Source organism: Streptomyces sp. CA-179760, assembly GCF_050937045.1.
Taxonomy (GTDB): Bacteria; Actinomycetota; Actinomycetes; order Streptomycetales; family Streptomycetaceae; genus Streptomyces.
This window is the reverse complement of the sequence record NZ_JBNJLZ010000001.1, coordinates 1-114997: the sequence shown is the minus strand read 5'-3', so window position 1 is coordinate 114997 and position 114997 is coordinate 1. Positions and strand designations below refer to the sequence as shown.

Here is a 114997-nt window from a genome sequence, read left to right as displayed (position 1 = left end):
CGACGCCACCCGGACCACCTCGGACCTCGCCGGGCAGCTGGACGCCGCCGACGGCCACGACCTGGAACGGCTCATCGACCGGCTCGTCCACCACACGACGCCCACCGGGCAGCACACCGACGACATCGCGGTGCTCCTGCTGCGCGCGTACCGCCCGGACCGCCACCGGGCCTGAGGCCGCTGCCCCGACGTTCCCGGTCAGACCTGCCGGGGGTCCGGGCGGACGTGCCGGGCGACGTCGCGCAGCTTGATGTTGTGGTGCTGCGAGATACGCCGCAGCACGCCGAAGGCCTCGTCCTCGCTCAGCCGGTGGCGTTCCATGAGGATCCCCATGGCCTCTCCCACGGCGTGCCGGGTCTCCAGGGCGTGCTCCAACTGGTCGACGGTACGCGCGGTGTCCAGTGCCACGGCCGCATGGGAGGCGAGCAGCCAGCCCGCGGCCTCGATGTCCTTGCCGAAGGCCCCCGGGCGACGCGAGTAGAGGTTCAGCGCGCCGAAGTCCTCCTGCTCGGTGTAGAGCAGCACACCGGTCATGCTGCCGATCCCCAGATCACGGGCCGCCCGGGAGAACCGCGGCCAGGACGGCTGCGGCGTGGTCATGTCGGCGATACGGAACAGCCGCTCGCCGTCCACCCGGCGGGCGGCGTCGAAGCACGGCCCCTCGCCCAGCTCGCCCTGCAGCCGGTCGGACTCCTCGACCATGTCGCCGCACACGGCCAGCGTCACGGCCCGGCCCTTGGACACCGTCAGGATCCCCGCCGCGTCACAGCCCTCGACGAGCTTCACCGCCGAAGCGGCGATCTCGTCCAGCGTCGCCTGCACCGAATCCTGGGCCACCAGATCCCGGGCGAGCTGCGCCATCTGCTCGGCGTACCGCTGCCATTCCACCGCCACCACCGCCTCGCTCCCCGGTCCCGCCCACCGTACTCCGGGCCCGGCCGCCCGGCCGTGCCCCTGCGGGCGGGAAGCCGCGAGGGAACGCCCCACGATGTCACCGGGGAGGTGCTCGCTCGCGTTCCCACCCGCAGGTGACGCGCAGACACCTGGGCGCTCTCTCACCGGTCCTGCCGCCCCACCGGCGGCACCGCAAGAGACCGGTACCTCCGGCCCGGGGCCTTGCCCATCCGGCCCCCGAGCCCGGCCGGACCGGTGACCGGGGCGGGCGTCGCGGTCCCCCGGTCGCGGGCGGCGGCTCGGGGCGGTGCCCCGGTAGTGGGACTCGGCCCTCGGACTCGGCCTTGGCCGCAGGCCCCGCCGGTCCCGGTTCGTTCCGCACACGTGGCCTTGCCGAGCAGCCCGGCCCGTCAGCGGTACGCCGTCAGCAGCAGCGCCACGTCGTCCGGCCGCTCGCGGGCGCGCCGGGCCGTTCTCACCAGGCGGTCGGCGAGAAGCTCCACCGAGTCCGCCGGGGTGTCGGCCAGGGCGCGGCGGACCTCCTCGATCCCCGTCTCGATGTCGCTGCCGGGCTGCTCCACGAGCCCGTCGGTGTACAGCGCGAGGATGCTGCCGGGGGCAAGGGTGAGCGCGGTGACGGGATAGACCGAGTCGGACTGCACACCCAGCATGACCCCGCCCACCAGGTCCAGCGTCTCCGCGTGCCCGTCGGGGTGACGCAGCAGCGGCGGGGGATGGCCGGCCCGCACGGCGAGGGCACGCCCGGTACGCGGGTCGAGCTCGATATAGCAGCAGGTGGCGAAGGCGTCCGACTCCAGTTCGGCCAGCAGCCGGTTGGTATGGGTGATGACCTCCTGCGGCGGCCGCTCGCTCGCGGCGAAGGCGTGCACGGCGCTGCGCAGCTGGCCCATCACCGCGGCCGCGCCGACACTGTGGCCCTCGACGTCCCCGATCACCAGGGCCACACCACGCCCCGTCGTGATCACGTCGTACCAGTCGCCGCCGATGGCCATGCCCTGGGTGCCGGGCAGATACCGGCCGGCGGTGCGCAGCCCCTCGACGGCCGGCAGCCGGTGCGGCAGCAGCCCCTCCTGGAGGCCGCGGGCGACGGCGGACTCCGCATCGTAGAGCCGTGCCCGCTCCATGGCCTGGGCGGCGAGCCCGCTCAGCGCGGTGAGGGCGGATCGCTCGTCGGCGGTGAACCGGTGCGGGGCGTCCCAGCCGAGGATGCAGGAGCCGACGGAATGGCCGGAGGCGATCAGCGGCAGGAACGACCAGGCGTTCATCCGGTCCAGGGCGATGCCCGGATAGGCGACGGAGAGGTCCTCGGGCGACTCGAAGAAGAGCGGGAGCCGCGTGGTCAGCGCATGGACGCCGGGCAGGTGCGTGTCGAGGGCGACGCCCTCGAACTGGGTGAGGAAGCCCTCCGGGTACCCCGACTCCCACTGCAGGTACATCCGGCCCTCCCGGACGGTGTACAGGGCGAGTTCCCGCGCGCCGAACGCGGGCAGCAACTGCTCGGACACGGCCCGGCACACGTCCTGCACGGTGACTGCCTCGGTCAGCACGCTCGCCATCTGCACCACGTGGTAGAGCGCCCCGGCCCGCGCCGCCGCCACCGGCCCGGGCGGCGGCGCGACGGCCCCAACACCCGGCAGGGGACCAGTGGACGCCCCGGCCTCGCGCGCCGTCTCGCCGCCGGTGGGCGGGCCGGTCGGATGGACCCGGCCGGTCAGCCCGTGCACGTCCGGAAACAGCACGAAGCTCAGCCAGTTCCCGGCAGGATGCCGCACGAGGAAGGACACCTGCTCCTGCGACAGCATCGCCGCCCGGTAGCGGTCCTCGTACGCGGGATCCCGGAGCCAGGTGATCACCTCCCACGGACAGCGCCCGAGGAGCTCTTCCCGGCCGGCGCCGAGCAGTTCCTCGCAGCGGCGGTTGGCGTACGTGAGACGGCCGTCCTGGTCCAGGGAGAACAGCCCGTCGGGCAGCCGCTCCGCCGCCTCGGCCGCGGTCAGCCCCCGGCCGCGTCGACGAGGGCGCCCACCAGGAGCCGGACGGAGCCGCAGCGCACGAGATGGCCCCACAGTTCGACGGGCCGGTAGCCGATCTCCCCGCTGCCGGCGGATTCGTCCCGGACCCGGAAGTGACGGGACCTGACCCGGCCGTGCGCCAGCGCGTCCTGCCGGCTCGCCCGTAGTTCGTGCAGGTCGTCCGGGCTGACGCGGGCCTCGACGGCCGCCATGGTGCCGCCGAAGTCCGTGCCGGCGATGCCGAGGAGCGCGAGGGCCTCGTCGTCCGGCGTGCACCGGCCGCTGTCCAGGTCCCAGTCGAGAAGCCCGACCCGCACGGGGTGGACGGCGGCCGTGGGCAGCCGCACGCCGACGGGTTCGTCGTCGTACTCCACCCGGAACGCTCGGGAGTCCGAGCCGGACAGGCCGGCGGCGAGACGGCCGAGGCGCTCCTCCATGTCCCGCCCGGCGGGGCGCAGCGCGAGATCCACCGCCTCCGCGTCCATCGGTGACCGGGCGGCCGAGCGCAGCACGACCAGCACGCCCACGGCTTCCCCGCCGGTCCGGACGGGCCGGTAGGCGGAGCCGAAGGAGTACGGCAGCCCGGCGGTGAAGTGCGGGAACCGCACCATGGTGACGCGCTCGTCCGGCAGCCACAGGGGCTCGTCACGCCGGTAGGCCTCGGCCATGGGCAGCGCCCCGCCCATCGGCACCCGCCACCACGCCCTGAGCAGTGACCGGGGCACCCCGGTCACCAGAGCCAGCACCAGCGAGCGCCGGTCGCGGGAGCGCAGGTACACAAGGCCGCCGTAGCCCCCGAGGTCCCGTACGGCCGCGATCAGTGGAGCGGTGAGCGCATCCTCGATCCGGCCGCCACCCCCGCCCCGGCCCGGACCGCCGGGTGACCGCGGCCCGTCCGGTACGGCGGCTGCCTCATCCATCTCGCGTCCTCCCGGTACGGACGCACCGGACACCAATCGCTCCCCATCAGGATGTGCCATGGTCGGCACTCCGGCGCGGCAAGTGCAACCTTTCGGTCGTCACGGCCGTCTCACCCGATATCAGCAACACATAAGCCTCGGGGGCAGAAATGGTACGAATCTCAACAGTATGCGCGACTCTCGCGCTCGTGGGCGCCACCGTGGGCGTGGCGGCGGTCCCGGCCGGCGCGGCTCCGGCCGCCGCCCCGCAGGCGACCCGGGCCGCGGCGTGCCCGACCGGCTGGGGGAGTCTCGCCAAGACCGACAGCAGCGCCGTGATCGCGCCGGTGAAGGACATCAGAACCGGCCGTCACACCTGCTTCGACCGGATGGTCGTCGACCTGCCCGGCGCGGGGGGCGACGTCGGGTACTCCGTGCGCTATGTCGACCGGCTGTACCAGGACGGGTCGGGCCGCCACATTCCCGTGGCCGGCGGGGCCGTCCTCGAGGTGCGGGTGGCCGCTCCCGCCTACGACCCGGAGACCGGCGCCGCCACCTATCCCGGCCGGGTGGCGCGCCCGCTGCCGGGCGTGGACCTCACCGGCTACCGCACGTTCCGGGACACCCGCTTCGCCGGCAGCTTCGAGGGGAGACCCAGATCGGACTCGGCCTGCGCGCCCGGCTGCCCTTCCGGGTGCTGCAGCTGGACGGCCGCCTCATCGTGGACGTCGCCCACAGCTGGACCGCCACGAGGTGACGGCACCACGCGCCCGGTTCTCCGGAGCCGGGCGCGGACGTTCTCACCGGCCACGCACCCGCCCCAGCTCCGCCAGGGTCCGTGCCGCGGCGCCCGCCAGACGGGGCCGGTTGCGTACGAAGCGGCGGGCGGCCCGGGCGGGCTCCCGGCCCAGCCAGTGGACGGCGCCGCCCGGCACGGGCCGTACCACCGCCCCTTCGTACACCCGCACGTCACGCGTCTTGAGTGACTCCTTGTAGCGGGCGGGGCCGCTCCCCAGATCGACCGTCCCGACACCGTCGGCCGCCGCGGCCTCCAGCATCCTCAGCTGCAGCACAAGACCGGGGGAGTACTTGGCGTAGGCGCGGTCGTAGGCCGGGAACCACCAGGACAGCACCGTGCGCGAGCGCAGACCGAAGTGCGCGGCCACGGGCCGGTCCGCGGCGTAGAGCACGGACAGCACGCCACGGCACTCCGGTTCCTCACTCTCCCCGAGCAGCGTCACCAGCCGGGTGATCCACTCCTGCGCGAACCGGTCGCGCCGGCCGGTCCGCCGGTACTGCGCCGACTTCCAGTCCATCAGCGCCCGCAGGGCGTCCGGATCCCGGGCGTCGTACACGAACCGCACCTCGCCGGCCTGCCGGGCCAGCTTGCGCTCCTTGGCCAGGGTCTGTCTGAGGAAGCTCGGCGACTTCGCCCGCAGCCGCTCCGAGTACCGCTCGAAGCCCTCGCCGATGTCGACGACAGGGGAGGCGAGTTCCTCGGCCGCGTGCGGCACGAACAGCCCCTGGCCGGCTTCGAGGTTGTCGAACTCCCAGGACGCCAGCCCGCAGGAGCGCAGTAATCCGCGGGCGTCCAGCCGGATCCCGGGCCGCAGCACGGCCCCCTGGCTGTCGGAGACCCCGAGCCCGATGGCCCGGCCCTGCCCCAAGGGTCCCTTCTCGTAGGGGAAGAACCCGACCGGGGAGTCGTCGTCGAGCAGCACCGCGACTCTGGCTCCCGGCCTGACCTGACCGACCGCGGTGGTGAACGCCGGGTCGAGAAAGGGATTCGCGGGGGCCGCGGACTCCGTCCGGATCTCCCGCCACATCTTCTGGTCGTTCGGGCCCAGTTCGTCCGGCCGCAGAACGAGAACGCGCTTTCCAGGCAACTCTGCCTCCTGTGTCATCGGCGTGGGGACACACGAAGGCCTGTACATCGCCGCGAATCGGCACCAGGCAGTACTCAGGCCGTACGGCGCAGGCCCTTGTCGGTACTGCCGTCACTCAGCAGCGGAACGTCTGCAGCTCCACGGCGTTCGGGGCGGATCCGGTCGTCCCCGCGCACCGGCTCGTCCCCGCCGCCCGGATGTCCGTACCGCCCCGGTCCACCACGGGAGCCCCGGTCGCCACCGCGCTCGCCCCGGCCGCACTCGCGGCCCTCGGTGTCCGTGCCGCCAGGTGCCGGAGCGCCGGCTCCTCCTCGCACGGGCAGCGCTCCCCGGCTCCTTCGGTCTCAGGCGTCGAAGCCGCACCGGTCGCCCGCGCGTCCACGTCCGCCGTGACCCAGGCCCCCGGCGTGCGCTCGCCCTGCGTGAGCCCCGGGGCGGCGAGCTGCAGCAACAGCAGGCAGGCCATCAGGCCCGCCACCGCCGCCCATCGTCGCCGCACCATCAGACCCCCCGACACGGCCGCTGCGCCTACCAGTAGGCCGAGCACGTCTCGCCCGCGTCAAGCCCTTGTGGGCCGATTCGCCCCGGTCGGCCAGTTGCTGTCGAAATCCAACGGAAAGCGCTGCCGCCCTCCTTGCCGGACGGGTCAGCGGCTGCCGCCGGGCAGGCTCAGCACCTCGTCCGCCTTCGGCGCCCGGAGGCCGAGGGGTTCGCCGAAGGCGCTGAACGAGGTGGTGGTGTGCTGCGCGCCGTTCTTGTAGACCGTCTTGAGCAGGTAGGGCTCGCCTTCCTCGGCCACGTAGAAGGTGTACGTCCCTTCCTTGTCCGCCTTGTCGGTCACGATCAGCTCGACGGCCTTCGTGCCTCCGACCCGGGTGGAGCCGCCCTTCTGCGCCGTGCCGAACGAGTCGAAGGGCCGCTCGCACGAGGTGAGGCCGTTGCCCGAAGCGGCCGGGTCCACCGGCGTCTTCACCCACAGCTTCTGCTCGCCCGTGGCACCCGGGACCTTCTTCCACTTCTGCAGGTAGGCCCGGTTCGGCCGGACGTAGTCGGTGCGGCCCAGACGGATCTGCTCCAGGGCCCCGCCTCCGGGCATCTCGGTCTTCGACCTGCACCGGCTGTCCAGGTCGGTCTCGAGATGGCTGGTGACGGTACCGCTCGTCGTGCGGTTGGTGATGTCGACGGTGACGGAGTCCAGCTTTCGCATCGTCGCGTTGGCCTCGTCGAGGAGGTCGCCTGCGGACTTGTCGTCGCCGGTGCCGCCGGAGCCGCACCCGGCCAGGGCGGCGCCCGCCAGCAGGCAAGCGAGCGCGGTCGTCGTCACGGTAGCCATGGCCCGCACGGAGCCCCCCATTTGTTCGTGTCGGCCGATGATCAGCACGGGAGCCTACCTGTCCGCCGGTGCGCCCTGCGGACAGGCCGGGTTCATGCTCCGGTATCGGTCTCGCGGACCAATTCGATCGCCCGGCCAAGGGTGTCGAGCCGGTCGTCCAGGGTCTCCCCGGCCGGGTAGAGACGGACCGTGTCCACACCGGCGTCCCGCCAGACCCGCAGCCGCCGTCGCACCATCTCCTCGGTGCCGATGAGCGTGGTGGCCAGCACCATCTCGTCGGTGACGAGCCCCGTCGCGCCGTCCCGGTCGCCCGCCTGCCAGCGCTCCCGTACCTCCGCCGCGACCTCGGCCCAGCCCTGACGCCCGTAGGCCCGGTTGTAGAAGTTGGTCGACGCGGAACCCATGCCGCCCAGGCTGAAGGCGAGTTCCTTCTTCCGGCCCGCGACCATGGGGCCGAGCGCCTCCTCGTCCCGGGCGAACGCGACCTCGGCTCCCTGGCAGACGTCGAACCCGGCGCGTGCACGGCCGGCGGCGGCCAGCCCCTCGTCCAGCGGAGCGAAGTAGGCATCCGCCGCGCCCTCCGGTACGAAGCTGGTGCCGAGCCAGCCGTCCGCCACCTGGCCGGTCAGCCGCAGCATCGCGGGCGACAGCGCGGCCAGGTAGACGGGGACGGGGTGCTCGGCCCGCATCGACAGGCGCATCGGCACCGCGTCCCCGCCGGGCAGCGGAATCCTGAACTCGGAGCCCGAATGGGAGATCTTGCCGCCCGCGACGACCTGCCGCACGATCTCCACCGTCTCGCGCGTGCGGGCCACAGGGCGGGCGAACGGCACCCCGTGCAGGCCCTCGATCACCTGTGGTCCGGACGGGCCAAGCCCCAGCAGGAAACGCCCGCCGGACAGATTGGACAGGGTGATCGCCGCCTGGGCGAGGGCCACCGGCGTGCGCGTCCCGACCTGCATGACCGCGGAGCCCAGCAGCATCCGTTCCGTACGGGCCGCGTAGAAGCCCAGGGTGGACGGGGCGTCCGACCCCCACGCCTCGGCCACCCAGCAGACGTCGAGCCCCAGTTTCTCCGCCTCGACGACGAAGTGGGCCTGCCGGGACCAGGAGCCGAGAGCCGCCGCCTCGACGGTCGTCGCCGTGCGCATCACGCCTCCGCCCGCTGCCTGATGTGCTCGAGCGTGGCCGTCATGCCCCGCTCGAACTCCCGCAACCTCACGAACACGATCTTCTGCTCCTTCTCCGGCATGGCGTCGATCGCGAAGGAGAGGCCGGAGCGCCCCGGGCCCATCCGCATCCACTGCGACAGTTCGGTCCCGCCGTCCCGGGGTTCGAGCCCGAACCGCCAGACGGCGCCGGGCTCGGCCGGATCCCCGACCGCCCAGGCGAACACCCGCTCCGGGGCGCAGGCGACGACCGTGGAGGTCGTCTCCCACTCACCGAACGACTCGTGCCTGCTTCGGCCGGTGAACCGCGCCCCGACGGCCGGCCCGGTGGCTCCGTCGGCCCACCCCGCCCACTGCAACTCCTCGCTCAGGTCCGGCATCCGCGTCACATCCGACACCAGCGTCCACACTTTCCCCGGCGGAGCGGCGATCCAGGTCGTCACCTCGACCGTCGGTCCGTCCGCGTACCGCGCGCCCGTCCACTCCATCGCGTGCCGCCTCCTCGTCGACAGGGACTGTGACAGCAGAGTTGCGTAATAAGACTCACCAGGTCAAGAGGGTGCGTGTGTCCATTTCCCCAACAGGCGGTGAAGGTGGGCGCCGATGTGCCCCAGTGCGCGCAACCGTGCGCGCGGGGCCGCGTACGCTACCGATGGCTCCGCCCCGGGGGATCTGCACGTCTGACGGGCCCGCGGGTGGGGAGTCATCAGGGACGGCAGTGGCCGAGCCGATCCGTCGGCGGGCACCATGACGCACGGCCGGGCGCGGTCGCGAGGGTGCGCCCGAGCCGGCCTTCGAGCGGAGGAACGAGATGGGATCGGCGATGGGCGAGCGGGATCACCGCCGGCAGAGATGGGCGGCCAGGGGAGCCCTGGCCGCGGTCGCGCTGGCGGCGTTGCTGCCCCTCGTCTCCGGCGGTCTGAAGGGACTGCTGCTGCTTCTGGCCGGCCTGGCCGGCCTCGCCCTGACCGCTGCGGCACTCTGGTGGGTCCTGTCCCGTCGCGGACCGGCACGCATGGCAGCGGCCGTGCTGGCCCTCGTCGCCCCCGTCGGCGTCATCATCCTCTTCGCGGCCGCGAATCTGATCTGGGTGGTCTTCACCTCGCTGCTGCTGTGGTGCGTCGCGGTCTGGAGCGGCCGCTACGCCCTGCGCAGCACGGGTTTGCGGCCGGTACGGGTCAAGGAGTACCGGACACCGCCGCCGCAGCGCCCCTTCCTCCTGCTCAACCCGCGCTCCGGCGGTGGCAAGGTCGAGAAGTTCTCCCTGAAGGAGAAGGCCGAGGAGCTGGGTGCCCGGGTCGTCCTGCTCGACCCGGACCACCACCAGGACGTCACCGCCCTGGCCAAGGCCGCCGTGGCCGACGGAGCCGACCTCCTGGGTGTCGCGGGCGGCGACGGCACGCAGGCGATGGTCGCCGCCGTCGCGGCGGAGCACGGCCTGCCGTTCCTCGTCATCTCGGCCGGCACGCGCAACCACTTCGCCATGGACCTGGGCCTGGACCGGGACGACCCGTCCACCTGCCTCGACGCCCTCACGGACGGGGTCGAACTCCGCGTCGACCTCGGCTTCGCCGACGACCGCCCCTTCGTCAACAACGCGTCGTTCGGCGTCTACGGGGCCGTCGTCCAGAGCCCCGGCTATCGCGACGACAAGGTGGGTGCCGCGCTGGAGCGGCTGCCCGAGCTGCTCACCCGGCAGAGCGGCCCGCGTCTGACGGCCAGCGCCGACGGCACCACCATCGCCGACCCGCAGGCCGTCCTGGTGAGCAACAACGCCTACCGCATGGACGACCCGTTCGGCTTCGGCCGGCGCGAGCGGCTCAACTCCGGGAAGCTGGGCGTGCTCGCCGTGCGCGTGGACAGCGCCGTGGAAGCGGCCGAACTCCTGCTGTCCCCACGGCCGGAGGGCCTTACCGTGCTCACCGCCCAGAACGTCGTCGTCCACTCCGACGCACCGCATCTCGAAGTCGGCCTCGACGGCGAGGCGCTCACCCTGCCGTCCCCTGTCAACTGCCGCATCACACGCCGGGCCCTGCGCGTCCGGGTGCCCCGCAACCGCCCCGGAGTCCCCGAGGCGCCGCCACGCCTGGACTGGCGCCGGCTCCGCAAACTGGCGGCCGCGGTCGGCCGTACCGCCGCACCCGCACGCTCCCGGCGCACCTGAGCGCGATACCCGGCCTCATGTGAATGGTCCCCCTGCCGCTCTGGCAGGGGGACCATTCACATGCGATCAAGCGGGTTACGCGCCCTTCGGCCCCGCCTGCTGTACGACCTCGAAGGACCAGAGGGTCGAGTCGCTCGCGGCGGGCTTGGGCCGCTCGCCGCCCTCGCCGCCGCCCTGGTGGGCCGCCTTCATCGGCCCCTCCATCCAGGCCTGGAACGACGCCTCGTCACGCCACCGCGTGTAGACGAGGTAGGTGTCGGTGCCCTCCACCGGGCGGAGGAGCTCGAACCACTCGAACCCGTCGGAGCTCTCCACGGTGTGCGCGCGGGAGGCGAACCGCTTCTCCAGCGTCTCCCGCTGCTCGGCGGGCACGGTCAGCACATTGATCTTGACTACGCTCATGGCCCCATCTTGCCGGATGGCACCTCCGAGCCGACCGGTGCCTGCACCCTCGAGAGGTTTTGAACGCGTTCAAATATGGGCTAGGGTCGATCCCGCACGTCGAGAGGGAGACCTTCATGAAGATCGTGATACCCGGCGGGACCGGACAGGTCGGCACGGTCCTGAAGCGCGCGCTGAGTGCCGCAGGACATGACGTCGTGGTGCTGAGCAGGCGCCCCGCGGGCCAGGGCGAAGTGCACTGGGACGGTGTGACCTCGGGGCCGTGGGCGGAGGAGATCGACGGCAGCGACGTCGTCGTCAACCTGGCCGGGCGGAGCGTGAGCTGCCGCTACACCCCGGCCAACCTCCGCGACATGATGGACTCGCGGGTCGACTCCGCCCGAATCGTGGGCGAGGCCATCGCCAAGGCCGCCCGCCCGCCCCGGGTCTGGCTCCAGATGAGCACCGCGACGATCTACGCCCACCGCTTCGACGCGCCCAACGACGAGGCCGGCGGCGTGATCGGCGGGGCCGAATCCGGCACCCCCGGCTACTGGGCCTACAGCGTCGACATCGCCAAGGCCTGGGAGCGGGAGCAGGAGATGGCCGACACGCCGGACACCCGCAAGGTGGCCCTGCGCGCCGCCATGGTGATGAGCCCGGACCGCGGCGGTGTCTTCGACGTCCTGCTGCGGCTGGCCCGGCTCGGCCTCGGCGGCCCGGTCGCCGGCGGTGCGCAGTACGTGTCCTGGATCCACGACCGGGACTTCGTCCGGGCGGTGGAGTTCCTCGTCGCCCGGGACGACATCGAGGGCCCGGTCAACCTCGCATCTCCCGCGCCCCTGCCTCAGCGGGACCTGATGCGCTCCCTGCGCAGCGCCTGGGGGATGCCCGTGGGTCTGCCCGCGACACGCTGGATGGCCGAGGCCGGCGCCTTCGTGCTGCGTTCGGACACCGAACTGCTGCTGAAGAGCCGGCGCGTCGTCCCCGGCCGTCTGCTGGAAGCGGGCTTCGGTTTCGGCCACCCCGCCTGGCCGGAGGCCGCGGACGACCTCGTACGGCGGGTCCGCGGCCGTGACCTTGGATGAGCCGGTGTCAGCTCTGCCCCTGGCCCTGCTCCAGGGCCTTGCCGGTCATGTCGGTGACCTGCCCGGCAGGCGGCTCGTCCGCCTCCACCTCGGTACCGAAGCCGGTGAAGTCCATGACCGTGCGCACCGTGACCTTCTGCGGCGCGGACGAGGCGTCGGTGGAGGACCGCTCCGCCGGCGTCGGCGCCTTGAGGGTCATGTCGATCTGCTGACGGCGCATCCGGCCGTCGTCGTCCAGCCATACGTCCATCGGCAGGGTCGAACCGACCTGCTCGCGCAGTGTGTCGCCGTTGGGCAGCTCGGCGACGTCGACGGAGACGCGGTAGTGCGTGGTCTTCACCCCGCCGATCGTGGCCGTGCCCTTCTTGGTCACGTCCTTGTCCGTGATGGCTTTGGCGTACGCCGCCGACTGCGCCGGATCGCTCATGGAGTTGTCGCCGGCGCCCTGCTTCTCGGCGACCTTCCCCAGGTCGATCTTGATCCAGGGCTTGCCGGCCGGCGCTTGCCCCTTCGGCATCTTCTGGTACAGCACCTGATCGATCACGCGCTGCTCGATCCGCTGCCCCCGAACGGTGAGCGTCATGACGCTGTCGCCGTCGTCCAGGTCCACGACGCCCTGCCCGTCGGCCGACTCCGAGGCGCCCTGGGCCGAGGTCCGCACCCGCAGCCTCACCTTGGCCGTGTCCTCCTCGGCCGTCCTGTCGTAGGCCGAGCGCACCGCCTGGGTGCCCTGCTCCTGTGAGCCGCGCCCGGCGGAGGAACCCCCTGCTCCGTCGCCGGTGTCCCCGTCGCCGCCGCAGCCGGTCAGCACCGTTCCCGCCAAGACACCGGCGACGCCTAAGGCACAGACCCTCCTGCCGTTCTCTGTCCTGCTCATCGAACCAGCTCCTCTCATGTGTGGTGCGACCCAAGTGCCCGAACCGGACATGAACACACCTGTCGGAACAAGGAGTTGGCCACCGGGAGGTTCGTGACGCGGCCGGTGCGGGTGCCGGGTCCGGTCAGCGGCGGCCGCGGAGCTTGCCCAGCAGGCGCTGGGCCTGGGCCCGCTTGCGGGGGTCGGCCGCGGCCCGCCGCGCCTGCTCGACGGCCCGCCGCCCCTGCGGACTCCGGGCGAACTGCTTGATGCGATCCAGGATGTTGGCCATGAGGCACCTTCCCTCGTGTCTGACGTGCTTGTTGTCTGTAGCCCGCCTACCCCTGAGACGAGGGGCTCAGCCCTCACCCGGCCCGATGGCGGGCGACCGAACGTGTTTGCCGACGGAGTCAGAGGCAAGTCGGTGGACATGACTGAACAGAACAAGCGCACGAATCACAAGCCGACCACCATTCGGACGACGGAGTCCAAGGCGCGCAACGCGACGGACAAGGCGACCGCGCCGACGACCCAGGCCGCGAAGCGTGCGGCGGCCAAGGCCGATGACGCGGGGTCAGCGGTCAAGGCCGGCGCCGAGCGCTCCGCCGAAGCGACGACGGCGGCCATGCAGACCGCGGCCAAGGGCGTCGAAGCCGGCCGCCAGGCGGTCGTCACGGCCTCGGGGCACGTCGCGGCCACGGCCAAGACGGCCTGGACGGTCATCGCCCACCGCAAGCTCGTCGCCGCGGGCGTCGGAGCCGGCCTGACCGCCCTGAGCGCCGCGTCGTACGCGGTGGGACGCCGCGCGGAACGCGGCACGCACGGCCCCGTCACCCGGTTCACCGGCGGACGGATCTGATCACGCGAGGGCGTTCGACGTGACGGCCACGAGGAGGACGGGCGGCGCCGCGCGCATCACCGGATACCCCGGTGGTCCGCAGCGCCGCCTCCTTGCGGTCCCCGGCGTGTATCAGCGCCCGACGGCACCGCCTACGCGTGCTCCACAGCAACTCCCGCCGTCCGAAACGTCTCCTTCTCGTGGCTTGGCACACATCCGGCCCTCGTAGTGGTGTCCCCCTCGCGCGGCACCGCCGCGACGAGGAAGGATGAGACCCGCAAGCGAAGGTTCAACCCATGCGGAGGAGCGGGCCCATGCAGCACGAGCGAGCGGGCAATCCGGCCGGTTTCGAGGATCTCGTCGATGTGGCCCGGCTGGTGACCGCGTACTACGCGCTCCACCCCGACCTGGACGACCCGGGGCAGCGCGTCACGTTCGGGACCTCCGGACACCGCGGATCGTCCCTGGCGAGCGCGTTCAACGACGACCACATCGCCGCGACCAGCCAGGCCATCTGCGAGTATCGCGCCGAGCAGGGCATCGACGGCCCGCTCTTCCTGGGCGCGGACACCCACGCCCTTTCGGAGCCCGCGCGCGTCACCGCCCTGGAGGTGTTCGCCGCCAACGAGGTGACGGTGCTGATCGACGACGCGGACGGCTACACACCGACCCCGGCCGTCTCGCACGCCATCCTCGCCCACAACCGCGGCCGCACCACGGGGCTGGCGGACGGCGTCGTGGTCACGCCCTCCCACAACCCGCCCGCCGACGGAGGGTTCAAGTACAACCCGCCCAGCGGCGGCCCCGCCGCCTCCGACGCCACCTCCTGGATCCAGGACCGGGCCAACGAGATCATCCGGGGCGGCCTGAAGGACGTACGGCGCGTCCCCTACGCCCGGGCCCTCGCCGCCCCCACCACCGGCCGCCACGACTTCCTGGGCACCTATGTCACCGACCTGCCCGGCGTGCTCGACCTGGACGCGATCCGCGCGGCCGGGGTGCGGATCGGGGCGGACCCGCTGGGCGGGGCGTCCGTCGCCTACTGGGGCCGCATCGCCGAACAGCACGGGATCGACCTCACCGTGGTCAACCCGCACACCGACCCCACCTGGCGGTTCATGACGCTGGACTGGGACGGCAAGATCCGCATGGACTGCTCGTCGCCGTACGCGATGGCCTCGCTCATCGAGCAGCGCGACCGCTTCCAGATCTCCACCGGCAACGATGCCGACGCCGACCGGCACGGCATCGTCACCCCGGACGCGGGCCTGATGAACCCCAACCACTACCTGGCCGTCGCCATCTCCTACCTGTACGCCCACCGCGACCGCTGGCCGGCCGCCACCGGCATCGGCAAGACCCTGGTGTCCTCCGCCATGATCGACCGCGTTGCCGCCGACCTGGGCCGCGAGCTGGTCGAGGTGCCGGTCGGGTTCAAGTGGTTCGTGGACGGGCTGGCCGGCGGCACCATCGGCTTCGGCGGCGAGGAGTCGGCTGGGGCGTCCTTCCTGCGCCGGGACGGCTCCGTGTGGACCACCGACAAGGACGGCATCATCCTGGCGCTGCTCGCCTCCGAGATCACGGCGGTCACCGGCAGGACCCCGTCGGAGCACTACGCCACGCTGGCGGCCCGCTTCGGCGAGCCCGCCTACGCCCGGATCGACGCGCCGGCGTCCCGCGAGGAGAAGGCACTCCTCGCCAAGCTCTCCCCGGCCCAGGTCAGCGCGGACACCCTGGCCGGAGACGCGGTCACCGCCGTCCTCACCGAGGCCCCGGGCAACGGCGCCCCCATCGGCGGCATCAAGGTGACCACGGACAACGCCTGGTTCGCGGCCCGCCCCTCGGGCACCGAGGACGTCTACAAGATCTACGCCGAGTCCTTCCTCGGCCCCGACCACCTCGGCCGGGTCCAGGAGGAGGCGAAGAGCGTGGTGCTGACGGCACTGTCGGGCTGAGCACCGGCACCGTACGGCCCGGGCCGCGATGATGTGTCCCGGGCCGTACGGGCTGCCGGCTCGTCCTGGTGGACCGCGATACAGGACACTGGGGGCAGATCCGATCCGGGAAGGACCGTCACGTGATCATCTTTGGCACCAAGGGGTACCTGTACCAGCTGGCGATACTGACGCTGGTGTGCGGGCAGTGCGGCAATCCCGCCGCGCACACGCTCAGGAAGCGCGTCACCAAGTTCACTTTGTTCTTCGTGCCGCTGTTCCCGATCTCGACGAAGTATCTGACGCAGTGCACCTTCTGCGGCGCGGAACAGAAGGTGACCAAGGAGCAGGCGGAGCAGCTGCAGACCCAGAGCGCGGGCGACCAGGGCGGTCAGCCGTACGGGCAGCCGGAGCAGCAGCACCGTTTCTAGGCACCGAGAGCATGGATCTGTGTGCCAACCCCAAGATCTCGGGTACCCGCCCCGCCACGGGCCCGGACCTGTGAAGCGGGCCGATGGGCCTCCTGCAGTCGACCAGCGAAAACGGAGGCATGGAGATGAGCACCGTCAAGGAAACCGTGGAAGTCGACGTTCCCGTCCACACCGCCTACAACCAGTGGACGCAGTTCGAGGAGTTCCCGAACTTCATGGAGGGCGTCGAGGAGGTCAGGCAGCTGGACGACCGCCACAACCACTGGACCACCAAGATCAGTGGAGTGCGGCGCGAGTTCGACACCGAGATCGTCGACCAGCTGGCCGACGAGCGCGTCACGTGGCGCACGACCAGCGGCGACATCAATCAGAGGGGGTCCGTCCGCTTCGAGCGCGTCGACGACACCCACACCAGGGTCGAGCTGGTGATGGACATCGAGCCCAGCGGAGCCGCGGAGAAGGCAGCGGACATGACGGGCACGATCGACCGCCGGGTCAAGGGTGACATGAAGCGCTTCAAGCAGTTCATCGAGGAGCGCGGAGCCGAGTCCGGCGCCTGGCGCGGACGCGTCCAGCCCGGCGGTACCGGCCCCGCCCTCTGACCTTCACGCCCCGCCGCGGACCCGGCCTCCACCCTGGAGGCCGGGTCCTTCTCCGTCCGGACACGCGCAGCGGAGCGGAGAGGAGGTGATGATTCGGCCATCGTTATGACATGCACCTGTCCATATCGGTCTTCTGGTGGCACGCTGCCCTCTGACTGTCCGCAGTGACACCCCTGCCTGACCGGGCGGACGGTTCCCCGTCGCCCGGCCCCCGCAGCAGAAGGAGACCGCGTGATAGGCAGACCCCGCAGCCTTCGCCCCTCCGGCGGCGCCACCCGCGTTCGCCACACCCTCCTCGGCACACTCGCAGGCGTCGCCGCACTCCTGGCGACCGGCGTCAGCGCCGCACCCCCGGCGAGCGCCGCGCCCGAAGCAGGAGTCATGGCGCCCTCGGCGCAATCCAGCGCCCTCGACTTCTGGACCCCGCAGCGGATGCGCGCGGCCACCCCGCTCGACATCCTGTCCGTCGACCGCTCCGACGTACGGGCATCCGCACCGCGCAAGGGCAAGGCGACCGTCGTGGCACCCAGCGCACCCGTCTCCGACGTCGGCCCCACGGCCATCCCGCACGGCGGCGGCCCCTGGACCGGCGGGGGAGCGGTTGCCAAGACCGCGGGGCGGGTGTTCTTCACCTACCAGGGGCGAACCGCTTCCTGCTCCGGCAACGCCGTCACCAGCGCCAACAAGAGCACCGTCGTCACCGCCGGGCACTGCGTGAAGATGCAGGGGGCCTGGCACACCGACTGGGTGTTCGTGCCCGGCTATCACGACGGGCAGCGCCCGTACGGCACCTGGGCCGCGTCCAGGACCCTGTCCACGCCGCAGTGGACGGCCAGTGAGGACATCAACCACGACATCGGCGCCGCCGTCGTCGCCCCGCTGGACGGGAAGCGGCTGACCGATGTGGTCGGCGGCCAGGGGCTTGCCTTCAACACCGGCTACAGCAAGCCCATGTACTCCTTCGGCTTCCCGGCCGCCGCTCCGTACGACGGCGAGAAGTTCGTCTACTGCAGCGGAACCACCTTCCGGGACTTCCTGCTCTCCAGCGACCACGGTCTGACCTGCAACATGACCGGAGGCTCCAGCGGCGGCCCGTGGTTCACCCAGTTCGACGAGGCCACCGGGACCGGACTGCAGTCCTCGGTGAACAGTTTCAAGTACAACTTCCTGCCCAACGCCATGTACGGCCCGTACTTCGGCGCCGACGCGCAGAACCTGTACCAGAGCGCACAGTCGTCCTGATCCTTCGCACCAGCAGGGGAGCCGGGGCCTCAGCCGCCGAACCGCGGGGGAGGACCCGGCTCCCTGTGTCGGTATCAGGAACCCGCCCCGTCGAACCTCTCGTTGGAACCGCCGATGAGCAGCCCCGCCAGCAGGGCACGCCGGCTGGCCCGCGCATGCTCACGCATCACGTGCTCGGCGCTGTCGCCGTCCTTCTCCAGGATCAGCTCCAGTACGACGTGGTGCTCGCGGTCCGACTGCAGGGCACGGCCCGGCTGCCCCAGCGACGTGTGCACCAGCCGGGAGTACGCCAGCTGGTTCATCAGCATCCGGTAGTGGGCCTCCAGTCTGCTGTTGTCGGCACCGGCGATGAGCAGGTCGTGGAACTCCTGGACCAACTCCGCGTACCGCTCCCGGTCGTCCCGCTCCACGGCCTCATCGGCCTCGCGCAGGTTCCGCTCGAGCAGGTATCTCCGTGACGCGGCCGCGCCGGGCGAGGAGCCCGGCGTCGACGAGTACAGCTTCTGGATCGACGCCAGCCTGCCGCACGAGGAGAAGCGCAAGTCGTTGGAGCTGTTCGTCAAGGAAGTGATGCCGGCCTTCCGGTGAGCCGGCGCTGTCGCCTCCCCCCCGGGCCGGACCCGTGTGACGCGCATGGAGTTCCGCCAGAGTGGCGGCCGGCGGTGGGACGGGGTCGTCAGCTCCAGCCGAACCGACGGTCCACCACCACGGTGAACTCTTCCAGGGTCAGCACCGCGTCACCGTTCTGGTCGGCGGTGTCGAACAGCGCGGAGGAAGCGTCGGCGTCCTGCACTCCCCAGAACGGCAGGACGCCGGAGGCCGCCAGGGACGGTCCGTTCGTCAGCAGAGCGACGATCACCTCTTCCCGGGTGAGAACCCCGTCATGGTCGAGGTCGAGCTCCTCGAACAGTCTGCGGGCCTTGTCACTCATCCTCGTCCCCCTCACATGTCGGGCAGGCCGGCGAATCCATCCCGCTCGCCGGGGAGGACGCTTCGCGGGGCGACCGGGTTGCCTCAAGGGGTCTATGACGAGGCCGTCAGTCCTCGGTCTCGGACAACCGGGTGGCCGCCACCGGACGCAGCGAGGTGCTGGGCACCGGGCCCACGAGCCTCGACCACCGCGGTACCGGCCACTCTCCACGCCTCACCCGCACCGGCGATTCTCGGACGCCTGCCACCGTCCACCGCGCGTCGTCCGCCTCGCCGGGCCACACTGGGACCCATGCGGCTGGTGATCATGACGGCGGGATCGCGCGGCGACGTCGCGCCGTACACCGGGCTGGGCGCGCGGCTGGCGCGCAGCGGGCACGAGGTCACGCTCGTCACCCACGCCCTGTTCGAGCCGCTGACCGCCGGCTCCGGGGTGCGGTTCCATCCGACCTCGGTCGACCCGCACGCCGAGTTGCACTCCGAGCGCGGCCGCGGCCTGCACGCCAGCACGACAGGGCTCGGCAAACTGCTGCGCATCGTCTCGATGGCCCGGTCGGCGGCCGAGGAGATGACCGACGACCTCGTCGGGGCGGCACGCGGCGCCGACGTCGTGCTGGCCGCCGGAGCCGTGGCACCGCTGGGCCGCGCCATCGCCGAGGGACTGAGCTTGCCCAGCCTCGGACTGTTCCTCCAACCCCAGCACCCGACAGGGGAGTTCGGGGCACCCATGCTCGGCGGACGCTCCCTCGGCACTGTGGGCAACCACCTGGGCGGACTGGCCGTCACCACCGCCGTCGACCAGGTCTTCACCCGGGCCGTGCGCCGACTGCGCACCCGGCACGGCATGACCCTGACCGGCCCCGCCGCGATCCGCCGGGCCCATGAGCGGGCGCGGCGGCCGGTGCTGCACGGCTTCAGCGAAGTGGTGGTGTCCCGGCCGCGGGACTGGCGGCCCGGGCTGGAGATCGCCGGGTACTGGTGGCCGTACGACACCCGGTCCTTGCCCGTGGAACTGGAGGAGTTCCTCGCCGCCGGGCCCGCCCCCGTCTTCATCGGACTGGGCAGCGCCACCGTGCCGGACCCTGAGCGTCTCAGCGGCGAGATCGTGCGCGCCCTGCGCGAGGCCGGACTGCGGGGGATCATCCAGCAGGGGTGGGCGGGCCTCGCCGCCCGCACCGACGACGTGATCACCGTCGGCGATGTGCCGCACGCGCTGCTGTTTCCCCGGATGGCCGCCGTCGTCCACCACGCCGGAGCCGGCACCACCGCGGCCGTCCTTCGCGCGGGTGTCCCGACCGTGCCGGTGCCGGTGCAGTTCGACGCCGGTTTCTGGGCAGCCCGTCTCGTCGCTCTGGGCACCGCCCCCTGCGCAGTCCCCTTGCGCCGCCTCACCGCGAACACGCTCGCTCCCGCCCTGCGCCGGGCCGTGAGCGACCCGGCCCATCGGGACCGGGCCCGGGACGTGGCGCGCCGCCTGGCCGAGGAGGACGGCGTGGCACCGGTCCTGGCGGCACTCGACCGACTCGCGACCTGAGCCGCGACGGGGCGCCGCACCTCACGACAGCGGCACGGTCGAGCCCCTGATCACCACCCGGCAGGGCAGGGTCTCGGTCCCGGAGCGGCGCGTGCCGCCGGAGATCGCCGTGAACAGGGCGTGCGCGGCGGCCCGTCCGACCTGTTCGAGGTTCATGTCGACACTGGTCAGCGGCGGCCGGGACGCGGACGTCAGGACCCGCCAGTTGTCGAAACCCATGACCGCCACGCCCTCCGGCACCCGCCGGCCGCGCTCTCGCAGGACGTCGATGACGCCCCGGGCGATCTGGTCGCTGCCGCACAGCACGGCGTCCACCTCCGGGTGCTGGTCGAGCAGCATCGCGGTGGCCGCCCGCCCCCAGCCCTCCGACCAGGCCCCGAACCGCGGCTCGCCCACCGGGGCCAGGCCGGCGCCGGCGAGCGCGGCCCGCGCGCCCTCGGCCCGCTCCCGTGCGGCGGCGTACCCGGGGTCGCCGGTGATGTGTGCGATCCGGGTACGGCCGCAGGTCAGCAGATGCTCGACGGCGATCCGGCCCGCGCCGACGTTGTCCGGGACGATGGACAGATCCTCCGGATTCTCCGACGGCGCGTACGCGTAGACCACGGGGACCGGCAACTCCCGTCCCAGGGACGGACGCGGGTCGGTCCGGCTGCCGACCACGATGAGCCCGTCGACCCGGCGGCCCAGCAGCGCGCGGACATGGTGCTGCTCACGGATCGCGTCCCCCCGGGCATCGCACAGGAACACCGCGACCTCGCCCGCTCCGAAGGCGTCCTCGGCGCCCATCAGTATCGGGATGCTGAACCGGCCCTCCAGGTCGCTGGTCAGCAGCCCCACGGTGCCCGTCCGTCCGGCCAGCAGCCCTCGGGCCACCTGGTTGGGGCGGAACGCGAGGCGCTCGGCCGCCTCGATCACGCGCGTTCTGGTCTCCGCCCGCACCTGGCTGCGGCCGTTGAGGGCCTTGGACGCCGTGGCGATCGACACGCCCGCCAGCCGGGCGACATCGCTGAGGGTGGCGGGCTGCGAACGCGAGGGGCCGGTGGCCTGTGCCATTGACATTCTCCTGTCTCGCGTCGCCTGCCGACGCCGTCGAGGGCACCCCGAACAGTACGCGGAAACTTTCGGTCCCGCCCTGGTACGGGTTTTCGAGTTCAGCCCAGAAACCGCTTCACGTAAGGGGATTGACGGGTCGTGGGATGCGTCCTTAGCGTCTCAGAAAGCCTTTTCGGCCCGTTTCCGCCACTCAGTTCAGTGCCACCACATCATTGTCCCGACCGGTGGGCCCGCGCACGGCCCGCCGCGACACAAGGGGAATCGACCATGGGGAGCACGGGGAGCACGGCCGGACCGCGTGGACACATACGCCGCCTCGTCACAGGTGCCATCGCCCTGCTCGCCACCGCGAGCCTGGTCACCGCGTGCGGCTCGGACGACGACGGCTCCGGCGGGGGAGGGGACAAGGCGGCGGCCGCCGGCGGTGTCGACGACGGTACCAAGCTGACGATGTGGACGCGGGCCGCGACCCGGCCGCAGAGCGAGGCCCTGGTCGAGGCGTACAACGCGAGCCACAAGAACAAGATCGAACTGACCGTCGTCCCCACCGACGACTACCAGGCCAAGGTCGGCGCGGCGGCCGGATCGCGCGACCTGCCCGACCTGTTCGCCTCCGACGTCGTGTTCGTGCCCAACTACACCTCCAGCGGTCTCTTCGCCGATCTCACCGAGCGCGTCGACGCCCTGCCCTTCGCCGAGCACCTGGCCCAGTCGCACATCAAGGCCGGCACCTACGAGGACAAGAAGTACGTCGTCCCGCACACCCTCGACCTGTCGGTGCTCTTCTACAACAAGGAGCTCTACCGGAAGGCGAAGCTCGACCCTGAGAAGCCGCCCACCACCCTGCGCGAGTGGGACCGGCAGGCCCGGGCCGTGGACGCACTCGGCGGTGGTGTCGACGGCACCTTCTTCGGCGGCAACTGCGGCGGCTGCGGCGTCTTCACCTGGTGGCCGTCCGTCTGGGCGGCCGGCGAGGACGTCCTGAACGAGGAAGGCACCGAGGCGAACCTCGCCTCCCCCGCCTCGACGAAGGTCTACGACACCTACCGCGGCTGGGTGCGGGACGACATCGTGGCGCCCGGCGCCCGCGAGGAGACGGGCACGACCTGGACCGGCATCTTCCCCAAGGGCAAGGTCGGCGTGATGCCGATGCCGTCGACCACGCTCGGACTGATGCCCAAGGACCTCGACCTCGGCGTCGCGCCCATCCCCGGCCCCGACGGCGGCAAGTCCACCTTCGTCGGCGGAGACGCCATAGGCATCTCGGCCACCAGCGAGTCCGCCGACCAGGCCTGGAACTTCCTCGCCTGGTCCCTCGGCGACAAGGCGCAGGTCGACGTGGTCGCCGCGCACAAGGACGTGGTGGCCCGCACCGACCTGGCGTCCAACAAGTACTCCAAGGCCGACCCGCGCCTGGTCACCATCAACGAACTGGTCGCCGAGGGCCGCACCCCGTACGCGATGAAGTTCGGCCAGACCTTCAACGACCCCAACGGGCCCTGGCTGGAGCTGATGCGCCACGCCGTCTTCGGCGACGGGAAGACCGTCGAGAAGGACAACGACGCCGTCACCGCCTCACTGGCCGACTGAACCGCCCCTCCCGACGACTCACGGCCAAGACGTTCCACGGCCAAGACGCCCTACGGCCAGACGTCCTACGGCGAAGGAGAGCCATGCCGGTGAAAGCGGCCGACCCGGCGACGGCCGAGCACATGCCCCCGCCGCGGCAGCGGGCCGGTACACCCCCGCCCCGCTGGCGCTCCCGCAAGGTCAAGGGCCTGGCCTACGTGGCCCCCACCGCGGTGTTCGTCACGGTCTTCTTCCTGCTGCCCCTGCTGCTCGTCGGGCAGATGTCGCTCAGCGACTGGCCGCTGCTCGCGGGAGACCGCGGCGCCAACGCGCCCGAGAACTACACCGACATCACCGACAGCACCCTGTTCTGGCCCGCGATCCGCTTCACCCTCCTCTACACCGTGATCGTCACGGTCGTCCTGCTCGCCCTGGCGCTGCTCCTGGCCCTCCTGGTGCAGGAGTCCCGCCCGGGCGCGGGCTTCTTCCGCACGGTCTACTTCCTGCCCGGCGCCCTCGGGCTGGCCTCCGCGTCCCTGCTGTTCTGGGGCCTGTACAGCCCCACCACGGGCCCGCTCAGCCGCATCCTCGAAGCCCTCGGACTCGTCGACGACCCGGTGTCCTTCCTCGGCTCACCGGCCTCGGCCCTGTGGTCGACGGTGTTCCTGATCGTCTGGAAGTTCGCCGGCTTCTACATGCTGATCCTGCTCGTGGGCCTGCAGCGCATCCCGCACGAGGTGTACGAAGCGGCACGGATGGACGGCGCGAGCCGCGCCCAGACCTTCCGCTCCATCACCCTGCCGCTGCTGCGGCCCTCCTTGGCCCTGTGCCTCCTGCTGTGCGTGACCGGCTCCCTGCTCGCCTTCGACCAGTTCTTCATCCTCACCAAGGGCGGACCGGACAACAGCACGGTCACCGTCGTCCAGCTGATCTACCGGGAGGCGTTCCAGCGGCTGAACCTCGGTACCGCGGCGGCCCTTTCGATCCTCGTACTGGCCGCGCTGCTCCTGCTGAACGCCCTGCAGTTCCGGGGCCTGCGCCGCGCCGACGAGTCATGACTCCCGCCGCCTCATGAGAAGGGACACCACGGTGCTCACCCGCGCCCTGGGCCGGACGCCCCACTACGTCGTCGCCGGCTCCCTGGCCGTCATCTTCCTCTTCCCCCTGCTGTGGAACGCCTGGGCGTCGGTGAGCGGCCAGCCCGGCACCGCCCAGCAGTCCGGCTACGGCCTCGGCAACTACCGCACGCTGCTCGACTACGACGCGGGCCTGTGGCGGTACCTGCTCAACAGCACGGTCGTCTCGGCGCTGACCGTGGCGCTGACCCTGGGGGTGTCCCTGCTGGGCGGCTACGCCTTCGCCCGCTTCGACTTCCCCGGCAAGAACCTGCTGTTCCTGCTGACCCTGGCCATCCTCATGGTCCCCTACGCCACCCTCCTCATCCCGCTCTACGTCCTGCTGGGCCGTCTCCAGCTGCAGAACTCGCTGATCGGACTGAGCCTGGTCCTGGCCATGTTCCAGCTGCCGTTCGCCACCTTCATGATGCGGATCTCCTTCGAGGCGGTGCCCCGCGAGCTGGAGGAGTCAGCCCTCGTCGACGGCTGCGGCACGGCGGGCGCGCTGCGCCGCGTGCTGCTGCCGGCGGTGCGGCCGGGACTGATCACCGTGGGACTGTTCGCGTTCCTCGCCGCCTGGAACGACTTCATCGCACCCCTGATCCTCATCTCCGACAGCGAGAAGGCACCCCTGCCCCTGGCCGTCGCCAACCTGCGGCAGCAGAGCATGGGCGCCGTCGACTACGGCGCCACCGAGGCGGGCGTGGTGGTCCTCGCCGTGCCCTGCCTGCTGCTCTTCCTGCTCCTGCAACGGCACTACATCAGGGGCTTCATGTCCGGCGCCCTCAAGGGCTGAGCCACCCCAGAGCCGCTTCGACGGACAAGACGGACCACCGGAAGGACGTGGACGAAGGCATGGACTGGTGAGGGAGAACACGGCACGCCCGCTCGTGCTGCCGGTGGCGCCGACCCGGGGGCGGCTGCGCCCGCTCGGCCTGGACGAGGTCCGGATCACCGGCGGCTTCTGGGCCCGGCGCCGCCACACCAACGCGACCGCGACGCTCGGCCACTGCCGCGACTGGATGGAACGCGAGGGCTGGACCGGCAACTTCCGGGCCGCCGCCGAGGGGCGGATCCACCGGGACCGGCGGGGCCGGGAGTTCGCCGACTCCGAGATCTACAAGCTTCTTGAGGCCATGGCTTGGGAGGGAGCTTCGTACGACGGGGACGTCGCGGCGCTCACCGACGTCATCGTCCCCGCCCAGCACCCGGACGGCTATCTGAACACCGCCTTCGGCCGGCCCGGGCAGCAGCCCCGCTACAGCGACCTCGAATGGGGCCACGAACTCTACTGTCACGGGCATCTCGTCCAGGCGGGTGTGGCCCAGGCTCGCGCCCGGGGCGAGGGCGAGCTGACGAAGATCGCCCGCCGGGCCGCCGATCACCTCTGCGCCGCCTTCGGACCGGGCGGCAACCAGGGCGTCTGCGGGCACCCGGAGATCGAGACGGCCTTGGTGGAACTCGCCAGACTGACGGGGGAGCAGCGCTACCTCGACCAGGCCGCCCTGTTCCTCGACCGGCGCGGCCACGGCCGCCTGGCCGACATCGAGTTCGGCCCCGCCTACTTCCAGGACGACCTGCCCGTACGCCGGGCCACGGCCCTGCGCGGACACGCCGTGCGCGCCCTGTACCTCGGGGCCGGCGCGGTCGACGTGGCCGTGGAGACGGGGGACGACGCGCTGCTCGCCGCCGTGGTACGGCAGTGGGAGACGACGGTCGCCCGGCGGACCTATCTGACCGGCGGGATGGGCTCGCACCACCGCGACGAGTCCTTCGGCGACGACTTCGTGCTGCCACCGGACCGCGCCTACTCGGAGACCTGCGCCGGTGTCGCCTCCGTGATGCTCGCCTGGCGGCTGCTGCTCGCCACCGGCGAGCCGCGCTTCGCGGACCTGGCCGAGCGGACCCTGTTCAACGTGATCGCGGCCTCCCCGTCCGAGGACGGCCGGTCCTTCTTCTACGCCAACACGCTGCACCGCCGTCACCGGGGCACTCCGCCCCCGGCGGACCGCGTCAGCCCGCGCGCCGACTCGGGGCTGCGCGCTCCCTGGTTCGCGGTGTCGTGCTGCCCGACCAACGTGGCGCGCACGCTCGCCCAGCTGCCGGCGTACCTGGCCACGGCGGACGACGACGGCCTGCAACTCCATCAGTACGCCGACGCGGAACTCGCCACCTCCCTGGCCGACGGGCAGGGCCTGGCGCTGCGGGTCCGTACCGACTACCCGTCCGGCGGGACCGTGTCCGTGCGGATCAGCCGCTCCCCGGCCCGCCCCTGGACCCTGTCCCTGCGTGTCCCCGCGTGGACGGCGGGGGAGACGGCCCGGATGGTCGACCCGGACGGGAATCGCCGTACGGTCGCCCCGGGCACCGCGCAGGTCACCAGGGTCTTCCGGCCCGGCGACGAGATACGCCTCGAACTGCCCGTCACCCCGCGCTGGATCCGGTCCGACCCCCGCATCGACGCGACACGCGCCACGGTGGCCGTCCAGCGCGGGCCCCTCGTGTACTGCGCCGAATCCACCGACCTGCCGGACGGACACGACGTCGACGCGCTCCGCGTGGACCCGTCCGCCGCACCGGAGGACGGGCCGGGCGACACGGTCCTCGCGCCCGGTGAGCTCGCCGAACCGCACGACACCGCCTGGCCGTACCGGCCGGTCGACGAGGCCACCGCACCCTCGACCGGCCCCGAGGCCATCACCCTGGTCCCCTACCACTCCTGGGCGAACCGCGGGCCCTCGACCATGCGCGTGTGGCTGCCGACGACCCCGCCCTCGACGACGCCCACCGGAAGGCAGCCGTGACCGCACAGCGAAGACGACACCGCCGCGGCATCCTGGCCGGGGCGCTGGCCCTGGGCCTGCTGACTCCGCTCGCCGCCACCGGCCCGGCAGCGGCGGACAACACGGCGATCGGCTACCCGGTCTACTCCGGATCCGACCACCCCGTCCCCGCCCTCCCGGCCGGCTTCACCGTCCACCGCACCCTGCGCGCCCAGTACGAGGCCGACCGCAGGGCCGGGGACGGCACCGACTTCTGGATGGACCGCATGCTGGCCCGCAAGGGCGAGGACCCGGCGGGAGACTGGCTGTTCACCCGGGGACGAGCCGTATTCATGAAGGAACACGAACCGTCCCGGCTGGGCTTCGCAGGCAAGGTCGCCTACTGGGAGAGCATCGACAACCGGTCCGCGTACACCATCACCCTGAACGTCGACGGCGAGAACCTCACCCTGCGGGAGAACACCGGCGCCCGCACACAGACCCCCAGTTACTGGCGCAGCGAGTTCACCCACGAGGCCACCGGCCTGAAGGTGACGCAGACCAAGTTCATCACCGAGGCGAACGCCGCCGTCACGAACCTGGCCCTCACCAACACCGGCCCCGAGCGCCGTGAGGTCCGGCTGAGCGCCACATCCCCGTACACGACGACCGCCGAGGGCCGTGAGCTGACCGGCACGGTGCCCGCGAAGAACAACCTCACGACCGTCTTCCCCCGCCTCAGCGGAGACGGCTTCACCGCCGGGGACGAGTCGCTGACCCGCACGCTGACCCTGCCGGCAGGCCACACCCTCGGCACCAAGGTCCAACTCGGCTTCGTCACCGAGGAGATCACCGACTCGCGCACCGAGTACGACTCCGTGCGCACCGCTTCCCCGGCCACCGCCTTCCGCCGGCACGTCCAGACGTACAACCGCTGGTGGGCCGAGAACCTGCCCTACCTCGACGTCCCCGACGACAACATCGAGAAGACGCTCTACTACCGCTGGTGGCTGCTGCGCTACAACTACCTCGACGCCGACATCCCGGGCAGCGACTACCAGTTCCCCACCTCCATGGAGGGCGTCCTCGGCTACAACAACGCCATCGCCCTCACCGTCGGCATGTTCGTCGACGACCTCAAGTACCTGCGCGACCCGAGCTACTCGTACGGCCCGTGGGTGTCGGCCGGAGAGGTCTCGAAGAACGGCAAGTTCACCGACAACCCGGGCGACCCGGAGAACTGGTCCAACAGCTACACCCAGTACATCTCCGAGGCGGCCTGGCGCTCCTACCAGGTGCACGGCGGCCCCGACGGCATCGTGCGCAACCTCGCCCGGTACGCGGAGAAGGACGTCCGCGGCCAGCTCGAGAACTACGACGAGGACGGCAACGGGCTGATCGAGTACGACTGGGGCGCGATGACCGGCAACGACGCCGACGCGGTCTCCTTCGACTGGAAGCCCGGAAACCTGGACCGCGCCGAATCCGCCTACGTCCACAGCAACGCGACGGCGGCTGCCCGCGCCTACGACCTGCTCGGCGAGAAGGCGAAGGCCGACGAGATGCGCGGGACGGCGAACCGGGTCAAGAAGGCGGTCCTCGACCACCTCTGGGACCCGAAGGACAAACTGCTCAAGCACCGGCACGTCGCCAGCGACACCCTGGTGCCGTGGAAGGAGATCAACAACTACTACCCGTACAGCGTGGGCCTGATGCCCACGCCGGAAGAGGACCCGCAGTACCTGGAGGCGCTGCGGCTGTGGGCGGACGCGAAGCAGTACCCCGTCTTCCCGTTCTTCACGGCCAACCAGGCCGACAAGGCGGAAGCGGCGGAACAGGGCCACCCCGGGAGCAACAACTTCTCCGTCATCAACTCCACCGTCACCTTCCGCTTCCTCTCCTCGGTGCTGCGAAAGTACCCCAGCAAGTACATCGACAGCACCTGGTACAAGAAGCTGCTCTCCTGGAACGCCTGGGCCCACTACGTCGACGGGGACAACCGGTACCCCGACCAGAACGAATTCTGGTCCGACGGCAGTGCCGACCCGCAGAGGATCGGCTACCGCTCCTGGATCCACCACACCGTCCTCGGCACCACCAACTGGACCGTCATCGAGGACGCGATGGGGTTCAGGCCGCGCGACGACCGGAAGATCGAGCTGTGGCCGATCGACATCGACTGGCCGCACTTCGCGGTCACCGACATCAACTACCGGGGCACGGACGCGGCCGTCCTGTGGGACGAACCGGGCGACGGGAAGCGCCCGTACGGCAAGAAGGTCCCCGAGGGGTACTCCCTCTACCTCGACGGCAAGCTCGCCTTCACCGCGGACCGCCTCACCCACCTCGTCTACGACCCCGAGACCCGTAAGGTCACCTTCCCCGACGGCGGCGGGGCCAAGGCGAGGACCACCGGCCTGCGCACGGACATCGCCAAGGCGCAGGACGTCACCTACGGCCCGAAGGAGCGCGTCACCGACCTGTTCGCCAAGGCCGGCCGGGACCTCACGGGCACGGCCGGGAACAACCTCGCCGCCGGCGCCACCGCCCGTGCCTCCCACGAGGCCGAGGGCCGGGGCGTCGCCGGTGCCGTCGACGGCTTCACCGTCAACGAGCCCCACTGGGGCGCCCGAGGTTCCGGCAACACCGAGGACTGGTACGAGATCGACTTCGGCCGCACCCGCACGGTCGACGACGTCCGGCTGCACTTCTCCAGCGACAAGAAGCCCGGCGGGTACGCCGAACCGGCCCTCTACACCGTGCAGTACCAGGACCGGGCCGGCCAGTGGAAGGACGTGTCCCGGCCCGCCAAGTCACCGGCCTACCCGCGCGCCAACCTCAACCGGGTGCGTTTCCAGGAGGTGACCACGGCCAAGCTGCGCGTGCTCATGCGCCACCGCGACGGCCACACCAGCGGCCTGAAGGAGATCCAGGCCTTCGACACCGACGCCCGCCCGCCGGCGGCCCGCAACCGGCCTCCCTACGTCGAGGCCTGGCGGGACCCCACATACACCCGGCCGGGCCAGGTCAGGCTCACCGGCGTCACCGAGGACGACGGACTGCCGAAGAGGGAACTCTCCGCCTCCTGGAAGACGGCCGACGGCCCCGACGGCGGCACCGTCATCTTCGACGACCCCCGAGCCCCCACCACCGTCGCCCGGTTCACCAAGGCGGGCACCTACACGCTCGAACTCACGGCCACCGACGGCACGTTGACGTCGTCGAAGCGGGTCGTGGTGAAGGTGGAGGAGCTCGGCGACGGCCGGGTGAACCTGGCACCCTCCGCGACCCCCACGGCGTCCTACACCTCCGGCTGGGAGTCAGCGGCAGCGATCAACGACGGCCGCGAACCGGCCTCGTCGTCCGACGCCCCGCGCTGGGGCAGCTGGCCCCAGAAAGACACCCAGTGGATCCAGTACACCTGGGAGGACCCGGTCCGTGTGGACGGGTCCGACCTGTACTTCTTCCGCGACGCGCAGCCAGGCGCGGCCGACGGTGTGGGAGTGCCGGCCTCGTGGGTCATCGAGTACCGCGACGGCGAAACCTGGCGTGAGGTCCCCGCGCCCAGCGGCTACGGCACCGCCGAGAACCGCTACAACCGGACCACGTTCACGCCGGTCACCACCACCGCGTTGCGGGCGAAGCTCACCGGCCACCCGAATCTGGCCCTCGGCGTACAGGAGTGGAAGGTCTACGCCGAGGCTCCGGAGTCGGTACGCGAGATCCACATCCCCACTCTCCGCGGCACGATCCCCGACCTGCCCGGGCAGGTGACGCTCGTCTACCCCGACGGATCCACGGCCCGCTCCCCCGTGGCCTGGCCGGCCCTGACCGAGGACCAGGTCGCCGAGGGCGGCACCAGTGTCACGGTCACCGGCCTCGCCGACCGCACCGCCCAGCCGGTCACCGCCACCGTGTGGGTACGGCACACCGACGCGGTCGAGATCACCAGCATCGCGGAGGAACGCGTCACCACCCGCCCCGGCAGAGCCCCCGCGCTCCCCGCCACGGTGGTCGCCACGTACAACGACGGCTCCAGGGACAGCCGGACACGAGTGACCTGGGACCCGGTCGATCCGGACCAGTACGCCGGGCCCGGAACCTTCGAGGTCAGGGGAACCGTGCCGGACACCTCCCACCGCGCCACGGCCACGATCACCGTGCCACCCCCGCACGACCCGAGCGGACCTTCTCCCGCTCGCCGATGACCGACGACCGACGACGATCGGAGTGCGCCATGTCCCAGCCACCCACCCGGCGCCGCGTGCTGAGCCTGACCGCCGGCGCCGCGGCCACAGCGACCCCGCTCATCGCCTCCGGCCCGACGGCCCAGGCCGCAACCGCCGGCTTCACCGCCGAGGCCGCCGAGGTAGCGAAGACCGCGAAGACCGCCGCGCGAGCGCTGCCCGCCCAGCCGACCTGGGCGGTGCGGCCCTTCGGCCTGGATCAGGTCACGCTCGGCGGGGGCGTCTTCCGGGCCAAGCGCGACCTGATGCTCGACTACGCCCGCGCCTACCCGGCCGACCGCGTCCTGGCCGTCTTCCGCGCGAACGCCGGACTGGACACGCGCGGCGCACGACCGCCCGGCGGCTGGGAAACCGCCGACGGCAACCTGCGCGGCCACTACGGAGGCCACTTCCTCAGCCTCATCGCGCAGGCCTACGCCGACACCCGCGAGGCCGCCCTCAAGTCCAAGCTCGACCACCTGGTCACGGCCCTCGGCGAATGCCAGCAGGCCCTCGCCGAACGCGGCGACCCCAAGCCCAGCCACCCCGGTTACCTGGCGGCCTACCCGGAGACCCAGTTCATCCTCCTGGAGAGTTACACGACGTACCCCACCATCTGGGCGCCGTACTACACCTGTCACAAGATCATGCGCGGCCTCCTGGACGCGCACACCCTGGCCGGCAATCAGCAGGCGCTGACGATCGCCGCCAAGATGGGCGACTGGGTGCACAGCCGCCTGGGCCGGCTGCCGAAGGCGCAGCTGGAACGCATGTGGTCGATCTACATCGCCGGCGAGTACGGCGGCATGAACGAGGTCATGACCGACCTCTACGCCCTCACCGGCCGACCGGAACACCTCGCCGCCGCCCGCTGCTTCGACAACACCACGCTGCTCGACGCCTGCGTGGAGAACCGAGACGTCCTGGAAGGCAAGCATGCCAACCAGCACATCCCGCAGTTCACCGGCTACCTCCGCCTGTTCGACCACACAGGCGAAGAGACCTACGCCGCCGCGGCCCGCAACTTCTGGGGCATGGTCGAGGGCTCCCGCACCTACGCCCTGGGCGGCACCGGCCAGGGCGAGATGTTCCGCGCCCGGGGCGCCATCGCGGCGACCCTCGACGACAAGAACGCCGAGACCTGCGCCACGTACAACATGCTCAAGCTGAGCCGGCAGCTCTTCTTCCACGAGCCGGACCCCGCGTACATGGACTACTACGAGCGGGGTCTGACCAACCACATCCTCGCCTCCCGCCGGGACGCGCCCGGCACCGACAGTCCCGAGGTCACCTACTTCGTCGGCATGGGCCCGGGCGTCCGACGCGGATACGGCAACACCGGCACCTGCTGCGGCGGCACCGGCATGGAGAACCACACCAAGTACCAGGACTCCGTGTACTTCCGCTCCGCCGACGGCAACACCCTGTACGTCAACCTGTACCTGGCCTCCACCCTGCGCTGGCCGGAGCGCGGCCTCGTCATCGAGCAGACGAGCGACTACCCGGCCGAGGGCGTCCGCACCCTGATCTTCCGCGAGGGCGGCGGCCGACTCGCCGTCAGACTCCGCATCCCGTCCTGGGCCACGACAGGCGTCACGGTCACGGTCAACGGAACCCCGCAAGGGGGCCGCGCCGCACCCGGCACCTACCTCACTCTGAACAGAAACTGGCGCCCGGGCGACCGCGTCCGTATCTCGACGCCCTACCGCCTGCGCATCGAACGAGCCCTGGACGACCGGACCGTCCAAGCGCTCTTCTACGGCCCGCTCCTCCTGACAGCCCAGAGCCCGGAACAGCAATTCCGCACCTTCTCCTTCTACCAGGACTTCACGCTCCGCGGCGATCTGGCCGACGCGATCAAACCCGCCTCCCGTCCCCTGCACTTCACCACGCACAACCTCACCCTCGCCCCCTTCCACCTGGGCAACGACGCCCCCTACCACGCCTACTTCAAGCGCTCCGAACCCGTCATCGTGTTCGGCACGGCCGACTCGGGTGTCCCCAACCACGCCCGCCCCGACGGCGAGAGCTTCCTCGACGCCCTCTGGCAACAGGCCCCCTTTCCGGCCTCCGCCCAGTTCGTGCGTGCCGTACGCACCCTCGCGGACCGCTGGCTGTCCGAAAACCTGTTCACCCGCACTGAACGCGACCGCGTCATCACGGCCGCGAACAACGCGGACCTGAGACGCTGAACGCTCCGAAATCGCCAAATCCGGACCGGAAGTCGTCTGGACCACTGACGAACCTTGAACGCGCCTGTCCGGATCTGCTTGGGTGACGACTCAATGGCCGCCATCCGGTGGCGTATCGGGGGGAATGGTTTCTGTGCTGGGCCGGCAGCGGGGCATGAACACGCCGTACGACGGGCGACCGCACCGGCCCCTTCCGCCCGCCTGGATCCCGCACCGCCACTGACGGGCGGGCCAGGCGATCCCGGTCTCACACCATTCACACCCTTGATGCAGACCTGAGGAAGGTGCATGAGGTACTTCCGTCTGCTCGTTCTGGGCAACGGCATCTCGGCGTACGGCAGTTACCTGAACATGGTGGCGCTGAACGTCTTCGTCTACGACGCCACCGGCAGCGCGCTGGCCGCCGGCCTCTTCATGGCCGTACGTCTGGCGACCAGTGTCGTGTCGGGCTGGGTCAGCGGCCGGCTCGTCTCGGCCTGCAACCGCAAGCGCCTGATGGTCGGCGCCGACCTGTGCCAGGCCGTGGCCCTGCTGTCACTGCTGCTCACCCCCGACGGGATACGCCCCGGGCTGCTGTACGTCCTGGCCGTGGTCACGGGCGGCTGCTCGACGCTCTCCCAGGTGGCCCTGCGCAGCAGCATCCCCGAGATCGTCGGCGCGGAGCACCGCGTCCGGGCCAACGGGCTCCTCGTGACCGGACGTTCGCTCGCCATGATCGCCGGCTTCGCCTCATCGGGCGTGGTGGTGGCGCAGCTCGGCTACTCCGCGGCGTTCGCCCTGGACGCCGCGACCTTCCTGGTCTCCGCGACTGTGCTCTTCCTGCTGCCCGTCCGCACCAGGTCGGCGCCCGACGCCACGGACGCCGGCTCCTCGAAGGACTCCGGGGCCGCGCGCTGGACGGCCCGGATGCTGCTGGGAACCGCGCCGGTCCTCATGGCGATGGTCGCCATCCGAGCGGTCGACGGACTGGGCTCCTCGTCCCACAACGTCGCCCTGCCCATCTACTCCAGCGGCCTGGACCCCGACCATCCGGCCACGTTCATCAGCCAGTTCTGGGCCACCTGGGCCATCGGCAACATCGTCGCCCAGCAGGTCATCGGCCGGGTCACCAAGAAGTCCGGACGGACACCGGGGGAGCGGGCCTTCGCGCTCGGCGCCTGTGTGATGTCGGCCGGGTTCATCGTGGTCTTCAGCGGACTGCCGACCGTGCCCGCCGTCATCGCCGCGCTCGTCGCCGGAGCCGCCGACGGATTCACCGAGATCGTCTACGTGTCGAGGCTGCAGACCGCCCCCGACGAGCAGCGCGGCCGTCTCTTCGGGCTCACCGCCTCGGTGGAGAACTTCGGGTTCGGACTCGGCATGCTGGTCAGCGGCGCGCTCCTGGAGACCTTCTCGCCGCTGCAGGTGGTGGGTGCCTTCCACGGCCTCGCGATCGTCCTGTGCCTGATCCTGCTCGGCTGGCTGCTGCGCCGGGGCAGGAGAGCACCCGACCCGCCCGCGGAGGAACCGGCCGGCCGTGACCAGCCGACGGTGACGGAGGGACGCGGCTGATGAGCACCAGCGAGCCCGACCCGCGGATGGCCGTCATCGGCATGGCCTTCCGGCTGCCCGGCGCCGACACGCCCGAGGACTTCTGGCGGATCATCCGCGACGGCACCGACTGCGTCACCCGCTTCACCGACGAGGAACTCGCCGCCGCCGGTGTGCCTGCCGAGGAGTACGAGGCGGAGGACTTCGTCGGCGCCTCCGGGCTCCTCGACGACATCGCCGGCTTCGACGCCCAGCACTTCGCGATGAGCCCCCGCGAGGCCCAGCTCACCGACCCGCAGCACCGCATGTTCCTGGAATGCGCCCAGCACGCCCTGGAGAACGCCGGCTACCCGGGCGAACGGGACGGCACCCGCGTAGGCGTCTGGGCCAGCACCGGCTACCACCTCTACACGATGCGGAACTACCTGCTCAACAACGTCCTGCCCAGCGGGCCGGTACCCGACTGGACCTCGGGCATGCAGATCACGGTCGGCAACTACGCCGACTTCACCGCCACCCGGGTCGCCTACCGGCTGGACCTGACCGGACCCGCCGTCAACGTCCAGACGGGCTGCAGCAGTTCGCTGGTCGGCGTGCAGTCGGCCGCGCAGTCGCTGCTCATGGGGGACTGCGACATCGCCCTCGTCGGTGCCACCGCCGTCCACGTGCCGCAGGTCCTGGGCTACCGCTACGTCAAGGGCTCCATCCTGTCCCCGTCCGGCCGTCTGCGGGCCTTCGACGCCGGCGCCGACGGCACCGTGGGAGGCACGGGCGTCCTGGCCGTGGTCCTGAAGCGGCTGGCGCGCGCGGTAGCGGACGGCGACACCATCCACGGGGTCGTCCGCGGCTGGGGCATCAGCAACGACGGCGCCGACAAGAAGGCGTTCACCGCCCCGAGCGCACAGGGCCAGCGTGCGGCCGTCCGCCAGGCCCTGCGACGCGCCGGCGTAGGCGCCGACACCATCGGCTACCTGGAGACCCACGGCACCGGCACGCTCAAGGGCGACCCGATCGAGTTCGACGGCGCGGCCGCCGCCTACCGCGAGGACACCGACCGCGAAGGCTACTGCGCCCTGGGCTCGACCAAGGCCAACATCGGCCACCTCGACGCCGCCTCCGGACTGGCCGGCCTCGTCAAGACCCTGCTGGTCCTGCGCCATGGAGTCATCCCGCCGATGGCGAACTTCAGCGAACCCAACCCCCTCATCGACTTCGACCACAGCCCCTTCTACGTCCCCCGGGCCGCCCGGCCCTGGCCGGAGAGCGACGTACCCCGCCGCGCGGGCCTCACCTCACTGGGTGTGGGCGGCACCAACGTCCATCTGGTCCTGGAACAGGCTCCCGAGCCTGCGCCCAGGACCGGCGGCACCGCGCCGCCGGACGTGCTGCTGGTCTCGGGGAGCAGCCGCGAGGCCCTCGCGGACAACGCCCGTGCCTTCCGCGACCGGTTACGTCAGCTGCCCGCACCGCGCCTGACGGACCTCGTCACCACCGCAGCCCTCGGCCGCGCCCACGGCCGTCACCGCCTCGCGGTCCGAGGCTCCACCCCGGCAGCCCTGGCCGAGGCCCTCGACGCCTGGCTGAGCGGAACCGCCCCGGCGGCGGTCACCACGGGAGCTCCATCCGGGCAGGGCACCCCGCGCGTGGCGTTCCAGTTCACCGGGCAGGGCAGCCAATACCCCGGAATGGCCGACGCCCTCTACGCGCGTTACCCCGCGGTACGCGACGTGCTCGACACCTGCGAGCAGCACCACCGCGACCTCACCGGCGACTCCCTGCTCGACGCACTGCGCACGGCGGACCGGGCGGACGGACCGGGGGAGGGGCCGCTCGGGGGCACGGACACCGCGCAGCCCGCGCTGTTCGCCTTGCAGTGCGCCCTCGTCCGGCTGTGGCGAGACGCCGGCGTCGAACCGCACGCCGTGACCGGCCACAGCGTGGGGGAGTATGCCGCGCTGTACGCGGCCGGGGCCCTGTCCCTGGAGGACGGTCTGCGCCTCACCACCGAGCGGGGCCGGCTGATGCAGCGGCGCTGCGCACCGGGCGCCATGGTCGCGGCCCCGCTCGACCGGGCGGCCGCCCGCGCCCTGGCCGCCGAGGTTCCCGGACTCGAGGCGGCCGTGAGCAACGGAGACCGGACCCAGGTGCTCGCCGGACCCGTCGCCGCCGTCGAGCGGGCGTGCGCGCTGCTGGACGAGCGCGGCACACCGGGGCAGCGGCTGCCGGTGACCCGCGCCTTCCACACCGCCCTGATGGAACCGATGCTGGCCGAGTTCGAAAAGGTCCTCGACGACGTGGACTTCCGCCCGGTGCGCATCCCCTTCGTCAGCGCCCTGGACGGCGCGACCCACCCGCCCGGCTGGATCCCCGGCACGGACCACCTCATACGGCACACCCGCGAACCCGTCCGCTACGACGAGGCGTTGCGCGGGATCGGCACCGAGTCGCCCGGCGTACTGCTCGAGATAGGCCCGCACACCACCCTCAGCGGTCTGGCCCGCCGGGCGCTGCCCGACGTGCCGGCGCTGCCGTCCCTGCGGCGCGGCACCGGACTCGGCGCCCTCTGGGGTGCGGCGGCGGCACTGCACTGCGCCGGAGCGGACGTCGGCTGGGACACGCTCCTGGCGGGCAGCGGCGGCAGACGCATCCCACTGCCCGGATACCGATTCCAGCACAAGAACCACTGGATGGGGCACCGGTCGACGCCCCCGAGTACGAGAACAGCAGCGAGAGAGGGAACCGAAGTGGTGCAGCAAGAGGCAGCGGTCGCACGGGTACTCCAGAGCATCGTCGAGGCAACCGCCCGGCACCTCGGAGCGGATCCGTCGGCGATCGTCGGCGACGCGAACTTCTTCGACCTCGGCGCCGACTCGCTGCAGATGATCAGTGTGCTGCGGGAACTGGAGCAGGCCCATCACGTCAAGGTGACGATGAGACAGCTGCTGGAGGAGACTGGCACGCCGAGCCGGCTGGCGGAGTTCATCGTCGCCCGCATGCCGGGCGCGACGGGCGCGGGGCCGGCCGATTCCCCGGTGCTCAGGTCTGAGCCGGAGCAGCCCGTCGCTCCGGCACCGGCTCCCGAGCCCGTCGCTCCGGCACCGGCTCCCGATCCTGTCGCTCCGGCACCGGCTGCGGAGCCCGCCGCCCTCACCGGCACGGCATCCGCTCCCGAGTACGCGACCCGCGAGGAGCTGGAGGACCTCGCCCACAAGATCCAGCAGATGTCCCGGATACAGCTGCAGATGATGTCCCAGCTCTCCCAGCTGCTCGCCCTCCAGACCACTTCGGTGACGGACCGGCTCAACGGCAAGGTGGCCAAGTGACCGGGCTGAACGGCATCTCCGCGGCACTGGACCAGGACCTGGCCGCGATGACCGAACTGTCGCGGCGCATCGCCGAGCAGATGGGCGATACCCCCGCTCCAGAGGCCCCGCAGCCGCCACGGATCCACGGACCCCGCGTGACGGTCGCGAAATCCTCCGGCATGCTCCAGGACGTCTCGCCGCACACCCAGCAGGAGCACCTGACCGACCTGGTACGCCGCTACACCGCCAAGACGCCGACCTCCAAGCGGATCGCCCAGCGCTACCGCCGTGTCCTGGCCGACAGCCGCGCCGTCGTCGGCTTCCGCAGCGGCACGAAGGAGATGCTGTACCCCATCGCCGGCCGCCGGGCGAGCGGGGCACGGCTCGAGGACGTCGACGGCAACGAGTACGTCGACATCACCATGGGCTTCGGTGTCCTGCTCTTCGGCCACGAGCCCGGCTTCGTCACCGAGGCCGTGCGCGAGCACCTGTCCCGGGGCATCCAGCTCGGCCCCCGCACCATCGAGACCGGCGAGGCGGCGGAACTCCTCGCCGACCTCACCGGACTGGAGCGGGTGGCCTTCGCCAACTCCGGCACGGAGGCGAACTCGGCGGCCATCCGCCTCGCCCGCGCCGCCACCGGCCGCGACAAGATCGTCTCGTTCCTGGGCGCCTACCACGGCCACGCCGACAACGTCCTGGGCCGGTCCTCGCACAGCGGCACCGACCAGATCACCGTGCCCGTCTCCCGGGGCATCCCGCAGGCCGCCGTCTCCGATCTGCTGGTCCTCGACTACGGCAGCGAGGCCGCCCTGGAGACAATCGCCCGGAACGCCGGCGACGTCGCCGCGGTCGTCGTGGAGCCGGTACAGAGCAGGCACCCCCAGCTCCAGCCGGTCGAGTTCGTGCGCAGGCTGCGGGAGCTGACCCGCCGCCACGGCATCGTGCTGCTCTTCGACGAGATGCTGACCGGCTTCCGCCCCGCCCCGCGCGGCGCGCAGGAGCTGTACGGCGTGACCCCGGACCTCGCCACCTACGGCAAACTCCTCGGCGGCGGCTTCCCCATCGGCGCCATCGCGGGCCGCGCCGACATCATGGACGGCGTCGACGGCGGCTACTGGTCCTACGGCGACGACAGCTACCCGCCCGCCGACACCACCTTCTTCGGCGGTACGTACATCCAGCACCCGGTGTCGATGGTCGCCGCCCGCGCCGTCCTGACCCACCTCAAGGAGCACAGCCCGCACCTCCAGGAGCGCCTCAACGCGCGAACCGCCGAACTGGCCGCGACGCTGAACGACTTCTTCGAGGCCGAGGAGTACCCGCTGCGGATGAGCCACTTCGGCTCCCAGTTCCGTTTCGAGCACCGCGCCGACATGGAACTGCTCTACCACCACCTGATGCTGCGCGGCGTCCACGTCTGGGAGTGGCGCAACTTCTTCCTGTCCACCGCCCACTCGGACGGCGACATCGAGTTCATCGCAGACGCCGTACGGGACTCGCTGCGCGAACTGCGGTCGGCGGGCTTCTTCCCGGGAACGCGGCCCGTGGCGCCGAAGGCGGCCCCGCCGAAACCGGAACCGGCCACTCCCGCACCGACAGCTGCCCAAGCCGCCCCCGTGGCCTCCATGGCCTGGAACGCCGCGGCGGTCACCGCGCCTCGCACGGCACCCGCGAAGGAAGCCGTCCCGCGCACGCCCGACTTCAGTGTCTACTTCTTCGGCGACTATCCCCAGGAGATCTCGGCACCCCGCCAGGGGCAGTACGAACTCCTCATGGACGTCGCCCGGTTCGCCGACCGGAACGGATTTCACTCGCTCTGGATGCCCGAGCGGCACTTCCACTCCTTCGGCGGACTCTTCCCCAACCCGGCGGTGCTCGCCGCCGCGCTGTCCCGCGAGACCGAACGCATCCGGCTCAACGCGGGCTCCGTCGTCCTGCCCCTCCACGACCCCATCCGGGTCGCCGAGGAATGGTCGATGGTCGACAACCTCTCCGGCGGCCGGGTCGGCATCGGTGTCGCCAGTGGCTGGAGCGCCAACGACTTCGTCTTCTTCCCCGACCGTTTCGGCCGGCACAAGGAGCTGATGTACGAACAGCTGGAAGAGGTACGGACGTTCTGGCGCGGGAACGCCCTGCGCCGGGCCGGCGGGGACGGCGAGGCCGAGGTACGGCTCTTCCCCCGTCCGGTGCAGGACACCCCGCCGATGTACACCGCGGTGGTAGGCAACCCCGCCTCGTACGAACTCGCCGCCCGCCACGACCTGGGCATCGTCACCAACCTGATGACCCAGACCGTCGAACAGCTCCGGGACAACATCGCCCTCTACCGCCGCACCCGGGCCGCACACGGCCTGGACCCGGACGCCGGGCGCGTCGCCGTCCTGCTGCACACCTACCTCGCGGAGGACCACGACACCGCGCGGACCGAGGCGTACGAACCGCTGTCCCGCTACATGCGCGCGTCCCTGTCCGTGTTCAGCGGCGTCACCAACAGCCTCGGGCACAGCATCGACCTGGCCGAGCTGAGCGAGGACGACCTGGACGCCGTGTTCCGCCGCGCCTACGGCCGTTACTGCGACCAGCGCGCCCTGATCGGCACCGCGGACAGTGTGCGGCCGGTGGTGGACGCGGTGACCGCGGCCGGCGCCGACGAGATCGTCGCCCTCGTCGACTTCGGTGTCACGGAGGACGCACTGCGCGGGGCGCTGCCGCACCTGGACGTCCTGCGCCGCCGCTACCGGGAACCGGCTCCTTCCGTCTCCCGCGGCGCGCCGTTGTCGCCCGGCCAGGAACGGATCTGGTTCCTGGAGCGGCTCCTTCCCGGCCGTACCGCCTACAACGAGGTCAAGGCCATCCGCCTCGACGGCTCACTCGACGTACCCGCTCTGCACGCGGCACTGCGCGGACTCGTCACCCGTCATGAGGGGCTGCGTACCGTTTTCCGCGAGACCGGAGGGGAGCCCCAGCAAATCGTGCGGGCGTCCGCCGAGCCCGACTTCGCAGTCGTGGACGGCGCGCTCCAGGACGTCCTCGCGGCCGAGAGCGCACGCCGCTTCGACCTGGCGGACGGCCCGCTGTTCGTCACCCGGCTGGTCAGGCTCGCCGAGGCGGAGCACGTCCTCGTGCTGTCCCTGCACCACATCGTGGTCGACGCGGCCTCCGCCACCGTTCTCGCCCGTGACCTGTCCGCCCTCTACCGGGCCGAACGCGCGTCCACGCTCCCTGACCTCCCGGCCCTGACCTGGAGCTACGCCGACCACGCCCGGGAACTGGCGGCGTCCGCGAGCAGCCCCGAGGCCGAGGAGGACCTGGCCTACTGGCGCCGCGCCCTCGGTGGCGAGCTGCCCGTCCTCGCCCTGCCCACCGATCGGCCGCGCCCCGCGACGATGACCTCCAACGGCCGGGCCGTCTTCCACACCCTCGACCCGGAACTCTCCCGTCGCCTGCGCGAGCTGAGCCGCACCCGCCGCAGCACCCTGTTCATGACCCTGCTCGCCGGCTACGCGACGATGCTGCACCGGATCACCGGACAGACGGACATCGTGGTCGGCACCCCGATCTCGGACCGCCCCGAGCGGGCCGAGCACCTGCTCGGCTTCTTCGTGAACACCCTCGCGCTGCGCCTCGACCTGTCCGGAGACCCCGCGTTCTCCACGCTGCTGGAACGCGTGCGCACGGTCGCCCTCGACGCGTACGACCACGCGCGGGTGCCCTTCGAGACGGTGGTGCGCGAACTCGCCCCGACCAGGGCGGTCGACCGGACACCGGTGTTCCAGGCCTTCGCCGAGTTCCAGCGCGCCGAACCGTTCCGCTTCGAGCTGCCCGGCATCGAGGCCACCCCCTGGACGCCGGCCCGGACAAGTCCCTCACCGACCTCACCGTCTACTTCACCGACCAGCCGCACGGCATCCGCTGCCATCTGGAGTACAACACCGACCTGTTCGACCAGCACACCGTCGACCGGTTCTTCGCCACGTTCCAGGACCTGCTCACGGCCGCGGTCGACACCCCGGAGGCAGCCCTGTCCCAGCTCGCGGCCACTGCCGTCGAGCCGGCGGCCGAGGGCGACCCCGTTCCGCGGTCCTGGCAGGAGGGCCCTGCCCGCCCCTCGGCAGCCACCACCGTCCACGCCCTCTTCGCCCGGCGGACAGCCGCGCAGCCGAACAGTACGGCGGTGATCAGCGGCGACTCCCGGCTGACCTACCGCGAACTGGACGACCGCGCGGAGCAGTTGGCCTCCGCCCTGCGGGCGCGGCACACCACGGGCGTCGACGAGGCGGGGACGGTGGCCCTTTGGCTGCCGCGCTCCGCCGACCTGGTCGTCGCCATGCTCGCCGTGCTGAAGACGGGCCGCGCCTACGTCCCGCTCGACCCCTCCCTCGGCCGGGCACGCGCCGAGCAGGTCATCGCCGAGTGCGGGGCCCGGACGCTGGTGTCGACCCGCGAAGAGGCGGCGGCCCTGAAGCTGCCCGGGCACCTGACCGTCGTACCGCCCGACGCGACCGCACCGCCCCGGCAGGACGTCGCCTCCACCCCCGGCGACCGCTCCCCGTGCTGCGTCCTCTACACCTCGGGCAGCACCGGCACACCCAAGGGCGTCGTGGTGGCACACCGCGGTGTCGTCGACCTCTGCGAGTGGCAGCACCGCCGCTTCGCCTTCACCCCGGCCGACCGCAGTGCCGTCGTGTGCAGCCAGAGCTTCGACGCCTCGCTCCTGGAGATCTGGCCGGCGCTGACCGCGGGAGCGTCGGTCGTCATCGCCGACGAGGAACTGCGCAGGGATCCACGGTCCCTGGCCCGGTGGTACGCCGAGCAGGGCATCACCTTCTCGATCCTGCCCACCGCCCTCGGCGAACAAGTGCTCCGCCTGCCCCCGGCCGACCAGCCGCCCCTGCGTCACCTGCTGCTCGGCGGCGATGTGCTGCGCACCCGGCCGCTGCCCGAGGCGCCGTACGAGACGGTGAACGTGTACGGGCCCACCGAGGTCACCGTGCTGTGCACCACGCACACCGTGCCCGCGCAGGGCGAGGACCCCGCCGCCGCGATCCCGCTCGGGCGCCCGGTCGACAACGTGACGCTGAGCGTGCTCGACGCGTCCGGCACCCCGGTGCCCGTCGGCACGGTGGGGGAGTTGTACGTCGGCGGCACCGGCGTGGCCCTCGGCTATCTGCACCGGGCCGAACTCACCAAGGAGCGCTTCCTGCCGGACCCGCACGGCAGCCCTGACGCCCGCCGGTACCGCACCGGCGACCTCGTCCGCTGGAGCGGTGACGGGACGCTGGAGTTCTGCGGCCGGGCCGACGACCAGGTGAAGGTGCGGGGCTTCCGGGTCGAGCCGGAAGAGGTCTCGCGCGTGCTCAACGCCCTGGACGGAGTGCGCGAGGCGGCCGTGCTGGCCCGCCGCAACGACCGCGGCGAGGCGTACCTCGCCGCCTACGCCGTCCCCGCCGGTCCGGTCGGCACGGCGGCCGGCGACCGGCAGGCCTTCGCCGACCTCGTGGCCGGGGAACTGGCATCCCGGCTGCCGGAGTACCTGGTACCGCGTGCCTGGTGCGTCTTGCCGGCCCTTCCCCTGACAGGCAACGGCAAGCTGGACCGAGGCGCGCTGCCGGCGCCCGACCTCGTCACCACCGCCCCGGGCCCCAGGCCGGGCACCACCGTCGGCGATGCCCCGGAGGCCGGTCACCGCACGGATGTCGAACGGCGTGTACGACAGCTGTGGGCGGACGAGTTCGGCATCGATGCGGACGGCATCGCCGCCGACGTCTCGTTCTTCGACCTGGGCGGCCACTCCATCACCGCGATGCGGCTGGTCAACCAGGTCCGGGAGGAGTTCGGCACCGACTACCCGATGCTGAGTTTCTATCAGGAGCCGACACCGCGGGCCATGACGGCCCAACTGGCCCTGGAAGTCGATGAGCTGTCGACAGCCCCGGCATGTGGGTCCGGCGAGGGCGGCCCCGGCTCGGTGGAACGCCGCGCACCCGCCACCGCTCAGCAGTCCCGCTTCGCCAAGGTGCACGCCGAACACCTCCTGCCCCAGGTCTTCAACGTCGCGCTGCGGATCACCCTCTCCGGAGACCTGGACGCGGCGGCCCTGCGCACAGCGCTGACCGGCCTCGTCGAGCGGCACGAGGGACTGAGGACCCGTCTGGTGTCCAGCGGGGACGGCTGGGAGCAGCAGGTGCTCTCGCCCGGCGCGGTGGAGCTGCCGACCGAGGACCTCACCGGCATGCCCACAGGGGAGCGGCAGACGGCCCTGGACCGGGCAAGCACGGAGGTCACCGAGACACCGATCGACCCCGCCCATGACGCGCCGATGGCCGTGCGTCTCCTGCGCACTGGCGAGAGCACCTGGGTCCTGCTCCTCGTGCTGCACCACTCCGCCTGCGACGGCTGGTCCGTCAGCCTGCTGCTCAAGGAACTGGCCGCGCTCTACGGCGCCGCCGTACGGGGCGAACCCCACACCCTGCCTCCCGTGGAGTGCCAGCCCGCGGAGTACGCCCACTGGCAGCAGGGCCAGGCGGACAAGGCCGCCGACGAGCGCAAGCTGCGGTTCTGGCTGCGCGAACTCGACGGAGTGCCGTTCAGCGTCGACCTGCCCCTGGACCGGCCCCGGCCCGAGAAGGCGAGCGGCCGGGGCGGCGCCGTGACGTTCACCGTGCCGGCCGACGTGCGGACCGCTGTCGAACGTCTGGCGCGGCAGCGGGGCACGACGCCCTTCGTGGTCACGGCGGCGGCCCTGGGACGGCTGCTCGCGCGCGAATCCGGGCAGAGTGACGTAGTGTTCAACATCTCCTACGCCAACCGTGAACGCCGCGTGTTCGAATCCCTGCTGGCCTGCACGATCACCGGCTTCGCGCTGCCCGTGCGAGACGGAGCCGCCGGTTCCTTCGCAGGCCTGACGGACCGCGTCGCCCGCACGGCGGTGGAGTGCATGGACCGGGCCATGCCGGTGCGCCTGATCGCCCCGGCGCTGCGGGAACGCACGGGCGTGGCCGTGCCGGACCGGCTGGACGTCGGCTTCGCGTACCAGAGCTCCCTGGACGCCGAGATCGAACTGCCCGGGCTGACCACGGCCATCGAGGACCTCGCGCCCGCCGCGTCGCGCACGGAACTCACCTTCGGCCTCGTCCCGGCAGGGGACCGGCTCCAGGGCTTCGTCGAGTACTCGGCCGACCTCTGGGACCGCAGCACGATCGAGGGCTGGACCCGTGACTACGTCGCCCTCCTGCGCGACGAGACCGGCAGCGCGCTCGGGGAGTGACCCCGGTGGGTGTCGCCGTCCCCCGAGGCGGCGACACCGACCGGCCCGGCCACCACGCGCACCAGACCGTGCGTCCCGACTCATTGACAGGTCCGTACCAACACGGGACGCTCTGAGAGCGCTCTCAGATTCTTCCCGCATCGACCCCTGTCGAACGGAGAAAGAGCATGTTACGGACCCTCAGACGCCGGGTCGCGGCCATCGGACTGTCCCTCGCGACGGTCCTCAGCGGCTCACTGCTCGCAACCGGGGCCGCCGCGCCGGCCCGGGCCGCCGTCCCGGCGACGATCCCCCTCAAGATCACCAACAACTCGGCCCGTGGCGAGCAGCTGTACATCTACAACCTCGGCACCGAGCTGTCGACCGGACGGCAGGGCTGGGCCGACGCGGGCGGCACCTTCCACCCGTGGCCGGCGGGCGGAAACCCGCCGACCCCCGCCCCGGACGCATCCATCCCGGGCCCGGCCGCGGGCCGGTCGACGACGATCCGCATGCCGAAGTTCTCCGGCCGCGTGTACTTCTCCTACGGCCAGAAACTGGTGTTCAAGCTGACCACCGGAGGCCTGGTCCAGCCCGCCGTGCAGAACCCGGCCGACCCCAACCGGAACATCCTCTTCAACTGGTCGGAATACACCCTCAACGACGCGGGCCTGTGGATCAACAGCACACAGGTCGACATGTTCTCCGCGCCCTACGCGGTGGGAGTGCAGCGAGCCGACGGAAGCACCGCGAGCACCGGCCGGCTCAAGGCCGGCGGTTACCACGGCTTCTTCAACGCCCTCAGGGGGCAGCCCGGAGGCTGGGCCAACCTGATCCAGACCCGGTCCGACGGCACCGTACTGCGCGCCCTGTCGCCGCTGTACGGACTGGAGACCGGCGCACTGCCGGCCGGCGTCATGGACGACTACATCAACCGCGTCTGGCAGAAGTACTCCACCTCGACCCTGACGGTCACGCCGTTCGCCGACCAGCCCGGCACCAAGTATTTCGGCCGGGTCTCCGGCGGCGTCATGAACTTCACCAACGGCGCCGGCGCCACCGTCACCCGCTTCGAAAAGCCGGACGCCTCCTCGGTCTTCGGCTGCCACAGGAGACTGGACGCGCCGAACGACCTGATCCGCGGTCCGATCTCACGCACCCTGTGCGCCGGCTTCAACCGCTCCACGCTGCTGGTCAACCCCAACCAGCCGGACTCCGGCGCCGACGCCTTCTACAAGGACGACGTCACCAACCATTACGCCCGCGAGATCCACGCGCAAACGGTCGACGGCAAGGCCTACGCATTCGCCTTCGACGACGTGGGTCACCACGAGTCACTCGTCCACGACGGCAGCCCACGCCAGGCCTATCTCACTCTCGACCCGTTCAACTGACGGAAAAGTTGACGGTTCAGCAATTCTGAAAATCAAATACAACTTTACTGTTCCTTGGTGTAGATGAACTGCGGTTTACGTGAGCCTCATTGACACCACGCGGTGACTGCAGGCCCTCCCACAACAGGAGGGTCTGGTCACTGTCCCCCATGCGATGGTGAGAGGCACCAACGAAATGACGATGAATCGCACCCTGCGGTACGGCGGCCGCACGCTGGCGTTGACGGCGACGGCCCTCGGGGTGATCGCGACGGCGGCCGTGCCCGCCACGGCCGAGGAACAGCCCACCGCGGAGCAGATCATGGCCGACTGCGCTTCCGGCGAGGGCAAGTGCTCCTTCAACTCCCCGGAGCTCGGCGAGGCGTACCTGGGTGAGCCGCGCCAGGTGTCCGAACTGCTCTTCAACTGCACCGACTCGCCGGCCTCCCAGTCGATGTCCTGGGCCGACACCGTCGGTTCCTCCCACTCGTTGGGAGGCTCGGTCACCGTCGGCGGAGGCATCGAAGGCATCATCACGGCCAGTGTCACCGCGACGTACAACTACACATGGCAGAGCTCGCACACGGAGACGAGTTCCTTCACCGTGAACGTGAAGCCGGGGGAAGTGGGCTGGATCTCCCGCGCCCAGGTCATGCGGCGGATATCCGGCACATGGCAGACCCACTACGACGACCCCAAGTGGGGCCACTACTACTGGTTCGTCCCCGACGTGGTCACCGGCCCCGCCCCGAACGGCACGGACGGCAAACACAGCGCGGTCGTCGTCAAGTCCCGCAAGATGACGGCCGACGAGAAGAAGCTGTGCTCCACCGGCAATACCCAGGACAAGGTCTTCACCAGGTCATGAGTGTGTCGGCGTCGCTCGGGGCCCCTGGCTCGGTCGGCCCGCCGTACGGTGCACCGGTCCCGTGAAGTACCGGGGAAATCCCTGTGGAAGCGCTGTCGGTGGAGCCGTCTATGCTGCTCCGGACGATCACGCGGGGCCAGGGGAGGGCGCGGCATGTTCGGCAAGCTGTTCGGGAGGGGTGCGGAGAGACCGGCGGCTGATCCGCACGCCCTTCCCGTTCCGCGCAGGCAGAAGAACGGCATGTACACGCCGTGGCGTCACCTGCACACCTCGGGGCGCGGCATGTCCGTCGACGACAGCGTTCAGGACGCCCGGCTCGCGGCGGGTCTGCGCCGTGATCCGCTGAACCTGGACATCCATCTGGAGTGGGTCTCGCACCTTCAGCCGCGTTGGGGCGGAGAGGCGGGCCAAGCCCTGGAGTTCGCCCGGAACGCCTTCGCCGCCGCGCCCGACGGACACCGGCTCGGCGTCGTCGTTGCCATGGCGCATATCGAGGACTGGGTGGAGTCCGACGACCGAGACTGCCTCCAGCAGCCGCGGATCCGCACCGAGTTGAGAGAGGCCGTGGAGCGCAGCATCCTGCACCACGCGTACGAGCGCCGTCCGGGCTGGCAGGGCGACTACAACATGTTCGCCATGGCCCTCTCGCTGGCGGGCAGCAGCACGGCCTCCAACGTCTTCCGCGAGCTGGACGGTGTGATCACCGAGTGGCCGTGGACCTTCATGGCGGACCCGGAGAAAGCGTACGCGCGCTTCCGCAAGGCCTTCTGAGCCACCGGCCACACCGTCCCACGCGTCTTCGGCCGGTCCCGCGGACCACCGCCCACTCCTGCCGTTCCCTTCACCCCGGACTGACCCATGCCCCTGCGCGACAACACCGCCGACCACGCCGCCACCGACCGCACCTTCCAGGTCGACCTCCGCGCGGCGGCCTTCGTCTCCGCGTCGTCGGCGTCCTCCGCGCTCTGCTGCTGCGGGTCAGCACGCACGCCATCTCCGGCGCCCTGCCCACCGCGATCTCCGAGATCGACGCACTCCTCGACCGGCTGAAGACGCAGGGCCCCGCCTGGCACCTGCCCCGCACGCTCGGACTGCGCGGCCGGCTCCAGCTCGGCCTCCAGGACGCCCAGGCCGCGCACGCGGACCTGACCGAGGGCCTGCGACGGGCCGCGGACTGGCCGGCCGACACGGTCGACACCACCCGCCTCCACGGCGATCTGGCCGAGGTGTGCATGCACCTGGGCCGCCCGGAGGAGGCACTGCGTCACCTGACACGCTCCGCCGAGCTGGACCTCCGCCGCGGCAGCCGCACGGACGCGTTCTGCGCCTACAACAACGCGGCCCAGCTCAGCCTCGACCTGGGCCGCGTCGAAGACTGCATCGCCCTCCTCGACTCCCTCCTGGCCGAACCCGGCGCCGCCGGAGAGCTGGACGACCGGCTCTTCGCCCAGCTGCGCCTCACCCGCGCCCGCGCGCTCCACGCGGGGGAGGACCTCAAGGCCGCCACCGCGGAGTTCGTCGCCCTCGCGGCCGAGTCGGCCGGCTGGGACGACGACCCGGGGAGCCACGCCATGATCGCCGCCGAGACCGCCGTACTCCTCGGTGAGTCCGGCGAGTTCAGCCGGGCCCGCGAGGCCGCCGACCAGGCACGCGCCGCCCATGCCCGGGCCCCGCGCTACGAGCAGCTCAGCAACTGCCTGCGTGAACTCGCCCGCCTCCAGGCCCAGCAGCAGGGCCCCGACGGCCTCGCCGACGCCCTCGCCCTGCTCGCCGACGCGGGCCGGATCGCCGACGAGGCCCGCGCCGCCGGGTACGAGCCACGCGGCCGCTCCCTGGACACCGCCCTGGCCTACGAGTACGGACGGGTCAACGCCTACGTCGGCGAGTACGAGGCCGCACTGGCCGCCCTGGACAAGGCCCTCGCCCTGCTCGGCGAGCCGGGACCGGAGGACGACAGTGCCGGGGAATGGGCCGAGTGCGTCCGCCTCGCGGGCGCCGTGGAAGGCATCTACCTGGAACGCCCCGCTCCCGCCTCACCGCCCTGGGCCACACCGAGGAGACCGAGCCGCTGACATCCTTGACGGCCCGACTGCGCGACGAGGAGTGACCCGGTGGGGGTGACGCCCCGCCCACGGCGGGGCGCACGCGGGCATGCCGCCGGCCGACGGCGGGCAGTCTGAAACATGTCTACGGAAGGTGGCGTTGTGCCCGGAGTCCAGGTCTGCTCGCTCAAGGTCGACACCCCTCAGCTCATCGCGCCGGGAACCACGTACAAGATCGTGCGGTTCCCCTTCGGCGCGGCGGAGCCGACGGACGCGTTCGAGATGCACCAGGCCGTCCAGCCGGACGGCTACGTGGTGAGCAACTGGGCGACAGACGACCGCAGCGGTCTGATCTGGCCGTCCAAAGCCGGCTGGGGCCATCTGCACGCGATGATCCAGTGGGAATCCGCCAGCGGCTCGGGCGGCTACACCGAACTGCGCGACCAGTACGTCCGCGACCCGCTGGGCCTGACGCCCAACCCCGACGACACCACGGCGACCGAGCACCGCACGCCGACCCCCGGAGGCCAGTACTACGTCAAGAACCACGGCATCTTCGTCGCCCCGGGCACCCCGGTCGCACTCCGCGTCACACACAACGACGCCGCCTCCCGCCTCCTGACCCTCGCCGAGTTCAAGCTCGTCATCCACGACGCCGCCTAGCGCTCCGGGCGCACCGTTCCACCGGATGCCGGACCGCCTCGTGTGAGCGGACGGGCAACGTGGGAGCGATGCTCCATGCGCATCGTGCTCACCGGGCCGACCGGACACGCCGGCTCCGCCGGACGCCGCCCCCGCGCCGAGGGCACGCACACCCTCGGCGGTCGCGCGCGGCGGCTGCCCGGCGGCCCCGGCGCATCCGACGCGGCGACCTGTCTGCCGCCGCAGGCGCCTGAATCGGCACGGCGATTCCGGTGACCGCCGATGCCGCCGACACGACCGCCCCGACCCCGGCGGGCCGCAGACCGCCCCGTACGCTCGCGCTGCTCACTGCCGCCCACGGCGGGCCCGCTCTGGCGGTCACCGTCATCACGGGCCTGCTGGCGCTCCGCGCCGGCCTGCACCCGTTCCACGCCGTCGCCGTCACGGCGGCGGTGTTCACCGGCCAGCTCACGATCGGCTGGGGCAACGACTTGCTCGACCTCGCGCGCGACCGCGCCGTGGGCCGCACCGACAAGCCGCTGGCCGTCGGCTCCCTCCCGCCCGGCCGGGTGGCACGCGCCCTGGCCGCGGCCGCCGTCGCCTCCCTCGTGCTGTCCGCACTCGTCGGCTGGCGCAGCGCGCTGGTCAACGTCGTCCTCGCCACCGGAGCGGGCCACGCCTACAACCTCGGGCTCAAGTCGACCTCATGGTCCTGGGCGCCGTACGCGTGCGGCTTCGGGACGCTGCCCTCGGTCGTCACCCTCGCAGGCCCGGCCCCGGACTGGGCGCCGTGGTGGATGACCGGTGCGGGCGCCGCGCTCGGCGTCGGAGCGCATCTGCTCAACGTGCTGCCCGACCTCGCCGACGACGAACGCACCGGTGTCCGCGGCCTTCCGCACCGGATCGGCGAACGACGCTCACGCGTCCTGGCCGCCGTGCTGCTCACCGCCGCCTCGGTGCTCGCCGTGGCCGGTCCCGCCGGATCCCCTCCAGCGTGGACCTGGATGGCCCTGGCCTTGGTGGTCGTCCTCGCGGTGCTCACGCTGTGCGCCCGCGGACGCGCTCCCTTCCGTGCCGCGGTGGCCATCGCCCTGCTCGACGTCGCACTGCTGGCGGCCGGCTGATGTCGAGCCAGACGTCGTGGCACACGTCGCGACCGCCCCGGCGGCCTCCCCCCGACCGCGTCAGCCGGGTGCCCGTCGCCCCCGACGCCCGATCCCAGGAGCCAGCATTGACCATGCGCGTCCTCAGCGTCCGCGGCACCCTGCCCGAGCACTGCCACCGGCAGGAGGAGATCACCGAGTCCCTCACCACCACGCTGGTCGGGGACACGGTCGATCGCGGCGTCGTCGAACGGTTCCACCGCAACGTGGGCGTCGAGACCCGGCACACCGTGCTCCCGCTGGAGGAGTACGGCCGGATCGAGGACTTCGGCCAGTCGAACGACTTCTTCATCCGCGCCGGCGTCGAACTCGGCGGCCGTGCGGTCGTCGACGCGCTCAAGAGCGTCGACCTCACCCCGGCCGACGTCGACTACATCGTCTCGTGCACGGTGACCGGCCTGGCCGTGCCCTCCCTGGAGGCCCGCGTCGCGGCGGAGATCGGCCTGCGCCCGGACGTGGTGCGCCTGCCCCTCGTCGGCCTCGGCTGCGTGGCCGGCGCCGCCGGCATCGCCCGCCTGCACGACCTGCTGCGCGGCCGCCCGGACGCGGTGGCGGTGCTGATGTCGGTCGAGCTGTGCTCCCTCACGCTCCAGCGCGACGACAGCACGGTCGCCAACTTCGTCGCCAGCGGCCTGTTCGGGGACGGCGCCGCGGCCGTCGTCGCCGTCGGACACGAGCACCCTCTCGCACAGACCGACGACCCCGCCGCCCCCGAAGTGCTCGCCTCGCGCAGCCGTCTCTACCCCGACTCGGAACGCATGATGGGCTGGGAGATCGGCTCCGGCGGCTTCAGAGTCGTGCTCGACTCCGCGGTCCCCGACCTGGTGCGCCGATACATCGGCGACGACGTCCGCGGCTTCCTCGCCGATCACGGCCTGACCCGCGGCGATCTCGGCTGGTACGTCGCGCACCCTGGCGGTCCCAAGGTCCTCGAGGCACTGCAGGACGCCCTCGGCGTCACGCGGGACGCATTGAGCGTGACCTGGGACTCGCTGCGCCGGATCGGCAATCTGTCCTCCTCCTCGGTGCTGCACGTCTTGGCGGACACACTCTCCGACCGGCCGCCCCTGCCCGGCTCCTACGGGCTCATGCTCGCCATGGGCCCAGGCTTCTGCTCCGAACTCGTGCTCCTGCGCGCCCCGGGCGGTGGGCGGTGACCGGCGAGATCCTGTTCACGATCCTGGTACTTGCCGTGGGCCTGGAGCGGGTGGCCGAACTGGCCGTCTCCCGCCGCAACGCCGCGTGGAGCCTCGAGCGGGGAGGCGTGGAGTCCGGCCGGGGCCACTACCCGTTCATGGTGGTGCTGCACACGGGCCTGCTCGTCGGTGCGCTCGTGGAGGTGTGGCTCCGCCGGCCGGACGTCGTACCGGTCCTGGCCTGGGCCATGCTCGCCCTCGTCGCGATCTCGCAGGGGCTGCGCTGGTGGTGCGTCACCACCCTGGGCCGGCAGTGGAACACCCGGGTGATCGTCGTACCGGGCGCCGTGCGAGTGACCGGCGGACCCTACCGCTGGATCCCGCACCCGAACTATGTCGCCGTCGCCGTCGAAGGACTCGCGCTGCCCCTCGTACACGCGGCCTGGGCCACGGCGATCGTCTTCACCGCGCTGAACGGAACCCTGCTCGCCACCCGCATCCGTGCCGAGGACGCCGCCCTCGCACGGCTGGCCTGAGGAGGCACCCATGGATCTGCTCGTCGTCGGTGGCGGACCCGCGGGCCTGGCCACAGCCCTGCACGCGGCCCGGGCAGGGCTCGACGTCCGCGTCTGGGAGCAGCGCGCCGGCATCGTCGACAAGGCGTGCGGCGAGGGCCTGATGCCGGGCGCCGTCGCCGCCCTGGCGGCACTGGACGTACACCCGCCGGGGCGCGACCTGCGAGGAATCCGCTACGTCGCAGGGCCCCGCCGGGTCGACGCCGACTTCACCTCCGGTCCGGGGCGCGGAGTACGCCGCACCACGCTGCACGCGCTGCTGCGCGAGGCGGTACTGGCGGCGGGCGTACGCGTCGATCAGCGCACCGCACGCCATGTCGAGCAGGACCGGGACGGGGTGCTGGTCGACGGAACCCGCGTAGGCCACCTCGTGGCGGCCGACGGCCTGCACTCGCCGATCCGCCGCGCCCTCGGACTCGACCGGCCGCACCGGGCCCGCCGGCGGCACGGGCTGCGGCGCCACTACACGCTCGCCCCCTGGAGCGACCACGTCGAGGTGTACTGGTCCCGCGAAGCCGAGGCCTACGTGACCCCGGTGGCCGACGACCTCGTGGGCGTCGCGGTCCTCACCACCGCCCACCGCCCCTACGACGGCCACCTCGCCGCCTTCCCCGAGCTGAGGAAGCGACTGGCCGGGGCCGGCGCCGCCGGACCGGTACGGGGCGCCGGCCCCTTCCGCCAGACCGCGAGCGCCCGCACCGCCGGCCGGGTGCTGCTCGTGGGCGACGCCGCCGGCTACGTCGACGCCCTGACCGGTGAGGGCATCGCCCTGGCACTCGCGCAGGCGTCCGCCGCGGTCCGGGCCATCACCCATGGGGACCTCACGGCCTACGAGGGGGAGTGGCGGCAGCTCACCCGGCGCTACCGCTGGCTGACGCACGCGCTCCTCGGCGCGACGCGACCGCTTCCGGCCCGCGCGGCGCTGGTGCCCGTCGCGCAACGCCTGCCGTGGCTGTTCTCCGCGGCCGTCGGCGTGCTGGCACGGCCGGCGGGGGAGCGGGCCGGGTCCGGCCGGCCGACCGGATAGCGGCCGGCCCCCTGCGGGACGCTCCAGGTCCGGCAGGGGGCCGACAGACCGCTCGTCGGGAGATGGGCGTCAGGCGATGGACGCCGACAGGATGGCCGACACGGCGAGATTGCAGGACGCCGTCACCCAGACCGCGGGGTGCGGCTCCGGCTCGACCAGCGCCGCGCCCAGGCGCCCCGGGGTGATCAGGTCCACCACCAGGAACGCCACGGCCATCATCACCAGACCCAGCAGCCCGAACGCGGCGGTCGAGACCAGCCCCTTGCCGAAGTCCTCGTACGTCGTCCAGATGGACGTGAACACGATGCCACCGATTCCGAGCAGCGCGGAGCTGAGCACCATCGCGGCGTTGCGGTTGCGCTGCTCCCAGATCTGCCGGCCCAGTTTTCCGGGCGTGAGCACGTCGACCAGGACGATGCCGAGGACCAGCAGCACCAGTCCCAGTCCGCCGTAAGCGGTGGCCCTGCCAAGTCCGTTGACGATGTCGCTCATGGGTGGGCGGCTCCGTAGCGTGAGAGATCGTGAATGATCGCGGTCAAGGAACAGCAAAATGTAACGCACCTGTTCGGCGCCCCGACCGGCCCCCCTGGCCCGATGCACCAGCCCATGGCGCCGTCACACCGCGGGCAGCGTCTGCTCGCACCAGATGGTCTTGCCCTTGGTCGTCTGCCGGGTGCCCCAGCCCTGGGTGAGCTGGGCGACGAGGAGCAGCCCGCGCCCGCCCTCGTCGAAGGCCCGGGCGCGCCGGAGATGCGGCGCGGTGCTGCTGGTGTCGGACACCTCGCAGATCAGCGTGTGATCCCGGATGAGCCGGAGCCGGATCGGCGGTTGCCCGTAACGGATGGCGTTGGTGACCAGCTCGCTCACCACCAGCTCGATGACGAACGTCGCTTCCGTCAGCCCCCAGGCGTCGAGCTGCTCGACGACCAGCTTGCGAGCGCGCTCGACCTGGACCGGCTCCGCCGGGATCTGCCACGTCGCGACATGGTCCGCCGGCAGAGCGCGGGTACGGGCCAGCAGCAGCGCCACGTCGTCGGTCGCCCGGTCGGTGAGCAGGGAACCGATCAGGGTGTCACAGGCTTCCTCCAGAGACTCCGCGGGCTGCGCCAGGGCACGGCACAACTCGGCCAGCCCGACGTCGATGTCCCGGTGACGCGCCTCCACGAGGCCGTCCGTGTACAGGGCGAGCACGCTCCCGGCGTCCAGTTCCAGATCGGTTGCCTCGAAGGGGAGGCCACCGACCCCCAGCGGGGGCCCGACATGACCGGAGACGAGGTGCGCCGTGCCGTCGGGAGCCAGGACAGCGGGCATCGGGTGCCCGGCCGTGGCCAGCGTGCACCGGCGGGAGACCGGGTCGTACACCGCGTACAGGCAGGTGGCGCCGAGGTCCGCCGAGGAGAACCAGAAGTCGTCCTCCCCTTCGTCGTCTCCGGGCCCGCCGGGCACGGGCTCGCCCTCGGAGAGGTGCAGGATGAGGTCGTCGAGGTGGGTGAGCAGCTCGTCCGGCGGCAGATCGACATCGGCCAGCGTGCGCACGGCGGTGCGCAGCCGGCCCATGGCCGCGGAGGCCTGCAGGCCGTGTCCGACGACGTCCCCGACGACCAGGGCGACCCGCCTGCCCGACAGCGGGATCACGTCGTACCAGTCACCACCGACCCCGGTCCGCGTCCAGGCGGGCAGGTAGCGGGAGGCCACCTCCACGGCCGTCTGATAGGGCACACGCTGCGGCAGCAGGTGACGCTGCAGCGCCAGCGCGGTGGACCGCTCCCGGGTGAAGCGGCGCGCGTTGTCGACGGCGACCGCCGCCTTGGCGGCCAGCTCCTCGGCGAAGGCGACATCGTCGGGCCCGAACGGATCGGGCCGGCTGCGCCAGAAGTCCACCGTGCCCAGCGTCACCCCTCTGGCCTGCAGCGGTGTCCCGATCCGGGAGTGGATGCCGTACGCGAGGACACGCGCCGCCGCCTCCGGCTGCTCCGACGCCCACTCGGTGCTGTCCCGCAGGTCCGCGTCGAGCCTGGCCCCGCCGGAAAGCGGCGCCCGCGCCTCGGGCGGGGGCGAGCCCAGGTCCGGCAGGTCCGCCGGACCCGCCAAGGGGGCATCGTCCCGGACCCCGTCCGCGGCCACCCGGCGCAACCGTGTACCGGCTCCGGCGGCCGGCTCGTCGCCGCGCAGGACCGGTTCCAGCAGGTCGACGGTGGCGAAGTCGGCGAACCCCGGAACCGCCACCCGCGCCAACTCGCGTGCCGTCTGCGCCACATCCAGCCCGGTGCCCACCGACACACTCGCCCCGTAGAGCAGCTCCAGCCGCTTGTACAGGAACTCCAGACGCTCGCGCGCTTCCTCGGTCCGCGCGCGGCTGTCCTGCAAGGATTCCGCCATGGTGTTGAAGGACGCTGCCAGTGCGGCGACCTCCTCCACCCTGCTGGAGGGCACCCGTACCTCCAGGTCGCCCTTCGCCAGCCGCCCGGCCGCCGCGGCCGCGCGCCGCAGCGGCCGCGCGATGGCCCGGTGCTGGAACACGGTGAGCGTGACGATCAGCCCGGTCAGCCCCGCGAGCCCGGCGCACGCCACGACCACCGCCCGCTGGGCGCTGGAGTCCGTGGCGTCCTGACGAACCTGGAGTTTGGCCCGCTCATCGGTGATGTACGTGGTGAACCGGGCCCGAAGCGCGTCCACCCGCGCCTTGCCCTCAGCCGTCACCGCCGGACTCGAGGCCGAGGGGTCGTCCCGCCGGACCGCCTCGACCAGCGGTACCGAGTAGTCCGTGAGGAAGGAGCCGATGCCCCTGTTGATCTCTCCCGCGAGACGGCGCTGCTGCGGCGAGGTCGCCGACGCCAGAAACCGCCCGGCCTCGGCAGGATAGCTGTCCCGCGCCGCTTGCCAGGGCTGAAGGAAGGCCTCGTCCCGGGTGATGACGAAGCCACGCTGGCCGGTCTCCAGGTCGATCAGATGCTGTTCCAGGACGCCGGCGTCGGTGATGGCCTCGCGAGAGGACCGAGCGTCGGCAGTGAAGCCGCGAGAGTCACCGATGACCTGCAGCAGGACGGCGAACGCGACCCCGATCAGCACCGCCAGGAAGCCGCTCGCCAGGACCGAGGTGCTCGTCAGCCCCAGTCGTCCGTTCCCACCCCCGGGCCATGTCCTCATGATCCGCCCACCTAGGTCGTCCGACCGCCGGCGGTGGACGCACAGGTTCCGTGCAAACGTTCGTCGAGCAGTGTCCAGGCTAGTGGAGCCGGTCACCCACCGCACCCGGCTGCCGCGCCCGCAAGGGGCCTCCAAACGGTGAATCGGGGCAGAAGAAGTCATGGGGGAACTGATCCATCCGTCGCCCTGCTGCTGAGGAGGACGCGATGCCGAGGAGACTCCTCCCGGAAGGCGGGCTTTCGCTGCGTGACCGGCTCGGCAGGGAGATCTTCTCCCGCGTGGCTGGTCCGGAGGGCCCGGACAACCGCGCCCGCATTCACGGCACACCCGGCCCCCGCTGGTTCGGCCCCGAGCGGCCCGTCAGGAGGGTGCACGGGGACGCCTCGATGTTCATCGGCGGTCTGTCGGCCCTGCTGCTCCAGTCGCTCCATCCCCTGGCCATGGCCGCCGTGGCCGCGCACTCGGGCTTCCGCGGCGATCCGTGGGGACGCCTGCAGCGGACCAGCACCTTCCTGGCCGTGACCACCTACGGACCTGCCCGCAGCGCGCAGGAGGCCTGTGACCGCGTACGAGCCGTCCACGAGACAGTGCGCGGCACGACCACCGACGGCCGGCCCTACTCCGCCTCGGACCCGCACCTGCTGTGCTGGGTGCACATCGCCGAGGTCGACAGCTTCCTGCGCGCCCACCAGCGCTACGGCGCGCACCCCCTCGACGACGAGGGACGTGATGCCTACGTCGCCGACATGGCACGCATCGCCACAGCGCTCGGCGTCCCGGACCCACCGGTGAACGCCGCCGAACTCGCCGCCCGCCTGGCCGCCTACCGCGGCGAGCTGCGCGCCACCGATGAGGCGCGCAGCTCGGCCCGCTTCCTGCTGCTGAACCCGCCCGTCCCGCTCCTCGCCCGCATCCCGTACGGCGTCATCGCCGCCAACGCCGTCTCCCTGCTGCCGCTCTGGGCCTCGCGAGACTTGCGGCTGCCCCGGCTCCCCCTCGCCGAGGGCCCGTGCGTCCGCCCGCTCGGCACGGCCGTGACCGCGGGCATCCGCTGGGCCATGACACCGCCCCGCGACGCGGCCTAGCGCTCACCGGCAAGGCACCTCGACTCGTCGCTCCGAAGCTGGCACTGTGCATGCGTATGAAGCGGGCCGAAACCGGGCAAACCGAAAGCTCGGTGCGCTTGAGACTCATGCTGGCCAGCAGCACCATGCTCTTCGTCGAGCTGGCACTGATCAGATGGGCGGGCGCCAACGTCGTCCACCTCAGCTACTTCTCGAACTTCATCCTGCTGGGGTCGTTCCTCGGTATCGGCATCGGGTTCCTGATCCCCGCCGAGCGCGGACACTGGCTCAAACGCTGGACACCGGTCCCGCTCGTGCTTCTCGTCGTCCTGGTCCGCGAGTTCCCCGTGCAGGTGCGTCAGAGCAGCGGCCAGGTCATCTACTTCACCGCCGTGAAGACCACCGGCCTGCCCGAGTGGGTGACCCTGCCGGTCATCTTCCTGCTGACCGCGGTGATCATGGCAGGCATCGGCAAGATCACCGCCGACCTCTTCCGCCGGCTTCCCTCACTCGACGCCTACCGCTACGACCTGCTCGGCAGCCTCACCGGCTCGGTGTCCTTCGCCGTACTGTCCTGGCTCCGCGCCCCCTCGGTCGTCTGGGGCGTACTCGCCGCCGTTGCCCTGCTGATCCTCGGCGGCCGGCGCAACACACTGCTCTACGGCGTCCCCTTGACGGCGATGGTCGTCGTGCTGTTCCTGGAGTCGACGACGACCGGCATCACCTGGTCGCCCTACTACAAGATCCAGCTCGAACCCTCACCGACCACGACCCGGACCTTCTACATCTCCGCCAACGGCGTCCCGCACCAGAGCACCGCGCCACTCCCGGTGCTGATGCGCGAGAACTCGCCCTACCGAGAGGCCTACGAACAGACGCCCCGCAACCCCCACAAGCGCGTGCTGGTCATCGGGGCCGGCAACGGAAACGACGTCGCGGTCGCACTGGCATACGGAGCGGAGCACATGGACGCGGTCGAGATCGACCCCCGACTGCAGCAGATCGGCGCCCAACTGCACCCCGCGAAGCCCTACGACGACCCCAGGGTGCACGTCCACATCGACGACGGCCGCGCCTTTCTCGAACAGACGGACACCAAGTACGACCTCATCGTCCTGGCCCTGCCGGACTCGCTGACGCTGGTGGCCGGTGCGAGCAATCTGCGCCTGGAGAGCTACCTCTTCACCCGGGAGGCGTTCGAAGCCGCGCGCGACCATCTCACCCCGAACGGCGCGTTCGCCATGTACAACTACTACCGGAAAGGCTGGCTGGTCGACCGCTTCGCCGGCACCCTCGACGACGTCTACGGCCACCCCCCTTGCGTGACGACGTTCAAGCGCAACGCGGCCGTGCTGGTGGCCGGAATGACCCCCGCAGACCAGTCCTGCGACCAGACCTGGCGCCCCAGCGGCACGGTCCCGGCGGCCGCGACCGACGACCACCCCTTCCCCTACCTGCTCCACCGCGGCATCCCCACCCTCTACCTGGGCGCGCTCGGCACCATGCTGCTGGTCACGCTCCTGTCGGTGCGCCTGGCCGGGGTACGCGTCAAGAACACCGTCCGCTACACCGACATGTTCCTGCTGGGCGCGGCCTTCATGCTGCTCGAAACCAAGAACGTCATCGGTTTCGCGCTCTACTTCGGCACCACCTGGCTGGTCAACGCCCTCGTCTTCATCGGCGTACTCCTGGCGGTCCTGGCGGCGGTCGAAGTCCGGCGCAAACTACGGCACGTCAACCAGATCCTGCTGCAGCTTCTCCTCTTCAGCTCCCTCGCGGCAGCCTGGCTGGTCCCGGCGGAAGCCGTCCTGTCCCTGCCGTTCCCCGCCCGCCTCGCCTCAGCCATCGCGCTGGCCTTCGCCCCCATCTTCTGCGCCAACCTCATCTTCTCGGACCGCCTGGCCCTCGCCCCGGACCCGACCTCGGCCTTCGGTGCGAACCTCCTGGGCGCCCTGACCGGAGGCGCCCTGGAGTACCTGGCCCTGGTGACGGGCTACCAGACACTCCTGCTGGTCGTAGCGGTGCTGTACCTGGGCGCCGGCGTCGCCATGCGCTTGGCCGGCAGCGGCACGGCCGCTGCCACGACCTGAGGCCTCTTCTCCGTCGAGGCGCGGAGAACCCCCGTCACGGCCGGTGGTTCTCCGCACCCCGGATGCGGAGGACCACCGGATGGGCGACACCGCTCCAGAACGAGAGCCTGGGATCATGAAACCCCTTCGGTCCGGACTCGTCCTCACTCTGCTCGCCGGCCTCACAAGCACGGCGCTGACGCTGCCGCACACAGCCTCCGCCACGACAACCACGACGACTGCGACCTCCACGGAGGGCACCGTCTCCATGGAGGGCACCGTCGTGGCCGCCCTCGACCGCGCCGCTCACCCCTTACGCACTGTTGAGCCCGGCGGTGACACCCGCGACCTGCGTGCCCTCACCCGCATGATCGGCCGCGCGAAGGTCGTCGGCGTCGGCGAGGCCACGCACAGTTCGCACGACTTCTTCGCCATGAAGCACCGCCTCTTCCGCCACCTCGTCGAGGAGAAGGGCTTCAGGACCTTCGCACTGGAGGCCGGCTGGAGCACCGGCCTGCGCCTCGACGACTACGTCCTCTACGGGAAGGGGGACCCGCGCCGCATCATGCGGGAGGAGTTCCAGGGCACCTACCTCTGGTGGAACAACACCGACTACCTGGCGCTCGTCGAGTGGATGCGGACCCACAACCGGCAGCACCCGAACGACCCCGTCCGCTTCATGGGCGACGACCTCGGCTGGGCCGGACCGGAGCTCTACGACAAGGTCACCGACTACGTGGCACGCGCCCACCCCGACCTCCAGGCCCGTTTCACCGAGCTGTATCGCGGCCTGCGGCCCACCGTGCCGCTCGACGCGTACATGGAGCAGTACACGACTCGGCCCCTCGCCGAGCGCCGGGAGATGGCCACCCGCACCGGCAAGGTCCTGGACCTGCTGCGACAGCGGTCCCCGAGGGGAACGGCGGGCGACTGGGTGCTGCAGCACGCGACGGTGATCGACCAGGTCGCGCGCTTCTACGCCTACGACGACGAGACCCAGCACGCGGCAGCCATGCGCTACCGCGACCAGGCCATGGCGGACAACACGGCCTGGTGGCAGCGGCACACGGGCACCAAGGTCCTGCTGTCCGCGCACAACGCCCACATCGGCTTCGAAACCCCTGACGCGGCCAACTACCCCAGAATGCAGGGGGCGTTCCTGCGCGACCGCCTGGGGGAGGCGTACGTGAGCGTGGGCTTCACCTTCGACCGGGGCTCGTTCAATTCCACCGGGCCGGACGGCAAGGTCCGCCGTTTCACCGTCGCTGCGGCCGGAGCCGACCTGAACGAGCACACGCTCGACGGCGTAGGCCTCCGGGACTACGCCGTCGACCTGCGGACGGTGCCACGACCCGCCCGCGACTGGCTGGACCGGGCCCGTCCGACCCGCAGCATCGGCACGATCTACCCCGAGCCGTCCTACGACATAGCCCTGGCCCGCACCCACGACATCCTCATCCACCTGCACCGGGTCAAGGCGGCGCGACTGCGGGACCGGTGAGTCGTCCCCGCGAGCCGGGACAGTTCATTCAGTCGAGCAGTTCGCCCGCTGGATGGAGGGAACGTTCGACGAGCCGGGATTCGTCGTCCCGTCCCTCACCGGGACGGAATTCGCCAGGGCTGCGGCCCTGACATCCATTCATCCGCAGTGCCGGATGCGGCGGAACCGGCGCAGACAACTGGTCGACGACGGCGAGAAGGGCTGGCAGATCGGCGACCGCTCCACCACCGACGAGACCCGCTCCACCACCATCGAATACGACCCCGACACGGTCTACGAACCCAGCGTGTACTCCAACTACCTGACCACCCGTCTCTACTGCACCCAGCGCGACAGGACCTGAGTGAACAAAGTGATGGGGGCACGCATCGGGGTACCTGCGTCGCCATGGCACCGGAAACTGATCACGCCGAATCCGTACGAGCCCTGCGGCAGCTGCGCAGGATCCGCACCTTCTACGCCGGGGGCGCCGCCTTGTGGGCCGCCTCGGCTGCATCGGCGGGATGGGCAGCACCTGGAAGCCGGCAGATGTGGGTATCGGCGGTGTTCCTGGGCATCTTTACCGCCCTGCTGTTCGTGACGTCGCTATGGCTGTGGCGCCGGCAGGCAGCCGATCCGGGCGAGCCCGCGCATCATGCCGCTCCGCGAAAGATGGCCCGGCGCCGCCACGCCAATGCCTAGTGGTGCATCGACACCAACCACGACTGTCCCGAGCCGGATGGAGTCCGGTCGCGTGGTGCTTGTGTGAGGGCCTAGCGTTCACCTCCATTTCATTGCAACGATAGAGCTCTGACCGTTGCAATGAAATAGAGCCATTGCAACGATTTGATCCCTCATGCTGTGCAAATAGCGGCTAGCCGCATCATTAGAGTTGCCCAATCCATGAATGCAACGTAGCGTTTCTGTCGTGAGAAACCTCGTCGAGGCGGAAGGGTTCGCAGGGCGAGGGGCACGTGGTTCGGGGAGTGGGCGATCAAGGGGGCTGGGGTATGGCACGGCAGGGTCGACAACACGCGGCGGCACCCGGCACCTTCGCTGCCTTCGCTCGCTTCGTGGTCTGCGGCGGCGGAGTGGGGCTTGCCTCCAGCTTCGCCGTGGTGGCGCTCGCCTCCTTCATTCCGTGGGTTCTGGCCAACGCCCTCATCACCGCGGTTTCCACGCTCATCGCAACCGAGTTGCACGCCCGCTTCACCTTCGGCGCCGACGGGCGCGCGACGTGGCGTCAGCATGCGCAGTCGGCCGGGTCCGCGGCGGCCGCGTATGCGGTGACCTGCATGGCGATGCTCGGCCTGCACCACTGGACGGCGGCACCCGGTGCGGTGCTCGAGCAGGTTGTCTATCTCTCCGCCTGTGCCCTCGCCGGCGTCGCGCGGTTCGCGGCGCTCCGCTTCCTAGTCTTCGCGCGGACCCACTCACCACTCGCGAACGCTGCCCGCACCCCCCGTCCCGTGCCCGCGACCGTGGCCCGCGCCATGGCTCCGGCCGCCCCGGCGGCGCTCTGCCGGACCGCCTGACCTCCCGGATCTGGCTCTGAAGGGTGACGCACGGGCCAACCAGGCCACCAGAGCAAGGACCGTCCTGCCGCAAAATCCGTACGACCCGTAAGGCCCTGGGGGCCCGCGTCCGGGGAGGCCGGAGTCCAGGAGCCCGGGGACGATGAGTCTCGCTGTGATTGCCGGTCTATATATCTCCAGCATGCGATCAAACCGGACTCGAGGAGAGCATCATGACCGCCGCCTACACGTTCGACGTCTTTTCCAGCCTCGACGGCTTCGGCGCCGCCGGCGGTGACTGGACGGGCTACTGGGGCAAGCAGGGCCCCGAGCTCCTCGACCGCCGCCTGGCTCTCTACGGCGAGGAACAGCGCATGGTCTTCGGAGCCCACACGTATCAGGCGTTCGCGCGGATGCTCGCCTCGAGCACCGAGGAATCCGACGTGCGTGACCCATGGGTCACACGGATGAGGAGCCTGCCGACAACGGTGGTGTCGACCACACTGGAAGGCCCCCTCGACTGGCCGGACGCGAACGTCTTGAGCGGCGATGCCGTCGACATCGTCGCCCGGCTCAAGGAGGAGTCCGAGGTGCCGTTGCGCTCGCACGGCAGCCTGTCGATGAACCGGGCACTGATGGCCGCCGGCCTGATCGACCGCGTCCAGGTGACGCTCTTCCCTGTGATCACCGGTCGGACCGGCCTGGACCCGATCTTCCGTGGTGCAGCCGACTTCGACCTCGAGCTGATCGAGAGCCGGACCCTCGACGACCACATCCAAGAGCTCATCTACCGGCCCACCCTGCACGTCTGAGTGCACCCATGCAATGCACCCCTCCTGCCGGGCCCAACCACCACCGACCACGGCACGACGGCGTATGACTGCGAGTATCTGGAAGGACCTTGCAATCCGGCGCCACCCCGAGGGCCGCCCGGCCATGGCCGAACCCGGCGAAGGTGTGCTGACTGTGGCGGACGCGCGTCACCGGCGTGGCGATCAGCCCCCGCTCTCCACCACGCCCGGTGCTGGGCAGATGTCGCACAAATGATCTAGAGTCACCCTGCTCTTCGGGGACGGGATGGCGCATGATGCGTGGGAGTGTCGGGCTGTGGTGGGCGCGGCTGCCATGTTGATGCCCGTGGGGTGCGGGCAGGCGGCGACGGAGCAGAGGCCCGCCTTTGAGGCTGCGGAAGAACTGCCGGAGAAACTCGGTGCGGACGGCACCACCATCACCGTCGGCGATACGGACGCAGAGGTGAAGGTCCACTTGTATGAGGATCCCCGCTGCCCTGTATGCGAGCAGTTCGAGCTCGGTGGCCCGCAGTTGCCTAAGGCGATGCTCAACCGCTCAACGCGCTGCGCGCCGCGCTGGAGCAGGGCAAGTTCGTGGAGTACCACGAGGTGCTCTACGCCTACCAGCCCGAGGAGAGCGTCGACGGCTACACCGACGCCAACCTGCTGAAACTGACGGATCGAGTGACGGGCCTGCGCGGTCCGCAGTTCGACGCGGCCGTGAAGTCCATGAAGTACCGCACCTTCGTGTCCAAGTCCCAGAAGGCCTACGAGCGGGCAGGAGGAGCAGCGGAGCCCGAAGGCCCCGGTACACCCACCGCTGTGATCAACGACAGACGGATCCCATCGGAGGCCAACGCCGTCCTCCTGGACACCAACGCCGCCACCGAGCTACCCAGGGCACGACCTCGATCAGGTTCGGCATGCTCTGTTGCCGTGGAACTCCGGCTGCACGCTGCTGCAGTCGGCCACCACATGAAACCGAGCGGTGGCTGCTCGTGCCGGGCCGCCCCGAACTCGGCGGGGCTCATGTGCAGCGCAGAACGCCTGGATTGCGAGCCGGTGACGGCCTGTTTGGAGCCGGGGATCCTGCACGACCATACGGACATGCCCGAACTTGCCGACAAGCATCCTTCCAACAGAAACGATGCCTTCACTGCTGGCTGTCTCCTGCTGCTCGTGCTGCTGGCGGACGTGGCCGCCGGATTGCTGGTCGTCATCGTGCTCGCAGTACGGGGACTGGCCCGGATGGAGCCCGGCTCCGGACAGGCAGCGGCCGACCCACCGCCCGCCGACTGGACGCCGGTGCTGTGCTTCGGCGTCCTGGCCTGGCGGTCGGCGTGACGGGCCTGGTGCTGCTGCGGCTGGGACACCGAGCCATCGGGACGGTCCAGTTGGCCCTCTGCGTCGTCTTGGCAGGCGGCCAAGCGCTGAGGGTCTGGCCCTGACCCAGGAAGCGGTCAGATGCCCACTCTCACGCGGTGGCCAGGTGCCGCGAGCTCGGCGACGGCCATCGCGAAGGCGCGGTGGACAACCTCGGCCTTGCCCAGGGGGCGCCGGCCACCTGACGCTGCTGCTGCGTCGGCACGGCGTTTTCGCGCTCCCGAGGCCGCGGGTAACCGGGCGATCAACCGGGCATGGGCGGTCCCGGGAGCCCGGAGGCCTTACACCCGCCCGCACTTGGAGGAGCGGCCGTGGCCTCGGAGCGCGGCATGCTGGGCGTCGTTGCGTGCGGCGTCGCCCCAGTGGTGGGTGAGTGGCGTCTTGAGGTCTTCGCGGCCTTGGCGGCCGCGCGTTTGTGCTCGCGCCAGCGGCGGAAGAAGGCGTAGACCCGGCCCCGTGCGGGGAAGTCCTCGGGCAGCGCCCGCCACGAGATCCTGCCCGCGACCAGATTGCGGATCGCGTCCAGCCTCTGGCGACGGCAATAGCCCTCGGGCGGCCCGCCTCTGCCCTGGAGCCAGGTCGGCACCGGCAGCAACGGCCGCACGGCTGCCCACTCCGCGTCCGTCATGTCCGATGGGTACCGGCGAACGCGATCGGGATGATCGGCTGCGTTGCCGTACACGTGCACAAGGGTCGCCCGCCGCGGCGGGCGTGTTGAAGTCATCGGGTTCGGGCGCGTACAAACGTCCAAGATCAGTTTAAGTGTGACTCTCTAGTCACTAATCAGCCAAACCTGGACAATCCACACCTCAAGGGGATCCTCGTGCGGCTCTTCGGGAGGGAAGGGATCGAGTGCCAGCAAAGCCTCAACGTGATCGCGCCCTCGGCAGAGCAAACGCAGGTGATAGCGCCCCGGCTGCAGCGTGATCTCGCCGTAGCAGGCGCCGTTCAAGTCGACCACCGCGAGGCGATCTGCCATCGGAGACTGAAAATCCCGTTCGTACTCCCACGAGCCTGATGGCTGAGAAGCAGGACCGTCCCACACTTCCAAACGCACCAAAGGGTAGAAATCGTTGTCGCTGGAGGTAAGGCTCCAGCCATCTCCGGGGATCTGAACAATGTCGTCCTCCGCCGGTGCTTGTTCGAAGAGGATGGGGCCGATCTGGATAGTCCTGTAGTACACACGCGGGCGGACATCAACAGCGTTGATCAGAGTGGGCACTTACTCTCCTCACTGTCGAGCGAGCAGGCCCCGCAGGCTGGCCCCGACTTGAACCTGATCCCCCCCTGCCTCCTGCGCCTACCGCCGGAAGACCCCCGACCAGTAACTCCGTTCGATCTACATGTACCAAGGTCGATTGAGATACGGCTTCTCAGGACAGTGGCCTCCCCAGCGTGTCGCTGAGGTCCCGCTGCGGTGCGATCGCTTTGACCCAGTCCTCGACCGCGAGGACATCTGCCCACTGGGGGAACAGCTTTTCGGTGAGCATCGTGTGCACCTCGGGGTCGGTGTCGAGGCAGGCATCCGCCAGGACGGTGAGGCCGAAGTCCAGGTCGATGGCGTGCCACAGGGTGGACAGCACCACAGCGCTGGTGGCGATGCCGGTGAGAACGAGGCTGTCGATATCGCGGGCCCGGAGTACCACGTCGAGGTCGCTGCCCGAGAACGCGCTCCCCCGCCTCTTGGTTACCACGACGTCGCCCTGCTGGGGCGTGACGTCGTCATGGATCTCGGTGCCAGGGGCGCCCTCGGTGAACAGGCCGGCCCGCACAGCGTTTGTGATCACCTTGTTGCGCGGGCTGACTTCTGGATCGCCCGGCCGTAACCCCATCACCACGTAGATCACGGGGATACCGGCAGCCCGGGCCCCGTCGATCGCCCTGCGCAAGCGCGGCAGATATCCAGAACCGTCGTCGGCGATGGCCACGACGTCCCGTTGGACGTCCATCACCAGAAGTGCGCTGTTTGCCATGCATCCCGTCCCTTCCTCGTTGGGAAACAGGAGCAAGTCTGGTGGATCAACCGAGCCGCGGTGGAGGTTTCGGAGATCGTGCGCAAGGACGCTGCCCGCAACTGGCAGCGGATCGTCGACGTCGGCCGGCAACTCGTGGAAGACGGCGTCCCGCTGCAGCTCAACGACGTCGCCCGGCTCGCCAAGGTGGGGGTGGTCAACGTCTACCGGCACTTCCCGACCTCCGAAGCGCTGATGGAGACCGTGGCTGCGCCGGGCCTGGAAGCCCTGGCCGCCCACGCCGAACAGGCGCTGACCCAGGACGACCTCTGGCAGGCCCTGGCAGAGTTCCTCGACACCACGCTGGAGGCGCAGCTGACCGACCCCTCCATCACGGCCGTGCGCTCCGCGCCGGACCAGGTCCTGCCCCGGACCACCGAACTCGCCGCCGCGATGGATTCCCGGGCCGGCCGCCTGCTCGATCGCGCGCGCGAGGCGGGAGTGGTGCGTGACGTGGCCACCTGGGACGACCTGCTCCCGCTCATGTGCGGAATCGCCTACGCCGCGCAGATCCACGCCGACGACCTTCAGACCCGGCTCGCCTCCGCCGCCGCTACCTGAGCGTGATGCTGCACGGGCTGCGCGCCTGAGACAGCCGCGCGACACGCGCTACCCGAGGGCTACCGCAGCGAAGAGACCTGGAGGCCATGGCCGACGTCGTTGATCCTCGCCGAGATCGACGCCGACATCGCCCGCTTCCCCACGGCCGCCGATCTTGCCTCCTGGGCCGGTGTCTGCCCTGGCAACAACGAGTCCGGCGGCAGCAAGGAGCCCGGGCAGGACCCGCCACGGCGGCCCCTGGCTCATGTTCACCCACGACTCGGTATACGCCGACCTCAGCGGCCGCTACTTCATCGCGACGGCGACGCCGGAGGCCCGGCTCGCGCGGCGAGCTTCACGGCGAGTCCAACGCGGGGCATGCGGTAGGGCGCGGGGAGATCGGGGCGGTGCAGGTGGCGGGCGGTTGTGTGACTCCACGCGCTGGAAGTGGGAAACAGTCCGGTCGGCCACGGCCCGGCAACCGCCGCCATACCGAGATCGGCGTCGACGGTCCGGGCTGGCGCTGCGGACGCTACCCGGAGCGCAAGGTCCGCTGAGGGAGCGGACACGAGAGGGCTCTCGTCGAGCAGGTTCAGTCCGTGCGCCTCGAAGGAGCCGATCGCAGATGAACCACGACCGACCGGAGGTGACCGGCCGTGCGGGTCGAACAGCTAGACGCAATACCGGTGATTTAGGTTGTTTTCCGGTGGGCGGGTCTGGTCTTGGTCGGCCCGACCAGAGCCACGTGGGGAATGTCCGGCCGGGGCGGATTGCGGTGCTCGGCGCGTTTGAGTTTCCAGTTGGACATCTTGCGTTTGATGACGCGGGGGCTGGAGCGCGACCGGCGTGGGGGCAGGGGGCGTTCGCGGATCTCACGCAGGGCCGTGGCCAGGGCCCGGGCCATTCGCGAGGGGGGAAAAGCCGCCTGGTCGGTGACATGGCGGCGGATGATGCGCAGGGTGCGGGTGAAGGAGATCCGGTCGGGGTCCTGGTCCGATTGCCGGGCGGCTTGATGCATCAGGTCCCGCAGAGCGTGATGCATCAGCAGGAAGGCGAAGATCTCCTGCTCCACCCCACGGGGGTGCTGGGAGCGCAGGACGAGGCGGGGCCCGCCCTGGTGGGTCTTGATCTCGTCCAGCGTGCTCTCGATCTCCCACCGCTGGGCATACAGCGCGGCCAGCGACACGGCCGACGCGGCCTTCGGGTCGAGGATGGTGGTGATCAGCCGGTAGACCGTGCCGTTGCCGTCGCGGCCGAGGGTGTACTCCCCGGGCCGGCAGCAGCCGGTGACGCTGCTCGGCCCGGCCGCACTCCGCGATCACCTCGTCCACCAACTCCGGCGGAAACGCCCGGGTCAGCACCCCCAGCGCAATCCGATCCGACAATCGCTCGCCTGCCGGCGACTTCACCTGTCCGGGCCTTGGCACACCTCACCCAACGACCCGAAAACACCAAAGTCACCGGTATTGCAGCTAGGGGTGACGGGGGTGGGTTCGGCGTACCTCGTCGTTGGCGGTCTGCGGCTGCTTCTGCGTTTCGGCCCAGGCCGCCAGCAGGGTGAGTGCGTCGGCGCTGGGGGTGCCGGGATCCGCGGTGTAGGTGGTGATGGAGACGTGCGGGTCGCCGGGAAGGGCGAAGTCGTCGTACACGAGGGTCATCGTGCCGACGGCCGGGTGGTGGACGGCCTTGCGTCCGCGTGAGTGGCGGCGCACATTGTGCTTGGCCCAGCGGGTGCTGAAATCGGTGCTGCGGGTGGAGAGTTCGCCGACGAGCCCGGTCAGCTGCTTGTCCAGCGGGTCGCGCCCCGCGGTCGCGCGGAGTATGGCGACCACCTGGTCCTTCGCCTCGTCGTGGTCGGTGTAGTAGGCCTCCGCACGTGGGTCGAGGAACACGTATCGGGCGATGTTCGGTGGCTGCTGGGCCATCGTGAACAGGTCGGCGTACAGCGCCCGCCCCAGGTCGTTGGCCGCGAGGAGATCGAGGCGGCCGTTCTGGACGACGGCGGGCACGCTCATGGACTCGAGGACCTGCTGCACGGACGCGGTGATGGGGGAGGTGCGCTGGGGGCGTTTGCGGCGTGCGCCGGGTGCAACGTTGCGTGCCAGGTCGTACAGGTGGGCGCGCTCGTCGTCGTCGAGTTTCAGTGCACGGGCGATCGCATCGAGGACGCTCTCGGACGCGCCACCGAGTTGGCCACGCTCCATACGGGTGTAGTACTCGACGCTGAGGCCGGCGAGCATCGCGACTTCCTCGCGCCGCAGTCCTTTGACGCGGCGGTTGCCTCCGACGTAGGGCAGCCCGGCCTGCTCGGGAGTGATCCGCGCCCTGCGGCTCATGAGGAAGCCCCGGATCTCCTGCTGAAACTCCATGCCTCCAAGGCTAGGACGCCTGTTCCTGATGAGGGGGTCCCTGAGAGTGCCTGGCAGACATCCGCTTGGCGAGGGACGGTCTTTGGGCAATCCAGAAAGGCTGTCTGAAAGGGATGTCTGCCAATGCGTGGAGCTGTCCTGTATGCCCCGGGCGATGTCCGGGTGGAAGAGCGCGAGAACCCCGTGATCGTCGCGCCGACGGATGCGATCATCCGTGTGTCGGCGACGTGCGTGTGCGGGTCTGACCTGTGGGATTACCGCGGCGTCAACGACGTGACGCAGCCCACCCCGGCGGGGCACGAATACGTCGGCGTGGTCACCGAGATCGGCGACGAGGTCAAGAACATCAAGGTCGGCGACTTCGTCGTCGGGTCGTTCTTCGCCTCGGACAACACCTGTGAGATCTGTCAGGCGGGCTACCAGTCACGGTGTGCGCATGCCGAGTTCGTCGGGGCCGGCGGAGCGCAGTCGGAGCACCTGCGGGTGCCGCTGGCCGACGGCACCCTCGTCGCCACCCCGGGATGCCGGACGAGGACCTGATCCCCTCGCTCCTGGCCGCCTCCGACGTGCTCGGAACGGGATGGTTCGGCGCCGTGGCCGCCGAGGCCGGACCGGGCAAGACCGTGGCCGTGGTCGGGGACGGAGCCGTGGGCCTGCTCGCCGTCCTGGCCGCGAAGCAGCTGGGAGCGGAGCGGATCATCGCGATGTCGCGGCACGCGTCGCGCCAGAAGCTCGCCCGCGAGTTCGGCGCGACCGACATCGTCGAAGAGCGCGGCGACGAGGGCGTCGCAAGGATCAAGGAGCTCACCGGCGGATACGGCGCCCACAGTGTGATCGAGGCCGTCGGCACCCAGGAATCGATGATGCAGGCCATCCGCTCCACCCGCCCCGGCGGACACGTGGGATACGTGGGCGTGGCCCACGGGGTGGAGCTTCCGGGCGAGGAGGTGTTCTTCGCCGAGGTGCACCTGCACGGCGGCCCCGCTCCGGTGCGCCGGTTCCTGCCCGAGCTGATCCAGCTCATCTGGGACCGCGAGATCGACCCGGGCAAGGTCTTCGACCTCACCCTCCCACTCGATCAGGCCGCGGAGGGATTCAAGGCGATGGACGAGCGCCGCGCCATCAAGACCCTGCTCAAGCCCTGACCCCGCACTCACCGATCCCAGTCGCTCTCGCCCGGGACCTCGAACATCCCGGGCAGGGCTGCGCACCTCATTTCGATCTCGACGGGAGAACCCCCATGAACCCCACCTACGACTTCTCCGGGCAGGTGGCCCTGATCACCGGCGCCGCCTCCGGCATGGGACTGGCCGCCGCCCGGGCCTTCGCCGACTCCGGCGCCGCCGTGGTCCTGGCCGACCGCGACGACGACGCCGTCCACAAGGCGGCCGAAGAGATCACCGGCAGCGGCGGGCGGGCGACCGGTGTCGTCTGCGACGTCACCGACGAACAGCAGGCGGAAGCGGCAGTGCGGGCCGCGGTGACGGAGTACGGCCGCCTGGACATGGCGTTCAACAACGCCGGCATCCAGGTGCCGCCGACCGACGCGGCCGACGAGACGGCCGAGAACTTCGACCAGGTCAACGCCGTCAACCTGCGCGGCGTCTGGGCGGCTATGAAGCACGAACTGCGACAGATGCGCGAGCAGGGCAGCGGCGCCATCGTCAACTGCTCCTCGCTTGGCGGGCTCGTCGGACTGCCCGAGCGCGCCGCCTACCATGCCTCCAAGCACGGCGTCATCGGCCTGACCCGCAGCGCCGCGGTCGAGTACGCGCCCCGCGGCATCCGCGTCAACGCCGTGTGCCCCGGCGTCATCAACACCCCGATGGTCGCCGACATGGTCGAAAACCAGGCCGAGGCCATGGCCGGGATCATCAAGGAACAGCCCATCGGCCGGCTGGGGACAGCGGACGAGGTCGCAGCAGCTGTCCTGTGGCTGTGCAGCCCCGGTGCCGGCTTCATCATCGGAACGGCTCTTCCCGTCGACGGTGGCTTCACCGTCCACTGAGGTGCGAGGCAGGCCGCAGAGCCAGCACCGTACAGGAGACAGCAGGGTCGACTTTCACTCCGTCCCCGGTGCCGGATACGTGGACCGACGACAAGACGGACCTGATTCCGTTCGACGCGGGAAAGGGGAGCGGCCCCGGGACCTGGGATCAGCAGCCGGATTCTTCCCACCCCATCCGCACCCTCTCCCCGGGCATCCGTCACCACTCCGCCTCATGGCGACGCACAAGACGCCCGCTGCAAACGACGACACCTCCCCCCTGCCCAGCCGCGGTCGCGGCTGATCCGCCCAGCGATGCGAAGGCGTACCCATGTCCAGTGAATCTGTGTCTGCTGTTCCACCGCCCGTTGAACCGGGCGATCCGTCCTCGGCGCCCACCCGGCGGACCTTCATCGCCACCACCACCGCGGTCGGTGGCGTCGCCGTCGCGGGCGGCGTGATCGGAGGCTCCTTCCTCGTCGGCTCGGAGGAAGCGGCTGCGGCCGCGGCGCCTGCGAGCCGTGTGTCCCTGACGGTGAACGGCACCCGGCGGACGGTGACGGTGGACAACCGCACCTCGCTGCTGGACCTGCTGCGCGAGCACTTCGGTCTGACCGGTTCCAAGAAGGGATGCGACGCCGGAGCGTGCGGTGCGTGCACGGTGCTGGTGGACGGGCAGCAGCATCTCCGGCGGCTGCGTCGAGGGAGCCGTCTACGAGCTGTGCCGGCAGGTACTCGAGGATGAGGGCGCGCCCCAGCGAGCCTGGTTCGGCTACTCCGACGACGATGCCTTCGCCGTCGGACTGACCTGCGGCGGCGAGCTCGACGTCCTGGTCCAGCGCATCGACCCCGCGGCGCAGCCCCACCTGGCCGCCGCGTTCGACGAGGTCAGCCGGGGCAGGCCCACGGCTGTGGCACAGATAGTCAACGGTCCCGAGGAACTTCTTGGGCGCACGTCGTGTGTCCTCGGTGACGTCGACACCGCCTACGGAACACTGGACGACGGCGAGGTGGACCGGACGGTGACGGACCAGGCCGCTGCCCTGCTGCGAGCCGGACGCACCGCCCGCGTCGACATCGGCGGCGACGCGGACACCTGCCCCAAGCAACTGACCGTCCACGTCCATGCGTCCCGGCCCCGCATGCTGATCTTCGGCGCCGTCGACTTCGCCGCCGCCCTCAGCCGGATCGGACACCTCCTGGGCTACCGGGTCACCGTGTGCGACGCACGCCCGGTCTTCGCCACGGCGGACCGGTTCCCGGAGGCGGACGAGGTCGTGGTCGACTGGCCTCACCGGTACCTGGAACGAACCGAGGTCGACGCCCGCACCGCGATCTGCGTCCTCACACATGACGCCAAGTTCGACATCCCCCTGCTGCGCCTCGCCCTCGACCTGCCTGTCGGCTATGTCGGCGCGATGGGATCCCGGCGCACCCACGACGAACGCCTTCGACGCCTGCGCGAAGCCGGTGTGCCCGAGGCCCGGCTGGCCCGGCTGCGCTCACCGATCGGGCTCGACCTCGGCGCCCGCACACCCGAGGAGACAGCAGTTTCCATCGCCGCAGAGATCATCTCCCACGGCAACCACACCACCGGCCTGCCCCTGTCCGACCGCACGGGGCCGATCCATGGACCGCTCGTCCGACGCCAGGCCGACGGTCGGAGCATCCCCCACCTCGCCGCACACGTCAGCGTGGACCGCTGAGGCCAACCGGTCGGCCCACCCCGGCAGCAGCGCAGGGTCGGACACAGGGGCGGCGAGCATCGGTTCCGGCAGTGTCCACGTCACAGCCCGTGCCTTCCACCGAGCCCGCCCGTCGGCAAACCGAGTGCGCGTCCGCCCCCGACCACCGGCCCGGCCATGGCCGGTCACGACACCGGGCTGCCCGGACCCCGTGTCGTACGGTGTGATGTCGCGGCCGCCCACCGTCCGCAACGGATCTCACCGACCCGGCGGTGCCGCCGGTACGGGCCGAAAGATCTGAACCAGGACCGGGAATCAGGCCGCGACGAGCTCCTGCTCGCGGTCCGGCGTCTTGACCTTGGGCTTCTTGTTCGGCAGCGAGAGCCGGAAGACCTTGTGCCACGCGGAGAACACCTGCTTGGGCAGCGGCCCGGTGACGTACTCGAGCTCGTACTTCTCGAACAGCGCGCGCACCTTCACCGCGACCTCGGCGTACCGGTTGCTCGGCAGGTCCGGGAACAGGTGGTGCTCGATCTGGTGCGACAGGTTGCCGGTCATGAAGTGCATGGCCCTGCTGCCGCTGATGTTCGCCGAGCCCATCATCTGGCGCAGGTACCACTGGCCGCGCGTCTCGCCCTTGATCGACCGGCGCTCGAAGACCTGCACGCCCTCGGGGAAATGCCCGCACATGATCACCGAGTGGGTCCAGAGGTTGCGGACCAGGTTCGCGGTGAACGTGGCTGCGAGCGTGGTGAGGAACGACGGGCCCGAAAGCAGCGGGTGGATCACGTAGTCCTTGAGCACCTGCTTGCGGATCTTGCGGCCCACGGCCTTGGCCCGTGCGCGGAACTCCGGGTTCTTGCGGCGGCGCTTGTGCAGGTTCTTGCCGAGCTCCAGGTCGTACGCGGCGATGCCGTACTCGAAGAAGCACGCGTTGATGAAGTTCCACAGCGGCTGACCGAGGTGGAAGGGGTGCCACTTCTGGTCCTCGTCGACGCGCATGATGCCGTAGCCGAGGTCGTTGTCCTTGCCGATCACGTTGGTGTACGTGTGGTGCAGCTCGTTGTGCGAGTGCTTCCACTGGTCGGACGGCGAGACGTGATCCCATTCCCAGGTGGTGGAGTGGATCTTCGGGTCCCGCATCCAGTCCCACTGGCCGTGCAGGACGTTGTGACCGATCTCCATGTTGTCCATGATCTTCGCCACGGACAGCCCGGCGGTGCCGATCAGCCACGCGGGCGGGAAGAACGAGAACAGCAGCACGCCCCTGCTGACCAGCTCGAGCTTGCGCTGCGCCGAGATGACCTTGCGGATGTAGGCGGCGTCCTTCTCGCCGCGGTCGGCGATCACCTCGTCGCGGATCGCGTCCAGCTCGCGGCCGAGCTCCTCGATCTGCTCCGCGGTCAGGTGGGCGGTGGGGTCGATGGCGGTCAAGGTGTTCCTACCGTTCGATGTCGCAGGGGCCCGCCGCGGCGGACACACAGGTCTGGATGAGGACGCCCGGTTCGGCTTCGGTGATCTCGCCGGTGCGCAGGTCGCGGACGGCGCCCGCCTTGAGCGGTGTGACGCAGCCGAAGCAGATGCCCATGCGGCACCCGGAGGGCATGAGCACGCCGGCCTCCTCGCCGATGTCCAGCAATGGCGTGGCGCCGTCCGCATCGACGGTCTTGCCGGTGGCGCTGAATGTGACCTCGCCGCCGTCGCCGGCGGCGACGATGCTGGGGCGGAAGCGTTCGGTGTGCAGGCGCTCCGGGACGCCGTGCTCGCCCCAGTGTTTCTCGGCGGCGTCGAGCAGCCCCGCGGGCCCGCAGGCCCAGGTCTCGCGCTCGGTCCAGTCGGGCACGAGTTCGTCTAGACGGGCGATGTCGAGCATGCCGTCCGTGTCGGTGTGCACCTCGGTCAGACGCAGCTTCTTGTCCGCGACCAGCTCGTGCAGCTCGTTGCGGAAGATCACGTCGTGCGGCTGCGGCGCGCAGTGGACCATGACGACGTCGTCGAACTCGGTGTCGCGCAGCATGCCCATCACGGGCGTGATGCCGCTGCCGGCCGTCAGGTAGAGCACCTTGGCGGGCTTGGCCCGCGGCAGCACGAAGTCACCGGTCGGCTGGTCGAGCTGGATCAGCGTGCCCGGTTTCGTCCTGCGGACCAGGTGGTTGCTGACTTTGCCGTCCGGGATCGCCTTCACGGTGATCGTGACGCGGCCGTCCCGGCGGTTGGTCGGCGAGGTGAGGGAGTAGGCACGCCACAGGCGCACCCCGTCGACGTCGACCCCGATCCGCACGTACTGACCGGCCGTGTGGCCGCGCCAGCCCCGTCCCGGCCTGATCACGATGGTCGCGGCGTCACCCGTCTCGGGGTGCACGGCCTCGATGCGCCCCCGCAGGTCAGCGCCCGCACGCAGCGGGCTGACCAGGTCGAGGTAGTCCGACGGCAGCAGCGGCGTCGTGACCATCTCCAGTAGTTTCCACGCCCTGCTGCGGAGGGCTGTACTCGTCATGACTCCAGCTTGCTGCGTCTCAGGGCGTAAAGTCCTGACCGGAAGACGTGAATCTGGTCGGTGGGATTGTTCGCAGGGAATAAAAACGTGAGCCATGTAATGCGGAGGGCCAGCGAACTGGCCCTGGATGAGACGACGGTCACCGTACTTCGGGCCGCGCTGAAGACCACCGCCGACGAGGTCGTCCAGGCGATCATCGACGAGGTCCCTCCCTACGCCAACGCCCTCTCGGGCCACATGGGCGCCACCATCCGCCGAGCCGTCCGCACCGCCCTGGGACACTACCTGGACCTCGCGAGCGGGAACGCCACGGGCGGCGACGGTGGTGACGCGGCCTACGAGCTGGGCCGCGGCGAGGTCCGCGACGGCCGTTCGATGGACGCCCTGCTCAGCGCCTACCGCGTCGGTGCCCGCGTGGCCTGGCGCTGCCTGGCAGCGGGTGCCGTACCCGCAGGTCTGCCCGCCGCCGAAGTCGCCAAGTTCGCCGAGCTGACCTTCGCCTACATCGACGAGCTCTCCGCCGCGAGCGCCGCGGGCCACGCCGACGAACTGGCCGCCCGGGGCCGGGCTCATGAGCGCCACCTGGAACACCTGGCCCGCGACCTCCTCGCCGGGGCGAGCCCGGATGTGCTGCTGGCCTCTGCGCAACGGGCCGGATGGCAGCCTCCGGGTTCGCTGACCGCGGTCCTGCTGCCCGCCGCCCAGGCCCGGCCTGCCTACCGCGCGCTCGACCAGAGCACCCTCGTCCTCGACGATCTGCCGGACGCCACCGGTGTGCTGCTCGTCCCCGACGCCGACCGATCACATCTCTTGCGGCAGCTGACCGACCGCACCGCCGTGGTCGGCCCGGCCCGGCCATGGACTCGAGCGTCCGCCTCGTACGCACGAGCCGTACGCGCCCGCTCCCTCTCCTCTGATATTCGAGACACCGAGGACCACTTGCCCGAGCTGGTGCTCAGCGCCGACGTGGACGCGCTCGCAGACCTGCGTGCCCGAGCCCTCGCACCGTTGCGGACCTTGCCCGACGCGACCGCACGACGGCTGGAGGAGACGTTGCGGGCGTGGCTGCTGCACCAGGGCAGGCGGGAGGAGGTGGCGGCCGCGTTGTTCGTCCATCCCCAGACCGTCCGGTACCGGATGTCGCAGCTGCGGGAGCTGTTTCCGGATCTCGCATCGCCGCACCGGGTCCTTGAACTGACGCTGGCGGTCGGTCTTCCGGTCAGCTGACGCGTACTTCGACCGGCCACGACCGCCTCCGCAAGCGGTCCAGGAATCGTGCCTCGTCCTCGGTCAGCAGAGGCGGGGCCGGGCCGCTCGGGCCGGGGACCACCGTGGTTCCGCGACGGCCCCGCGCCTCCCCGCCGACAGGTCAACCGGACGACCGACCGGGCCGGCCTGGCACGCCGCGCGAGGGATGATGGGAATGGAATGAAGGAACGTGAGATCAGGAGCTTCCATGGCGAAGCGGCTTCACCGACCCCGTGAGGACGCGGAGTTCGATTTCATCCTCGGGATGAGCAAAGTTCCGGTCCTCGCATACTTCACCGGGACATGGCCCAAGGCAATCGAGCACTGCCGGGTGATGGACCTCGTCGTGGGTGGCATCGCCGACGGCTACACCGGCCGCCTGACGGCCGTCCGCGCTGACATCACGCGTTGTCCGGCCGTGACCGAGCGATACGGGATCACCGGAGCCCCGTCCTATGTCCTGCTGAAGGAGGGAGAGGCGGTGGCGCACGGCACGGGGCCTATGACCATCGCCGAGGTACGGAAGTTCCTGGACGGCCACCTCTGAGCGGCCGCTGCGGCACGTGGCGGCGACGCGCGTCACATCCCGTCTCTGGGAGCGACCGTCGCCGCCACCCACAACCGGCTCCGGACCGGTCTGGAGCGTGATGCGAACACTCAGCGAAGTCCACGGAGCCGAGAACGTACGCCTCGTCGTCTGGTTCCACTGAGGGCTGAGCACGTAGTCGGCCAGACAGGCTGGTACCCCTTCTGACCGTGCAGGGAGCAGCGTGTCGCCGTCCTTCGTCCACCAGATCACCAAGTACGACCCCGCCGACCGTGACGAGCGCGGCCACTACACCGGCGCCGAGGACACGGTCGGTGACCACGGGCCGGTCGAAGCGGCGTACCTGGCGGCGATCGCGGCCTTCGCGGAGGCCTCGGGCATCGACCGGCTGGAGATCCGTGAGCCTGCGGTCACCGGCTTCGTCCACTTCGGATTGGAGCCGCCCGTGGAGGGACACGGTCTGAACGGGCTCTTCCCGCCCGACCTCACCGGATACCACGACGGGGCCGAGGTCTCCCTTCCGGTGGCGCTGGAGCTGGTCCGGGTCATGCTCCGCGACCAGGGCGCCTGCCGCCGTCCGCGGCGCTGGTGGAGCTGAAGCGAGCGTTCAGCTACCACGGCACCAACCCCCGCCACCTGGGGGAGGTCCTGAGCGTACGGACGCTCTCCCGCCCCGGAGCCGCCGTACGAGTCGGCATCGGCCCGGCCATCACGCTCGCGGTCACCGCCTCGGCACAGATCACCACCCCCGGCGGCGTCCTCGCCATCGACCCCAACAGGTCGCCCATGGCTGGGGCCGCTGCCCGTCGACGCCCTGCACGGCATCGGACCCAGCCAGGCCGGCGCCCTGCGGGACCACGGCATCCACACCGTCGGCATACTCGCCGTCGTGCACCCGCCACCGTCCAGCGCCTGCTGGGCGGCCGCGCCGGACGCCTGGCTGCCGACCGGGCCCGCGGCATCCCCCCGTCACCCCCGCACGTTGCCGCCTCCGCCGCGACCCGCTGCACCTTCCCCCAGCGCACCCTCGACGGCACGGCGGTCCGCGCCGCTCTGCTCGACCTGGTCGTCCAGCTCGGACAGCTGCTGCGCCAGCGTGGGCAGGCCGCTCGCGCACTGCGGCTCACCCTGCACTTCGCCGGCGGCGCCACCGGGGAGACCTCCCGCCGCCGGCAGCAGGCCTCCGCCCACGACGAGGACCTGCACACCCTCGCCTACCGTCTGATGGACGCCGCCGGTCTCCAGCACGGCCGCCTGACCGGCCCCGCTCTCAAGGGCGAGGACCTCGTCGACGCCGACCAGGTCGCCCAGCAGATCAGCCTCGACACGGCCCGCGATCGAAAGCTTCCGCGAGCACCGGCGTGGTGGCGGGTCGTCTTGAATCTGGTGGGGTACCGGCCCGCATGGAGGGACCAGAGCGAAGTCGGCACAGCGACCCTGGGGGAGGGGATGTACGGATCCTCGACCCGTCAGCTCTTCCCGGCGGGCGGTGCAGCTGTCAACTCCTTGCGCGCTGGGCCGCATCCCATGACTGCTTCTGCCAGAACAGCACGAGGAAGAGTGCCAAAAGCAGACCGTCGGACAGCGGCTGGCTCTCCTCATGCAGCTGCACTCGAATGGGACGTGTGCCGAGTCGGTCGTAGAAGATCCGGAGCGGTCCGATGGCACGAACCCGGCTCCCGCCGCCGTCGTACTCCAGCTCATAAGGCCCCAGGCGCAGCAGACGGTTGCCGAACCTGCTGCATTCACAGCTCCACCGACCGACGGTGCGCGGCAGGACGGACCACCTGCGGTAGGTGATCTCGACGTCGCCCACGGCGCGCAACGTTGTACTGAACCGCTGGTACTCGAGCGGCCATGACCCCAGTGCGCGTGGTGTGCTGTCCAGCCACTCCCTTCGGCCGTAGGAGACCTCCACATCGCCGATACGGCGCAGCAGCCCTTTCCTATACGTCAGCTCGACGTCCATCTACGCCTCACCTACGCCCTGCGCGGCCGGAGCCCGGACGTCTTCTTGCCCCGGCATTCTTCGTGGTCTTCTTCGCCGCCGTCTTCTTAACCGGCTGCTTCATCGCGGCCTCCTTCTTCGGCATCGCGTGCACGTCGGCGTCCTCGCCGCGCGACGCTCTGGCCTTCTGCACGGACTCGTTCAGGGCAGCCGTCAGGTCGACGGCCTGCCCCGGCTCCGACTCCGGCTCCTCCAGTTTCGGCGGTTCACGGTCCTCCCGCTCGGCCTGGATGATCTGCGTGAGAGCCGCGGTGCAGGTGTCCTGGCACTCCTCACCTCCAAGATCCTCGCGGGTCATGCTGTCCATGAGCGCGAGCGCGCCGTCGATCTCCTCGTCGCCGAGCTCGACGGGCGTCGGCAGCAGCTCCTCCGGCGACCGGACTTCGTCGGGCCAGCGCATCGCGAGCAGGACGATGGCGTCCTCGCGGACCCTCAGCAGCCCCAGGCCCCCGCGTCCGGACCACGCATACTTCGCGACGGGCACCTTGCTGGAGCGGGCGAGGGCCATGCGCAGCAGCTTGCAGGGCTTCGCGGCGACCTGCCCGCTGGGCGCCAGGCAGGAGCCCTCGCCGATCTTCAAAGGGTCGACGGAGTCCAGCGGCACGAACGCCACGATCTCGATCGCTTTCGCCCTCGGCAGCGGCATGCCCCGCAGCTCCTCGTCGCTGATCGGGATGACCTGCTCCTTGGCCAGCTGATAGCCCTTGCCGATCTCGCCCTGGTCGATCTCGCGGTCCTCGAGCTCGCAGTACTTCCGCACCCGCACCCGACCCATGTCCTCCAAGCGGTACTGGTGGACCCTGATCGAACGGTCCTCCATCGCGCTGGCAACCGAGATCGGCACAGTGCCGTTGACTGAACTGGAAACGGAATATTGGCTGGTCAAAGGCCATATCTGCTGGCTTCGCGACGACGATCCGCTCCTACGGCATGGACCTGCTGCGGTGGTGGCGGTTCCTGTCCGGAGGGGGCGTCGCGTGGGATCGGGCGAGCCCCCGGGATGCACGGGACTTCGCCCGGTGGATGCAGATCGCGCCGAAGGTTTCTCGGGTGCATTGGCGCCGCCGAACTTCCGGCGAGGGGCCAAGCCGGTGACGCGGCCCGCGGCAGGCGTGCCGACCTGCCGGTCGGGCGCGACGAGATCATTGAAGCGGTTCGCGCACATCACCAGGCCCAGACGCGGCTGACGCACGTCCCTGCAGTACCTGCCCCTGGATACCGAGCCGAGTCGCTCCACGACCTCTTCGGAGGTGCCCGATGAACGTTCGCGTCCGGGAGATGACCGGCGGCACACGCGTCCGGTCGGGCGATCGTCCACCGGTGCGGGCGGCTGCGGGTGGTGTGATGCGGCAGGCCCAGGTTCAGTTTCCGGCTCGATCCGCCGGGAGACCATGGACGATGACGTGCTTGTCCGTCGAAGAGGTGCTGGCCGCTCTCGCTCGCCCGCCGTTTTCGAGCGGACAAGGCCCGCACCCGGTGGGAGCGCAGGCATGGTGCCCCTGCAGTTCTGGCGTGACTGTCCGGCTTCCCGGGCGAGACCTGGCAGGAGCGAACGGGCGGCATGCCCGGCAGCTGCCAGCCCTCAGCGCTGGGCCAAGGAGGGGCACACATGGGCGAGTGCTGTGGCCGATACGCAGTGGAAGTACGTACAGACGAGGGTGCTGATGCTGGCCAGCATCGACGCGCTGCGCCTCTCGATTCCCTGGAAGTGCGGCGGTGCCAAGAAGCATTGTCGGGAACTACCCCCAGTGACCGTTCACCGACGTTGATTTCCGACGCGAGTGGCCGACAGTGCCCACCTGCGGGTTCTTGATCGCGGGCGTGAGTGTCGACAGACGGTCGTTTCTCGACACCCGAGCGAGGTCTGGCGAGCGCCACCCGCGCGCGGCCGGCTCCCCTCGGCGCCGGGCGGCTGACGCCCGCAGTGCACGCCTTGCCGAATGGTCGACGCAGAGGGCTATAGTGCTAGGTAACTAGATATATGGAGGAACCGGTGATTGAGTTCCACCTGAACAGCCGGTCCGGCCTGTCCCCGTACCAGCAGCTGGTCCAGCAGGTGAAGCACGCGCTGCGCCTGGGCCTGCTGAAAGAGGGGGATCGGCTGCCGACGGTCAAAGAGGTGGCCAGGCAGATGGCGGTCAACCCGAACACGGTGCTCAAGGCGTACCGGGAGCTGGAGCACGACGGCCTGGTAGCCGCACGGCCCGGTGTCGGGACGTTCGTGACCCGGACGCTGGCCGACGACACGCTCGCCGCGCAGGGACCGCTGCGCAAGGACCTGCAGCGCTGGCTGACCAAGGCCCGCCTGGCCGGGCTCGACGACGAGAGCATCGAGGCATTGTTCGTGAACACGTTTCGCAACGCCGCCCGAGAGGACGTAGCGTGAGTGCTGTCTTGCGAGCCCAGGGCCTGGGCAAGAAGTACAAGCAGCGCTGGGCGCTGCAGAACTGCGACCTGGATGTCCCGGCCGGCCGGGTGGTCGGGCTGGTCGGCCCCAACGGCGCCGGTAAGTCGACCTTATTGAAACTGGCATCCGGCATGTTGACCCCGACGGCCGGCACCATTGAGGTGTGCGGTGGCCGACCTGCCGCGGGTGTGGAACAGCTGGCCAAGGTCGGGTTCGTCGCTCAGGACGCCCCGACCTACTCCGCGCTGAGCGTCGCCGACCACCTCGACTTCGGCAAGCGTCTCAACCCGAACTGGGACGAAGCCGTGGCACGCGACCGGATCCGTCGCCTCGGCCTGGACCCGAAACAGCGGGCCGGCAAGCTGTCCGGCGGCCAGCGCGCGCAGCTCGCTCTCACCCTGGGCATCGCCAAGCGCCCCGAACTGCTCATCCTGGACGAGCCGGTCGCGGCCCTGGACCCGCTCGCCCGACGGGAGTTCATGCAGGACCTGATGGAGGCCGTCGCCGAGCACGAACTGAGCGTCGTGCTCTCCTCCCACCTGGTCTCCGATGTGGAGCGAACCTGCGATTACGTCATCGTCCTGGTCGGTTCCCGGGTGCAGGTGGCCGGCGACATCGATGACATGGTCGCCTGCCACCACCGGCTCACCGGACCGCGCAGGGACCCGGGCACGCTCCCGGCCGGTCAGGACGTGATCACCGCCAGCCACACCGACCGGCAGACCACCCTCCTGGTGCGCACCGACACCGCGGTCCACGATCCGTCCTGGACTGTCAGCCCGCTCGGCCTGGAAGACATTGTCCTGGCCTACATGACCCGGCCTGCCGATGCGGTTCGTGACACCCGACCCGCGCTGGAGGTACTCCGATGATCTGGCTGACCTGGCGCCAGTTCCGCACGCAGGCCGCCGTGGTGTTCGGCGTGGTGGCTGCCCTCGCCGCCACCCTCGCGGTCACCGGCCCGCAGCTGGCCGACCTCTACCGGACTGCCGGCAGTGACCTGGTGGACCAGGTCTCCAGTTCGGACCAGACCCTCTACTACGCCGGGCTGGCGGTTGTGCTCGCCGTTCCGGTGGTCATCGGGATGTTCTGGGGCGCGCCGCTGATCTCCCGTGAGCTGGAGACCGGCACCCACTGTCTTGCGTGGAATCAGGGTGTCACCCGCACACGCTGGCTGGCCACCAAGATGGGGTTTGGTGTGGCGGCATCCATGACCGCCGCAGGACTGGCCGCACTCGCGGTGAGCTGGTGGAGCAGCCCCATCGATCGGGCTGTCAACGGCGGTGCCGAGACGGACACGTACTTCTCGCGGCTCGACCCCGTGGCCTTCGCCGCACGGGGCGTCGTCCCCATGGCCCATGCCGCCTTCGCCTTCGTCCTGGGTGTCGCCCTCGGCCTGGTCATCCGCCGCACCCTGCCCGCGATGGCAACCGCGTTTACCCTCTACGCCGCCGTCCAGATCGTGGTGCCGCTGTGGATCCGGCCGCTCCTGGCCGCCCCGGACCGGACCAACGTGCCGATCGAGACCGGCACTCCGATCAGCATCCAGGGCGACGCCGAGCAGATCGCCGTGCATCTCGAAGCACCCGGTGCCTGGCTCACCTCCCAACAGACGCTGAACGCCGCAGGTCAGCCGGCCCCCGTGCCGTCGTCCTTCGCCGACTGCCTGCACACCGAGTCGGGCCTGCCCACCATGCAGCAAATCGACGGCTGCGTCACCGACCTCGGCGCCCTGGGCTACAAGCAGCAGGTGACGTACCAGCCCGCCGAACACTTCTGGGCCCTTCAATGGGCCGAGACCGGGCTCTACATCGCCCTCGCCCTGGCCCTGACCGGGTTCTGCGCCTGGTGGATCCGCCGCCGAGTGACCTGACATGCGCCAGTCCCCCCACGGGAGTATCCGCGAGGGCGGCCAGGGCCCGGCTGCCCCTGGCGGCGTCGACAGGGCCCTCTCACCATTCAAGATCAATCTCACCGATACCGGGTACCGTTGGCCCTCAAGGCCGGTACAGGCACCGGCCCGTCGGCGCGGCATTCACCCCGGCTCCGCCAGGGCCTGGTAGGAGGCGTCCGCCGGGGTGCGGGGACGGGGCATCGAGAGAAGCGGCGCGAGGTCGAGCCGCTTGTCCATCTCCAGGCGGAAGGTGCCGTACGGGTTGATGTTGGACCAGAACAGCGCGGTGTCCGGGCCGGTGAGCGCGCCGCCCTGCCGTAGTGGAGCACGGTGTTCGCCGAGTTCCAGTTCTCCACAACCGATCCGGGTCCGGCGCGGCGGCTCGATCTTCTTCGCCCGGCACTCGACCAGCAGGGCCTCCCGCTGCCGGTCCTCCACCAGCTCTACTGGGCTTACCTCCACCGCCAGCCACGCGGTCAGCCGCTCCTCATTGTCCAGCGTCGCAGACCGAACCTCACTTCACCCCCGCCGGCGGTCCCTGCGACTGAGCTTGCGAAGTACGAAAGGGGGCCGTGACTGCTTGTCGGGCGCGGCGTGGGCCTGGTCAACGACGGAGACCAGGCCCACGATCCTCTCGGCGCTCTCCACTGTCAGCCGCAGGGAGATTTTCGCGTTAATTCAGAGAAGTGACCAAACCAAGCTGATCGCGTCGTCGGGAGGGAGCGCCGTAGGCTGCCCTCGGCGGCCGGATGGCCGGCCCGGCCCTCGCCTGGCGCTCTTGGTTCAGTTCTCGACGAAGACGAGGTCTTCGGGCGGGTGGGTCATCCGGACCTTGCTGTCGATGATCTCGACGATGGTGTCGAGGCCGGTGGTGGAGTGGCCCGTGGAGATGATCCAGAACTCGTCCGCGGCCTGGTCGAGGAAGGCGGGGAAGCCGGTCAGGTCCGCGTTGTCGGGGTCGCCGAGGTACAGGTAGTCCGCCAGCCGCCGGAACAGCTTGGGCAGGATCACGACGTCGTCCTGGAGGGAGCCGATGCCGGTGACGGTCGCGCCGCCGAGCGTGTCGTCGTCCTGCCACAGGCCTTTGTTGGCCGCCTGCGCTTGGCGCACCGCGGCGGTCAACTCGTCGCGCAGGTCGGGGAAGAGGTTGGTGTAGTACGTCGGGTAGGCCAGGCCCTCCCTGAGGACGTGGTGGTTGAAGGTGGTGCGCAGCAGTGCCTCGTCGACGTTGATCTGCGTGCCGCTGGTTCCCGGCGGCGTGCCCTTGCCGGTGAGGGCGAGGCAGCGCTTGTCGCGGCCCGCGCCGCGGGTGAGGATCCAGCCGGGCCGGGTCGTGGGGGTGGCGGCGGTGACGGTCTCGTCCGGCGCACGGTCGACGGTGGTGAAGCCGAGCCAGTTCGTCAGCTCGTCCCGGGCGGCACGGCCGTGGAGCCACGGCTGGTGGACCTCGGGGTTGCCGTTGCGCGTGTAGTGGGTCTCCAGCGTGTCGATGGCGTCCAGCCGTAGCTTGGCCTTGCCCGAGGTGTTGTGCTCGACCTTGTGAGGGCCGGGGACGAGGTCCCACTCCTCTTTCTTGTCCGGTTTGAAGTGGATGGTGTCCCCGTCCGACCGACCGTTGAGGATGTGGTACGAACCCTTGATCAGCAACATTGGCATGGCGATGCGGCTCCCTCACGATGAGCATGAACAGCGAAACTGGCCCTCACTCAGCGTTACATGGTAGGGGGATTCGCTGTACAGAGGGTGAAACCACGCGCTCCGTTCGCTCGTTAGGTCCTTTCCGGCCTCGCGGAGGGAATTGACGCTCTCAGCCCCGGCCGGTGGGGTTGGCTGTCGTCCGGACGACAGCCAACGCCCGTTCTCTAGCCGCGATCAAGTTGATCGCGAGGGCGGCGGGGCGCAGCCAGGCCAGGCCAGGCCGGGCAAGGGTGATCGGCCTGAGGGGCTTCGCTCCTGCTACTGCTCGTTGAACGTTCCGCGGCCAGTCGGCTCAGTCTGCGATCGGGATAGGCGTGCTCTCTTGCGCGCGCGTCCGTGATCGGCTGGGGTGGCCGCAGACCGCACTCAAGAGCACCTGCAGCTTGTTCATCGGCGATGCGACAGGGGGATCGCGGGGCGACGGCATCCGCCGAGTCCGACGATGACCAGCGCTTCCCGGCTACCCCATCCGGCGGGGAGCGACCGGCCTGCCTCCGTTCAGCGATGGCCACGCCGGGTCTGACGCCCCGCTCCTCCAGCAGGCGCTCCATCTGCCGGACTCTTGGTGGCAGGAGCTCGCCGGGGTTCTGGAGAAGGTGCCGGCGGCCGGGGAGGCGTCGACCCGCGCACCCGCGAACCCTGCGCCAAGGGCTCCAAGGCCGAACGTTCCCAAGGCGGCCCGCCCTCCCAGGCCAGGCAGGAGGTCGGCATCCGGCTTCCGCTGTAGGCGACACGAACCGGTGCTGGGCCTGGGGAGGTATGGCCGGGGAACGGCGGTGAGGGTGATGTGCCTGTAGAGCAGTGAGCCTCTTCCACCCTGAAGTGCCGTCTCAGGGCCGTCAGCTGTCATAACCTCAACACTGAAGAAGCCTCCGTGGACGGTCTCGTCGTTGGGGGTCGCCATCGCACACCCCCGTCCGGTTGTGTTGATGTGCGTCAGACCCTCTGGCAGGGTGACGCTGCAAACCGGGCAGGGAGTTCGATCTTGAGCAGGACCAACGGCCCGGTGCCGGTCAAGACGCGGCCGCAGTCTTCAAACGGGAGGGGCCCATGCTGAGGCAGGTCGCCGAGGGGGTACTGATCCACCGGAGTGAGTTGCTCGAGAACAACACCGTTGTCGTGCATGGCAGGGACGGCGTGCTACTCGTAGACGTCGGGATTACCGGCGCCGAAATGACCTGCCTGGCGAACGACCTTCGTGAGCTGGGCCAGCCCGTGGTGGCAGGCTTCTCGACGCATCCTGATTGGGATCACGTGCTCTGGCATGCCGAACTTGGCGAAGCGCCTCGTTACGGCACAGCCCGCTGCGCGGCCTTCATGCAGGACGTGTTGTCGAACGCGGACTGGAAGGCCGGCGTCGCCGAGGGGCTGCCGCCGGAAATCGCCGAGGACACACCGCTGGCCTTGTACGGCCTCATCACTGGTCTGCCTGCTGAAACCGCGCAACTTCCTTGGGATGGTCCCAAGGTGCGGATCATTGAGCATACGGCGCATGCCCCGGGCCATGCGGCGCTGTTGATCGAAGAACGCCGAGTTCTCATCGCCGGCGACATGCTCTCCGATGTCTTCGTTCCCATGTTCGACGACACCGACAACCCGATTGAGGACTACCTCGTCGGGCTGGGGGTGCTCGAGGGCGTAGCGGACGACGTCGATGTCCTCATCCCCGGACACGGATCCGTCGCCAGGGACGAGGAGGTACGCGCAAGGATCAAACTGGATCGAGCGTACGTGGAAGACCTACGTGACGCCCGGGTGTCCAGCGACCCACGGGTCGTATCGCCCAAGCCCGGCTGGGAGTGGGCAAGCGACATTCACGAAGGGCAGGCCCGAAGCCTCGCCCGAGGAAGCGAGCGCGAGGGGACGCCTGACTAGAGATCCGCTTCCGCCGCAGGACGACCCTGCCAGTGAACCGTTGCCAAGATGGCGTCGCTGAACACGAGTTGGATGTCCTGCGCCTTGAGGAAGCTCCTGGCCGACGGGTTCTCGACCAAGTTCCCCCGTGTTCGCCAGGAGCTTTGCGTGCTCGTCTATCCGTCCTCGATAGATCTGTCCAGCCGTACCTTGCGGTTCCTGACCGGACAACTGACGGCCAGGCGGCAGGAGACCGGGGCGCGGTGGCGAAGTCTTCCCGCTTCACGTCAGGCCCTACTCGCCCTGGCTCATCTGCGGTGCGGTGACACCCACGCCCAGCTCGCCGCCGGGTTCGGCATCGGGATCGCGACCGTCTTCCGATACGTACGGGAAGCCGTCGAGGCCCTGTCCGCCCTCGTCCCGTCCTTGGCTGAGGCGATGAGGGCGATACGAGCGAAGGCGTTCGTCATCCTCGACGGCACCCTGCTCCCCATCGACCGCATCGCCGCCGGCACTCCGTACTAGGGTCCGTCTTCAAAGATCACACGGGTGGTGGATCATGGTGTCGTGGTACGTCGTCATGAACTCACTGACCAGGAGTGGGAGTTGCTCGCTCCGCTGATACCCAGGGCCGCGACGGGGCGACCCCGCGTGGAGGACCGGCAGGTCATCAACGGAATGGTCTACAAGATCCGCACCGGGATCTCCTGGCGTGACCTGCCGGAACGCTACGGGCCGTGGAAGACCGTGTACACGCGCTTCCGCCGCTACGCCCTCGATGGAGTCTTCACTCGGGCTCTGCAGCAGATCCAGGCCCGTGCGGACTCAGAGGGCGACATCGACTGGCTGGTCCAGATCGACTCCACCATCGTCCGCGCCCACCAGCACGCTGCCGCCACCGGCCGAAAAGGGGGCGGCACCGGCGGGACGAACCGGACGATCACGCCCTCGGCCGCCCACTCGCGATCCTGCTGACGCCCGGCCAACGCCATGACAGTGTCTGCGCACGCCCTCTGCTGGAACGTATCCGTGTTCCCCGCACGGGCCCGGGCCGGCCGCGCTGCAGGCCCGACCAGGTCATCGCAGACAAGGCTTACAGCTCCCGAGGCTTCCGCGCCTACCTGCGAAAACGCGGCATTGCGTACACCATCCCCGCGAAGACCGACCAGCAACGGCACCGGCTGAGGCGCGGGCGCCACGGCGGCCGACCGCCAGGGTTCGACCGGGAGACCTGCCGGCGGCGCAACATGATCGAGCGCTGCTTCAACCGACTCAAGGGCTTCCGCGGTATCGCCACCAGATACGAAAAGACCGCCACCTCCTACGAAGCGGCGGTCACCCTCGCATCGTTCCTGCTCTTGGCAAGATCCGTTTGAAGACGGACCCTAGTAGTGCTTCGTTAGGTTCTGGGCTGTCTGTGGCTTCTTCGGGGGTTGGGCAGGGGGCGTCCGCAGGTGGTGCAGGTACCGGTCCAGCACCTGAGCAGGTCCTGAAGAATGTCGAGGACCTGGTAGAGGGTCAGGCCGGTGTGCGGACTTTTGGGTCGAGCCGCCTGAGGGTGAGGAAGGCCTGGGCGGCGGTGACGAGGGTGACGTGGTGGTGCCAGCCGCGCCAGGTGCGGCCCTCGAAGTGGTCCAGTCCCAGGCCATGCTTGAGCTCGCGGTAATCGTGCTCGATCCGCCAGCGCATCTTGGCCCACCGCACCAGGTCAGCGGCCGGTGTGGTGGCGGGCAGGTTCGATATCCAGTAGTCCGTCGGAGTGTCCTGGCCGTCCGGCCACTCGACGAGGAGTGTCTGGACGGGCAGGACACCGTCCCACTGGTTGCGGCCGCCGCCCGCCGCCTGGGCTGCGGCGAGGGACTGCTTGCCCGCGGGCCGCACGCTCAGCACCGCGAACCGTGAGGTCATCGCGCCTTTGCTGCCCTGCCGCCAGGTCACCTCGGTGAACCGCTCCGCACCCGCCTCCGCTGCGAGGACGGAAACGGCTCGCGGCGAGGTGCGGTAGCGGGCAAGGGTGGGCGGCCCGAGCCCACCGTAAGCAGGCTGGTGCGGCTCGGTATTCTCCGGGTGAGCGACTTCCTTCCCGTTCAGGGCCAGAACATAGGACAGCCCTCGCTCCTCAAGGCCGAGCCGGAAGGGGGTGCTGACGCCGTAGCCGGCGTCGGCGACCACGACCGGCGCCTTCAACTGCCGGTTGGCGAGTGTGTCCAGCAGGCCGAGCGCGAGGCGCCACTTCTCCTGGTGCACCACCTCGTCGGGGACTCCTGCCCTGCGGCATCGGTCCGGCTCGTCCGTCCATTCACGCGGCAGATACAACTGCCACTGCAACGGGCACGAGGCAGTGTCGGTGGCGGCATGGACACTGACCGCGACCTGACAGTTCGCCCGCTTGCCGACCGCTCCGCAGTACTGGCGGGCCACCCCCACCGACGCCTTGCCGCACTTGGGCAACGACACATCGTCGATCACCCACACCTCGGGCCTGACAACTTTGGACAGCCGCTCGGCGATCCGCCGCCGCACCGGTAACGGGTCCCACGGCGACTGGTTCACGAACTGCTGCAGGGCCTGCATGTTCCCGTCCGGCAGACGCTCGGCCATCGGCTGGATCGACTTGCGCCGGCCATCGAGCATCAGGCCCCGCAGATAGCACTCGCCCCACCGCCGCTGATCCCGCCGCGGAAACGACCCGAACACATCGGCAACGAACTCCGACAACTCACCCCGGAGCCGTTCCACCTCCCCCAACTTCACCCTGGGAGGCTGCCCACAACCAGCCGAGATCACTCAACGTAACGAAGCACTACTAGTCGGGAAATCACAAACGCCACGGAATGAACGTCCAGGTCCTCACCGATCCGTTCGGGCGGCTGCTGTGGGTCTCGCCCGCACTGCCCGGATCCACGCACGACCTCACCGCCGCGCGACAACACGGGATCATCGAAGCCCTTGCTGATGCGGGGACTCAAATGCTGGGCCGATAAGGCGTATCAAGGCGCTGGCGCCCTTGTCCGGGTGCCGTTTCGGGACCGCCGTCTCAAGCGATGGAAGCGCCGGCACAACACCACTCACGCCAAGATCCGCGGTGTCGGTGAGCCGGCGATGGCCACCCTGAAGGGCTGGCGCCTCCTGCGGAAACTCCGCTGCAGCACCAACCGCATCAGCAAGGTCGTGAAAGCGGTCCTGGTCCTTCACCACGCCTCATCGTGAGGTTGGGAAACGCTCATTGCCGGACATGCTGAACGCTCTATCCGTGCAAGCGGTCGAAGCGGAAGGGCCATAGTGCTTGCGGGCGGTTGCCGGTTCGTATGAATTCGGCGAGTTTGTGGCCGGTGGCCGGGCCGAGGGTGATGCCGAGCATGCCGTGGCCGGTCGCCGCGTAGGCGTTGTCGTGGCCGGGGACGCGGTCGATGACGGGGAGGCCGTCGGGGAGGAAGGGGCGCCCGCCCACCCATGGGTCGCGAATCAGGGTGACCAGGTCGTCGGGGTCGTCGAACCAGTCGCCCAAGTAGTGCCGGCTGGCGAGGGCGACCGCGACGATCCGGCGCCAGTCGAGCCGATTGTTGTTGCCGCTGAGTTCCATCGTGCCGCCGATGCGAGTGGTGGCGCCGATGGGGGAGGCGACGGCCCGGCGCTCGCCGAAGTAGAGGGTGTGGCGGGGTGCGGGGTCGAGGTCGACCGAGAAGCTGTACCCCTTGCCCGCCTGGAGCGGCAGCGGCCGGCCGAGGAGGTCGAGCAGGGCCGGGGAGCGCATGCCGGCGGCGACGACTACGGCTTGGCAGGGGATCTCGACCTGGCCGGTGCGCAGCGCCGTCACCCGTCCCGCTGTCGTGTGGAACCCGGTGACCCGCGTGTGCTCGTGAACCTTCACCCCGCAGGCGGCCAGCGCCTGGCCGAGTCCGCGGGCGAACGCCTCCGGATCGACCACGCCCTCGCCCTCGACGAGATACGCGGCCCGCACCCCGGGCGCGAGGGCATCGTCCAGAAGGTGGGCCTCGTCGCCGCTGGTCACGTCGTCGGGCAGCCGGTAGCGGCAGTCGGCCGTTTCCCGCTGGACGGCGAGGTGGTGGCGGGCCTCGGCCGCCGACAGGAAGGCGTGCACCATGCCGGGGCGGGTCAGTGTCGTCTGCACGCCCGCCTCGCGCAGATCGTCGAACAGGTCGAAGGTGTCGCGGTTCAGCTCGGCGATCGCCGCAGCTCCGCGCCGGAAGGCGGCCGGTGTGCTGCTGCGCCAGAACCGCCACAGCCACCGCACGAACGCCGGGTCCGGCAGGGGCCGCAGATACAGCGGCGAGTCGGGGCGGCCCAGCGAGCGCAGCGCGTAGCGCACCACGCCCGGTGCCGGGACGGGTGTGGAGTGGCTGAGGCAGACCCAGCCCGCGTTACCCCGCGACGCGCCGGAGCCCAGGCCCCCGCGCTCCACCACTTCGACCGGCAGCCCGGCCGCCGCGAGGTAGTACGCCGTACACAGCCCGACCACACCGCCGCCGACCACCACGACAGGCCCGTCGCCGTCCGGCCCGCTCATGACGCGCTCCCGTAGGCGGCAAGGAAGGCGCGGGTCCGGGCGTGGGAGGGCTGGTCCAGGACGTCCCTCGGAGCGCCCTCCTCCACAATCCGGCCGCCGTCGACGAAAACGACATGGTCGGACACCTCGCGGGCGAACGGCAGTTCATGGGTGACCAGCAGCATCGTCATGCCCTCGGCGGCCAGCTCCCGCATCACGCTCAGCACCTCGCGGGTGGCCTCCGGATCCAGGGAGGAGGTCGGCTCGTCGAACAGCAGAACCTCCGGCTTCAGCGCCAGCGCGCGGGCGATGGCGACCCGCTGCTGCTCACCGCCGGACAGCTGCTCCGGCTGAGCCAGAGCCCGGTGGGCGACACCGACCCGGCGCAGCAGCGTCACGGCCCGCTCCAGCGCCGCCTGCTCGGGAACCCCGGCCTTGCGCTGGGCGAGGACGACGTTCTCCACGGCCGTCAGGTGCGGAAAGAGGTGGAACTTCTGGAAGACCATGCCGACCGTGCGCCGCAGCCGCGGCAGATCGCGGCACACCGTACGGCCCTGGCTGTGCACCACCTCGCCGGCCACCTCGACCGTGCCACCATCGGGCTTCTCCAGCAGGTTGACGCAGCGCATCAGGGTCGTCTTGCCGCCGCCGCTCTGCCCGATGACGCTGACGATCCGGCCCCGGCCGACCTCCAGGTTCACGTCATCGAGGACGAGCCTGCCGTCGAAGGACTTGCTCAGCCCATCGATCCGTACGACCGCCTCGGTGGCGGCCCGATCGACGGCCTCGTGGGTGGTGACGGGCTCGGTCATGCGGCCGCCTCCTTTCGTTCGGCGGTGGCGCCCAGGTCGGGTGCGAGCAGCGCACGGGCCGCCCGCACCCGGCGCCGCCGCCATGGGGACAGCGGGGCACCGGCCCGCACCTTGCGCTCCAGCACCAGCAGGAATTGGGAGAGCGGGTAGCACAGGGCGAAGTAGAGGGCGGAGATGACCAGGTACACCTCCAGCGCCCGGAACGTCGCCGAGGTGATCAGCCGCCCCTCCGACATCAGCTCCGCCGCCGACACGGTCACCAGCAGGGACGTCGACTTCAGCAGGTCGACCAGCATGGTGTTGGTGCCGGGCAGGGCCTGACGAACGGCTTGCGGCAGGACGACGTGGACGAAGATGCCCGCCCTGCCGATGCCGAGCGCCTCACCGGCCTCCGTCTGCCCGTCGTGCACCCCGCTGATCGCGGCACGGAAGATCTCGGACAGGTAGGCGGCGTAGAACACGATCAGCGACAGGCACCCCGCGCTGAACACGTCCAGCCGGATGCCGGCGGAGGCCAGACCGAAGTAGGTCAGGAAGATGATGGCCAGCAGCGGGACGTTCTTGAACACCTCGGTGTAGACCGCGGCCACGGCCCGCAGGGGCCAGGTTCTGCTCAGCCGTAGCAGTGCCACGGCGAGGCCGAGGAGCACCGCGCCGATGAAACTGGCCACGGTGTAGGAGACCGTGCGGCCGAGCGCGTCGACGAGATCGCCGCGGTAGTCGGACCAGGGCACTTGGAAGAGTCCGGACATGTCAGCCCCTCACTGTCCGATGGTCGGCGGGTTCCAGTTGCCCGGCCGGTCCACTGCGCGTCGCGCGGCGGCGACATCCGCGGCCGGCTTCAGGAACTGATCGGGGTCACCGCCGTACTTCTTCACGAGCTTGGTCAGCTCGCCGTCGCGGTACATGGCGTCGATCTCGTGGGAGATCGCCTGTTCCAGCTTGGTGGCCTTCCTGGGCAGGTAGAAGCCGGTCTGGTAGGGCTGGAAGTACGCGAAGGCGGGCTGCTGCCGGACCTCGGTGGCGGTCGGTGGTGTCAGGTACTCGGTGGTGATCCTCAGGTCGGGGCGCTGCTTCTGCGCCGCGATGATGATCAGCGGGTCGAGGAAGCCGACGTCGATACGGCCCGTGCCGAGGTCGTCGAACACGCCGTTGGCGTCCGGGTAGGCGTGCAGCTTCGCCTTGGGCACCGCCTGGATCGACTTGACCCACACGTAACCCTCGACCGTACCCAGGTCCAGGCCGCCGAGATCGGTGACCGTCCTGTACGTCTTGCCGTCGCGGACGGCCATCGCGGGCGGCGAGTAGTACGGCGGGTCCGTGAACAGCCCTTGCTTCTGCCGGTCGGCGGACCAGGCGACACCGCCGACGGTGATGTCGACGCGGTGTGACTGCACGCCCGCGAGCATGCCGGCGAAGTCCGTGACCTGCGGCTTGATCTCCAGGCCCAGCTTCTTGGCGATATACGTGAGGATGTCGCCGTCCAGGCCGACGATCTTGCCGTCCTGGAGCGAGGTGTAGGGCGCGTACGGCTGGACGGCCACCTTCAGGACACCGGGCGTGAGCGTGCCCAGCGCGGCGGTCTTCGCCGACACGTTCGTGGGAGCGTCGTCGCCGCCGGAACCACAGGCGGCCGTCAGGGACATCAGGACCGTCGCCGCCAGGGCGACGGCGAGTGAGCGAACACGGAACATGGGCTGAGCCCTTCCGTCGCAGGGCGGGGTGGGATTTGGCCCATACGCTAGGGACCACCCCGACCTGCGTCACTGTTCACTTCGTACGAATGTCTGGCCGACGTCGCGCGCCGCCCTGTACGGTCCGTCCAACCCAGTCCCGCCCCCGACGGGAGGACCGAACGTGCTGAGCCCCTCGCTCGCCCAGGAGATCGCCAGGGACACCTCCGCCGCCATCGGTTACAACGTGCTCATCACCGACGCCGACGGCGTGATCATCGGCAGCGGCGCCCCAGGCCGCGTCGGCACCTTCCACGAGGCGTCAGTCGAAGTCATGCACACCAAGGAAGCCGCCACACACAACGCCTCCCAGGCCCAACTGCTGCGCGGAGTGCGGCCCGGCGTCACCCTGCCGCTGGTCGCGGGCGGACAGGCGGTCGGGACCGTCGGCATCACCGGAACCCCCGCCCAGGTGCGACGTTTCGGACTGCTGGTCAAACGCCAGACCGAGATCCTCCTGAGGGAATCGGTCATGCTCCGCTCCCGGCTGCTTGCCGAGCGCGCCGCCGAGAACCTCCTGGCGGACCTCGCCTCCTACGACCCCGAGGTCATCGAGGCCGACAGTCTCGTCTTCCGAGCCGCCGACCTCGGCTTCGACCTGCGCCTGCACCGGATCGCTGTGGCCTTCGAGGTGACCGCGCCGCCCCGCGCCCCACGCCGGGACATCGGTCTGGTCCGCACCGAAGTCCTGCGCACGGTCCGCGAGGTCTTCGCCGACCCGCAGGACATCGTCGCCGTCATCGCCCCCGGCCGGGTCGGCGTCCTGCCCCGGCTCACCCCCCGCCGCCCGGTGGACTCAGTCACCATCGACTGCCGGCGGGTCATCGACGCCCTCGCAGCCCAGGACGGACTCGCCGCCCGCGCGGGCATCGGCGAACCGGCCACCACCGTCGACGCCTTGCACGACTCCTACCAGGACGCCTGCGAAGCACTCCGCCTCGGCGCGCGCCGCCCCGAGGGCCCGCTCGTCCACCCCATCGGCGAACTACGGGTCCACCAGCTCCTCACGGCACTCGGCCAGCCCGCCCGCACCCGCCTCCTCGACTCCGCCACAGCCCAACTCCGTACCCAGCCGGACTGGCCCACCCTGCGCGACACGATCACCGCCTGGTGCGAGAGCGGCTACAACCTGGTCCGCACCGCGGCCGCCCTGCACATCCACCGCAACACGGTCGTCTACCGCATGAACAAGATCGAACAGCTCACCGGCCGCCCCCTGCGCGACCACCACGCCACCCTTGCTCTCTACCTCGCCTGCCTCACGGACCACCTGACGACCCCGACGAACTGACGAGCCCCATCTGCCTCGCCCGAAGAGCAAGGACCCGCCGGACGCCGGGCTCTGCACGCGAGAACGGGCTCTGGCCCACTTGAAGCGCTCCGGGAGCGTGGTAGTTGGTCTCGTGCTCGTGGGGCGGGATGTCGCCGATTGCCGTGTGGATGCGCTGCTTGTTGAACAATCGGCCCATTCCGTGGTGGCGAGTTCGACGTCGGCCAGGCTGTGCCCGGGCCTATGCGACTTGATCAATTCGGTCTTGAGGCGGAGCCCGCAGCAACCATGGAGGAGAGGGCCAGGGCGGCGATCGCCGCAGCACGCATCGGGTTCTTGATCACGCACTACAGGTACTGGTCGCCGGGGCCGGCGACGGCATGGTACGCCGCGCATTCACTCCACCGGGGGACCGCTGAGCGGCAGGGGAACTGTGCCTCACTGCCCGCTTCAGTGAATGTCGAGTACCTGGGGAGGCCAGGTCAGAGGGAGCCTGAAGTGGGGGCGGGACTTGGGTTCCGAGAAGGCGTCACGGTGGCGGACGCTTCTTCCGGAGTTCGGCGGTCTGCGGATGTCGAGAACGTGCCACCGGCTTCGTCCCAGGGACATCAGCGGCCACCACCGGCCGCACGAGGAAAGGAGAACCGGCATGGCGGTTCAGCGGATGGACAACGTCGGCATCGTCGTCGAGGACATGGATACCGCCATCGCGTTCTTCGTGGAACTCGGTATGGAGCTGGAGGGCAGGGGAGAGGTCGAGGGCCTCGTCGCCGACCAGTGCACCGGGCTCGACGGCGTCCACTGTGACATCGCGATGCTCCGGACGCCGGACGGGTACAGCCGGCTCGAGCTGGCGAAGTACCGCAGCCCCGCGGCGATCAGTGCCGGGCCGCGCAACCGGCCGCACAACATCGTGGGCACGCACCGCGTCATGTTCGCCGTCGACGACATCAAGGACACCGTTGCCCGCCTGCGCCCTCACGGCGCCGAACTCGTCGGCGAGATCGCCCGCTTCGAGGACAGCTATCTGCTCTGCTACCTCCGCGGCCCGGAGGGCATCATCGTCGGACTGGCCGAGCAACTGCACTGAACCCCGGTCGGACCCAGGGCGCCGTCATGAGAGCCCGACGCCAGGCTCGTCCTTCCTGAGCGTGATCGACGTCGGGGAAGATCCGGATGCGCGTGTAGGGGTTTCCCGGACCGTCAATGGCCTGTTCGCGCACACCACATGGCGCGTCCGTGAGCGTCGCCGTCTCTGTGTACGAGTTGCATCCGCGACCCACGTCTGGGGACCGCACGCCGGTGACCGCCGCCTACAGACTGCGCCGCATACCTTCCGGGATTTCGTGTTCTTCGGTGCCGGCGGGGCACCCCGGCTCCCACGAGCGGAACCAGCCGCCCCGCGGGAGAGCCCTTGCCTCATCCTGGCCGAGTTCACCGAGCTGCTGGCCGGAGTCCGAAGCGGTTCGGCCGAAACCGCGCGCCCACACGGGCGTCCGGGAGAGCCTTTGGGCCGGGTACTTCCAGCTCGCAGGACCCTTTCCACATGGGCATGTCCCTATGGTCACGCCGGTGTCCGGATCTCACGGGCCCCCGGCGGCAGCTGCTGGACGCTGCACTGTCCGAATTCACTCGGTGCCTGGGCGGCGTTCTGTTTCCTGCGACGCCTGCTGCGGCATGCTGGGGAAATTCGATTAGTAGGCCGGAAACCGCAACACCATTCTTCTGGACAGTCCATGGGATCACGCTTACTGCAGGAATCCGCCCCCCGCTCCGAACCTCTCGTGCGTGGCTTCCGCGTCCGGGCCGGTAACCACGAAATCTTGCGGGCGGCCAGACGCCCTTCTGGGAAAAGCGTGAGTGCGCGTTGATCCGCGTAGATATGCCAGCTGAACGGCTGTCGCGGCTTCGCTGGGCCCTGTCACCAGTCGGGGAGCTGGCGGCGGCGCTGATCCTCGCCGCTGACCTGACACAGCGCGACCGGATGGCCACCCACCTGCGGCTCCTGTTGCGCTCAGGACGTTTTCCCGCGCTCGCGGCGGTCTGCGGCGGGTTCACCGTCTACCTGCCGGAGATGCTGACGCCGCCCCCGCTCTCGTTCTCGCCGGATGTCGAGGAGCAGTTGCATCAGGTGGCGACGACCGGGGTGAACCAGGTCGGCAGTCAGTTCACCGCCTTCCTCTCGGGGGGCGCGGCCCGCCGCAGGCGCTGCCCCTGGCTCACTCCGGGGCATCTCGACGGGGTGAACGACCAGGTGCGGGACCGACTGGAGGTCCATCCGTCCGACCTCAGGGAGACGCTGGCCGGGGAACTGCACGCCTTCTGGAAGGTACTGCTGGCCGACGGGTGGCCCCGGCTGGCCTCCAGTGCGGAGGAGTTCGTCGACCGCCAGGCCGGTACGGCCGCGCGCGAGGGCGTCGGCGTCGCGTTCGCCGGGCTCCACTCGTCGCTGAGCTGGCGCGACGCAGGACTGGACGTAGCCTCGCCTTACGCCGGACGCGTCGGGGGCGGGACGCCGCTCATCCTGAGCCCCTCGCTGCTCCTCCGGCGCATCGGCCTTCACTCACCACTCCTCGGAGAGGGTGCGCAGGTCGTCGTCCCCGTCGCGGCCAGGAACGGGCCCGGCGTCCCCAGCATTGCACCCATTCTCGGGTCCTCGCGCCTGGCGATCCTGAAAAGCCTCGATCGTCGGCGCACCACGACGGAACTGGCGGCCCGCCACCATATGACCCCCGGCTCCGTGTCGTACCACCTGTCCCGCCTTCTCCAGGCTGACCTCGTTCGGCGCGAGCGCTCGGGACGCCTCGTGCATTACAGCCTCACGAGTCGCGCCCGGAACCTGCTGCGCTCATCGCCCTCGGTGTGAGGCCCGGGGCGCGCGCCCCGGGCCTCACACCGTCATCACCTCCGCTCAGCGCAGCACACCGAGGAAGTAGGGCAGCGCCGGGTCGCCCTGCGGGCTGTAGCTGCAGCCCCACGCCGCCCATTCGCCACGGTTATATCCGTCCCGTCCCCGGGCCTCGCACTGCGCCATCGTGAGGAACTTGCCTGCGTACTCCCAGCCTTCGTCGGCCTTCGGCTGCTCCTGCATGATCCGGCCGCCGTCCGCCGCCGATGCGACGCCAGCCGACGTGCCCGCCAGGCCGAACGCCGCCGCAGCGACGACGAACCCGACCAGAGCCTTCTTTGTCGCCTTCACGAGGTTCACCACTCCTTCGTCCATGAACTGTCTTCTCCGGACTGCTTGGTGTGCGATGCCCGGGCTGTGGAATCGACCGTAGGGGCGGGCAGGGTCTGCGGCTCGCGATTGGAGAGGCGTCAAATCCACTGTCTGGGAGGGGGCCTTCTGCTACCGGCATGCGGGCAAAGTGGGTCCGCCCCAGGTCGGGGTCATGTTCGGCGAGGTCCCTAAATACCCGTCTCGCCATCCCTATGACCTGCGCCTTCAAGTTGGCGGGGGCTCTTGGGTCTCGTGCGGACACCCCCGGTGGCTACGACGACCGCCGTGGCCCGGTTCTTCGCCAGCCGCGATTTCACTGGACGGCGCCAAGCGTTGCCACCCGCCCGTTCCCGCTGTACCGCGACATCGAGGATCCCGGCGAGGCACCCACCGAGCCCGTCGCCGACCTGGTCCTGCACCCCGGCGACGTGCTGTACGTGCCGCGCGGTGTGTGGCACGCGGTCTGCGCCGACCAGGGCGTGCGCTCCCTGCATGTCACTTGTGGCCTGCAGGCCCACACCGCCAGCGACCTGATGGCGTGGGTGTCCGAGCAACTGATCGCGCACGAGGACTGGCGCCACTACCTGCCGCTGCTCGCCCGGCCGGAACTTCAGGCCGACGCCCTGGACGGGATGCGCAAGCGGCTCGCCGAGCTGCTGGAGGACCCCGGGCTGATCGCCCGCTACCGGGCCGCGATGGACGGCCAGGCCGTCGGCCGGATGGTGCCGAGCCTTCCCTACATCGACGGGATCCCCGCCGACCCGCGCCTGCGGGTGCGGCTCACGACTGCGCGCGCCGTGCTGGAGGTCGGCGAGGGCACGGTGACGCTGTCCGCCGCCGGGACCGTGTACGAGTTCGCCCCCGAAGCGGAGGCGGTGCTGCGCCCGCTGGTCGACGGCCGCACCATGGACCTGGCCACGCTCGCTGACACGGCCGGCCTCGCCCTGGAGGACGTCGCCGGGCTGGTCCAGGAGCTCGTGGCTGGGCAGGCCGCCGTGGTGGGGAGCCTGCTGTGACCGCCGAGCTCGCTCTGGGGACCTACCGGTGCCGGGCGATCCCGGAGGCGGCCGCACGTGCGGCCGCCTCCGGGATCGCAGTGGATCGACACTGCCCCCAACTACGCAGCAGGCCGCGCCCAGACCCTGTTGGCCCCGGCCCTGACCGCCCACCCGTCCCTCCGTGTCTCGACGAAAGCCGGGTACTTCACCGCGGCCACCGGAATCGACGCCGTCAACGCCGGCGTCCTCACCGAGGACCAGGCCCTGGCCGGGCACAGCCTCGACCCCGAGTACGTGCGCTGGCAAACCGGACGGAATCGCGAGCAGCTCAGGCGCGAGAAGCTGGACCTGGTCCTGTTGCACAACCCCGAGCGGGCCCACACCCGCGACCGCCCCGCCCAGCACCGCGCGCTCCGGGAGGCATTCGTCGTCCTTGAGGAAGAGGTGGCGGCCGGGCATCTGGCCGGGTACGGGGTCGCCACCTGGGCGGGCCTGCAAGAAGGGGCGTTCACGGTGGGGAGCTGCTCGCCCTGGCCGCCGAAGCCGCAGAAGGACAGCACCACCTGGTCGCGGTACAGCTGCCGGTGAGCCTGGTGATGATGACGCCGATCACGCAGGCCCTCCACGGCCAAGGGCCGCTCCCTGCCGCCGCCCTGGCCGCGCAGGCCGCCGCCGAGGCGAACGACGCCGCCGAAGCCGCCGAGAAGGCCATGAAAGACGCGGCGGACAGCGCCAAGCAGACGTCGGACTACGCCGACGTCGCCGCCGACCGGGCCGAGACCAGCGCCAAGCGGGCCAAGGCCTCCGCGTCCACCGCACGCGCCGCCGCCAACCGCGCGAACCAGGACACCGCCGCAGCCGAAGAGTCCGCGGCCCAGGCGGAGTTCTCCGCTACGTACGCGCGCACCTCGGCCTACCAGGCCAAGGAAGCCAGCGACCGGGCGCACACCGATGCGGTGGCCGCAGGCAAGAGCGCCGACGCGGCGCAGAAGGACGCGGCCGCGGCCTGGAAGGACGTGGTGGAGAAGCGCGAGGCGGAGGAGGCCGAAGCGCGTCGCATCGCCGCGGAGAAGCGCAAGAAGCAACAGGAGAGCAAGCCCAAGTGCTACATCCCGATGAACCGGGACAGCCTCCCTCCGTGCGTCCTGGCGGGCCACAAACTCGTGTTCCCCACGATCGACCCGACGATCAAGGAAGCCGCCTGGGAGGTCCTCGGCCTGAACGACGCCAAGGACTGCGCGAAGAATCCCACTCTGGGCAAGTGCGCCTTGGCGGCCATCAGCATCCTGCCGGTCGGTAAGCTCAAGCTACTCAAGAAGGGCCTTGAGGGCGTCGAGGGCGCGGTCGACAGCAGCCGGGCCGCGCGCGGCCCAGAAGTGCGCCGAGTGCTTCCTAGCGGGCACCAAGGTTCTGATTGCCGACGACTCGGTGAAGGTCATCGAGTCCGTCCAGGTCGGTGATGAGGTGCTGGCCACGGATCCTGTGACGCAGGAGACCGGGCCGCGCAAGGTCACCGACCTCATCGTCACCGACGACGACAAGTACTTCTCCGAGCTGACCATCTCCACGCCGCGCGGTGTGGAGAAGCTGACGGCCACCGACGAGCACCCCTTCTGGTCGCCGTCCGCGGGTAAGTGGGTCGAGGCGGCCACCCTCGAGCCCGGCATGACGCTCAGGACCGACGCTGGCGACACGGTCACCCTGCGGTCGAACCGGTTCTTCCACCAGCACGCGCGGACGTACAACCTCACCGTGGAAAACCTGCACTCGTACTACGTGCTTGCGGGGGCCACCCCCGTTCTGGTGCACAACATGGGCGGGGTTCCCTCGCGACTGCCCACTTCTTTTGTGAGGGACGAAGCTGGCCGGGCGGGGTATCGGGCAGGCGCCCCGCACCCAGGGAGGTAGCTGATGGGACGAAGCCGGCCGGGCGGGTTATCGGGGTGTGGCTGGGGTCCGGTGATTGGAGGTGCAGTTCCGCTGCTTCACCGGGCCCCAGCTATGGGGCCTTGTGCCCGGGAAGGTGGTGGTTACACCGTTTGCCCCGGGGGATGCCCTGAGGCCTAACGGGCCTGTGGGCCCCGGGTGTTCCCGGGGCCCACAGGCTGGCTGCTGTGTGGTGGGTTACCAGCGATACCAGCGGCCCTTGCGGCCGCCTGTGTCCGCACTGCGCAGCACGAAGCCCAGCAGCCAGACGACCAGCACGATGACGGCGATCCACCACAGTGCCTTCAGTGCGAATCCCGCGCCGAAGAGGATCAGAGCCAGAAGCAGGACGAGAAGCAGGGGAACCATAGTTATCAACCTCCGTCGCTCCTGGTGCCCGGCGATTCGAAGAACACGCAGCCGATCTGCCTGGTTTCTTCACTGCTCTTGCGGGAACTGAACCCAGTTTCGTTACCGGCGCTCATCTCGCGGCTGACGAGGCGGTGGCACGTGGTGGACCGCCAGGCGCTGGCTGTGTGGGTTTCGGGCTCGCGACCGCCGGGTCGGCTCTCCGGTTGTGCCCTCGGCTTCCTGAGGGCTCCGTCGGCGCCGCCCCGCCATCGCCACTCAAAACCTGCAGCACCACCCGCACACGAAAATCTGTCTTTGTCGGAGTAGACATTGGGCGATGGCGTCAGTATGGTTTCTCTCGTAACCAGAGAGATCGCAGGGCCCGGCAGACATGAACTGCCGGGGAGGAGTACCGCAGTTGCAGTGCGCAGGACGGTGCGGTGGTGGAGTTCCGAAGCCAAGGTTGTTGCAGGGCGGCGACGGGACTGACGACCGGACCGGGTGGCCCGCAGTGTTAAGGGGCCGCCGCCAGCAGTACCCGCAGTGGAATCAGTGAGCAGTACCTCGGTGAAGGCGTCGGCTGCGGGCGCGCGCACCGGGAGGTTCGGCAGTGGGGTTCCAAGCCAGAGCAGACGCAGGACGGGCGACGGGGCTGGCTGCCGAAGGGTGGCGCTGTAACAGGCCACCAGTAGTTCGCATCACCAGCAGTACGCAGTAGAGCAGTACCAGCAATGAGGGAATGAACGGAGGAAGTGGACGCCATCAGGATCGCCCGGACGGCTTGTCGAGTCCGGGTACCGCAGGACATCGATAGTGAGGTGGTCTCCGGTCGAGCAACCGCGATCCCAGCATCCCCGGCAGCATTCCGGTCGGGTGTGCGGTGACAGAAGGCCGGCGCAGTAGTAGGGCCGGCAGATGGTGTAGCAGTTCCTTCGGGCCCTGGCGCCGTACGGCGCCAGGGCCCTCCACGCGTTCCACCGAGAGGTCAGATGACAGCAGACGATTCCTTCGGGCGTCTCGACGACGACTACCCCGCCTACACCATGGGTCGGGCCGCCGAGCTGCTCGGCACCACCCAGGGCTTCCTGCGCGCCATCGGCGAAGCCCGCCTCATCACCCCGCTGCGCTCCGCAGGCGGACACCGCCGCTACTCCCGCTACCAGCTACGCATCGCCGCCCGCGCCCGCGAACTCGTCGACCAGGGCACCCCCATTGAGGCCGCCTGCCGCATCATCATCCTCCAAGACCAGCTCGAGGAAGCCCGGCGCATCAACGCCGAATACCGCCGCACCGCAGCCCGGCACACGGCCGACACCTGACCCGCACTCCACGGCGCCGGCCCGGCCACCTGCCCCCACCTGATGCCCCTGGGCCGGAGCGAGGCGGGACGCGAAGTACCGGCTCAGATGGAGGCACGGAACGACCCTTGCAGTACGGGCCCTTCATTGTCGGGCTGCGCGCAACTCGAAGCTCCAACCGGGGGCGGCCCGGAGGCGGTGTGATCCCGGCCGTGCGGCTGGGTTACGGTGCCGCGTATGCGCACTGAGGACGTGATCATCCGACCCCTGCTGCGGATCCGGGACGTGGCAGCGCGCGGGGCCCTGTACGGGCTGGCCGCCGTGCCTCTGCTCGGGGTGACCTCCCTGTTTTTCGGCGACCACTACGACCGGACGACGTTCCTCGGCGTCGTCGGATTCTTCGCCGCCGCCATGGCCGTGGCCGGAATCCTCATCGGGCTCCTTTTCTGGTGGGCCTGCGGGGGAGACATCCGGCGCTGTCGCGACTGGCGCACTGTCAGGGGCCAGGCCGGGCCAGTGACCGTCGCGGCCCCGGTCCTGATGCGGATCGGGGTGCTGGCCCTGGTGCTGTGTCCCGGCGCCTTCGGCCTGCACCACCTGGTGGACAGCGCCGGGTACGACAGCTGGCTGTACGGCGACTGAGCCACGCGCGCCCGGCGCGGGCGCTTCGGCGACGTGGCCGAGCTCCAGACCGGCTCGGCTGATGAGGATTCTTGGAATCGGCCAGTGCTGCTCTTCGTCCTCACTTGATCAGGTATTGGACGATGTGGGGAGCAAGAGCGGGAGTGGCCAGGTCCGTGGTCGCATTGGAGCGGACCGCTGCGGTGTTTGAGCTCAGGGAAATCGAGATGTCCACCCGGGCGATGACCTGCCAGACTCGTCGTTCCAGCTGGACAGGGCCGGCGTGAGGTGACTTCGGAGGTCTTGAGGGTGAGTGACTGCGTCTTCTGCAGGATCGGGCGAGATGAGATCGATGAGGACTTGGTCGCCTATCGCTCGGAGAACGTCTTCGTCGTCCCCGCGCTCAAGCAGCGGCAGAACAACCCCGGTCACGCCCTTGTCCTGCCCGTGTCTCACGTGACCGGGTTGCATGACCTCCCAGTTGATCTCCTGCATGAGATCTTCGAGGTCACAGCGAGAGTGGCCTCTGCGGTGAAGGACGCCTATGGGGCTGTCGGAAGCACCGTCACGCAAAACAACCACATCCCGGGTCAGGTGCTTCACCACGTGCATGTTCATGTCGTCCCCCGGTTCGAGGACGACAGGTTTCGCATGCCTGACCCGGAATTGCGCGAAGCTCCATGGGATGTGCGACGTGCGCGTGCTGTGGCCCTGCGGAACGCATTGCCCGGCGGCCGGAGGCCGCCGGGCTCCTGTTGATCGGTGGCTGTCAGGCGGAATCGCTGCCTGCGCCGTTCACGGCGTCCGTCTGAGCGGAGTGATGTCCGGGACACGGTTGGTGATCGACGGCCGGGCCGCTTCAGGGGTGGCCAGCAGAGCGACGATGGTGACCGGCTGGTCGCAGTGCGGGCAGTTGCGGATCGCGGTGGGAGTCAGGGCCTGCTCCGCGTGGGTGGGGGCACTCGTGGTTGCCGGTCGTGTCTGCTCGCCGAGGCGGATGGCTCGCTGTTCGTCGCGGGCCTGGTTGCGCTGTTTCTCCGCGTCGCGTCGGCAGTTGGGTGAGCAATAGACCTGCCGCAGGCGGGGGTTGACGGGAAAGGTGCCCTGGCAGACGGGGCAGATGTGGGCCGCGGGGGGGTGCGGGCGGAAGTCGGTGGGCCGCGGATTTGCAGCGGGGAGAGCAGTAGATCTGGCGGGGGTGCGGGAGGAACTCGCCCTTGCATACGGGGCAGTTGGCGGGTTGCGGGGAGAGTGGGGCGGTGTCGGCGTCAGGAGACACGGGCATTCACTCCCTTGCGGATGGTGTCGGCCTGGGTCTGGTGGTTGCGGAGCCGGTAGGAGGGTCCGTCGATGCCCGCGACCGCCGCCCGGTGCAGGAGCCGGTCGAGCATGGCGGCGGCGACGGTGGCGTCGCCGAAGGCGCCGGCCCAGTCGGCGATGCCGACGTTGGTGGTGAGGATCGTGCTCGACTTCAGATACCTCTGGTTGATCACCTGGAACAGGGCGGAGGCGCCGTCCTCGGGCAGCGGGAGGTAGCCGAGTTCGTCGATGATCAGAAGCTTCGGGCCTGCGAAGAATCGCATGCAGGTCTTCCAGCGGCCTTCGAGGGCGGCCTTGTGGCACTTGGCGGCGAGTTCGGCGGCGGTGGTGAAGTAGACGCGGTGGCCGGCGTCGACCGCGGCCCGGCCGAGCGCGACGGACAGCATGGTCTTGCCGATCCCGGGCGGACCGACGAACAGGACGTTGCAGGCGTCGTCGAGGAAGCGCAGGGTGGCCAGGTCGCGGATGAGTTTCTCGTCGACGCCGGGCTGGGCGGCGAAGTCGAAGTCGTTGAGGGTCCAGGGCTCGGGCAGGCAGGCGAACCGCAGGCGGACGGCGAGCCGTCGGGCCTCGGTGGCCTCGACCTCGATCTCCAGCAGTCTCTCCAGGGCGGCGGTCAGCGACATCCGTTCGGTGCGGGCCTGGTCCAGCACCCGGTTGAGTGCCTCGGCGGCGTCGTTGAGTTTGAGGTAGGACAGGTGACCTCGCAGCTGCTGGAAGCGGCGTGCTTCGCTCATCTGCATCGGCGACGTACTCATTCCGTGTTCTCCTCCTTCGGTGAGGGAACGGACCGCAGCCGGTCGGCCACGGCGGCATAGTGGGACAGGTCGATCACGACCCGTTCGGCCGGATCACCGGCGGCGGCCTGCTTTCCGCGCAGCCGCTCGGCCTCGGCGAGCGCGGCCTCGGACGGCGGCCTGCGGACCTTGTTCTTGCACGGCGCCCGGTCCGAGAAGGAGGCCAGCACCTCACGTTCCAGCGCGATGACGTGCCCGGCGTCGCGCACCGTCTGGCCGGCGCCGCGAGGCGCCCGGCGGTGGCGGGCGATGACGGCCCGCCCGACGGTGGCGATGTCGAGATGGTCCTCACCGAGCCGATGCCGGACCCTGACCTGGGCCCCGGCCAGTCCCGGCGGGACGGAGTACAGATTCCCGTCGAAGGACACCAGGCACTGCGGGCTGACTGTCCGTTCGACCTCCAGCTCGGCGGGAAAGGGGCGAACGGGGACACCCAACAGCGGTTCCGCTGCGGCGAGTTCACCGACGGTGACCCTGAGGCCGTCCAGCATCCGGCGGCGGTCGTCCATCCGGACGGCGAGTTTGTCGATGCCGGACTGGGCCTGGCCAACGCTCAGCGCATCGGGGACAGTGCGCCACCAGCGTTGCGCGGCCGAGTGGTTGGCCTTCTCGACGACGCCCTTGCGGTTGCCACGGCGCGGCGGACAGATGTCCACCCCGACGCCGTAGTACTTCGCAACCGCGGCGAAGGAGGCGGTGACCTGCCCGCTGGAGGGATAGCAGACCGTCGCCATCCGGTCGAAGCGCCACCGTCTCGCCGTCCCGCCCAGCATGCGGACCACCCGGTCGAGGGCCTGGACCAGATGCGGGAAGTCCTCGGACTCAGCCAGCACCGCACGCCACCGGCCCGAATGCGCGAGCGCCCCGACCAGGAGATGAGCGTGCTCGCCCACTCCCCAGGTCTCCGGCGTGTCCGGCAACTCCAGCCAGTCGAACTGGATCTCCTCACCCGGCGGATGCGCGATCACCGCGACGTTCCGGCCGGTCGCGGCATGACACGGCTCGCAGTGAGGACGGACCTGATAGCGGCAAAGCGCGCGGGTGAACGTTGAGTACCCGCCCTCATAGCCCAGGCTCTTGACCTCGTCGAACAGGGTCGAGGCCCACAGATGCGGATCGTCCGCCAGCCGCTGCCGGCAGTACTCCAGAAACGGGACGAAGGCATCCGGGCTCTGACGGCGCTGCCCTGGGACCTGCTCGCCGTTCAGATAGGCACGGATGGTCTTGCGATCACGGCCCAGATGCCGTGCGATCGCCGAGATCGTCCAACCCTGACGACGCAGTGCGTGCGCGTCCACGTCTTCCTCCAGCGTGAGCATTCAGGCCCCCGACCAGGCCGAACTCGTAGCTCACGCAGGCTCTCCACGACACACCAAGACCAATTCGACACGCCGATCAACATCACGTGAAGAGACCCGACAAGGTCACCCGAAGGGTGGGGAGATCGAAAGAGCAGGTTTGGCCCACCTCAGAGCACCGGGTGGCCGCTTTCAAAGAGCGTCATAAGCCCGGCGGCCGATGACACAGATCAGCTGAACAGTGACACAGGTGAGCGTGTCCACCTGGGGAAACAGTGGGTCGATGACACAGATCGACCCACTGTTCAGACGGGCGAGGGATCGCTGTCCTGTCTCAACGGAGTTTGACCAGTCTCACCGAAGTTTGATCGCCGCGCGGTGGGCTGTTACGAGGATCAAAAATGTCCGGCGAAGAGGAGTCACTCATCTACCGGCCTTTGGGGCCTGGCGTCTTCGGCCCGCGCGGCGGCCGCCGCCTCCAGCAGGGGCCAGCCATCGACCTCCACCGGCCGCCGTTCCCCGGTTGCCACCCATGTGCGAGTGCCACGTCGAGCAGAGCCCGGACGGCGCCCGGCTCGTGCAAGTTCAGGTCTGCGCCTTGGGTGAAGCCCACGTCCCCGGAACCGAAGGGGGCGCCACCCGGGACGTACCGGCCGGCTCCGTCGGCAAAGACAATGCGCAGCAGGCCGCCGCTCCCTGTTGGCTGAGGGGACAGGGTGAGGATTTGGCGGCAGTCCACGGACCGACCATCGTGGTCCTTTCGGTGGCTGTGGCGCATCGTCCACATGTACACGCGCCCGTCGGCGACGAGCCGGCGGGGCTTCTTCGAATGGCGAGGCACGCAGCCGAGAGTACGCGGGCCGATCCACAAGGCACCCGAGCGGTGATCAAGCTTCGATGAGACGAACAGGATGCTCGTCAAACTTCGGTGAGACCCGTCAAGGTCCGATGAGACGGGACAATCGCAGCTGGATGCGGACCGTAAGCGCTCCGGGAGGTGTGTCACGCTGATTTGCGAGGTGGCCCAGATCCGGGGCCGGGCCCGTGGTTTTGGGCCGGAGCGTCAGCGTGACACCCCGACCTGACAGCCGGATCGAGGTGCGTGACACCGGTCGGCGTGACAGTAACCCTCGGTGATCATGGATGCGGTGCTACGCCCGGGCTGTCCTGTGACGGCGAAGTTGGACGACTCGTCACTGAAGCTGGACCGTTGAGCCGCAGGCCCTGGGTGCACTCAGCGGAGGCGAGCGAGCTCAGGGCCAAACTCCTAACGGAGCGGTGGCTCGGCCTCCACCGCCAGACTGTTCCCGGCTGTGAGGTAGCCAGTGATCCCGAGCGTCTCCCACATGCGGACAATCCCCTGACCCAGGGCCTGGAGCCGAGTGTCCACATCTGCGAACTCGGACAAGGTAGGGATGAAGGGTGTGCTCTCCAGCAACTCGACGATGGGACTCCAGGCGGGAGCCAGGTAAAGCGAGACGCCCTGATGCTCAAGGAAGTGGTCGAGGATCCGGCCTCGGCCGGCCGTGCGCTCCAGCGCGTCGGCGTAGCCCAGCATTTTCAGGAGATAGCCGGTCTCGACGACCAGCTGGTTGAACATCGTGACGATGTCGATGCCGCCGTCGATGTGGGAGTCCACCAGGTCAGGCCAGCCAGGATGAACGACTGAGTCAAACAGGTCCGTGAGCGTGGTGCAGTACCGGTCCTGCACCAGGAGCTCGAGGCTGATGCTGACCGAGGGTTCGGAGCTGCTGAGGACGCCCGCCTGCTGTAGCTCCTTCAACCAAAAGTCGGAGAGCAGTTCGCATCGGTACTCGTCGGCGGCCTCGTAGGCCCAGATCGCAGCCATCTCCGGCAGCGTCTGATCTCTGGTGGGATAGGGAGGTCGGGTGCCGGCTGCAGCGCGTAGGCGGCCCAGGATGACGTGGCCGTACTCGTGGAGGATGGTGTGGATCCACTCCAGCTGGTCGAAGTCGTCACCGGCCGGGGCATCGACGAACATCTCGACAACGCTGTAGTCGCGGTGCACAGGAATCGTCTTGCCCCCGACTGTTCCACCGCCGAGCCGTTCCGGAGTGAAGCCGGCCTCGCGGTCCGCGATCGAGGCGGCAACATCACCTGAGAGCACGATCGTCAGCTCAAGGTAAGGAACCTTCCATACCTCTGCAGCAGCTGAGGCGAGCACAGTGTGGATCCCGGGGAGATGGCCAGCAAGGCCCAATCGGGCGCCGTGCTCCTCGATCAGCGCAAGCGGGTAGTCGTCCACCGTCGTCCTGTTCCTGGGTGCTGGCGGCACCGGCCCACGACGTCTGCCGGTGCCCGACATAGGACTGCGGCTTCACCCCCCAGCAGTCTCTGCTGGGGCAGACTACCGGCCGTGCCGCACTCGGCCGTGCCGGGCTACTACTGAGATTCCGGGCGGGTGCCCGACGGTGCTATGGCGAGCAGTTGGGCCAGGCGCTTCCTCGAGGGCCGCCGCGACGGCGCCGGCGTCCATCCCCTTCGCCCGGCGCCGCACGACCCGGCGGCCGATGCGGGCCGGATCGACCGGCTCACAGGGCCAGGGCCCCGGGGAGAATCCCGTCGCTCCCGGTTTGACCGGTTGATCATCGATGCCCGGGCATGAGACGAGCACGGCTCTTGTGGATCACGGAGTTCTCTGACCGGAAAACTCAACGGTCAGGGTGCCAGACGGACACCAGGATGGAGCGGGCGACGGCGACCAGGGCTTTCATGTGGCCGCGGCGTTTGATGATCCTGCGGTAGCGGGCGCCGAGGAAGGTGTCGGCCCGTGCGGCGGAGATCGCTGCTTCGCCGAGGGTGCCGCGGAGCCAGGGGTTGCCCTTGCCGGTGGGGCCGGAGGTGTTCTTGTTTCCGGACTGGAGGGTGCGTGGGGAGAGTGCCCCGCCCTGCTCCTCACCCCGACCGCGTTCGCGAGTTTCATCGCGCGGTTGTAACCAGGCTTCAGGCCGCGTGCGGAGTGAACGCGACCCTGGAGTCGCCCTCGTCGATGGCCAGGTTCAGAGTGCCGCCCAGGGCCTTCGCCAGGCGGCGCAGCAGCGGGAGGGTGGGGACGGTGTCGCCGCCCTTCATCCGGGACACCTGCGGCTGAGTCATCCCGGCTCGATCGGTCAACTCCGCTTGGGACAGGTCGAGTTCGATCCGGCGGTCATAGACGGCCTGACCCAAGTCGCCGGCCAGCCGCGCGTCGACGTACTCCTGGTGTACTCGACCGCCTCTCCCGCAAGCTGCCGGGTCCGGCGCGTTCTCCACGTACTGTGATTCATCGGCTCTCCCTACGCCGATCGTCGATGTGCTCGGCCCGGCCGTGCTCGGTCTCGCAGACCTTCTGGGCCTGATGTGCACGTTCGACCTCTGCCGCCTCGCGCATCTTCGTCTTGCGGAACACCGTCAGCAGAACGATCCGCTGTCCTGGGGCGAGCCAGTACGGGATGCGTACAGCTTCGCCGTCCAACTCGAAGCGCAGTTCACGCAGCTTGCCGCCCAGGTGACGAGAGTACGGCTCACCGAGCGTTGTCGGCTCGTCCAGGAGATGGTCCGTCTTGTCCTCCACCCGCCGGTAGAGGCGCAGCGGAAGTAACTCCAGCCAGTTCCGCACCTCGGGCTCGATCTAATGGCATAGCGCAAGCTCGCGCGGACCTCGGATAGGTCGAGCGCGCGTTCTTTTCCCGCAGCCACGCCGTAGACACCGACGCGCGCGGATCCCGAAGAACCCCGTTTCGTACCCCGAGGAGTTATAGGTACCCCTTGCGCCCGGCCCTCCCCATGCTGGTGATCGTCCTGCCGAGGGCAGGGCGGAGTGACAAGGTCAACGGGGAAACGGAGAGCGTGTGATGGGGATCAGGGCGAGGGTTGTGGCGACGGCTGCCACGGCGGTGTTCGCGGGGCTCGGTGTCGTGGCTACGGCCCTGCCGGCGGCAGCGGCGACCACGCCGAAGGGGAACAACAGCAGCAACGAGGACGTGCTGTTGGTGCACGGGTACGACCCGGTGTGGGAGGCGAAGTTCGACTGCAACGACTACTTCAAGGACATCCGCAAGGACCTCAAGGACTACCGGTGGAAGGGGAAGGTGCGGGGGGGCGCCTTCTACAAGGGTGACTGGAACTGTGACTTCCGGATCGCCAGTGGGGATCGGGACACCGGGCTGAAGGACCTGGGGAAGAAGCTCGCGAACAAGATCTACAAGGACTACACGGCGAAGGGGAAGTCCGTCGACCTCGTGGGACACTCCATGGGCGGCCTCATCATCCGCGCCGCGCTGACCGGCGTCGCCAAAAAGGAAGCCGGGTTCCCGAAGAAGCTGTTCGTCGAGGACGTGGTGACGCTGGGGACGCCGCACGCGGGGACCAACTGGGGCTGGGGGCACTCGTACCAGCAGACCAAGGACATGCGGAAGAACTCGTCGCTCATCAAGTGGCTGAAGAACAACCCGCAGTCCACGCAGCCCACCGACTGGACGGCGATCGGCAGTGACAGCGACGCCATCGTCTCGGAGTCGTCGGCGACCGCGGGCGGCTTCAAGCACTGGGTCCGCTACGACAACCTCCCGGGCAAAGACGACCACGCGGCCCTCAAGTCGGTCCGGACGGGGCTGCACAAGCTGAAGTACCGCAACTCGCCCTCTGCGGCGACCGGTTGGAAGACGGCCGGCTCTCCTGCCCCCTGGACGACCTCCGCGCTGTTCCACTACACAAAGTGGTGACACGCCGGCACCACTGACACCCCGCCACCACTGACTCGGGCGCCGTCGGGACCATCCCGGCGGCGCCCGCCGTTGCCTGAGAACGCCCAAAAAATCAGTCCAGTACGGCGACCGCCTCGATCTCCACCAGGTGCTCCGGTACGTCCAGCGCCGCCACCCCGATCAGCGTCGCCGGGGGCCGGTGGCAGGGCCCCGGGGAGAATCCAGTTCGCCCGTTTTGATCATGGGATGCCGTGCAGGTTGAGGGCGGCGTCGGCGCCGCCGTCCTGCTGGCCGCCGGTACGCGGGTGTGAGCGCGTCGGCCGCTGGCGATGTTGGTCCAGCCGGCCCGATCGAGGGCCGTGCGGGTCAGGTCGCGCAAGGCGCTCATGACGGCCGGGGTGTGGTGACGTCGGACCTGGCTGGCGTCCTCGGCGAAGGTGACGTCCTTTGTCCAGTGGACGGTGTTCTCGATGATCCAGTGGCCGCGGGCCCAGGAAGCGATCTCGGCGGGGGATGCCTGGTGGGCGGGCAGGTCGGTGACTGCGTAGACCGTCTCGGTCTGCCACTTCTTCGCACTGAGGGACCGGCGTTTGCGGTGGATGCGAACGACCTGGCGGGCGTATGGGAAGAGCAGGCCGTCCACGGAGACTACCTTCACCTCCCGTACCTCCTCGCGGCCGTGCCCCCGGTCGCGTGAACGGTCAAGGACAGGTGCCTTGCCCCAAGGCAACTTCCTCAACTGCCCCGCGAGCGTGGGCTGGTTGTTCTTCACCGACAGCAGGTAGTGCGCGTGACGGTCCTCGACTAGGTAGCGGGCGTGACCCTTCTGCGCGTGCATCGCGTCGACCGTGATCACGGCCTCGTGCAGGTCCGCGTCGTCGATGGTGTCCAGGAGCGGGGCGAACTCAGGAATCTCGTTGCTCTTCGCGCCGATCTCGCGCAGGGCGGCCGTCAGTGCGTCGTCGTGACGGACGGCGGTCAGGACGAACATCCGGCTGCCGTCGGCGCGGACGGCTCCGCGCAGGCACTTGCCGTCCACGGCGAACGCCCGCCGCCTCAGCCGGACCGGGTCCGGGGCAAGCACGGCGGCTCGGTGGGCACGGCGCTGTTCGCGTTCGGGGACGCCGTCGGGGCTCAGCGGTCCGGTGGCGGGCGACGCCAGCGCAGTGAGCCGGGCGAAACCCGCGGCGGTCAGCGCGCCGGGATCCACTTTGGCGAAGGCGTCCCGCAAGGTCCGCTCCCCCGGAGCCCGATACCGGCCGGCGAACGGATCGAACGGGCAGCCCAGACGGGCCAGCACCTTCTGATCGCACCGACGGGCCCATTCCGCGATCGCAACCAGGGAGTTGTGCCCGGCCGCCGTCATCGCGCACACCCCGATCGCAAGCAGCGTGGCCAGCCGATATCGAACGCCCCGCGGATCACGCGGGTCGGGCACCTTGGCCAGTGCCCGGAGCAGCCCGTCCGCCGACACCTCCCCGACCGCACCGGTGGACGAGCAGGGCGACGTGCCCAGGGACACGGACATGAGGGAGGATGGAGCGACGAGCACGGCAGCCTTGCTGATCCGGGAGCGTAGAGAACTCCATGATCCACAAGAGCCGTGCTCGTCTCATGTCCGGGCATCGATGATCAACCGGTCAATCCGGGAGCGACGGGATTCTCCCCGGGGCCCCGTGGGTCCCGCTCGTGCGACTGCTCGGCAGCCCCTACGTCGCCCATTCCAGCCCGAGGTCCGCCAGCGCCTGGAGCTTGTCCGCGGTGAGCTTCCCGCGCCTGCTCTTGCTGTTGCTCAGAAATACGCCAAGCCGGACCTCGGTCCCGTCCTCCAGTCGCTCTACGTGGGCCCTGGGGACCTTCACAGAGCCCTCGCGGGCCTTGTACTGCGCCAGGGCCGTGAGGCCC

General features: G+C 70.2%; 97 protein-coding genes and 15 pseudogenes (1 of these 112 cut by a window edge). 68 read left to right on the top strand and 44 right to left on the bottom strand.

Going from position 1 to position 114997, the window contains the following annotated elements; genetic code table 11:
• Positions 1-175, top strand: the 3' portion of a protein-coding gene (locus tag ACQEV8_RS00560; RefSeq protein WP_432956356.1) for a SpoIIE family protein phosphatase. Its footprint begins 1691 nt before the window's first position; only the last 175 of its 1866 coding nucleotides appear in the window; its start codon lies off the left edge, out of view; its stop codon occupies positions 173-175.
• A gap of 23 nt (positions 176-198) precedes the next feature.
• Here the strand turns inward: ACQEV8_RS00560 and ACQEV8_RS00555 are convergent, their stop codons facing one another.
• The 3 genes from ACQEV8_RS00555 to ACQEV8_RS00545 form a co-directional block, all read right to left on the bottom strand.
• Positions 199-861, bottom strand: a complete 663-nt coding sequence (locus tag ACQEV8_RS00555; RefSeq protein WP_432972284.1) for an ANTAR domain-containing protein — start codon at positions 859-861, stop codon at positions 199-201.
• A 443-nt stretch (positions 862-1304) separates the two neighbouring features.
• Positions 1305-2981: a SpoIIE family protein phosphatase gene (locus ACQEV8_RS00550; RefSeq protein ID WP_432956355.1), complete on the bottom strand. Its 1677-nt coding sequence runs from the start codon at positions 2979-2981 to the stop codon at positions 1305-1307.
• A complete protein-coding gene (locus ACQEV8_RS00545) occupies positions 2909-3847 on the bottom strand; it encodes a hypothetical protein (RefSeq protein WP_432956353.1) in 939 nt (312 codons plus the stop codon). Before ACQEV8_RS00545 ends, ACQEV8_RS00550 begins: the two co-directional genes overlap by 73 nt.
• Before the next feature lie 149 nt (positions 3848-3996).
• Here ACQEV8_RS00545 and ACQEV8_RS00540 point away from each other — a divergent pair.
• Positions 3997-4583 (top strand): annotated as a pseudogene (locus ACQEV8_RS00540) (AMIN-like domain-containing (lipo)protein).
• Positions 4584-4626: 43 nt separating this feature from the next.
• On the opposite strand, the gene ACQEV8_RS00535 reads toward ACQEV8_RS00540, so the two are convergent.
• The 5 genes from ACQEV8_RS00535 to ACQEV8_RS00515 form a co-directional block, all read right to left on the bottom strand.
• Positions 4627-5730, bottom strand: coding sequence for a GNAT family N-acetyltransferase (locus ACQEV8_RS00535; protein WP_432956351.1), 1104 nt, complete (start codon positions 5728-5730; stop codon positions 4627-4629).
• Between the two features lie 97 nt (positions 5731-5827).
• Entirely contained in the window at positions 5828-6214 is a 387-nt protein-coding gene (locus tag ACQEV8_RS00530) for a hypothetical protein (protein ID WP_432956349.1), read from the bottom strand.
• 144 nt (positions 6215-6358) lie between these two features.
• The gene (locus ACQEV8_RS00525; RefSeq protein ID WP_432956347.1) at positions 6359-7045 is read right to left on the bottom strand and encodes a hypothetical protein; all 687 of its coding nucleotides are present in this window, start codon (positions 7043-7045) and stop codon (positions 6359-6361) included.
• Positions 7046-7137: 92 nt separating this feature from the next.
• Entirely contained in the window at positions 7138-8196 is a 1059-nt protein-coding gene (locus tag ACQEV8_RS00520) for an LLM class flavin-dependent oxidoreductase (RefSeq protein WP_432956346.1), read from the bottom strand.
• Positions 8196-8702 (bottom strand): SRPBCC family protein, encoded by a 507-nt coding sequence (locus ACQEV8_RS00515; protein WP_432956345.1) that lies wholly within the window; start codon positions 8700-8702, stop codon positions 8196-8198. Before ACQEV8_RS00515 ends, ACQEV8_RS00520 begins: the two co-directional genes overlap by 1 nt.
• A gap of 323 nt (positions 8703-9025) precedes the next feature.
• Here ACQEV8_RS00515 and ACQEV8_RS00510 point away from each other — a divergent pair, with 323 nt between their 5' ends.
• Positions 9026-10378 (top strand): diacylglycerol/lipid kinase family protein, encoded by a 1353-nt coding sequence (locus tag ACQEV8_RS00510; RefSeq protein ID WP_432956343.1) that lies wholly within the window; start codon positions 9026-9028, stop codon positions 10376-10378.
• Between the two features lie 75 nt (positions 10379-10453).
• On the opposite strand, the gene ACQEV8_RS00505 is transcribed toward ACQEV8_RS00510, so the two are convergent.
• Positions 10454-10780 (bottom strand): antibiotic biosynthesis monooxygenase family protein, encoded by a 327-nt coding sequence (locus ACQEV8_RS00505; protein ID WP_059416674.1) that lies wholly within the window; start codon positions 10778-10780, stop codon positions 10454-10456.
• 116 nt (positions 10781-10896) lie between these two features.
• On the opposite strand from ACQEV8_RS00505, the gene ACQEV8_RS00500 reads away from it, so the two are divergent.
• Positions 10897-11847: a DUF1731 domain-containing protein gene (locus ACQEV8_RS00500; protein ID WP_432956342.1), complete on the top strand. Its 951-nt coding sequence runs from the start codon at positions 10897-10899 to the stop codon at positions 11845-11847.
• 7 nt (positions 11848-11854) lie between these two features.
• Here the strand turns inward: ACQEV8_RS00500 and ACQEV8_RS00495 are convergent, their stop codons facing one another.
• Positions 11855-12724: a hypothetical protein gene (locus tag ACQEV8_RS00495; protein WP_432956341.1), complete on the bottom strand. Its 870-nt coding sequence runs from the start codon at positions 12722-12724 to the stop codon at positions 11855-11857.
• A 124-nt stretch (positions 12725-12848) separates the two neighbouring features.
• Positions 12849-12995 (bottom strand): hypothetical protein, encoded by a 147-nt coding sequence (locus ACQEV8_RS00490; protein ID WP_193482844.1) that lies wholly within the window; start codon positions 12993-12995, stop codon positions 12849-12851.
• 138 nt (positions 12996-13133) lie between these two features.
• Between ACQEV8_RS00490 and ACQEV8_RS00485 the strand changes: the two genes are divergently transcribed.
• From ACQEV8_RS00485 to ACQEV8_RS00465, 5 genes are all read left to right on the top strand, one after another.
• Positions 13134-13562: a hypothetical protein gene (locus ACQEV8_RS00485; RefSeq protein WP_432956339.1), complete on the top strand. Its 429-nt coding sequence runs from the start codon at positions 13134-13136 to the stop codon at positions 13560-13562.
• Between the two features lie 293 nt (positions 13563-13855).
• Entirely contained in the window at positions 13856-15496 is a 1641-nt protein-coding gene (gene pgm, locus ACQEV8_RS00480) for a phosphoglucomutase (alpha-D-glucose-1,6-bisphosphate-dependent) (protein ID WP_432956337.1), read from the top strand.
• A gap of 122 nt (positions 15497-15618) precedes the next feature.
• Positions 15619-15906 (top strand): zinc-ribbon domain-containing protein, encoded by a 288-nt coding sequence (locus ACQEV8_RS00475; RefSeq protein ID WP_432956335.1) that lies wholly within the window; start codon positions 15619-15621, stop codon positions 15904-15906.
• A 125-nt stretch (positions 15907-16031) separates the two neighbouring features.
• Positions 16032-16508 carry an SRPBCC family protein gene (locus ACQEV8_RS00470; RefSeq protein WP_432956333.1) on the top strand — a complete coding sequence of 159 codons (477 nt, stop codon included), beginning with the start codon at positions 16032-16034 and terminating at the stop codon, positions 16506-16508.
• A 231-nt stretch (positions 16509-16739) separates the two neighbouring features.
• Positions 16740-17750, top strand: coding sequence for a trypsin-like serine peptidase (locus ACQEV8_RS00465; RefSeq protein ID WP_432956332.1), 1011 nt, complete (start codon positions 16740-16742; stop codon positions 17748-17750).
• Positions 17751-17824: 74 nt separating this feature from the next.
• Here ACQEV8_RS00465 and ACQEV8_RS00460 read toward each other — a convergent pair whose 3' ends face one another.
• Both ACQEV8_RS00460 and ACQEV8_RS00455 read right to left on the bottom strand, forming a co-directional pair.
• Complete coding sequence (locus ACQEV8_RS00460; protein WP_432956330.1) at positions 17825-18313, bottom strand: GntR family transcriptional regulator; 489 nt, start codon at positions 18311-18313, stop codon at positions 17825-17827.
• Between the two features lie 113 nt (positions 18314-18426).
• Complete coding sequence (locus ACQEV8_RS00455) at positions 18427-18681, bottom strand: EF-hand domain-containing protein (protein ID WP_432956328.1); 255 nt, start codon at positions 18679-18681, stop codon at positions 18427-18429.
• 291 nt (positions 18682-18972) lie between these two features.
• Here ACQEV8_RS00455 and ACQEV8_RS00450 point away from each other — a divergent pair, with 291 nt between their 5' ends.
• Positions 18973-20214: a glycosyltransferase gene (locus ACQEV8_RS00450; protein ID WP_432956326.1), complete on the top strand. Its 1242-nt coding sequence runs from the start codon at positions 18973-18975 to the stop codon at positions 20212-20214.
• Positions 20215-20235: 21 nt separating this feature from the next.
• On the opposite strand, the gene ACQEV8_RS00445 is transcribed toward ACQEV8_RS00450, so the two are convergent.
• Complete coding sequence (locus ACQEV8_RS00445; protein ID WP_432956324.1) at positions 20236-21267, bottom strand: LacI family DNA-binding transcriptional regulator; 1032 nt, start codon at positions 21265-21267, stop codon at positions 20236-20238.
• A 267-nt stretch (positions 21268-21534) separates the two neighbouring features.
• On the opposite strand from ACQEV8_RS00445, the gene ACQEV8_RS00440 reads away from it, so the two are divergent.
• The 20 genes and pseudogenes from ACQEV8_RS00440 to ACQEV8_RS00345 all read left to right on the top strand — a co-directional run bounded on the left by ACQEV8_RS00440 (position 21535) and on the right by ACQEV8_RS00345 (position 54041).
• On the top strand, positions 21535-22857 hold the full coding sequence (locus ACQEV8_RS00440; protein ID WP_432956322.1) for an ABC transporter substrate-binding protein: 1323 nt from the start codon (positions 21535-21537) through the stop codon (positions 22855-22857).
• An 83-nt stretch (positions 22858-22940) separates the two neighbouring features.
• Entirely contained in the window at positions 22941-23894 is a 954-nt protein-coding gene (locus ACQEV8_RS00435) for a carbohydrate ABC transporter permease (protein WP_432956321.1), read from the top strand.
• Positions 23895-23925: 31 nt separating this feature from the next.
• Positions 23926-24747 (top strand): carbohydrate ABC transporter permease, encoded by an 822-nt coding sequence (locus ACQEV8_RS00430; protein ID WP_184599061.1) that lies wholly within the window; start codon positions 23926-23928, stop codon positions 24745-24747.
• Positions 24748-24814: 67 nt separating this feature from the next.
• A complete protein-coding gene (locus tag ACQEV8_RS00425; RefSeq protein ID WP_432956319.1) occupies positions 24815-26755 on the top strand; it encodes a glycoside hydrolase family 127 protein in 1941 nt (646 codons plus the stop codon).
• On the top strand, positions 26704-30921 hold the full coding sequence (locus ACQEV8_RS00420; RefSeq protein WP_432956317.1) for an Ig-like domain-containing protein: 4218 nt from the start codon (positions 26704-26706) through the stop codon (positions 30919-30921). Before ACQEV8_RS00425 ends, ACQEV8_RS00420 begins: the two co-directional genes overlap by 52 nt.
• Positions 30922-30950: 29 nt before the next feature.
• Complete coding sequence (locus ACQEV8_RS00415; RefSeq protein WP_432956315.1) at positions 30951-33131, top strand: glycoside hydrolase family 127 protein; 2181 nt, start codon at positions 30951-30953, stop codon at positions 33129-33131.
• A 288-nt stretch (positions 33132-33419) separates the two neighbouring features.
• Positions 33420-34682 carry an MFS transporter gene (locus ACQEV8_RS00410; protein ID WP_432956314.1) on the top strand — a complete coding sequence of 421 codons (1263 nt, stop codon included), beginning with the start codon at positions 33420-33422 and terminating at the stop codon, positions 34680-34682.
• On the top strand, positions 34682-37984 hold the full coding sequence (locus tag ACQEV8_RS00405) for a type I polyketide synthase (protein WP_432956313.1): 3303 nt from the start codon (positions 34682-34684) through the stop codon (positions 37982-37984). The genes ACQEV8_RS00410 and ACQEV8_RS00405 overlap by 1 nt, the downstream gene beginning before the upstream one ends.
• The gene (locus ACQEV8_RS00400) at positions 37981-42147 is read left to right on the top strand and encodes a MupA/Atu3671 family FMN-dependent luciferase-like monooxygenase (protein ID WP_432956312.1); all 4167 of its coding nucleotides are present in this window, start codon (positions 37981-37983) and stop codon (positions 42145-42147) included. The genes ACQEV8_RS00405 and ACQEV8_RS00400 overlap by 4 nt, the downstream gene beginning before the upstream one ends.
• A complete protein-coding gene (locus ACQEV8_RS00395; RefSeq protein WP_432956311.1) occupies positions 42144-45236 on the top strand; it encodes an amino acid adenylation domain-containing protein in 3093 nt (1030 codons plus the stop codon). Before ACQEV8_RS00400 ends, ACQEV8_RS00395 begins: the two co-directional genes overlap by 4 nt.
• A 167-nt stretch (positions 45237-45403) precedes the next feature.
• On the top strand, positions 45404-46609 hold the full coding sequence (locus ACQEV8_RS00390) for a glycoside hydrolase family 64 protein (RefSeq protein WP_432956309.1): 1206 nt from the start codon (positions 45404-45406) through the stop codon (positions 46607-46609).
• Between the two features lie 181 nt (positions 46610-46790).
• Positions 46791-47456 carry a hypothetical protein gene (locus tag ACQEV8_RS00385; RefSeq protein WP_432956307.1) on the top strand — a complete coding sequence of 222 codons (666 nt, stop codon included), beginning with the start codon at positions 46791-46793 and terminating at the stop codon, positions 47454-47456.
• 153 nt (positions 47457-47609) lie between these two features.
• Positions 47610-48227, top strand: coding sequence for a hypothetical protein (locus ACQEV8_RS00380; RefSeq protein WP_432956306.1), 618 nt, complete (start codon positions 47610-47612; stop codon positions 48225-48227).
• Positions 48228-48418: 191 nt separating this feature from the next.
• A pseudogene (locus ACQEV8_RS00375) lies at positions 48419-49563 on the top strand (hypothetical protein); the annotation flags it as partial.
• A 76-nt stretch (positions 49564-49639) separates the two neighbouring features.
• On the top strand, positions 49640-50161 hold the full coding sequence (locus ACQEV8_RS00370) for a hypothetical protein (RefSeq protein ID WP_432956305.1): 522 nt from the start codon (positions 49640-49642) through the stop codon (positions 50159-50161).
• Positions 50162-50236: 75 nt separating this feature from the next.
• Positions 50237-50416: a hypothetical protein gene (locus tag ACQEV8_RS00365; RefSeq protein ID WP_432956304.1), complete on the top strand. Its 180-nt coding sequence runs from the start codon at positions 50237-50239 to the stop codon at positions 50414-50416.
• Complete coding sequence (locus tag ACQEV8_RS00360) at positions 50413-51264, top strand: UbiA family prenyltransferase (protein WP_432956302.1); 852 nt, start codon at positions 50413-50415, stop codon at positions 51262-51264. The genes ACQEV8_RS00365 and ACQEV8_RS00360 overlap by 4 nt, the downstream gene beginning before the upstream one ends.
• A 113-nt stretch (positions 51265-51377) precedes the next feature.
• Complete coding sequence (locus tag ACQEV8_RS00355) at positions 51378-52460, top strand: type III polyketide synthase (protein ID WP_432956300.1); 1083 nt, start codon at positions 51378-51380, stop codon at positions 52458-52460.
• Positions 52457-52975 carry an isoprenylcysteine carboxyl methyltransferase family protein gene (locus ACQEV8_RS00350; protein WP_432956298.1) on the top strand — a complete coding sequence of 173 codons (519 nt, stop codon included), beginning with the start codon at positions 52457-52459 and terminating at the stop codon, positions 52973-52975. The genes ACQEV8_RS00355 and ACQEV8_RS00350 overlap by 4 nt, the downstream gene beginning before the upstream one ends.
• A gap of 10 nt (positions 52976-52985) precedes the next feature.
• The gene (locus ACQEV8_RS00345) at positions 52986-54041 is read left to right on the top strand and encodes an NAD(P)/FAD-dependent oxidoreductase (protein ID WP_432956296.1); all 1056 of its coding nucleotides are present in this window, start codon (positions 52986-52988) and stop codon (positions 54039-54041) included.
• Positions 54042-54110: 69 nt separating this feature from the next.
• Here ACQEV8_RS00345 and ACQEV8_RS00340 read toward each other — a convergent pair whose 3' ends face one another.
• Both ACQEV8_RS00340 and ACQEV8_RS00335 read right to left on the bottom strand, forming a co-directional pair.
• On the bottom strand, positions 54111-54533 hold the full coding sequence (locus ACQEV8_RS00340; RefSeq protein ID WP_184598941.1) for a DUF350 domain-containing protein: 423 nt from the start codon (positions 54531-54533) through the stop codon (positions 54111-54113).
• Between the two features lie 123 nt (positions 54534-54656).
• Positions 54657-57188: a SpoIIE family protein phosphatase gene (locus tag ACQEV8_RS00335; RefSeq protein WP_432956295.1), complete on the bottom strand. Its 2532-nt coding sequence runs from the start codon at positions 57186-57188 to the stop codon at positions 54657-54659.
• 206 nt (positions 57189-57394) lie between these two features.
• Here ACQEV8_RS00335 and ACQEV8_RS00330 point away from each other — a divergent pair, with 206 nt between their 5' ends.
• From ACQEV8_RS00330 to ACQEV8_RS00290, 9 genes are all read left to right on the top strand, one after another.
• Positions 57395-58273, top strand: coding sequence for an oxygenase MpaB family protein (locus tag ACQEV8_RS00330; protein ID WP_432956293.1), 879 nt, complete (start codon positions 57395-57397; stop codon positions 58271-58273).
• A 107-nt stretch (positions 58274-58380) separates the two neighbouring features.
• The gene (locus ACQEV8_RS00325) at positions 58381-60342 is read left to right on the top strand and encodes a spermidine synthase (RefSeq protein ID WP_432956291.1); all 1962 of its coding nucleotides are present in this window, start codon (positions 58381-58383) and stop codon (positions 60340-60342) included.
• Between the two features lie 115 nt (positions 60343-60457).
• Positions 60458-61822, top strand: coding sequence for an erythromycin esterase family protein (locus tag ACQEV8_RS00320; RefSeq protein WP_432956289.1), 1365 nt, complete (start codon positions 60458-60460; stop codon positions 61820-61822).
• A 52-nt stretch (positions 61823-61874) separates the two neighbouring features.
• A complete protein-coding gene (locus ACQEV8_RS00315) occupies positions 61875-62165 on the top strand; it encodes a hypothetical protein (RefSeq protein WP_432956287.1) in 291 nt (96 codons plus the stop codon).
• 44 nt (positions 62166-62209) lie between these two features.
• Positions 62210-62503, top strand: coding sequence for a hypothetical protein (locus ACQEV8_RS00310; protein WP_432956285.1), 294 nt, complete (start codon positions 62210-62212; stop codon positions 62501-62503).
• Positions 62504-62811: 308 nt separating this feature from the next.
• Positions 62812-63336: a GtrA family protein gene (locus tag ACQEV8_RS00305; protein WP_432956283.1), complete on the top strand. Its 525-nt coding sequence runs from the start codon at positions 62812-62814 to the stop codon at positions 63334-63336.
• A gap of 212 nt (positions 63337-63548) precedes the next feature.
• A complete protein-coding gene (locus ACQEV8_RS00300) occupies positions 63549-64127 on the top strand; it encodes a dihydrofolate reductase family protein (protein WP_432956281.1) in 579 nt (192 codons plus the stop codon).
• Between the two features lie 265 nt (positions 64128-64392).
• Positions 64393-64776 carry a thioredoxin domain-containing protein gene (locus tag ACQEV8_RS00295; protein ID WP_432956280.1) on the top strand — a complete coding sequence of 128 codons (384 nt, stop codon included), beginning with the start codon at positions 64393-64395 and terminating at the stop codon, positions 64774-64776.
• The gene (locus ACQEV8_RS00290; protein ID WP_432956278.1) at positions 64701-65450 is read left to right on the top strand and encodes a DsbA family protein; all 750 of its coding nucleotides are present in this window, start codon (positions 64701-64703) and stop codon (positions 65448-65450) included. The genes ACQEV8_RS00295 and ACQEV8_RS00290 overlap by 76 nt, the downstream gene beginning before the upstream one ends.
• A gap of 283 nt (positions 65451-65733) precedes the next feature.
• Here ACQEV8_RS00290 and ACQEV8_RS00285 read toward each other — a convergent pair whose 3' ends face one another.
• The 3 genes from ACQEV8_RS00285 to ACQEV8_RS00275 all read right to left on the bottom strand — a co-directional run bounded on the left by ACQEV8_RS00285 (position 65734) and on the right by ACQEV8_RS00275 (position 67462).
• Entirely contained in the window at positions 65734-66117 is a 384-nt protein-coding gene (locus ACQEV8_RS00285) for a transposase (protein ID WP_432956276.1), read from the bottom strand.
• A 144-nt stretch (positions 66118-66261) separates the two neighbouring features.
• On the bottom strand, positions 66262-66711 hold the full coding sequence (locus ACQEV8_RS00280; protein WP_432956274.1) for a hypothetical protein: 450 nt from the start codon (positions 66709-66711) through the stop codon (positions 66262-66264).
• A 151-nt stretch (positions 66712-66862) separates the two neighbouring features.
• A complete protein-coding gene (locus tag ACQEV8_RS00275; protein WP_432972280.1) occupies positions 66863-67462 on the bottom strand; it encodes a cysteine hydrolase family protein in 600 nt (199 codons plus the stop codon).
• A 78-nt stretch (positions 67463-67540) separates the two neighbouring features.
• On the opposite strand from ACQEV8_RS00275, the gene ACQEV8_RS00270 reads away from it, so the two are divergent.
• On the top strand, positions 67541-68062 hold the full coding sequence (locus ACQEV8_RS00270) for a TetR/AcrR family transcriptional regulator (RefSeq protein ID WP_432956272.1): 522 nt from the start codon (positions 67541-67543) through the stop codon (positions 68060-68062).
• Positions 68063-68161: 99 nt separating this feature from the next.
• Positions 68162-68306 (top strand): annotated as a pseudogene (locus tag ACQEV8_RS00265) (transposase); the annotation flags it as partial.
• Positions 68307-68951: 645 nt separating this feature from the next.
• Here ACQEV8_RS00265 and ACQEV8_RS00260 read toward each other — a convergent pair.
• The 3 genes and pseudogenes from ACQEV8_RS00260 to ACQEV8_RS00250 form a co-directional block, all read right to left on the bottom strand.
• A pseudogene (locus ACQEV8_RS00260) lies at positions 68952-69269 on the bottom strand (transposase); the annotation flags it as partial.
• A gap of 52 nt (positions 69270-69321) precedes the next feature.
• Positions 69322-69402 (bottom strand): annotated as a pseudogene (locus tag ACQEV8_RS00255) (transposase domain-containing protein); the annotation flags it as partial.
• Positions 69403-69513: 111 nt separating this feature from the next.
• Positions 69514-70410, bottom strand: a complete 897-nt coding sequence (locus tag ACQEV8_RS00250; RefSeq protein ID WP_432956270.1) for a helix-turn-helix transcriptional regulator — start codon at positions 70408-70410, stop codon at positions 69514-69516.
• Positions 70411-70533: 123 nt separating this feature from the next.
• Between ACQEV8_RS00250 and ACQEV8_RS00245 the strand changes: the two are divergent.
• From ACQEV8_RS00245 to ACQEV8_RS00230, 4 genes and pseudogenes are all read left to right on the top strand, one after another.
• Positions 70534-71555: pseudogene (locus ACQEV8_RS00245) on the top strand (zinc-dependent alcohol dehydrogenase family protein).
• Positions 71556-71650: 95 nt separating this feature from the next.
• Positions 71651-72418, top strand: a complete 768-nt coding sequence (locus tag ACQEV8_RS00240; protein ID WP_432956268.1) for an SDR family NAD(P)-dependent oxidoreductase — start codon at positions 71651-71653, stop codon at positions 72416-72418.
• Positions 72419-72728: 310 nt separating this feature from the next.
• A pseudogene (locus ACQEV8_RS00235) lies at positions 72729-73079 on the top strand ((2Fe-2S)-binding protein); the annotation flags it as partial.
• Entirely contained in the window at positions 73048-74103 is a 1056-nt protein-coding gene (locus ACQEV8_RS00230) for an XdhC family protein (protein ID WP_432956266.1), read from the top strand. The pseudogene ACQEV8_RS00235 and the gene ACQEV8_RS00230, both read left to right, overlap by 32 nt.
• A gap of 294 nt (positions 74104-74397) precedes the next feature.
• Here ACQEV8_RS00230 and ACQEV8_RS00225 read toward each other — a convergent pair whose 3' ends face one another.
• Together ACQEV8_RS00225 and ACQEV8_RS00220 are read right to left on the bottom strand one after the other, a co-directional pair.
• Positions 74398-75516, bottom strand: a complete 1119-nt coding sequence (locus ACQEV8_RS00225; RefSeq protein ID WP_432956264.1) for a fatty acid desaturase family protein — start codon at positions 75514-75516, stop codon at positions 74398-74400.
• Between the two features lie 7 nt (positions 75517-75523).
• Positions 75524-76579, bottom strand: a complete 1056-nt coding sequence (locus ACQEV8_RS00220) for a ferredoxin reductase (protein ID WP_432956262.1) — start codon at positions 76577-76579, stop codon at positions 75524-75526.
• A gap of 87 nt (positions 76580-76666) precedes the next feature.
• Between ACQEV8_RS00220 and ACQEV8_RS00215 the strand changes: the two genes are divergently transcribed.
• The 4 genes and pseudogenes from ACQEV8_RS00215 to ACQEV8_RS00200 form a co-directional block, all read left to right on the top strand.
• Positions 76667-77806, top strand: coding sequence for a PucR family transcriptional regulator (locus tag ACQEV8_RS00215; protein ID WP_432956260.1), 1140 nt, complete (start codon positions 76667-76669; stop codon positions 77804-77806).
• Positions 77807-78035: 229 nt separating this feature from the next.
• Complete coding sequence (locus ACQEV8_RS00210; RefSeq protein ID WP_432956258.1) at positions 78036-78374, top strand: thioredoxin family protein; 339 nt, start codon at positions 78036-78038, stop codon at positions 78372-78374.
• A gap of 223 nt (positions 78375-78597) precedes the next feature.
• Positions 78598-78948: pseudogene (locus tag ACQEV8_RS00205) on the top strand (RNA-binding protein); the annotation flags it as partial.
• 212 nt (positions 78949-79160) lie between these two features.
• Positions 79161-79634 (top strand): annotated as a pseudogene (locus ACQEV8_RS00200) (hypothetical protein); the annotation flags it as partial.
• 238 nt (positions 79635-79872) lie between these two features.
• Here the strand turns inward: ACQEV8_RS00200 and ACQEV8_RS00195 are convergent.
• Both ACQEV8_RS00195 and ACQEV8_RS00190 read right to left on the bottom strand, forming a co-directional pair.
• Positions 79873-80343, bottom strand: coding sequence for a hypothetical protein (locus tag ACQEV8_RS00195; RefSeq protein WP_432973397.1), 471 nt, complete (start codon positions 80341-80343; stop codon positions 79873-79875).
• A 7-nt stretch (positions 80344-80350) separates the two neighbouring features.
• A complete protein-coding gene (locus ACQEV8_RS00190) occupies positions 80351-81202 on the bottom strand; it encodes a Ku protein (RefSeq protein WP_432956256.1) in 852 nt (283 codons plus the stop codon).
• Positions 81203-81312: 110 nt separating this feature from the next.
• Here ACQEV8_RS00190 and ACQEV8_RS00185 point away from each other — a divergent pair, with 110 nt between their 5' ends.
• The 4 genes from ACQEV8_RS00185 (at position 81313) to ACQEV8_RS00170 (ending at position 84662) form a co-directional block, all read left to right on the top strand.
• Positions 81313-81477 carry a hypothetical protein gene (locus tag ACQEV8_RS00185; RefSeq protein WP_432956254.1) on the top strand — a complete coding sequence of 55 codons (165 nt, stop codon included), beginning with the start codon at positions 81313-81315 and terminating at the stop codon, positions 81475-81477.
• A gap of 886 nt (positions 81478-82363) precedes the next feature.
• Positions 82364-82768, top strand: a complete 405-nt coding sequence (locus tag ACQEV8_RS00180) for a GntR family transcriptional regulator (protein WP_432956253.1) — start codon at positions 82364-82366, stop codon at positions 82766-82768.
• Positions 82765-83661 (top strand): ABC transporter ATP-binding protein, encoded by an 897-nt coding sequence (locus ACQEV8_RS00175; protein WP_432956251.1) that lies wholly within the window; start codon positions 82765-82767, stop codon positions 83659-83661. Before ACQEV8_RS00180 ends, ACQEV8_RS00175 begins: the two co-directional genes overlap by 4 nt.
• The gene (locus ACQEV8_RS00170; protein WP_432956250.1) at positions 83658-84662 is read left to right on the top strand and encodes a transporter; all 1005 of its coding nucleotides are present in this window, start codon (positions 83658-83660) and stop codon (positions 84660-84662) included. Before ACQEV8_RS00175 ends, ACQEV8_RS00170 begins: the two co-directional genes overlap by 4 nt.
• 162 nt (positions 84663-84824) lie before the next feature.
• Here the strand turns inward: ACQEV8_RS00170 and ACQEV8_RS00165 are convergent, their stop codons facing one another.
• Together ACQEV8_RS00165 and ACQEV8_RS00160 are read right to left on the bottom strand one after the other, a co-directional pair.
• Entirely contained in the window at positions 84825-85121 is a 297-nt protein-coding gene (locus ACQEV8_RS00165) for a hypothetical protein (RefSeq protein ID WP_432956248.1), read from the bottom strand.
• Positions 85122-85466: 345 nt separating this feature from the next.
• Positions 85467-86339 carry a thermonuclease family protein gene (locus tag ACQEV8_RS00160; RefSeq protein WP_432956247.1) on the bottom strand — a complete coding sequence of 291 codons (873 nt, stop codon included), beginning with the start codon at positions 86337-86339 and terminating at the stop codon, positions 85467-85469.
• Positions 86340-87431: 1092 nt separating this feature from the next.
• On the opposite strand from ACQEV8_RS00160, the gene ACQEV8_RS00155 reads away from it, so the two are divergent.
• The 3 genes and pseudogenes from ACQEV8_RS00155 (at position 87432) to ACQEV8_RS00145 (ending at position 89611) form a co-directional block, all read left to right on the top strand.
• On the top strand, positions 87432-88256 hold the full coding sequence (locus ACQEV8_RS00155; protein WP_432956245.1) for an MBL fold metallo-hydrolase: 825 nt from the start codon (positions 87432-87434) through the stop codon (positions 88254-88256).
• A 147-nt stretch (positions 88257-88403) separates the two neighbouring features.
• Positions 88404-88757, top strand: a pseudogene (locus ACQEV8_RS00150) (helix-turn-helix domain-containing protein); the annotation flags it as partial.
• A gap of 45 nt (positions 88758-88802) precedes the next feature.
• A protein-coding gene (locus ACQEV8_RS00145; RefSeq protein ID WP_432956243.1) for an IS5 family transposase occupies positions 88803-89611 on the top strand; the annotation gives its coding sequence in 2 pieces (ribosomal slippage) (positions 88803-89163 and positions 89163-89611; 810 coding nt in all).
• Positions 89612-89753: 142 nt separating this feature from the next.
• Here ACQEV8_RS00145 and ACQEV8_RS00140 read toward each other — a convergent pair.
• Positions 89754-90989, bottom strand: a complete 1236-nt coding sequence (locus ACQEV8_RS00140; RefSeq protein ID WP_432956241.1) for an IS701 family transposase — start codon at positions 90987-90989, stop codon at positions 89754-89756.
• Between the two features lie 56 nt (positions 90990-91045).
• On the opposite strand from ACQEV8_RS00140, the pseudogene ACQEV8_RS00135 reads away from it, so the two are divergent.
• A pseudogene (locus tag ACQEV8_RS00135) lies at positions 91046-91445 on the top strand (transposase family protein); the annotation flags it as partial.
• Between the two features lie 37 nt (positions 91446-91482).
• Here ACQEV8_RS00135 and ACQEV8_RS00130 read toward each other — a convergent pair.
• Genes ACQEV8_RS00130 through ACQEV8_RS00115 form a run of 4 tightly spaced genes read right to left on the bottom strand, consistent with a single transcriptional unit; the run spans position 91483 to position 95248 of the window.
• Positions 91483-92763 carry an NAD(P)/FAD-dependent oxidoreductase gene (locus tag ACQEV8_RS00130; RefSeq protein ID WP_432956239.1) on the bottom strand — a complete coding sequence of 427 codons (1281 nt, stop codon included), beginning with the start codon at positions 92761-92763 and terminating at the stop codon, positions 91483-91485.
• Positions 92760-93554: an amino acid ABC transporter ATP-binding protein gene (locus ACQEV8_RS00125; RefSeq protein ID WP_432956237.1), complete on the bottom strand. Its 795-nt coding sequence runs from the start codon at positions 93552-93554 to the stop codon at positions 92760-92762. Before ACQEV8_RS00125 ends, ACQEV8_RS00130 begins: the two co-directional genes overlap by 4 nt.
• Positions 93551-94306: an amino acid ABC transporter permease gene (locus ACQEV8_RS00120; RefSeq protein WP_432956235.1), complete on the bottom strand. Its 756-nt coding sequence runs from the start codon at positions 94304-94306 to the stop codon at positions 93551-93553. Before ACQEV8_RS00120 ends, ACQEV8_RS00125 begins: the two co-directional genes overlap by 4 nt.
• A 9-nt stretch (positions 94307-94315) precedes the next feature.
• Positions 94316-95248 (bottom strand): substrate-binding periplasmic protein, encoded by a 933-nt coding sequence (locus ACQEV8_RS00115; protein WP_432956234.1) that lies wholly within the window; start codon positions 95246-95248, stop codon positions 94316-94318.
• A gap of 163 nt (positions 95249-95411) precedes the next feature.
• Between ACQEV8_RS00115 and ACQEV8_RS00110 the strand changes: the two genes are divergently transcribed.
• The 3 genes from ACQEV8_RS00110 (at position 95412) to ACQEV8_RS00100 (ending at position 99423) form a co-directional block, all read left to right on the top strand.
• Complete coding sequence (locus ACQEV8_RS00110) at positions 95412-96578, top strand: CdaR family transcriptional regulator (protein WP_432956233.1); 1167 nt, start codon at positions 95412-95414, stop codon at positions 96576-96578.
• Between the two features lie 628 nt (positions 96579-97206).
• Positions 97207-97647 (top strand): VOC family protein, encoded by a 441-nt coding sequence (locus ACQEV8_RS00105; RefSeq protein WP_432956231.1) that lies wholly within the window; start codon positions 97207-97209, stop codon positions 97645-97647.
• A gap of 792 nt (positions 97648-98439) precedes the next feature.
• On the top strand, positions 98440-99423 hold the full coding sequence (locus tag ACQEV8_RS00100) for an ArsR/SmtB family transcription factor (protein WP_432956230.1): 984 nt from the start codon (positions 98440-98442) through the stop codon (positions 99421-99423).
• A 45-nt stretch (positions 99424-99468) separates the two neighbouring features.
• On the opposite strand, the gene ACQEV8_RS00095 is transcribed toward ACQEV8_RS00100, so the two are convergent.
• A complete protein-coding gene (locus ACQEV8_RS00095) occupies positions 99469-99780 on the bottom strand; it encodes a hypothetical protein (RefSeq protein WP_432956228.1) in 312 nt (103 codons plus the stop codon).
• Positions 99781-99989: 209 nt separating this feature from the next.
• On the opposite strand from ACQEV8_RS00095, the gene ACQEV8_RS00090 reads away from it, so the two are divergent.
• From ACQEV8_RS00090 to ACQEV8_RS00075, 4 genes are read left to right on the top strand one after another with little or no spacing between them, the layout of a single operon-like run.
• Positions 99990-100793, top strand: a complete 804-nt coding sequence (locus tag ACQEV8_RS00090) for a JmjC domain-containing protein (protein WP_432956227.1) — start codon at positions 99990-99992, stop codon at positions 100791-100793.
• A gap of 57 nt (positions 100794-100850) precedes the next feature.
• On the top strand, positions 100851-101363 hold the full coding sequence (locus ACQEV8_RS00085) for an aldo/keto reductase (RefSeq protein WP_432956225.1): 513 nt from the start codon (positions 100851-100853) through the stop codon (positions 101361-101363).
• Entirely contained in the window at positions 101360-102235 is an 876-nt protein-coding gene (locus ACQEV8_RS00080) for a hypothetical protein (RefSeq protein ID WP_432956223.1), read from the top strand. The genes ACQEV8_RS00085 and ACQEV8_RS00080 overlap by 4 nt, the downstream gene beginning before the upstream one ends.
• Entirely contained in the window at positions 102204-102683 is a 480-nt protein-coding gene (locus tag ACQEV8_RS00075) for a polymorphic toxin-type HINT domain-containing protein (protein ID WP_432956221.1), read from the top strand. Before ACQEV8_RS00080 ends, ACQEV8_RS00075 begins: the two co-directional genes overlap by 32 nt.
• Positions 102684-102899: 216 nt before the next feature.
• On the opposite strand, the gene ACQEV8_RS00070 is transcribed toward ACQEV8_RS00075, so the two are convergent.
• On the bottom strand, positions 102900-103070 hold the full coding sequence (locus tag ACQEV8_RS00070) for a hypothetical protein (protein ID WP_031106884.1): 171 nt from the start codon (positions 103068-103070) through the stop codon (positions 102900-102902).
• 971 nt (positions 103071-104041) lie between these two features.
• Here ACQEV8_RS00070 and ACQEV8_RS00065 point away from each other — a divergent pair.
• From ACQEV8_RS00065 to ACQEV8_RS00055, 3 genes are all read left to right on the top strand, one after another.
• Positions 104042-104371, top strand: coding sequence for a MerR family transcriptional regulator (locus tag ACQEV8_RS00065; RefSeq protein WP_432956219.1), 330 nt, complete (start codon positions 104042-104044; stop codon positions 104369-104371).
• A gap of 216 nt (positions 104372-104587) precedes the next feature.
• On the top strand, positions 104588-104992 hold the full coding sequence (locus ACQEV8_RS00060) for a DUF6336 family protein (RefSeq protein ID WP_432956218.1): 405 nt from the start codon (positions 104588-104590) through the stop codon (positions 104990-104992).
• Positions 104993-105259: 267 nt separating this feature from the next.
• Entirely contained in the window at positions 105260-105730 is a 471-nt protein-coding gene (locus ACQEV8_RS00055; RefSeq protein WP_432956216.1) for an HIT family protein, read from the top strand.
• Positions 105731-106239: 509 nt separating this feature from the next.
• On the opposite strand, the gene istB is transcribed toward ACQEV8_RS00055, so the two are convergent.
• The 6 genes and pseudogenes from istB to ACQEV8_RS00025 all read right to left on the bottom strand — a co-directional run bounded on the left by istB (position 106240) and on the right by ACQEV8_RS00025 (position 112005).
• The gene (gene istB, locus ACQEV8_RS00050; protein ID WP_432956214.1) at positions 106240-107049 is read right to left on the bottom strand and encodes an IS21-like element helper ATPase IstB; all 810 of its coding nucleotides are present in this window, start codon (positions 107047-107049) and stop codon (positions 106240-106242) included.
• Positions 107046-108386 (bottom strand): Mu transposase domain-containing protein, encoded by a 1341-nt coding sequence (locus ACQEV8_RS00045; RefSeq protein WP_432956212.1) that lies wholly within the window; start codon positions 108384-108386, stop codon positions 107046-107048. Before ACQEV8_RS00045 ends, istB begins: the two co-directional genes overlap by 4 nt.
• 1267 nt (positions 108387-109653) lie before the next feature.
• Entirely contained in the window at positions 109654-110652 is a 999-nt protein-coding gene (locus tag ACQEV8_RS00040; protein ID WP_432956210.1) for a hypothetical protein, read from the bottom strand.
• Positions 110653-111058: 406 nt separating this feature from the next.
• Positions 111059-111274 (bottom strand): annotated as a pseudogene (locus ACQEV8_RS00035) (IS110 family transposase); the annotation flags it as partial.
• Between the two features lie 76 nt (positions 111275-111350).
• Positions 111351-111673: pseudogene (locus ACQEV8_RS00030) on the bottom strand (helix-turn-helix domain-containing protein).
• Positions 111670-112005 (bottom strand): type II toxin-antitoxin system RelE/ParE family toxin, encoded by a 336-nt coding sequence (locus ACQEV8_RS00025; protein WP_264935841.1) that lies wholly within the window; start codon positions 112003-112005, stop codon positions 111670-111672. The pseudogene ACQEV8_RS00030 and the gene ACQEV8_RS00025 overlap by 4 nt, the downstream one beginning before the upstream one ends.
• A 235-nt stretch (positions 112006-112240) precedes the next feature.
• On the opposite strand from ACQEV8_RS00025, the gene ACQEV8_RS00020 reads away from it, so the two are divergent.
• Complete coding sequence (locus tag ACQEV8_RS00020) at positions 112241-113110, top strand: esterase/lipase family protein (RefSeq protein ID WP_432956207.1); 870 nt, start codon at positions 112241-112243, stop codon at positions 113108-113110.
• 94 nt (positions 113111-113204) lie between these two features.
• Here ACQEV8_RS00020 and ACQEV8_RS00015 read toward each other — a convergent pair.
• The 3 genes and pseudogenes from ACQEV8_RS00015 to ACQEV8_RS00005 form a co-directional block, all read right to left on the bottom strand.
• Positions 113205-113291 (bottom strand): annotated as a pseudogene (locus tag ACQEV8_RS00015) (RidA family protein); the annotation flags it as partial.
• A gap of 105 nt (positions 113292-113396) precedes the next feature.
• A pseudogene (locus tag ACQEV8_RS00010) lies at positions 113397-114644 on the bottom strand (ISAs1 family transposase); the annotation flags it as partial.
• 157 nt (positions 114645-114801) lie between these two features.
• A partial coding sequence (locus ACQEV8_RS00005; protein ID WP_432956205.1) for a helicase associated domain-containing protein occupies positions 114802-114997 on the bottom strand: 196 nt, incomplete at its 5' end.

Coding starts and splice junctions, on each gene's coding strand:
- ACQEV8_RS00440 (WP_432956322.1), top strand. CDS start 21,535: ATGGGGAGCACGGGGAGCACGGCCGGACCGCGTGGACACATACGCCGC.
- ACQEV8_RS00345 (WP_432956296.1), top strand. CDS start 52,986: ATGGATCTGCTCGTCGTCGGTGGCGGACCCGCGGGCCTGGCCACAGCC.
- ACQEV8_RS00100 (WP_432956230.1), top strand. CDS start 98,440: ATGCCAGCTGAACGGCTGTCGCGGCTTCGCTGGGCCCTGTCACCAGTC.
- ACQEV8_RS00520 (WP_432956346.1), bottom strand. CDS start 8,196: ATGCGCACGGCGACGACCGTCGAGGCGGCGGCTCTCGGCTCCTGGTCC.
- ACQEV8_RS00435 (WP_432956321.1), top strand. CDS start 22,941: ATGCCGGTGAAAGCGGCCGACCCGGCGACGGCCGAGCACATGCCCCCG.
- ACQEV8_RS00320 (WP_432956289.1), top strand. CDS start 60,458: ATGAAACCCCTTCGGTCCGGACTCGTCCTCACTCTGCTCGCCGGCCTC.
- ACQEV8_RS00500 (WP_432956342.1), top strand. CDS start 10,897: ATGAAGATCGTGATACCCGGCGGGACCGGACAGGTCGGCACGGTCCTG.
- ACQEV8_RS00065 (WP_432956219.1), top strand. CDS start 104,042: ATGACAGCAGACGATTCCTTCGGGCGTCTCGACGACGACTACCCCGCC.
- ACQEV8_RS00115 (WP_432956234.1), bottom strand. CDS start 95,248: ATGTTCCGTGTTCGCTCACTCGCCGTCGCCCTGGCGGCGACGGTCCTG.
- ACQEV8_RS00365 (WP_432956304.1), top strand. CDS start 50,237: ATGCGCATCGTGCTCACCGGGCCGACCGGACACGCCGGCTCCGCCGGA.
- ACQEV8_RS00220 (WP_432956262.1), bottom strand. CDS start 76,579: ATGACGAGTACAGCCCTCCGCAGCAGGGCGTGGAAACTACTGGAGATG.
- ACQEV8_RS00545 (WP_432956353.1), bottom strand. CDS start 3,847: ATGGATGAGGCAGCCGCCGTACCGGACGGGCCGCGGTCACCCGGCGGT.
- ACQEV8_RS00160 (WP_432956247.1), bottom strand. CDS start 86,339: ATGCCAATGTTGCTGATCAAGGGTTCGTACCACATCCTCAACGGTCGG.
- ACQEV8_RS00190 (WP_432956256.1), bottom strand. CDS start 81,202: ATGGAGGACCGTTCGATCAGGGTCCACCAGTACCGCTTGGAGGACATG.
- ACQEV8_RS00170 (WP_432956250.1), top strand. CDS start 83,658: ATGATCTGGCTGACCTGGCGCCAGTTCCGCACGCAGGCCGCCGTGGTG.
- ACQEV8_RS00380 (WP_432956306.1), top strand. CDS start 47,610: ATGTTCGGCAAGCTGTTCGGGAGGGGTGCGGAGAGACCGGCGGCTGAT.
- pgm (WP_432956337.1), top strand. CDS start 13,856: ATGCAGCACGAGCGAGCGGGCAATCCGGCCGGTTTCGAGGATCTCGTC.
- ACQEV8_RS00515 (WP_432956345.1), bottom strand. CDS start 8,702: ATGGAGTGGACGGGCGCGCGGTACGCGGACGGACCGACGGTCGAGGTG.
- ACQEV8_RS00315 (WP_432956287.1), top strand. CDS start 61,875: ATGGAGGGAACGTTCGACGAGCCGGGATTCGTCGTCCCGTCCCTCACC.
- ACQEV8_RS00390 (WP_432956309.1), top strand. CDS start 45,404: ATGTTACGGACCCTCAGACGCCGGGTCGCGGCCATCGGACTGTCCCTC.
- ACQEV8_RS00305 (WP_432956283.1), top strand. CDS start 62,812: ATGGCACGGCAGGGTCGACAACACGCGGCGGCACCCGGCACCTTCGCT.
- ACQEV8_RS00020 (WP_432956207.1), top strand. CDS start 112,241: ATGGGGATCAGGGCGAGGGTTGTGGCGACGGCTGCCACGGCGGTGTTC.
- ACQEV8_RS00295 (WP_432956280.1), top strand. CDS start 64,393: ATGGCGCATGATGCGTGGGAGTGTCGGGCTGTGGTGGGCGCGGCTGCC.
- ACQEV8_RS00180 (WP_432956253.1), top strand. CDS start 82,364: ATGGAGGAACCGGTGATTGAGTTCCACCTGAACAGCCGGTCCGGCCTG.
- istB (WP_432956214.1), bottom strand. CDS start 107,049: ATGAGTACGTCGCCGATGCAGATGAGCGAAGCACGCCGCTTCCAGCAG.
- ACQEV8_RS00340 (WP_184598941.1), bottom strand. CDS start 54,533: ATGAGCGACATCGTCAACGGACTTGGCAGGGCCACCGCTTACGGCGGA.
- ACQEV8_RS00525 (WP_432956347.1), bottom strand. CDS start 7,045: ATGGCTACCGTGACGACGACCGCGCTCGCTTGCCTGCTGGCGGGCGCC.
- ACQEV8_RS00415 (WP_432956315.1), top strand. CDS start 30,951: ATGTCCCAGCCACCCACCCGGCGCCGCGTGCTGAGCCTGACCGCCGGC.
- ACQEV8_RS00090 (WP_432956227.1), top strand. CDS start 99,990: ATGACCTGCGCCTTCAAGTTGGCGGGGGCTCTTGGGTCTCGTGCGGAC.
- ACQEV8_RS00490 (WP_193482844.1), bottom strand. CDS start 12,995: ATGGCCAACATCCTGGATCGCATCAAGCAGTTCGCCCGGAGTCCGCAG.
- ACQEV8_RS00335 (WP_432956295.1), bottom strand. CDS start 57,188: ATGAGGACATGGCCCGGGGGTGGGAACGGACGACTGGGGCTGACGAGC.
- ACQEV8_RS00300 (WP_432956281.1), top strand. CDS start 63,549: ATGACCGCCGCCTACACGTTCGACGTCTTTTCCAGCCTCGACGGCTTC.
- ACQEV8_RS00185 (WP_432956254.1), top strand. CDS start 81,313: ATGGACCTGCTGCGGTGGTGGCGGTTCCTGTCCGGAGGGGGCGTCGCG.
- ACQEV8_RS00070 (WP_031106884.1), bottom strand. CDS start 103,070: ATGGTTCCCCTGCTTCTCGTCCTGCTTCTGGCTCTGATCCTCTTCGGC.
- ACQEV8_RS00530 (WP_432956349.1), bottom strand. CDS start 6,214: ATGGTGCGGCGACGATGGGCGGCGGTGGCGGGCCTGATGGCCTGCCTG.
- ACQEV8_RS00155 (WP_432956245.1), top strand. CDS start 87,432: ATGCTGAGGCAGGTCGCCGAGGGGGTACTGATCCACCGGAGTGAGTTG.
- ACQEV8_RS00130 (WP_432956239.1), bottom strand. CDS start 92,763: ATGAGCGGGCCGGACGGCGACGGGCCTGTCGTGGTGGTCGGCGGCGGT.
- ACQEV8_RS00510 (WP_432956343.1), top strand. CDS start 9,026: ATGGGATCGGCGATGGGCGAGCGGGATCACCGCCGGCAGAGATGGGCG.
- ACQEV8_RS00125 (WP_432956237.1), bottom strand. CDS start 93,554: ATGACCGAGCCCGTCACCACCCACGAGGCCGTCGATCGGGCCGCCACC.
- ACQEV8_RS00405 (WP_432956313.1), top strand. CDS start 34,682: ATGAGCACCAGCGAGCCCGACCCGCGGATGGCCGTCATCGGCATGGCC.
- ACQEV8_RS00385 (WP_432956307.1), top strand. CDS start 46,791: ATGAATCGCACCCTGCGGTACGGCGGCCGCACGCTGGCGTTGACGGCG.
- ACQEV8_RS00455 (WP_432956328.1), bottom strand. CDS start 18,681: ATGAGTGACAAGGCCCGCAGACTGTTCGAGGAGCTCGACCTCGACCAT.
- ACQEV8_RS00535 (WP_432956351.1), bottom strand. CDS start 5,730: ATGACACAGGAGGCAGAGTTGCCTGGAAAGCGCGTTCTCGTTCTGCGG.
- ACQEV8_RS00095 (WP_432956228.1), bottom strand. CDS start 99,780: ATGGACGAAGGAGTGGTGAACCTCGTGAAGGCGACAAAGAAGGCTCTG.
- ACQEV8_RS00060 (WP_432956218.1), top strand. CDS start 104,588: ATGCGCACTGAGGACGTGATCATCCGACCCCTGCTGCGGATCCGGGAC.
- ACQEV8_RS00250 (WP_432956270.1), bottom strand. CDS start 70,410: ATGGAGTTTCAGCAGGAGATCCGGGGCTTCCTCATGAGCCGCAGGGCG.
- ACQEV8_RS00195 (WP_432973397.1), bottom strand. CDS start 80,343: ATGGACGTCGAGCTGACGTATAGGAAAGGGCTGCTGCGCCGTATCGGC.
- ACQEV8_RS00330 (WP_432956293.1), top strand. CDS start 57,395: ATGCCGAGGAGACTCCTCCCGGAAGGCGGGCTTTCGCTGCGTGACCGG.
- ACQEV8_RS00105 (WP_432956231.1), top strand. CDS start 97,207: ATGGCGGTTCAGCGGATGGACAACGTCGGCATCGTCGTCGAGGACATG.
- ACQEV8_RS00285 (WP_432956276.1), bottom strand. CDS start 66,117: ATGACGGACGCGGAGTGGGCAGCCGTGCGGCCGTTGCTGCCGGTGCCG.
- ACQEV8_RS00450 (WP_432956326.1), top strand. CDS start 18,973: ATGCGGCTGGTGATCATGACGGCGGGATCGCGCGGCGACGTCGCGCCG.
- ACQEV8_RS00445 (WP_432956324.1), bottom strand. CDS start 21,267: ATGGCACAGGCCACCGGCCCCTCGCGTTCGCAGCCCGCCACCCTCAGC.
- ACQEV8_RS00410 (WP_432956314.1), top strand. CDS start 33,420: ATGAGGTACTTCCGTCTGCTCGTTCTGGGCAACGGCATCTCGGCGTAC.
- ACQEV8_RS00325 (WP_432956291.1), top strand. CDS start 58,381: ATGCTGGCCAGCAGCACCATGCTCTTCGTCGAGCTGGCACTGATCAGA.
- ACQEV8_RS00555 (WP_432972284.1), bottom strand. CDS start 861: ATGGCGCAGCTCGCCCGGGATCTGGTGGCCCAGGATTCGGTGCAGGCG.
- ACQEV8_RS00120 (WP_432956235.1), bottom strand. CDS start 94,306: ATGTCCGGACTCTTCCAAGTGCCCTGGTCCGACTACCGCGGCGATCTC.
- ACQEV8_RS00310 (WP_432956285.1), top strand. CDS start 62,210: ATGGCACCGGAAACTGATCACGCCGAATCCGTACGAGCCCTGCGGCAG.
- ACQEV8_RS00240 (WP_432956268.1), top strand. CDS start 71,651: ATGAACCCCACCTACGACTTCTCCGGGCAGGTGGCCCTGATCACCGGC.
- ACQEV8_RS00505 (WP_059416674.1), bottom strand. CDS start 10,780: ATGAGCGTAGTCAAGATCAATGTGCTGACCGTGCCCGCCGAGCAGCGG.
- ACQEV8_RS00275 (WP_432972280.1), bottom strand. CDS start 67,462: ATGGCAAACAGCGCACTTCTGGTGATGGACGTCCAACGGGACGTCGTG.
- ACQEV8_RS00355 (WP_432956300.1), top strand. CDS start 51,378: ATGCGCGTCCTCAGCGTCCGCGGCACCCTGCCCGAGCACTGCCACCGG.
- ACQEV8_RS00210 (WP_432956258.1), top strand. CDS start 78,036: ATGGCGAAGCGGCTTCACCGACCCCGTGAGGACGCGGAGTTCGATTTC.
- ACQEV8_RS00495 (WP_432956341.1), bottom strand. CDS start 12,724: ATGAGCAGGACAGAGAACGGCAGGAGGGTCTGTGCCTTAGGCGTCGCC.
- ACQEV8_RS00485 (WP_432956339.1), top strand. CDS start 13,134: ATGACTGAACAGAACAAGCGCACGAATCACAAGCCGACCACCATTCGG.
- ACQEV8_RS00470 (WP_432956333.1), top strand. CDS start 16,032: ATGAGCACCGTCAAGGAAACCGTGGAAGTCGACGTTCCCGTCCACACC.
- ACQEV8_RS00370 (WP_432956305.1), top strand. CDS start 49,640: ATGTCTACGGAAGGTGGCGTTGTGCCCGGAGTCCAGGTCTGCTCGCTC.